Annotated in this window: 97 protein-coding genes and 3 tRNA genes; 27 read left to right on the top strand and 73 right to left on the bottom strand. The window is 68.1% G+C overall.

Features of this window, described 5'->3' with window-relative positions; all coding sequences use genetic code 11:
- Window positions 1–79: 79 nt before the first annotated feature.
- The 34 genes from IHD13_RS10015 to IHD13_RS09850 form a co-directional block, all read right to left on the bottom strand.
- Window positions 80–271, bottom strand: a complete 192-nt coding sequence (locus tag IHD13_RS10015; protein ID WP_195860902.1) for a 2-hydroxymuconate tautomerase — start codon at window positions 269–271, stop codon at window positions 80–82.
- A gap of 11 nt (window positions 272–282) precedes the next feature.
- Window positions 283–1,239, bottom strand: a complete 957-nt coding sequence (locus IHD13_RS10010; protein ID WP_195860901.1) for a PDR/VanB family oxidoreductase — start codon at window positions 1,237–1,239, stop codon at window positions 283–285.
- A gap of 24 nt (window positions 1,240–1,263) precedes the next feature.
- Complete coding sequence (locus IHD13_RS10005) at window positions 1,264–2,007, bottom strand: SDR family NAD(P)-dependent oxidoreductase (RefSeq protein ID WP_195860900.1); 744 nt, start codon at window positions 2,005–2,007, stop codon at window positions 1,264–1,266.
- 21 nt (window positions 2,008–2,028) lie between these two features.
- Entirely contained in the window at window positions 2,029–2,505 is a 477-nt protein-coding gene (locus IHD13_RS10000; RefSeq protein ID WP_195860899.1) for an aromatic-ring-hydroxylating dioxygenase subunit beta, read from the bottom strand.
- A gap of 6 nt (window positions 2,506–2,511) precedes the next feature.
- Entirely contained in the window at window positions 2,512–3,801 is a 1,290-nt protein-coding gene (locus IHD13_RS09995; protein ID WP_195860898.1) for an aromatic ring-hydroxylating oxygenase subunit alpha, read from the bottom strand.
- 47 nt (window positions 3,802–3,848) lie between these two features.
- Window positions 3,849–4,193 (bottom strand): IacB protein, encoded by a 345-nt coding sequence (locus IHD13_RS09990; protein WP_195860897.1) that lies wholly within the window; start codon window positions 4,191–4,193, stop codon window positions 3,849–3,851.
- Window positions 4,194–4,231: 38 nt separating this feature from the next.
- The gene (locus IHD13_RS09985; RefSeq protein ID WP_195860896.1) at window positions 4,232–5,377 is read right to left on the bottom strand and encodes an acyl-CoA dehydrogenase family protein; all 1,146 of its coding nucleotides are present in this window, start codon (window positions 5,375–5,377) and stop codon (window positions 4,232–4,234) included.
- A gap of 17 nt (window positions 5,378–5,394) precedes the next feature.
- The gene (locus tag IHD13_RS09980; protein WP_195860895.1) at window positions 5,395–6,519 is read right to left on the bottom strand and encodes an amidase; all 1,125 of its coding nucleotides are present in this window, start codon (window positions 6,517–6,519) and stop codon (window positions 5,395–5,397) included.
- Between the two features lie 77 nt (window positions 6,520–6,596).
- Window positions 6,597–7,886, bottom strand: a complete 1,290-nt coding sequence (locus tag IHD13_RS09975; protein WP_195860894.1) for a TRAP transporter large permease — start codon at window positions 7,884–7,886, stop codon at window positions 6,597–6,599.
- On the bottom strand, window positions 7,883–8,377 hold the full coding sequence (locus IHD13_RS09970; RefSeq protein WP_195860893.1) for a TRAP transporter small permease: 495 nt from the start codon (window positions 8,375–8,377) through the stop codon (window positions 7,883–7,885). Before IHD13_RS09970 ends, IHD13_RS09975 begins: the two co-directional genes overlap by 4 nt.
- A gap of 70 nt (window positions 8,378–8,447) precedes the next feature.
- Window positions 8,448–9,503 carry a TRAP transporter substrate-binding protein gene (locus IHD13_RS09965; RefSeq protein ID WP_195860892.1) on the bottom strand — a complete coding sequence of 352 codons (1,056 nt, stop codon included), beginning with the start codon at window positions 9,501–9,503 and terminating at the stop codon, window positions 8,448–8,450.
- A 272-nt stretch (window positions 9,504–9,775) separates the two neighbouring features.
- Window positions 9,776–10,750 (bottom strand): catechol 1,2-dioxygenase, encoded by a 975-nt coding sequence (gene catA, locus IHD13_RS09960; protein WP_195860891.1) that lies wholly within the window; start codon window positions 10,748–10,750, stop codon window positions 9,776–9,778.
- A 398-nt stretch (window positions 10,751–11,148) separates the two neighbouring features.
- Window positions 11,149–12,345, bottom strand: coding sequence for a benzoate/H(+) symporter BenE family transporter (locus IHD13_RS09955; protein ID WP_195860890.1), 1,197 nt, complete (start codon window positions 12,343–12,345; stop codon window positions 11,149–11,151).
- A gap of 369 nt (window positions 12,346–12,714) precedes the next feature.
- On the bottom strand, window positions 12,715–13,512 hold the full coding sequence (locus IHD13_RS09950) for an alpha/beta fold hydrolase (RefSeq protein WP_195860889.1): 798 nt from the start codon (window positions 13,510–13,512) through the stop codon (window positions 12,715–12,717).
- A gap of 28 nt (window positions 13,513–13,540) precedes the next feature.
- A complete protein-coding gene (gene pcaF / locus IHD13_RS09945; protein WP_195860888.1) occupies window positions 13,541–14,743 on the bottom strand; it encodes a 3-oxoadipyl-CoA thiolase in 1,203 nt (400 codons plus the stop codon).
- Between the two features lie 18 nt (window positions 14,744–14,761).
- On the bottom strand, window positions 14,762–15,535 hold the full coding sequence (locus IHD13_RS09940) for a CoA-transferase subunit beta (RefSeq protein ID WP_195860887.1): 774 nt from the start codon (window positions 15,533–15,535) through the stop codon (window positions 14,762–14,764).
- The gene (locus IHD13_RS09935) at window positions 15,532–16,365 is read right to left on the bottom strand and encodes a CoA transferase subunit A (RefSeq protein WP_195860886.1); all 834 of its coding nucleotides are present in this window, start codon (window positions 16,363–16,365) and stop codon (window positions 15,532–15,534) included. The genes IHD13_RS09940 and IHD13_RS09935 overlap by 4 nt, the downstream gene beginning before the upstream one ends.
- A gap of 245 nt (window positions 16,366–16,610) precedes the next feature.
- On the bottom strand, window positions 16,611–17,054 hold the full coding sequence (aroQ, locus tag IHD13_RS09930; protein ID WP_195860885.1) for a type II 3-dehydroquinate dehydratase: 444 nt from the start codon (window positions 17,052–17,054) through the stop codon (window positions 16,611–16,613).
- A 46-nt stretch (window positions 17,055–17,100) separates the two neighbouring features.
- The gene (locus IHD13_RS09925) at window positions 17,101–17,763 is read right to left on the bottom strand and encodes a NapC/NirT family cytochrome c (RefSeq protein ID WP_195860884.1); all 663 of its coding nucleotides are present in this window, start codon (window positions 17,761–17,763) and stop codon (window positions 17,101–17,103) included.
- A complete protein-coding gene (locus IHD13_RS09920; protein WP_195860883.1) occupies window positions 17,760–18,239 on the bottom strand; it encodes a nitrate reductase cytochrome c-type subunit in 480 nt (159 codons plus the stop codon). Before IHD13_RS09920 ends, IHD13_RS09925 begins: the two co-directional genes overlap by 4 nt.
- A gap of 21 nt (window positions 18,240–18,260) precedes the next feature.
- Window positions 18,261–20,765, bottom strand: coding sequence for a nitrate reductase catalytic subunit NapA (gene napA, locus IHD13_RS09915; RefSeq protein WP_195860882.1), 2,505 nt, complete (start codon window positions 20,763–20,765; stop codon window positions 18,261–18,263).
- 70 nt (window positions 20,766–20,835) lie between these two features.
- Window positions 20,836–21,135 (bottom strand): chaperone NapD, encoded by a 300-nt coding sequence (locus tag IHD13_RS09910; RefSeq protein ID WP_195860881.1) that lies wholly within the window; start codon window positions 21,133–21,135, stop codon window positions 20,836–20,838.
- The gene (gene napF, locus IHD13_RS09905; RefSeq protein ID WP_326838338.1) at window positions 21,128–21,637 is read right to left on the bottom strand and encodes a ferredoxin-type protein NapF; all 510 of its coding nucleotides are present in this window, start codon (window positions 21,635–21,637) and stop codon (window positions 21,128–21,130) included. The genes IHD13_RS09910 and napF overlap by 8 nt, the downstream gene beginning before the upstream one ends.
- On the bottom strand, window positions 21,634–21,813 hold the full coding sequence (napE, locus tag IHD13_RS09900; RefSeq protein WP_442786568.1) for a periplasmic nitrate reductase, NapE protein: 180 nt from the start codon (window positions 21,811–21,813) through the stop codon (window positions 21,634–21,636). Before napE ends, napF begins: the two co-directional genes overlap by 4 nt.
- Before the next feature lie 168 nt (window positions 21,814–21,981).
- Window positions 21,982–24,957 (bottom strand): bifunctional [glutamate--ammonia ligase]-adenylyl-L-tyrosine phosphorylase/[glutamate--ammonia-ligase] adenylyltransferase, encoded by a 2,976-nt coding sequence (gene glnE, locus IHD13_RS09895; RefSeq protein ID WP_195860880.1) that lies wholly within the window; start codon window positions 24,955–24,957, stop codon window positions 21,982–21,984.
- A gap of 46 nt (window positions 24,958–25,003) precedes the next feature.
- The gene (locus IHD13_RS09890) at window positions 25,004–25,375 is read right to left on the bottom strand and encodes a diacylglycerol kinase (RefSeq protein ID WP_195860879.1); all 372 of its coding nucleotides are present in this window, start codon (window positions 25,373–25,375) and stop codon (window positions 25,004–25,006) included.
- Between the two features lie 120 nt (window positions 25,376–25,495).
- Window positions 25,496–26,389: a SphA family protein gene (locus tag IHD13_RS09885; RefSeq protein ID WP_195860878.1), complete on the bottom strand. Its 894-nt coding sequence runs from the start codon at window positions 26,387–26,389 to the stop codon at window positions 25,496–25,498.
- A gap of 76 nt (window positions 26,390–26,465) precedes the next feature.
- Entirely contained in the window at window positions 26,466–27,407 is a 942-nt protein-coding gene (gene catA / locus IHD13_RS09880; protein ID WP_195860877.1) for a catechol 1,2-dioxygenase, read from the bottom strand.
- 49 nt (window positions 27,408–27,456) lie between these two features.
- A complete protein-coding gene (locus tag IHD13_RS09875) occupies window positions 27,457–28,524 on the bottom strand; it encodes an NADH:ubiquinone reductase (Na(+)-transporting) subunit F (RefSeq protein ID WP_195860876.1) in 1,068 nt (355 codons plus the stop codon).
- Between the two features lie 16 nt (window positions 28,525–28,540).
- Window positions 28,541–28,903 (bottom strand): phenol hydroxylase subunit P4, encoded by a 363-nt coding sequence (locus IHD13_RS09870; RefSeq protein ID WP_195860875.1) that lies wholly within the window; start codon window positions 28,901–28,903, stop codon window positions 28,541–28,543.
- A 12-nt stretch (window positions 28,904–28,915) separates the two neighbouring features.
- Window positions 28,916–30,427, bottom strand: coding sequence for an aromatic/alkene/methane monooxygenase hydroxylase/oxygenase subunit alpha (locus IHD13_RS09865; protein WP_195860874.1), 1,512 nt, complete (start codon window positions 30,425–30,427; stop codon window positions 28,916–28,918).
- Between the two features lie 56 nt (window positions 30,428–30,483).
- On the bottom strand, window positions 30,484–30,753 hold the full coding sequence (locus IHD13_RS09860) for an MmoB/DmpM family protein (RefSeq protein ID WP_195860873.1): 270 nt from the start codon (window positions 30,751–30,753) through the stop codon (window positions 30,484–30,486).
- 30 nt (window positions 30,754–30,783) lie between these two features.
- Window positions 30,784–31,770, bottom strand: a complete 987-nt coding sequence (locus tag IHD13_RS09855; RefSeq protein ID WP_195860872.1) for an aromatic/alkene monooxygenase hydroxylase subunit beta — start codon at window positions 31,768–31,770, stop codon at window positions 30,784–30,786.
- A 50-nt stretch (window positions 31,771–31,820) separates the two neighbouring features.
- Window positions 31,821–32,060, bottom strand: a complete 240-nt coding sequence (locus IHD13_RS09850) for a phenol hydroxylase subunit (protein ID WP_195860871.1) — start codon at window positions 32,058–32,060, stop codon at window positions 31,821–31,823.
- Window positions 32,061–32,398: 338 nt separating this feature from the next.
- Here IHD13_RS09850 and IHD13_RS09845 point away from each other — a divergent pair, with 338 nt between their 5' ends.
- Window positions 32,399–34,123, top strand: a complete 1,725-nt coding sequence (locus IHD13_RS09845; RefSeq protein WP_195860870.1) for a sigma-54-dependent Fis family transcriptional regulator — start codon at window positions 32,399–32,401, stop codon at window positions 34,121–34,123.
- 88 nt (window positions 34,124–34,211) lie between these two features.
- Here the strand turns inward: IHD13_RS09845 and catC are convergent, their stop codons facing one another.
- Entirely contained in the window at window positions 34,212–34,502 is a 291-nt protein-coding gene (gene catC, locus IHD13_RS09840; protein ID WP_195860869.1) for a muconolactone Delta-isomerase, read from the bottom strand.
- A 78-nt stretch (window positions 34,503–34,580) separates the two neighbouring features.
- Window positions 34,581–35,699 carry a muconate/chloromuconate family cycloisomerase gene (locus IHD13_RS09835; RefSeq protein ID WP_195860868.1) on the bottom strand — a complete coding sequence of 373 codons (1,119 nt, stop codon included), beginning with the start codon at window positions 35,697–35,699 and terminating at the stop codon, window positions 34,581–34,583.
- Window positions 35,700–35,802: 103 nt separating this feature from the next.
- Between IHD13_RS09835 and IHD13_RS09830 the strand changes: the two genes are divergently transcribed.
- A complete protein-coding gene (locus IHD13_RS09830) occupies window positions 35,803–36,678 on the top strand; it encodes a LysR family transcriptional regulator (RefSeq protein WP_195860867.1) in 876 nt (291 codons plus the stop codon).
- On the opposite strand, the gene dacB is transcribed toward IHD13_RS09830, so the two are convergent.
- From dacB to trmB, 3 genes are all read right to left on the bottom strand, one after another.
- Complete coding sequence (gene dacB / locus IHD13_RS09825) at window positions 36,666–38,102, bottom strand: D-alanyl-D-alanine carboxypeptidase/D-alanyl-D-alanine endopeptidase (protein WP_195860866.1); 1,437 nt, start codon at window positions 38,100–38,102, stop codon at window positions 36,666–36,668. The genes IHD13_RS09830 and dacB overlap by 13 nt on opposite strands.
- A gap of 32 nt (window positions 38,103–38,134) precedes the next feature.
- Window positions 38,135–38,455: a DMT family transporter gene (locus tag IHD13_RS09820; RefSeq protein WP_195860865.1), complete on the bottom strand. Its 321-nt coding sequence runs from the start codon at window positions 38,453–38,455 to the stop codon at window positions 38,135–38,137.
- A 64-nt stretch (window positions 38,456–38,519) separates the two neighbouring features.
- On the bottom strand, window positions 38,520–39,209 hold the full coding sequence (trmB, locus tag IHD13_RS09815; protein ID WP_195860864.1) for a tRNA (guanine(46)-N(7))-methyltransferase TrmB: 690 nt from the start codon (window positions 39,207–39,209) through the stop codon (window positions 38,520–38,522).
- A gap of 303 nt (window positions 39,210–39,512) precedes the next feature.
- Here trmB and IHD13_RS09810 point away from each other — a divergent pair, with 303 nt between their 5' ends.
- The 3 genes from IHD13_RS09810 to IHD13_RS09800 all read left to right on the top strand — a co-directional run bounded on the left by IHD13_RS09810 (window position 39,513) and on the right by IHD13_RS09800 (window position 42,244).
- Window positions 39,513–41,390, top strand: coding sequence for a beta-ketoacyl synthase (locus tag IHD13_RS09810; RefSeq protein ID WP_195860905.1), 1,878 nt, complete (start codon window positions 39,513–39,515; stop codon window positions 41,388–41,390).
- A gap of 91 nt (window positions 41,391–41,481) precedes the next feature.
- Window positions 41,482–41,961: a pantetheine-phosphate adenylyltransferase gene (gene coaD, locus IHD13_RS09805; protein ID WP_195860863.1), complete on the top strand. Its 480-nt coding sequence runs from the start codon at window positions 41,482–41,484 to the stop codon at window positions 41,959–41,961.
- A gap of 34 nt (window positions 41,962–41,995) precedes the next feature.
- On the top strand, window positions 41,996–42,244 hold the full coding sequence (locus tag IHD13_RS09800) for a YfhL family 4Fe-4S dicluster ferredoxin (RefSeq protein ID WP_195860862.1): 249 nt from the start codon (window positions 41,996–41,998) through the stop codon (window positions 42,242–42,244).
- Window positions 42,245–42,315: 71 nt separating this feature from the next.
- Here the strand turns inward: IHD13_RS09800 and IHD13_RS09795 are convergent, their stop codons facing one another.
- Window positions 42,316–42,624, bottom strand: a complete 309-nt coding sequence (locus IHD13_RS09795) for a hypothetical protein (protein WP_195860861.1) — start codon at window positions 42,622–42,624, stop codon at window positions 42,316–42,318.
- 124 nt (window positions 42,625–42,748) lie between these two features.
- On the opposite strand from IHD13_RS09795, the gene IHD13_RS09790 reads away from it, so the two are divergent.
- The 3 genes from IHD13_RS09790 to IHD13_RS09780 all read left to right on the top strand — a co-directional run bounded on the left by IHD13_RS09790 (window position 42,749) and on the right by IHD13_RS09780 (window position 46,123).
- Window positions 42,749–44,089, top strand: coding sequence for an MATE family efflux transporter (locus IHD13_RS09790; RefSeq protein ID WP_195860860.1), 1,341 nt, complete (start codon window positions 42,749–42,751; stop codon window positions 44,087–44,089).
- 74 nt (window positions 44,090–44,163) lie between these two features.
- Entirely contained in the window at window positions 44,164–45,474 is a 1,311-nt protein-coding gene (locus IHD13_RS09785) for a short-chain fatty acid transporter (protein ID WP_195860859.1), read from the top strand.
- 136 nt (window positions 45,475–45,610) lie between these two features.
- Complete coding sequence (locus IHD13_RS09780; protein ID WP_195860904.1) at window positions 45,611–46,123, top strand: acyl-CoA thioesterase; 513 nt, start codon at window positions 45,611–45,613, stop codon at window positions 46,121–46,123.
- Between the two features lie 50 nt (window positions 46,124–46,173).
- On the opposite strand, the gene IHD13_RS09775 is transcribed toward IHD13_RS09780, so the two are convergent.
- The 5 genes from IHD13_RS09775 to IHD13_RS09755 form a co-directional block, all read right to left on the bottom strand.
- Window positions 46,174–46,440 (bottom strand): I78 family peptidase inhibitor, encoded by a 267-nt coding sequence (locus tag IHD13_RS09775; RefSeq protein ID WP_195860858.1) that lies wholly within the window; start codon window positions 46,438–46,440, stop codon window positions 46,174–46,176.
- 390 nt (window positions 46,441–46,830) lie between these two features.
- Entirely contained in the window at window positions 46,831–46,962 is a 132-nt protein-coding gene (locus tag IHD13_RS09770) for an entericidin A/B family lipoprotein (RefSeq protein WP_195860857.1), read from the bottom strand.
- 86 nt (window positions 46,963–47,048) lie between these two features.
- Window positions 47,049–47,795, bottom strand: a complete 747-nt coding sequence (locus tag IHD13_RS09765) for a sulfite exporter TauE/SafE family protein (RefSeq protein WP_195860856.1) — start codon at window positions 47,793–47,795, stop codon at window positions 47,049–47,051.
- Window positions 47,792–49,924 (bottom strand): TRAP transporter permease, encoded by a 2,133-nt coding sequence (locus IHD13_RS09760; RefSeq protein WP_195860855.1) that lies wholly within the window; start codon window positions 49,922–49,924, stop codon window positions 47,792–47,794. The genes IHD13_RS09765 and IHD13_RS09760 overlap by 4 nt, the downstream gene beginning before the upstream one ends.
- Window positions 49,925–50,056: 132 nt before the next feature.
- Complete coding sequence (locus IHD13_RS09755; RefSeq protein WP_195860854.1) at window positions 50,057–51,076, bottom strand: TAXI family TRAP transporter solute-binding subunit; 1,020 nt, start codon at window positions 51,074–51,076, stop codon at window positions 50,057–50,059.
- Between the two features lie 202 nt (window positions 51,077–51,278).
- On the opposite strand from IHD13_RS09755, the gene IHD13_RS09750 reads away from it, so the two are divergent.
- Entirely contained in the window at window positions 51,279–51,704 is a 426-nt protein-coding gene (locus IHD13_RS09750; RefSeq protein ID WP_195860853.1) for an HIT domain-containing protein, read from the top strand.
- 12 nt (window positions 51,705–51,716) lie between these two features.
- Here the strand turns inward: IHD13_RS09750 and IHD13_RS09745 are convergent, their stop codons facing one another.
- From IHD13_RS09745 to IHD13_RS09720, 6 genes are read right to left on the bottom strand one after another with little or no spacing between them, the layout of a single operon-like run.
- Window positions 51,717–52,772 (bottom strand): nickel/cobalt transporter, encoded by a 1,056-nt coding sequence (locus IHD13_RS09745; RefSeq protein ID WP_195860852.1) that lies wholly within the window; start codon window positions 52,770–52,772, stop codon window positions 51,717–51,719.
- A 34-nt stretch (window positions 52,773–52,806) separates the two neighbouring features.
- Window positions 52,807–53,478, bottom strand: a complete 672-nt coding sequence (locus IHD13_RS09740; RefSeq protein ID WP_195860851.1) for a DUF1007 family protein — start codon at window positions 53,476–53,478, stop codon at window positions 52,807–52,809.
- A 35-nt stretch (window positions 53,479–53,513) separates the two neighbouring features.
- Window positions 53,514–54,881 (bottom strand): sigma-54-dependent transcriptional regulator, encoded by a 1,368-nt coding sequence (locus tag IHD13_RS09735; RefSeq protein ID WP_195860850.1) that lies wholly within the window; start codon window positions 54,879–54,881, stop codon window positions 53,514–53,516.
- Window positions 54,874–56,649: a sensor histidine kinase gene (locus IHD13_RS09730; protein WP_195860849.1), complete on the bottom strand. Its 1,776-nt coding sequence runs from the start codon at window positions 56,647–56,649 to the stop codon at window positions 54,874–54,876. Before IHD13_RS09730 ends, IHD13_RS09735 begins: the two co-directional genes overlap by 8 nt.
- On the bottom strand, window positions 56,646–57,035 hold the full coding sequence (locus IHD13_RS09725) for a hypothetical protein (protein ID WP_326838336.1): 390 nt from the start codon (window positions 57,033–57,035) through the stop codon (window positions 56,646–56,648). Before IHD13_RS09725 ends, IHD13_RS09730 begins: the two co-directional genes overlap by 4 nt.
- Window positions 57,036–57,046: 11 nt before the next feature.
- Window positions 57,047–57,565, bottom strand: a complete 519-nt coding sequence (locus IHD13_RS09720) for a hypothetical protein (protein ID WP_195860847.1) — start codon at window positions 57,563–57,565, stop codon at window positions 57,047–57,049.
- Between the two features lie 90 nt (window positions 57,566–57,655).
- Between IHD13_RS09720 and IHD13_RS09715 the strand changes: the two genes are divergently transcribed.
- Window positions 57,656–58,798, top strand: coding sequence for a glycerate kinase (locus IHD13_RS09715; protein WP_195860846.1), 1,143 nt, complete (start codon window positions 57,656–57,658; stop codon window positions 58,796–58,798).
- 171 nt (window positions 58,799–58,969) lie between these two features.
- Window positions 58,970–59,443, top strand: coding sequence for a Dps family protein (locus tag IHD13_RS09710; protein ID WP_146802989.1), 474 nt, complete (start codon window positions 58,970–58,972; stop codon window positions 59,441–59,443).
- 93 nt (window positions 59,444–59,536) lie between these two features.
- On the opposite strand, the gene IHD13_RS09705 is transcribed toward IHD13_RS09710, so the two are convergent.
- Together IHD13_RS09705 and IHD13_RS09700 are read right to left on the bottom strand one after the other, a co-directional pair.
- Window positions 59,537–60,997 (bottom strand): aminoacyl-histidine dipeptidase, encoded by a 1,461-nt coding sequence (locus tag IHD13_RS09705; protein ID WP_195860845.1) that lies wholly within the window; start codon window positions 60,995–60,997, stop codon window positions 59,537–59,539.
- A gap of 353 nt (window positions 60,998–61,350) precedes the next feature.
- Entirely contained in the window at window positions 61,351–63,516 is a 2,166-nt protein-coding gene (locus IHD13_RS09700; protein ID WP_230086237.1) for a tRNA(Met) cytidine acetyltransferase TmcA, read from the bottom strand.
- 233 nt (window positions 63,517–63,749) lie between these two features.
- On the opposite strand from IHD13_RS09700, the gene IHD13_RS09695 reads away from it, so the two are divergent.
- Window positions 63,750–65,405 (top strand): ABC transporter permease, encoded by a 1,656-nt coding sequence (locus IHD13_RS09695; protein WP_442786569.1) that lies wholly within the window; start codon window positions 63,750–63,752, stop codon window positions 65,403–65,405.
- Here IHD13_RS09695 and IHD13_RS09690 read toward each other — a convergent pair.
- Window positions 65,364–66,482, bottom strand: coding sequence for an ABC transporter ATP-binding protein (locus tag IHD13_RS09690; protein WP_195860842.1), 1,119 nt, complete (start codon window positions 66,480–66,482; stop codon window positions 65,364–65,366). The two genes, IHD13_RS09695 and IHD13_RS09690, sit on opposite strands and share 42 nt — an antisense overlap.
- Window positions 66,483–66,691: 209 nt before the next feature.
- Between IHD13_RS09690 and IHD13_RS09685 the strand changes: the two genes are divergently transcribed.
- Window positions 66,692–67,720 carry a Fe(3+) ABC transporter substrate-binding protein gene (locus tag IHD13_RS09685; protein WP_195860841.1) on the top strand — a complete coding sequence of 343 codons (1,029 nt, stop codon included), beginning with the start codon at window positions 66,692–66,694 and terminating at the stop codon, window positions 67,718–67,720.
- 88 nt (window positions 67,721–67,808) lie between these two features.
- Here IHD13_RS09685 and IHD13_RS09680 read toward each other — a convergent pair whose 3' ends face one another.
- A complete protein-coding gene (locus IHD13_RS09680; RefSeq protein ID WP_195860840.1) occupies window positions 67,809–68,717 on the bottom strand; it encodes a LysR family transcriptional regulator in 909 nt (302 codons plus the stop codon).
- Window positions 68,718–68,856: 139 nt separating this feature from the next.
- Between IHD13_RS09680 and IHD13_RS09675 the strand changes: the two genes are divergently transcribed.
- From IHD13_RS09675 to IHD13_RS09665, 3 genes are read left to right on the top strand one after another with little or no spacing between them, the layout of a single operon-like run.
- Window positions 68,857–70,227: a uracil-xanthine permease family protein gene (locus IHD13_RS09675; RefSeq protein ID WP_195860839.1), complete on the top strand. Its 1,371-nt coding sequence runs from the start codon at window positions 68,857–68,859 to the stop codon at window positions 70,225–70,227.
- A 3-nt stretch (window positions 70,228–70,230) separates the two neighbouring features.
- Window positions 70,231–71,706 carry an amidohydrolase family protein gene (locus IHD13_RS09670; RefSeq protein ID WP_195860838.1) on the top strand — a complete coding sequence of 492 codons (1,476 nt, stop codon included), beginning with the start codon at window positions 70,231–70,233 and terminating at the stop codon, window positions 71,704–71,706.
- Window positions 71,699–72,412 carry a sulfite exporter TauE/SafE family protein gene (locus IHD13_RS09665; RefSeq protein ID WP_195860837.1) on the top strand — a complete coding sequence of 238 codons (714 nt, stop codon included), beginning with the start codon at window positions 71,699–71,701 and terminating at the stop codon, window positions 72,410–72,412. Before IHD13_RS09670 ends, IHD13_RS09665 begins: the two co-directional genes overlap by 8 nt.
- An 84-nt stretch (window positions 72,413–72,496) precedes the next feature.
- On the opposite strand, the gene IHD13_RS09660 is transcribed toward IHD13_RS09665, so the two are convergent.
- A complete protein-coding gene (locus IHD13_RS09660; RefSeq protein ID WP_195860836.1) occupies window positions 72,497–73,201 on the bottom strand; it encodes a TIGR04283 family arsenosugar biosynthesis glycosyltransferase in 705 nt (234 codons plus the stop codon).
- A 1-nt stretch (window position 73,202) separates the two neighbouring features.
- The gene (gene polA / locus IHD13_RS09655) at window positions 73,203–75,965 is read right to left on the bottom strand and encodes a DNA polymerase I (RefSeq protein ID WP_195860835.1); all 2,763 of its coding nucleotides are present in this window, start codon (window positions 75,963–75,965) and stop codon (window positions 73,203–73,205) included.
- Window positions 75,966–76,118: 153 nt separating this feature from the next.
- On the opposite strand from polA, the gene IHD13_RS09650 reads away from it, so the two are divergent.
- The 3 genes from IHD13_RS09650 (at window position 76,119) to speA (ending at window position 79,600) form a co-directional block, all read left to right on the top strand.
- Window positions 76,119–76,397 (top strand): DUF2782 domain-containing protein, encoded by a 279-nt coding sequence (locus IHD13_RS09650; RefSeq protein ID WP_195860834.1) that lies wholly within the window; start codon window positions 76,119–76,121, stop codon window positions 76,395–76,397.
- 342 nt (window positions 76,398–76,739) lie between these two features.
- Complete coding sequence (locus IHD13_RS09645; RefSeq protein ID WP_195860833.1) at window positions 76,740–77,702, top strand: homoserine kinase; 963 nt, start codon at window positions 76,740–76,742, stop codon at window positions 77,700–77,702.
- Window positions 77,699–79,600, top strand: a complete 1,902-nt coding sequence (gene speA, locus IHD13_RS09640; protein WP_195860832.1) for a biosynthetic arginine decarboxylase — start codon at window positions 77,699–77,701, stop codon at window positions 79,598–79,600. Before IHD13_RS09645 ends, speA begins: the two co-directional genes overlap by 4 nt.
- Before the next feature lie 77 nt (window positions 79,601–79,677).
- Here the strand turns inward: speA and IHD13_RS09635 are convergent, their stop codons facing one another.
- The 9 genes from IHD13_RS09635 to IHD13_RS09595 form a co-directional block, all read right to left on the bottom strand.
- The gene (locus tag IHD13_RS09635; RefSeq protein ID WP_195860831.1) at window positions 79,678–80,343 is read right to left on the bottom strand and encodes a fumarylacetoacetate hydrolase family protein; all 666 of its coding nucleotides are present in this window, start codon (window positions 80,341–80,343) and stop codon (window positions 79,678–79,680) included.
- Between the two features lie 161 nt (window positions 80,344–80,504).
- Window positions 80,505–81,440 (bottom strand): ectoine hydroxylase, encoded by a 936-nt coding sequence (thpD, locus tag IHD13_RS09630; RefSeq protein ID WP_195860830.1) that lies wholly within the window; start codon window positions 81,438–81,440, stop codon window positions 80,505–80,507.
- Window positions 81,441–81,685: 245 nt separating this feature from the next.
- A tRNA-Thr gene (locus IHD13_RS09625) sits at window positions 81,686–81,761 on the bottom strand.
- A gap of 62 nt (window positions 81,762–81,823) precedes the next feature.
- A tRNA-Gln gene (locus IHD13_RS09620) sits at window positions 81,824–81,898 on the bottom strand.
- Window positions 81,899–81,904: 6 nt separating this feature from the next.
- Window positions 81,905–81,980: transfer RNA gene (locus IHD13_RS09615), tRNA-Phe, on the bottom strand.
- 73 nt (window positions 81,981–82,053) lie between these two features.
- Window positions 82,054–82,326, bottom strand: a complete 273-nt coding sequence (locus IHD13_RS09610) for an oxidative damage protection protein (RefSeq protein ID WP_195860829.1) — start codon at window positions 82,324–82,326, stop codon at window positions 82,054–82,056.
- Between the two features lie 20 nt (window positions 82,327–82,346).
- Window positions 82,347–83,432, bottom strand: coding sequence for an A/G-specific adenine glycosylase (gene mutY / locus IHD13_RS09605; protein ID WP_195860828.1), 1,086 nt, complete (start codon window positions 83,430–83,432; stop codon window positions 82,347–82,349).
- Between the two features lie 61 nt (window positions 83,433–83,493).
- Window positions 83,494–85,824, bottom strand: a complete 2,331-nt coding sequence (locus IHD13_RS09600; RefSeq protein WP_195860827.1) for an AsmA family protein — start codon at window positions 85,822–85,824, stop codon at window positions 83,494–83,496.
- Window positions 85,821–86,273 (bottom strand): acetyl-CoA sensor PanZ family protein, encoded by a 453-nt coding sequence (locus IHD13_RS09595; protein ID WP_195860826.1) that lies wholly within the window; start codon window positions 86,271–86,273, stop codon window positions 85,821–85,823. Before IHD13_RS09595 ends, IHD13_RS09600 begins: the two co-directional genes overlap by 4 nt.
- Window positions 86,274–86,444: 171 nt before the next feature.
- On the opposite strand from IHD13_RS09595, the gene hisB reads away from it, so the two are divergent.
- The 5 genes from hisB to IHD13_RS09570 all read left to right on the top strand — a co-directional run bounded on the left by hisB (window position 86,445) and on the right by IHD13_RS09570 (window position 89,840).
- Window positions 86,445–87,038: an imidazoleglycerol-phosphate dehydratase HisB gene (gene hisB, locus IHD13_RS09590; protein WP_195860825.1), complete on the top strand. Its 594-nt coding sequence runs from the start codon at window positions 86,445–86,447 to the stop codon at window positions 87,036–87,038.
- A gap of 31 nt (window positions 87,039–87,069) precedes the next feature.
- The gene (hisH, locus tag IHD13_RS09585) at window positions 87,070–87,711 is read left to right on the top strand and encodes an imidazole glycerol phosphate synthase subunit HisH (protein ID WP_195860824.1); all 642 of its coding nucleotides are present in this window, start codon (window positions 87,070–87,072) and stop codon (window positions 87,709–87,711) included.
- A gap of 66 nt (window positions 87,712–87,777) precedes the next feature.
- Window positions 87,778–88,536, top strand: coding sequence for a 1-(5-phosphoribosyl)-5-[(5-phosphoribosylamino)methylideneamino]imidazole-4-carboxamide isomerase (hisA, locus tag IHD13_RS09580; protein ID WP_195860823.1), 759 nt, complete (start codon window positions 87,778–87,780; stop codon window positions 88,534–88,536).
- A 3-nt stretch (window positions 88,537–88,539) separates the two neighbouring features.
- Window positions 88,540–89,313 (top strand): imidazole glycerol phosphate synthase subunit HisF, encoded by a 774-nt coding sequence (gene hisF, locus IHD13_RS09575; protein WP_195860822.1) that lies wholly within the window; start codon window positions 88,540–88,542, stop codon window positions 89,311–89,313.
- A 17-nt stretch (window positions 89,314–89,330) separates the two neighbouring features.
- Window positions 89,331–89,840 (top strand): hypothetical protein, encoded by a 510-nt coding sequence (locus IHD13_RS09570; RefSeq protein ID WP_195860821.1) that lies wholly within the window; start codon window positions 89,331–89,333, stop codon window positions 89,838–89,840.
- Window positions 89,841–89,853: 13 nt separating this feature from the next.
- Here IHD13_RS09570 and IHD13_RS09565 read toward each other — a convergent pair whose 3' ends face one another.
- Entirely contained in the window at window positions 89,854–90,450 is a 597-nt protein-coding gene (locus IHD13_RS09565) for a YjaG family protein (RefSeq protein WP_195860820.1), read from the bottom strand.
- A gap of 28 nt (window positions 90,451–90,478) precedes the next feature.
- Window positions 90,479–90,787 (bottom strand): MGMT family protein, encoded by a 309-nt coding sequence (locus tag IHD13_RS09560; protein ID WP_195860903.1) that lies wholly within the window; start codon window positions 90,785–90,787, stop codon window positions 90,479–90,481.
- Between the two features lie 20 nt (window positions 90,788–90,807).
- On the opposite strand from IHD13_RS09560, the gene IHD13_RS09555 reads away from it, so the two are divergent.
- On the top strand, window positions 90,808–91,482 hold the full coding sequence (locus IHD13_RS09555) for a type 1 glutamine amidotransferase (RefSeq protein WP_195860819.1): 675 nt from the start codon (window positions 90,808–90,810) through the stop codon (window positions 91,480–91,482).
- On the opposite strand, the gene mnmH is transcribed toward IHD13_RS09555, so the two are convergent.
- The 4 genes from mnmH to IHD13_RS09535 form a co-directional block, all read right to left on the bottom strand.
- Window positions 91,472–92,566 (bottom strand): tRNA 2-selenouridine(34) synthase MnmH, encoded by a 1,095-nt coding sequence (mnmH, locus tag IHD13_RS09550; protein ID WP_195860818.1) that lies wholly within the window; start codon window positions 92,564–92,566, stop codon window positions 91,472–91,474. The genes IHD13_RS09555 and mnmH overlap by 11 nt on opposite strands.
- Window positions 92,563–93,600 carry a selenide, water dikinase SelD gene (gene selD / locus IHD13_RS09545; RefSeq protein ID WP_195860817.1) on the bottom strand — a complete coding sequence of 346 codons (1,038 nt, stop codon included), beginning with the start codon at window positions 93,598–93,600 and terminating at the stop codon, window positions 92,563–92,565. Before selD ends, mnmH begins: the two co-directional genes overlap by 4 nt.
- A 242-nt stretch (window positions 93,601–93,842) precedes the next feature.
- Entirely contained in the window at window positions 93,843–95,219 is a 1,377-nt protein-coding gene (radA, locus tag IHD13_RS09540; RefSeq protein ID WP_195860816.1) for a DNA repair protein RadA, read from the bottom strand.
- 317 nt (window positions 95,220–95,536) lie between these two features.
- Window positions 95,537–95,986, bottom strand: coding sequence for a copper resistance protein NlpE N-terminal domain-containing protein (locus tag IHD13_RS09535; protein ID WP_195860815.1), 450 nt, complete (start codon window positions 95,984–95,986; stop codon window positions 95,537–95,539).
- Between the two features lie 184 nt (window positions 95,987–96,170).
- Here IHD13_RS09535 and IHD13_RS09530 point away from each other — a divergent pair, with 184 nt between their 5' ends.
- A complete protein-coding gene (locus IHD13_RS09530; protein ID WP_195860814.1) occupies window positions 96,171–96,674 on the top strand; it encodes a MarR family winged helix-turn-helix transcriptional regulator in 504 nt (167 codons plus the stop codon).
- Here the strand turns inward: IHD13_RS09530 and IHD13_RS09525 are convergent.
- Complete coding sequence (locus IHD13_RS09525; protein WP_195860813.1) at window positions 96,671–97,561, bottom strand: AEC family transporter; 891 nt, start codon at window positions 97,559–97,561, stop codon at window positions 96,671–96,673. The genes IHD13_RS09530 and IHD13_RS09525 overlap by 4 nt on opposite strands.
- A gap of 108 nt (window positions 97,562–97,669) precedes the next feature.
- On the opposite strand from IHD13_RS09525, the gene hisC reads away from it, so the two are divergent.
- Window positions 97,670–98,722 carry a histidinol-phosphate transaminase gene (gene hisC, locus IHD13_RS09520; protein ID WP_195860812.1) on the top strand — a complete coding sequence of 351 codons (1,053 nt, stop codon included), beginning with the start codon at window positions 97,670–97,672 and terminating at the stop codon, window positions 98,720–98,722.
- Window positions 98,723–99,050 lie beyond the last annotated feature (328 nt).

Below are 99,050 nucleotides of genomic sequence, written 5' to 3'. Positions count from 1 at the left end.
CGAATTTGCCCAGGGCGCGGCGGAAATCTCTCGTATCAAGGCTCATCGGCCATCCTCCAGTGCTGTTGTCGGGCCGGCGTCAGCGTCCCAGCTTCTCGCCGGTGGTGCCGGCGATGCCGTAGTCGCCCTTGGGGATCTCGCTGATGATCACCCGCACGTTCTCCTCGGGGGCATCGACGGAGGTCATGACGGCATCCGTCACCCGGCGAATCAGGGTTTCCTTCTGGGTCTGGGTACGACCCGACATCATGTAGACGTGAACGGTGGGCATGGCGGTTCCTCCTAGAGATCGATGACCAGGCGCTCGCTCTTGGCCCGCGAGCAGCACACCGCCATCTGGTCGTTGTCGGCCTTCTCCTCGTCGTTGAGGAAGTGGTCGCGGTGGTCGGGAATGCCCTCCAGCACATCGCAGATGCAGGTGCCGCAGACGCCCTCCTCGCAGGAGACGTCCACCTTGACCCCGGCGGCCTTGAGGGCCTGGGCGATGGACATGCCCTCCTCCACCCGCACGGTGACGCCGCTGGCCGCGGCCTCCACCTCGAAGGCGCCGCCGCTGGTGTCGACCTCGGCGTTGAAGTACTCGAAGTGCACCCGCCCGCTCGGCCAGCCCGCCTCGCCGGCGGCGCCGATCACCCAGTCCATGAAGCCCGAGGGGCCACAGACGTAGAGGTGGGCGTCGTCGCCCTGGGCGGCAAGCAGGGACTCGATATCCAGGCGCTGCGTCGGCCCCTGGTCGTCGCAGTGCAGCACCAGGGCCTCGCCGAAGGTGGCCTCGAGCTCGTCCAGGAAGGCGGCCTTGTCCCGGGAGCGGCAGCAGTAGTGCAGCTCGAAGGAGCGGCCGGCGGCCTGGAGCGCATGGGCCATGGCGATCATCGGGGTGATGCCGATGCCGCCGCCCACCAGCAGGCTGTGCCCCGCCGAGGCATCCAGGGGGAAGTGGTTGCGCGGCGCGCTGGCCGTGACCTCGACGCCCTCATGGAGGCGCTCGTGCACCGCCCGGGAGCCGCCCCGGGAATCGGGGTCATTGAGCACCCCCAGGCGATAGCGATCGCCCTGGGCGGGGGCATTGCTCAGGGAGTACTGGCGCACCAGCCCCTCGCCCAGGTGCAGGTCGATATGGGCCCCCGCCTCGAAGGGCGGCAGGGCGGAGCCGTCGGCGGCGACCAGCTCGAGCACCGCGATCTCGTCGGTGTGGTCGCGACGCCGGGCGACGCTCAGGGTCAGGGTCTCTTGTGTCATGGTTCGCTCCTCGCCGCCGGGTGGCTAGCGCATGTAGATGCCGCCGTTGATGTCCCAGGTCGCCCCGGTGACGAAGTCGGCCTCATCGCCCAGCAGCCGCGCCACGGTCTTGGCCACGAAGGCCGGGTTGCCCAGGCGCTTGACCGGGATCACCCGCTCGACGATACCCGCCAGCTTGTCGGCGGGCACCGCGGCACGCACCGAAGGCAGGTCCAGGGGACCCGGCGCTACCGCATTGACGGTGACATTGGCCGCCGCCAGCTGGCCGGCGAAGACCTTGGTCAGGGTCAGGATGGCGCCCTTGCTGGCGGCGTAATGGGCACCGGAGGCGGTGCCGCCGTTCTGCCCCGCCAGGGAGGCGATATTGACGATGCGCCCATGGCCGCGGCCGGCGAAGTAGTCGCCGAACACCTGGCAGCCGAAGAAGGTACCGCGCTGGTTGATGGCCACCACGGCGTCGAACTCCTCCGGGGTGATCTCCATCACCGGCGTGGTGGGCGTCATGGCGGCGTTGTTGACCAGGGCGGTGGGCACACCGAGGCGCGCCTCCACCGCCGCCAGGGCCGCGCTGAAGTCTTCCTTGCGGGTCACGTCCAGCGCGAGGGCCAGGGCCCGCTCGCCCGTGGGGTCGAGTTCCCGGGCCAGGCGCTCGGCGCCCTCCCGGTCACGGTCGGTGATGGCCACGCAAAAGCCATCCGCCAGCAGCTGCTCGGCGATGACGCGGCCCAGTCCCTGGGCGGCGCCGGTGATCACGGCGATCGGTTGCATATGCCTCTCCTCAGCAGGGCCTCAGAAGATAAAGGCGACGGTGTTGAGGTGATGGCCGGCATTGATCAGGCGCACCACCTTGGTGTGCAGGCGCAGTCCCTCGGGGGTCTTGGTCAGCCGGTACTCCACGTTGGCGGGGTAGAGCAGCGGCTTGGCCAGGCGCACCTCGCTGAGGAACATGGCGCAGCGCAGCCGGATCTCCTGGTCGCTCTCCTCCAGCAGGCGAAAGCGCGACAGGCTGCGCACCGTGCCCTCCTGGGCCTCGCTGGAGACCGATTCGCCGTTCTGCAGCCGCGCTACCCGCATCTCGCGCATGGCGTGATCGTCGTAGGCGAAGTTGAGGGTATTGGCGAAGTCGGTCTCGTGGATATCCACCGGCACCACATACTTGCCGTCGCGCTCCCAGAGTCCCAGCCAGTCGGCGTAGGCCTTGTGGTCGAGCAGATCGGCCTCGCGGTTGATGAAGTCGATCGCCTGCTGAAACATGCTGTCTGCCATGGTGAGTTACTCCCCTGCCTCGTCGGTCATCAGTCGCTTCCACATCTGGTAGGCGGCGCGCATGCCGGTCTCGGAGCAGACCGCTCCGGCCGGGTTGCCGTCGGCGGAGGGCGCCATGCGCTTGAGGCCACGATTGACCAGGATCCAGCCATCGGGGCCGGCCAGTGAACCCTTCTGCACCCGCTCCCAGCCCTCGGCATCGTCCGGGGTGCCGAAGCCCATGGGGCCCTGGAAGTGCTCGTGAAGGCGCATGCGCATCTGATTGAAAGGTGCCGGGGCCCCGGCGCCGCCGATGGCCACGTGGTGAATCTCGGTCTCCTCGACGCTGATCGGGGTCAGCACCCGGAAGAAGGCCATGGAGCAGGCCACGTTGGGAAAGAGGTTGAGGTTGAAGCCGGTGCCGCCCACGGCGCGCACCAGGCGACGCACCTCGGCCTCCTCATGGCCCTCGCCGCGCAGCGCCTCGGCCAGCTCCGCGAAGCGTTCGGGGATGGGGTCGTCCAGGTTGGCCTCCAGGTCGACCAGCTCGGGAATCATCACCATGACGCTGTGTCCATTGCCCAGATCCTCCACGAAGCCCTCGCCGTCGAGGAAGTCGAAGACCTCGGAGGTCTGGTCATCCAGCGAGGAGATAAAGGACTTGTGGACGATGGGGAAGTGGTAGGCGTCGGTGGTGTTCTCCAGCTGGATCTTCCAGTTGCCGGGGAAGCGGAAGCGGTGATCGCCGAGCACCTGCAGCGGATAGCCGCCGGACTGTTTCATGAAGAGGTCGATCCACTTCCTGGCGCCGCCCAGGAAGGTCTCCAGCGGCTCGGCCTCCTCGTTGAAGGTGGCGAAGATCATGCCCCGGTAGGACTCGTGGCGCAGGCGCTCCAGCGGCAACTCCTGCTTGTCGATGACGCCCTCGTACTCCTCGGCCTTGGGAATGGCGCGCAGCTCGCCATCCAGGGAGTAGCCCCAGCCGTGATAGGGGCAGGTGAAGGCGCGGGTCTTGCCCTTCTTGCCCTCACAGACGGTGGCGCCCCGGTGGCGGCAGCGGTTGAGCAGCACATGGATATTCTTCTTGCGGTCGCGGCTGACGATCACCGGCTGACGACCGATGAAGGCGGTCTTGTAGCTGCCGGCCTCGGCCACTTCGCTCTCGTGGGCCACCCACACCCAGGTCGAGTTGAAGATCCGCTCCAGCTCCTGCTCGAAGATGGCGGGATCGGAGTAGAGGCGCTTGTGGATACGCCCCTCCTCCACCAGGTGGCCGGGGTCGGCGGTGATGTTCTCGATATCGATCAGCTTGTTCATTGTCGTCTCCTTGTCGAATGGTCCGGGTCGGCAGGCGCGGTCACTCCCTAGTCGGGAACGACCAGTTCGCGGCCGATACGGGCCTCGACGCGGGCGTATTTCCACAGCTTGTAGGTGCCGTCCCCCACCGGGGTGGTGCGGAAGAAGTTGCAGGCGGCGACGACGCTCTCGTAGTCCGGGACGTCGGCCATGATGTAGGCGGTCCAGGGGGCGGTGGCGGACGGGCCGACCATGATGCGGTCGTCGTCCATGATTCCCAGGATGGTGACGCCGGGCAGCTCATCGATGCCCTGCATCATCCGGCTGAAAGCCTGCCAGACCTGCTTGCCCTCCTCGGCGGGGGCGTCCATGAAATTCTGGTTGATGCCGATGCAGAAAAGTACGCGATGCATAGGGGTGATCTCCGTTGAGTCGGTGTGGATAACGTCGCTTAGAGGTAGCCCGGCAGGGGCTCATGGCCGAAGAAGATGGCGCCGGCATTCTTCCAGGTGATCTCGCCCATGAAGGCGTGCTGGGTGCAGAGCTGGGAGTCGCGCAGGATCCGCGACAGGGGGTGGCCGTTGTCGGCCCCGGTCATGCCGCTGATCTGGTAGACGTCACGAACCGCCCCGGCGCACTCCTGGGTCAGGTGGGTGGTGGAGAGACGCAGCAGGTTGACCTGGTCGCGGCTCGGCTCGCCCCCGGCCTCGATGGCCGCCCAGGCGGCCTCGGTGCTGTCGTAGAAGAAGGCGCGGGCGGCGCGCACCCTGGCCTCGGCCTTGCCGAGGGCGATCTGCGCATACTCCCGCTCGCCCAGGTTGGGAGCGCCGGTCACCGACTTGCGCCCGCCGGCCATGGCGCGAACGATGTCCAGCGCCTCCCGGGCCAGGCCCAGGGTGGTCACCGCCAGCACCTGGGCGGCGAAGGAGAGCGAGGGGTAACGGAAGAAGGGCGCCTCGATGGTGGGCTTGCCGCCGCGCACGAAGGTCCAGGCCTCCGGCACATAGGCATCCTCGACCACCAGGTCGTGGCTGCCGGTGGCCACCATGCCCAGCATGTCCCAGGTCGGGTCGATCGCCACCCGGTCGCGGGGCAGCACCGCCATGCGTGGCAGGGCCCCCTCCTCGTCGGGCAGGATGCCCACCCCGCACAGCGAAGCCCCCATGCAGCCACTGGCGAACTTCCAGCGCCCCTTGATACGGAAGCCGCGATCGACCCGCTCGGCGGGCTGAGGCGGGAAGATGCCACCGGCGAAGACCACGTCGGGGGAGTCTTTCCACACCTCGGCGATGGTCTCCGGCGGCAGGGCCGCCAGGTAGGCGGGGTTCATGCCGAAGCTCGCCACCCAGCCGGCGGAGCCGTCCGCCGCCGAGATCGCCTCGACCATCTTCAGGAACTCGGCGGGGGACTTCTCGTCACCGCCGTAGCTAGCGGGCACCATGGCGCGATAGACGCCGATGGCCTGGAACTCCTCGATGATGTCCTGGGAGATATGGCGCTGGGCCTCGAACTCCCCGCGGCGCCGGCGAATGGCCGCGAGCAGCGCATCGAAGCGGGCTTCCCCGCCCCACTGGGACTTGTCGACGGTGCTATGCATAAGCAACTCCTGTTGTTTTATTCGGTGGCGTTCGCCCGTGGGGCTCCGGCCAGGAGACGCGCGACCCGACAGAGGCCGGCATCATCGCCGCGCCGCCCCACCAGCTGCAGCGCCAGCGGATACCCCGCCCGGGGTGCCAGCGGCAGGGTCAGGGCGGGGTGTCCGGAGAGGTTGAAGGGCCGCAACAGCGCGGAAATCGTCAGGTCCTGCTCGCCGGCCTCCGCCGCCGCCCGGGTCAGGGGCGCATGGGGCAGGGTCGGCAAGACCAGGGCATCGTGGGTCTCGAGCAGTCGATCCACCTCGGCGGTAAAGGCGCGACGCAGCGCCTCGGCCTCGCGCAGCTCGGCGTCGCTGGTCTGCCCCGCCGCCCGTAACCGCTTGGCCACATCGGCGCCCAGGCGAGCGTCATCGACCCAGGCCGCGCAGGCGTCGAAGGTCTCGCGGTTGATCACCGCCATGGCCGCCCCATAGGCCTCGTCGAGCAGCGCCAGGCTGGCCGGGGCAATGGGGAGCCCCGAGGCGTCGAGGCGTGCGTCCAGTCCGGTCTGGATGGCGTCGTCGGCGGTCACCCGCAGTCGAGCCACCCGGGGAAGGTCCTGGGTCGCCGGGATGACGAAGCGCGGATCCACCGCCGCCATAAAAGCGATCAGTTCCTCGAGATCGGCGGTGATGGGCCCGACGCAGTCGAGGCTGCTGAGCGCCGGCATCACCCCACGACGATCGAGGCGCCCGAAGCTCGGCTTGAGGCCATAGAGGCCGCAGCAGGCCGCCGGCAGGCGGATCGAGCCGCCGGTATCGGTACCGATGCCCACCTCGGCCAGCCCCGCCGCCACCGCCGTCGCCGAACCGCTGGAGGAGCCACCGGGAATCCGCTCGGGAAAGCGCGGGTTCTCGGGGGTACCGGTCCAGGCGTTGAGGCCGGTCATGCCGAAGGCCAGCTCGTGGAGGTTGGCCTTGCCGACGAGGCGATAGCCCGCCGCCAGGCTGCGCTCGACGATCTCCGCATGGCGCTCGGCCGGTGGCGCCTCGGCGAGGGCCGCCGAGCCGGCCCGGGTCGGGTAGCCGGCGATATCGATGCTGTCCTTGACCACCACCCGCTTGGGGCCCTGGCCCAGGGCGAGGGCTTCGATCACCGAGGTCATGGCTCACCCCTTCCTTCTTTTTCACATGAAATTTCAAGTATTTTCTGACGCGATGGATGCATACGACTTCCCCTCCCCTACAAGACGAACAGCACCAGTTCCGGGATGGCCAGCAGCAGCAGGATGCAGGCCAGGTAGGGCAGCATGAAGTAGCCGACGCCGCGGAAGATATCGCCGAAGCCGAGTTCCGGATCGAGGCTCTTGACGATAAAGGCGTTGACCCCCACCGGCGGCGTGATCGCGCCCATGCTGGTGACGATGCACACCATGATGCCGAACCAGATGGGGTCGTAACCCAGCGCCAGGGCCACCGGGAAGAAGATCGGAATCGAGATGATCAGAAAGCCCATGGCATCCATCAGGGCCCCCCCGATCACGTAGATCAGCAGCACGCAGGCCATGATCAACACCGCCGGCAGCGGCAGGGCCGCGGCCCACTCGCCGACCAGGAAGGGCAGCCGGGTCACGGTGAGGAAGCGTCCGAAGATCACCGCCCCGGCCACCAGCATCAGGATCATGGCGGAGGACTTGAGGGCATTGGCCAGGGCCGCCTGGAGCACTTCCAGGGTCAGGCGTCGCTGCAGGGCCACGATGGCCAGGGCGCCCACACAGCCCACGGCGGCGGCCTCGGTGGAGGTGAACCAGCCGGCGAAGAGACCGCCCAGCACCAAGGCGAAGAGCGCCGCCACCTCCAGCACCCCCTTGAGGGAGGCCAGGCGCACCCGCCAGGAGGAGCGCTCGCCCACGGGGGCCATCTCGGGGCGACGGTGGCACAGGTAGCTGATGGTCATCACGAACAGGGCCACCAGGATCAGGCCCGGCACGATGCTGGCGATGAACAAGTCGCGAATGGCCAGCTCCGCCTGCAGGGCGATCACGATCAAGACCGCGCTGGGGGGAATGATCACCCCCAGGGTACCGCCGGTGGCCACGCTGCCGGCGCTGAGTGCCCGGTGGTAGCCGAACTTCTTCATCTCCGGCAGGGCGATGGTGCCGACGGTGGCCGCCGTGGCGGTATTGGAGCCGCTGACCGCGGCGAAGCCGGCGCTGCTGAGGATGGTCGTGGTGGCCATGGAGCCCTTGCGATGACCGATCCAGGCATAGGCGGAGGCGAAGATCTTCTCGGTGATTCCCGAGCGGAACAGCAGCTCCCCCATGAAGATAAACAGCGGAATCACGCTCAGCGAGTAGGCCGAGAGCTGCTCCCAGATGCCCGAGCTGATGATGTTGTAGGCGGCCATCGGGCTGGTGATATGCAGCATGCCGAAGAAGCCGACGATAAACATCGCGAAGCTGATCGGCATCCTGAGCAGGATCAGCAGGAAGAGCGCCACGATGCCGACCAGTGCCATCGAAACCATGCTCATGTCATCACCACTCGTTGCGTCACCACCAGGCGCTTCAGCGCGCCGAGGCAATCCGCCAGCAGCACCAGGCAGAAGGCGGAGAAACCCAGGGCCACCAGATAGATCATCGGATGGAGCACCAGGCGCAGGGTCTGGGAGACCATGCCCCGCTGCATGGCGCTGTAGCCGTACTCCCAGAGTTTGATGGCCACCATGGTGAAGAACAGCAGGCTGGCCAGGGCCACCAGGGCCTGCAGCAGCGCCTGCAGCCGCCCAGGAAAGCGTGCCACCAGGATATCCAGCTCCACATGGGCCTTGTGCAGCTGCGCATAGGCCAGGGAGAGGGAGACCACCACGGCCGTCAGCCAACCGACGATCTCGGTGGTGCCGCCGAAGGAAGAGGCCACCTGGCGCATCACGATATTGGCCGTGACCAGGCACACCATGGCCAGCAGGGCCACCCCGGCCACGAACAGCAGGCCGCGGCTGATCAGGAGATTGAGTCTATGCATGGGTCGAGTGCCTCGCTGCGTCGATCACGCCCGGCGACATGGCGTCGCCGGGTCCTGCCCCCGTTACGCCTCAGGGCTGGCGATGGTTCTCGATCAACTCCAGCATGCGCTCATGCAGTTCATGGGCGGGCAGCCCCATCTCGGCCACCTGGGCCAGGCGCGCCTCGTTGATGGGCGCCAGTTGCTCGGCCCAGCGCACCGCCTCCTCGTCGCTCAGCGACAGGGTCTCGACGCCGTGATTCTCGGCGGCCCAGGCCAGGGAGGTCTCGATATGGCTGTCCAGGTAATCGCCGGCGAAGTGGGCCATCTCGGCGCCCAGTTCGTCGATCACCTGCTGCACGTCCTCGGGCAGCGACTCCCAGCGCTGGCGATTCATGGCGGCGACGAAGACCACATTGGTCAGCGGGTAGTCGGTGACGTACTGGACGCTGCGGGCGTATTGCAGGTCCATCAGCGTCTCCCGGGAGCCCACATAGCCGTCGACCACGCCGGCCTGCAGGGCCTCGCCGGTCTCGGCCTGCGACAGCCCCACGGGCACGCCGCCGAGGGTGCGCAGCACCTCGGTGCTGTCACCGGGCACGCGAATTTCCTGGCCTTGTAACTCTTCGAGGGAGGTCACCGGGGTGCGGCTATGCAGGTAGCCGGGCTCGGAGGTGAAGGCGGTGATCACCTTGAAGTCCGCGAGGCCCAGCTGGTCGGCGGGAAACTCCTGGATCAGGTCGTAGACCACCTGGCTGGCCACCGTGGAGTCGACCTCGATGCCGGTGAGGTTGCCGGCCAGGTTGATCAGCGGGAAGCGCGCCGGCTCGTAGGAGGTGGCGGAGAGGCCGATATCGGCGACGCCGCTCTGCACGCCGTCATACATGTTGCCGGCGGTGAGCAGGGTGCCGCCCGGGAAGGTGTTGACCGTGACCCGGCCATCGGTGCGTCGATGCAGCTCCTCGGCCCAGCGTTCCATCTGCACCGCGGGGAAGGTCTGCGCCGGGGCGAAGAAGGCGTAGTTGAGGGTGATATCGCTCGCCTGGGCCTGGGTCATCGCCAGCGAACCGGCCAGGAAGGCGCCGAGGCAAGTGACACGGACGAGGCGCCGGGGAGTCAGGGTCTGGATCGTTGTCTGCTTCGTCATCATGGGTCCACCTGGTGATTGTGATTGTTATTGTGCCGGGTGCCTGGGGCACCACTTGCATTCAATATCACATGAAATTTCAAATAAATCCACAAGACAAGGGCTGAGCCTGCCTTGGGTCTAATCCCACCAGCACTATACAAACCGGGTACCACTTTTCGATAGAGCCTTATAAAACAGACAGTTGAATAAAGACTCGGCGAGAGCCCCCCAGGCTCCAGCCCCCCTTGTCGTGCCAGACGGGGACTCGGGGCACCCGGATAGTGCAGGAATCAGACCCTGGCGGTGCCGGCCAGCTGGCTCGCCTGATCCTGCGCGTCTTCCTTGGCGCGGGGGCGGGCGTGGCGCACCTGCAGCTCGGGTTTCTCGGTCCTGGCCAGCTCGATATCGAAGACCACCTCGGCGAAGGCCCCCTCCAGGCCGCGCCGATCCGCCTCGGCGGCGTCCTCGATACGCTTGCCTTCCACCACCAGCTCCTCGCGGGTGGCGAAGGCGAAGTCGTCGTAGGTATAGGGGTCGCCGGCCAGGTTGATCTGGGTGGTCAGGTGCTGGTGACCCGGCGCCGAAATGAAGTAGTGAATATGCGCCGGGCGCTGGCCGTGGCGCCCCAGGGCCTTGAGCACCTGGTCCGTCGGGGCACCTTCCGGCACCCCGTAGCCGGACGGGATGATGCTGCGCGCGGTGTAGCGGCCCTCGCTGTCCGCATAGATGGTGCGGCGCAGGTTGTACTCGCTCTGGGTCGGGTCGAAGAAGGAGTAGCCGCCCTTGGAATCGGCGTGCCAGATCTCCACCTTGGCCCCGGGAATCGGGTTGCCGTCAACATCGCGTACCTGGCCGGTCAGCCACATGGTCTCGCCGTCGTTATCCAGGCCGTCGTCCATCCGCGCGAAGCCCTCGGCCTCCGGGGCGCCGGCCACGTAGAGCGGGCCCTCGATGGTGCGCGGGGTACCGCCGCTGCGACGAGCCGCTTCATCTGCCGCATCTTGACGCATATCCAGGTAGTGGTCGAAGCCGAGCCCCGGCGAGAGCAGGCCGAACTGGGTCTGGCCGCCCAGGGCGTTGAGCAGGCTGACGCTGGACCAGAACTCTTCCGGAGTGACGTCGAAGTCATCGATCAGGCGATAGAGGTCGGAGAGCAGGCGGTGCATGATCCGCTTGGTGCGCTCGTTGCCACCGGCCTGATCGAGGCCGGCGACGGCCTTGAGGAAATCCTGGACGTCGGGCGTATCGAAGATCTTTACGGTCATGGTCTGGCCTCTCTCTTTGTCGTTGTTTTCCCCCTTGTCCGGGGGCACCGCGCTTACCGAGCCCGGCGAGGCGTCGGCAAAACTACACTTTTCAAGCATTCTGGGACGCTACCCCGCCCCCTGCCAATACCCTTTGGTCGCACGGCCATACCCCTACAGGCATGACCAAACCACCCGCCAACGACGAAATAATCACCAGGCAAACCGCAAGAAAACCAATGGATACCACCAGGTCAAGAATTAGAATTTAGACTTTTTATCTATCAACATTCCTTTTCACCTTGTCATGCCAAACGTAGTGACGCCCGCCTCACCGCCGATAGAAAGGGCCCTGCCGGGCTGACTCCCCCACAGGGCCCTCTCCTCGTCACGCTACTGGCTACGACGAAAGAAGCAGCTCAGGACTCCCTGATCCGCTGCCCCCGCGAGACCCCGAAGCGGCCATGCAGCAACTGGTAGGCCAGGGTTCCCACCACCACGCCCCAGAAGGCGGCACCCAGGCCCAGGAAGCTGACTCCCGAGGCGGTGGCGACAAAGGTGATCACCGAGGCCTCCAGGTGATCCTTCTGGGCGGCGAAGGCGCTGATATTGCTGGTGATGGCGCCGAGCAGCGCCAGGCCGGCAAGCACCGCCACGAACTCCCCCGGCAGCGAGGTGAAGAGCGCCACGATGGTACCGGCGAAGCAGGCCCCCACCAGGTAGAAGACGCCGTTGGCGACCCCGGCCACGTAGCGCTTGTCGGGATCCTCGTGGGCCTCCTTGCCGGTGCAGATCGCCGCGGTGATGGCCGCCACCACGGTGGTGATGCCGCCGAAGAAGGCGGTGGCGAAGGAGGTCAGGCTGGTCACCGTGACGATCGGCCTGGCCGGGGTGTCGTAGCCCGCAGTACGCAGGATCGCCATGCCGGGCAGGAACTGGCCGGTGAGACTGACCAGCACCAGCGGGAGGGCCAGGCTCAGGGTGGCGTTCCAGGTCCACTCGGGACGGATGAACTGCGGCTCGGCCAGTTGCAGCGAGACGCCGCTGAGGCTCGCCCCCTCCAGCGCCACCGCCAGCCCCACGCCGACGATCAGCAGCAGTACCAGGCTGTAGCGTGGGCTGAGGCGCTTGAAGACCAGATAGGCGACCAGCATGCCGATGGCCAGCGCCGGCACCGCCGCCAGGGACTCGAAGACCCCGACCCCGAACTGGAAGAGGATGCCGGCCATCATGGCGCTGGCGATGCCCGGCGGGATGGCGCGGACGATGCGGTCGAAGGAGCCGCTGATGCCGATCACGAAGAGCAGCACCGCCGCGGTGAGGTAGGCGCCCACCGCCTCGTTCAGCGAGAGCCCCGGAAAGAGGGTGACCAGCAGCGCCGTGCCCGGCGCCGACCAGGCGGTGACCACCGGCACCTTCAGCCACAGGCTGAGGCCGATGCCGGAGACGGCGGCCCCTAGGGAGATGGCCCAGACCCAGGAGGTCATCATGGCGCTGGAGATCTCGGCGCTCTGGGCCGCCTGGAAGAAGATCGCCAGGGGGCCCGAGTAGGAGATCAGCACCGCCACGAAGCCGGCGGTGAGGGCGGGAAGCGAGACATCCTTGAGGCGCGACATAGTCAAAGTCCCTCTCGGCTGGACGACAAAGGAAAAAAGCCCGAGCCGGCAAGGCTCGGGACAAGGGGGAACGACAAGACTATCAGGAAGCGGGCTTGCCGGACCGCTCACGCCGGGTCAGCAGGAACTCGAAGTCCTTGATCTCGAAGATCAGCGAGACCAGTACCCCCAGTACCAGGGCCCAGAAGGAGGCGCCGATGCCGAGGATCTGCAGAGGGGATGCCGGCCGCCAACGCCCTCCTCGAGGTGCTGGTGGAGACCCGCCGTAGCGGACGCTATCCGTGACGGCAAGGCACAGAAAAGCCCGGGCACCGCCTGTGGCGAGCCCGGGGAAGGGTGGCGCCAGCCGGCGCCACCAGGGGGAAGGCGTTAGTCGAGGCTGGCCAGCAGCATCTCGGCGAAGCGCTCCGGCACCTCCACGGAGGGCACATGGCCGACGCCGTCGAGGATCGCGAGCGGCGCGCCATTGAGCTCACTGGCCAATGCCTCCAGGGTGGCCGGTGGCGTGGCCAGGTCCTCGCTGCCGCCCAGCAGTTGCACCTTGACGCCCGGATGCTGAGATAGGGCGCCGCCGAGCCTGCCGGTAAAGGCGTGGCCACCGAGCATTTCGCAGAGCTTGGCGTAGGCCTCGTCGTCGCCGCGGCCCATCTGGGTCATCCAGCCGGGCTTGAGGGCCGGGTTGGCCTCGAAGCAGGCGGGGGCGAACCAGCGTGGCACGATCTCCCCGCTCATGGCCGCCAGGCCCTCCTCACGCACGCGAGCGGCGCGGGTGCTCCACAGCTCCGCGGTACCGATCACCGCCCCGGTATTGGTCAGGGTCGCGGAGGCGAGCCGCTCGGCATGCTCCGCGATCAACTGCTGGCCGACCACCCCGCCGATGGAGGTGCCGACGAAGTGGAAGCGCTCGGCGCCGGCATGATCGGCCAGGGCCAAGGCCTCGGCGGCCAGGTCGGTCGGCGTGATGGCCCCCTCGCCCCAGGCCTGGCTGGCACCATGGCCGGGCAGGTCCCAGGTCAGCACCCGGTAGCGGGGCAGCAGCATGGGCAGGAGGTCGTCCCACACCGCCTGGCTCATGCCCAGGGGGTGGGCCAGCACCACCAGGGGGTTGGCCGTGGCGCCGAGCAGGCGGTAGGCCACGCTACGGCCCTCGATGTTCAGAAATGCCATGATCTCTCTCCGTGGATGACTGCAGCCCTCAGGCTCGCTCGATCAGGGTGGCGATGCCCTGCCCTACCCCCACGCACATGGTGCAGAGGGCATAGCGCTTGCCGGTGCGCTGCAGCTCATGGGCGGCGGTCAGCAGCAGCCGCGCCCCGGACATGCCCAGCGGGTGGCCCAGGGCGATGGCGCCGCCGTTGGGGTTGACCCGGGGGTCATCGTCGTCGAGGCCCAGATCGCGCATGCAGGCGAGCGCCTGGGCGGCGAAGGCCTCGTTGAGCTCGATGACATCGATCTCGTCCATCGACACCCCGGTGCGCTCGAGCAGTTTCTTCACCGCGGGTACCGGCCCATAACCCATGATACGCGGCTCGACGCCGGCGGTGGCCATGCCGAGGATCTTCGCCATGGGGGTGAGGCCATGCTTCTCCACCGCCGCGGCGCTTGCCACCAGCATGGCGGCGGCGCCGTCGTTGACCCCGGAGGCGTTGCCGGCGGTGACGCTGCCGCCATCCCGGAAGGGGGTCGGCAGGCCGGCCAGCTTCTCCAGCGTGGTCTCCCGCGGGTGCTCGTCCTTATCGAAAATCAGCGGTTCCTGCTTGCGCCGGGGGATCTCGATGGGGGTGATCTCTAGGGCAAAGCGCCCGGCTTTCTGGGCCGCCGCGGCCTTCTGCTGGGAGCGCAGGGCGAAGGCGTCCTGGTCCTCCCGGGCGATCTTGAACTGCTCGGCCACGTTCTCGGCGGTCTCCGGCATGGAGTCGACGCCGTACATCTTTTTCATCCGCGGGTTGATGAAACGCCAGCCGATGGTGGTGTCCTCGATCTGCTGCCCCCGGGAGAAGGCGCCGTCGGCCTTGCCCATCACATAGGGGGCCCGGGACATGGACTCCACGCCGCCGGCCAGGGCCAACTCCATCTCGCCGGCCTTGATGGCGCGGAAGGCGGTGCCCACCGCGTCCATGCCGGAACCGCACAGGCGGTTCAGGGTGGTGCCGGGCACCGAGGTCGGCATGCCGGCCAGCAGCAGCGACATGCGCGCCACGCTGCGGTTGTCTTCGCCGGCCTGGTTGGCGCAGCCCATAAAGACCTCCTCGATGGCCGCCGGGTCGAGGCTCGGGGCATCATTGAGTACTGCCTTGAAGAGGCTGGCGGCCAGGTCATCGGGGCGCACGCCGGACAGGGTGCCGCCGAAGCGGCCGATGGCGCTGCGCCGCGGATGACAGAGATAAACGTCGGTCATATGACTCTCCTGCTCGGCTTACTGGCCGCTATGGGCACGGGCGGTGCGGTCCTTGAGATCCCGCAGGATCTCGAGCTCGCGGGCCGAAGGCTCCGGGGTGCGCTCCAGGGTCTCGGCGAAGCGAAGCTCCCAGCCGGTGGCCTCGATCACGTCCTCGCGGGTCACGCCCGGATGCAGCGACACCACCACCAGCTCCTTGGTCTCGGGGTCCGGTTTCATCACGCACAGGTCGGTGATCACCCGGGTCGGCCCCTTGCCGATATTGGGCACACCGTCCCGGCCCTTGCCGTCGCGGCCGAAGCCCAGGGTGGTGACGAAGTCGACCTTGTCGACGAAGGCCCGCTTGGAGTGCTTCAGGGTGATGAAGACCTCGCCGGCGTTGGTCGCGATCTCCGGTGCCCCGCCGCCCCCCGGCAGGCGCACCTTGGGCTCCCGGTAGTCGCCGATCAGGGTGGTGTTGAGGTTGCAGTAGCGGTCGATCTGGGCGGTACCCAGGAAGCCCACGTCGATCTTCCCGCCCTGCAGCCAGTAGCGGAACATCTCCGGTACCGCCACGGTGGTGAGCGCCGTTTCGGCCAGCTCGCCGTCACCGATGGAGAGGGGCAGTACGTCGGGCTGGGTCTGCAGGGTGCCAGATTCGTAGATCAGCACCACGTCCGGGGCATGGGTCAGGCGCGCCAGGTTGGCGGCTTCACTGGGCAGGCCGATGCCGACGAAGCAGGTCATGCCATTGTCCAGGGCGCGGGCGGCGGTGACGGTCATCATCTCCGCGGAGGTGTAATCGAGGCTCATCGGGCGTTCCCCCCTGCATTCATGACGTTCTCTTCGATCCAGGCCGTGAAGGCGTCGCGATCCCGGGCGATGGCGTCCCACTCCTTGTAGAAGGCGTTGTTGCGCGGGTAGTAGCCATGGGCATAGGAGGGCAGCGAGCCCTTCTCGGCCACGGCGATGGCGCTGATCGCCCAGCCGGGAATGATGCAGGCGTTGGGGTGGTAGCCCGGCTCGCTGCGCAGGTCCTCGACGATCTCCTCGACGGTGACGATGCTCTGCTTGGCCGCCAGCACCGCCTCCTTCTGCACCCCGACGATGCCCTCCACCAGCACGTTGCCGGCCCGGTCGGCCTTCTGGGCGTGGACGATGGAGACGTCCGGGCGCACCGCGGGCACCGCCGCCAGGCGCTCACCGGTGAAGGGGCACGCGATGAACTTGATCTGGTCGTTGACGCTGGGCAGCTCGCTGCCCACGTAGCCGCGCAGCACCGCCAGCGGCAGGCCCGCCGCGCCGGCCTCGAAGGCGCAGGCCATGGCGGCATGGCTATGCTCGAGGATCTCGACCTGGCGCGGCCAGCCCTTCTCTACCGCATCGCGCAGGCGGTGCAGGGAGCCCACGCCGGGGTTGCCGCCCCAGGAGAAGATCACCTTCTTGGCGCAGCCGGCGCCGATCAACTGGTCATAGACCAGGTCCGGGGTCATGCGAATCAGGGTCAGGTCGCGCTTGCCCTGGCGGATCACTTCGTGGCCCGCGGCGAAGGGAATCAGGTGGGTAAAGCCCTCCATGGCTACGGTGGCGCCGTCTTCGACGTAGCGCGCGACCGCATCATGCAGGCTCAGGAACTCGGCCATGGGATCTCCTCCTGGCGGTGGCTCTCGACAAGTTCGAATAGCGAACATCAATTCTTTATACGAACAAAATTACCCCCGAACGCCACCGCCGTCAAACCCCGAAAGGCGCGCACAAAAAAGGGAGGCTAGGCCTCCCTTGCTGGAATCGTTGGATAGAGTGTCGACTTTTCAGGCGATTAGTCATGCTCGGGTCGAACGCCCCCGGGCCAGCGCCAGGGACGAGATACGACCAAGGTATAGCGGTATCACTCGGCGTCCTGGATCACCGCTTCGAGGGCCAGGGCATAACCACGGCTACCGAGACCCGCGATCACCCCGTCGGCGCGCAGGGAGACATAGGAGTGGTGGCGGAACGCCTCGCGCTGGTGGACGTTGGAGAGGTGCACCTCGATCACCCGCCCCTCGAAGGCGTTGAGGGCGTCGAGGATGGCCACCGAGGTGTGGGTATAGGCGGCAGGGTTGATGATGATGGCGGCGGTGCCGTCCAGGCGCGCGGCGTGAATGGCGTCGATCAGCTCGCCCTCGTGATTGCTCTGCCGGCTGGCGATCTCCCAGCCCGCCATCAGCGCCTGCTGGCGCAGGGCGTTGTCGATATCCGCCAGGGTCTCATGGCCATAGATCTCCGGCTGGCGGGTGCCCAGCAGGTTGAGGTTGGGGCCGTGCAGTACCAGTACCTTGCGCTGACTCATCGGGAGCTCCGGAAAACGTGGAAACCCCTATCTTCCCAGATGCCCGTCAGGGCGTCGACGGCGGCCCGGCGGGCTCCCGCGCCAGGTGGGCGGCCCAGGACTCGAAGCTCGCCAGGCCGCTGCCCCCGCTGCCAAAGTGCGGCCCCATCTCCGGCAGCTCATGGGCGATGCCCTGGTGGCAGTCGATGCAGGTGGCCTCGCCGCTGGCCAGGGTAGTGGAGTGGGCGCGGGCGGCCCGGGGGCTCTGCTGGGTGAAGTCCATGTGCTCGAACTCGTGGCAGTTGCGGCACTCCAGGGAGTCGTTGGCGCGCAGCCGCGCCCACTCCCGCTCGGCCAGCTCGCGGCGCTTGTCCTCGAACTGCTCCTCGGTGCGAATCGAGCCGAACAGCCAACCCCACACCTCCTTGGAGGCCTCCATCTTGCGCGCCATCTTGTGGGTCCAGTCGTGGGGCACATGGCAATCGGCGCACTGGGCGCGCACCCCGGAGCGGTTGCTGTAGTGGATGGTGCCCTGCATCTCGCGCAGCGGGTTGCGCTCCATCTCGTGACAGGAGACGCAGAACTGCTGGGTATTGGTGGCCTCCACGGCGGTATTGAAGCCGCCCCAGAAGAGCACCCCGGCGATAAAGCCGCCCAGGGTCAGCAGCCCCAGGCTGAGGTGGGCACTGGGCTGGCGCAGCAGGCGCCAGTAGCGGGCCAGCCACTTCATGGCGCACCTCCCTCGCGCTCCAGCGCCTCGCCGAGCACCTGGTCCACGGTGCGGAAGGTGTTGTTCACCAGGGGCGCGGCGTCGGTCTGGGGCACATGGCACTGGGTGCAGAAGTAGCGATCCGGGGAGACCGCCGCCCGCACCTGCTTATCGCGATCCATGAAGTGGGTGATGCTGACCATGGGGGCGCCGGCGGTCACGGCGTTCTCGCGGCTATGGCAGGTCAGGCAGCGGTTGCTGCGCCGGTCCACCTGGTAGTCGCGGATGGTGTGGGGAATCACCGGCGGCTGCTCCGGATAGTTGAGCACCTCGCGACCGCCGGCCCGGGGCTCGCCGGCCATGGGCGGGGCCGGCAGGCTCTGGCTCAAGGTGCCGCCGGGGCGCAGGCCGTCCGGGGCCGGGGCGTCGAGGGCCTCGTTCGCCACCCCCGGCAGGGCCAGGAGCAGCAGCAGGCAACAGAGGGCTAGGCGTGTCATCGGTAGGCTCCTTGCCGGGGCTCAGGCCAGGCTGATCAGTTCCAGACGCACCGCGCACTTCTTGAAGTCCGTCTGCTTGGAGATGGGATCGGTGGCATCCAGGGTCAGGGCGTTGATCAGGCGGTTGGCGTCGAAGAAGGGCACATAGACCAGGCCCCGGGGCGGGCGCACCCGGCCGCGGGTCTCGGCGCGCAGGCGCAGCTCGCCGCGGCGGCTGACCACCTTGACCTCGCTGCCGCGGCGGATGCCCTGGGCCCGGGCATCCTCCGGGTGCAAGTAGAGCAGCGCCTCGGGCACCGCCCGGTGCAGCTCCGGCACCCGCCGGGTCATGGAACCGGTGTGCCAGTGCTCCAGCACCCGCCCGGTGCAGAGCCAGAAGGGGTAGTCGTCGTCGGGGGTCTCGGGGGCCGGCTCGTCGGGCACGGCGAAGATCAACGCCCGGTCGTCGGGCTTGGCGTAGAACTGCACCCCACGGCCCGCCTCCACGTAGGGGTCATGCCCCTCCCGGTAGCGCCAGCGGGTCTCCCGGCCATCGACCACCGGCCAGCGCAGGCCTCGGGTCTGGTGGTAGACATCGAAGTCGGCCAGGTCCTTGCCCTTGCCGCGACCGAAGCGGGCGTACTCCTCGAAGAGCCCCTTCTGGAGATAGAAGCCGAAGGCCTCCGCCTCCTGATTGGCATAGCCCGCCTCGACCTCCTCCAGCGGATAGCGATCCACCTGGCCATTGGCGTAGAGCAGCTCGAAGAGGGTCTGGTCGCGACGTTCCGGGGCCGCGTCGAGCAGCTCGTCGGGCCAGACGTCGGCAATGCGGATCCGCCGAGAGAGCTCCACCAGTTGCCAGAGATCGGAGCGGGCCTCGCCGGGGGCCTCCACCAGTTGGTGGAAGAACTGGGTGCGCCGCTCGGAGTTGCCGAAAGCGCCCTCCTTCTCCACCCAGGAGGCGGAGGGCAGGATCAGGTCGGCGGCCTGGGCCGAGGCGGTGGGGTAGATGTCCGAGACGATCACGAAGGCCTCGGGGTGGCGCCAGCCGGGCAGGGTCTCCTGCTGGGTGTTGGGGCCGGCCTGGATATTGTTGCAGACCTGGGTCCAGTAGACCTTGATGTCGCCGTCCTTGAGCCGGCGACTCTGCTCCACGGCGTGGAAGCCGACCCGCTCGGGAATGGTGCCCTCGGGCAGCTGCCAGATGCGTTCGGCGTCGCGGCGGTGCTCCGGGTTGGTGACCACCCGATCGGCGGGCAGGCGGTGGGCGAAGGTGCCCACCTCCCGGGCGGTGCCGCAGGCCGAGGGCTGGCCGGTCAGCGAGAAGGGGCTGTTGCCGGGCTCGGCGATCTTGCCGGTGAGCAGGTGCAGGTTGTAGATCAGGTTGTTCACCCAGACGCCCCGGGTGTGCTGGTTGACGCCCATGGTCCAGAAGGTCATCACCTTGGTGTCCGGGTCGGCGTAGAGCTCGGCGAGGGCCTCCAGGCGATGCTCGGGAAGCCCGGACTCCCGGGCCGCCCGGGCCAGGGTGAAGTCGGCGACGTGCTCGGCGAACTCGTCGAAGCTCATCTCGCTCCAGCGGTTGGGGTCCGCGGCGTTGCTGGCCGCCTGCTGGCGGGGGTCCTCGTCGCGCAGGCCATAGCCGATATCGTCCACGGCCCGGGCGAAGCCCACGTGGTCATCGACGAATGCCCGGTTCACGCGCCCCGTCTGGATAATATGGTTGGCGATGTAGTTGAGGATCACCACATCCGCATTGGGGGTCATCACCAGCGGCAGGTCGGCCAGGTCGAAGCTGCGGTGCTCGTAGGTGGAGAGCACCGCCACCCGGGTCTCGGGGTGGGAGAGGCGCCGGTCGGTGACCCGGGTCCAGAGCACCGGGTGCATCTCGGCCATGTTGGAGCCCCAGAGCACGAAGGCGTCGGCGTGCTCGATGTCGTCGTAGACCCCCATGGGCTCGTCGGAGCCGAAGGCGCGCATGAAGGCATAGACCGCCGAGGCCATGCAGTGGCGGGCATTGGGGTCGATGTTGTTGGTGCGCAGCCCCGCCTTGAACAGCTTGCTGGCCGCGTAGCCCTCCCAGATGGTCCACTGGCCGGAGCCGAACAGCGCCACGCTCTCGGGGCCATGGTCGCGGATGGCGCTGGTGAACTTCTCGGCCATCAGGTCCAGGGCCTCGTCCCAGGAGACCGGCGTGAACTCCCCCTGCTTGTCATAGACCCCGTCGCGCTTGCGCAGCAGCGGCTGGGTCAGGCGATCCTCGCCGTAGAGGATCTTCGACAGGAAGTAGCCCTTGACGCAGTTGAGGCCACGATTGACCTCCGACTGGTTATCGCCGTGGGTGGCCACGATGCGCCCGTCATAGGTACCCACCATGACGCTGCAGCCCACGCCACAGAAGCGGCAGGGGGCCTTGTCCCAGCGAATACGGGTCAGCTCGGCGTTGGTGATCAGGTTGCTGGCGCCGGCCGGCACCGCCATGCCGGCGCTGGCGGCGGCGACGGCCAGGGCATTGGCCTTGGCGAACTGGCGTCGGGTCAGAAGCATGGCGGGGTCTCCTGGGGTGTTGTCGTGCCGGCGGCAATGGCCTGGGCGAACTGGCGTCGGGCTGGTCGGATCAAAGGCATGGCTGGCTCTTCTGGGGCTGATCGGCGTCGGCGGCATCGAGCACCTGGTGATAGATCAGGGCCGCCCCCAGCACCTCCGGGCGCTGCTGGAGGGCATCGATCAATCCCAGGATCGCCGCCTCCGCCTCGCTCTCGACCACCACCACCAGCTTGCCGGCGGGATCCTCGGCACCCAGCTCGACGCCGGGCTGGCGACCCAGCCAGGCGGCCACCTCGGCGAGCCGCTGGGGGCGTGCCTGTACCAGCAGGCTGGCGATATGCAGGGCGTTATCGCTGCCGGGATCACGCATCGGGGACCTCCTCGCTCAGGGTGATGGCGCCGCTGGGGCAGACCGGCAGGCAGGCGCCACAGCCGGTGCAGGCGTCGCTCTCGAGATGGGGACGGGGCGGACCGCCGAGGGTGGGGGTGAAGCGGATGGCCCGCGCCTCGCAGGCCTCCTGGCAGCTCTGGCAGTGAACACCGGCCAGGGCCAGGCAATCGGGGCCAAGCTCGGCCCGCCAGGGGAAGGCGGGACGGGCACGATCGAAGACCGGCGCCTCGCAGGCCTCGACGCAGGCGCCACAGAGGGTGCAGCCCCTGGTATCGAGGCGCAGCTCCGGATAGTCGCCACCGCCACGGTGCAGCACGTCTTCCGGGCAGGCCGCCAGGCAGGCGCCGCAGCCGGTGCAGGCGTCGAGGAAGTCATCGCCGCTCCAGGGCGGGCGGCGCACCTCGCCGCCACCGGCGAGGGTGCGAAACCAGCGGCGTCGGGCCGGATCGTGGCCGCGCCGGGAGGCACCAGTGCGGCTCACGCCGGCGGCCCCGGCGGTCCGGCGAACATCTGGAAGATCCACACCGCGAAGCCGTAGCCGCCCACCACCGCCACCGCCAGCAGCGGAAACAGCAGCACGGTGAGGAACAGGAACAGCTTGATCTCCTGGCGCTTGCGCGACGCCGCCTCGTTCTCCATGTCGCCTCGCTCGTCCATATGACACCCCTGGGTCGACTCATCCCCCCGATCGATGCCGTGGCGGACCGGCCGCGGCAAAACGCCGCGGCCTGCCCCTCAGGGTAGATGAGAAAAACAGGATGTCATGCCGACCCGTTCTAGGCCTTGATATACATCAAGGCCTAGAACGGCGAGGAGAGGGAAACCTCAGGGCTCCAGCAGTCGCTGCCAGAGGCGGGTGACCAGGGCGCGGTGTTCCTGGAACGCCTCGGCGCCCACCGCCCTGGGCTGATTGGCCAGGGCGGCGCGATGCACGGCGTCCCGGTAGGCCAGGTAGGCCTCGCGCAGCCCCCGGCACTCCTCGGCGGGGAGCAGACCGCCGGCCTCCAGGGTCTCGAGCAGGCGCATGTTGTCGCTCCACTCCAGCAGCTGGGGGGCATAGTGGGCCATGGAGAGCACCGCGTACTGGCAGAGGAACTCGATATCCACCATGCCGCCCGGGTCCTGCTTGAGGTCGAACTGGTCGTCGCCGGGGCGGCTGGCCAGGTGATCGCGCATCTTGTGGCGCATCTTCACCACCTCGTCGCGCAGCGCCGCAAGGTCGCGCTTCGCGCCCAGCACCTCGCGGCGCACCATCTCGAAGCGCTCGGCCAGGGCCGGATCGCCGGCCACCACCCGGGCCCGCACCAGGGCCTGATGCTCCCAGGTCCAGGCCTCGCGGCGCTGGTAGTCGGCGAAGGCCTCCAGGGTGGTGACCAAAAGCCCCGAGTTGCCGGAGGGACGCAGCCGCATGTCCACCTCATAGAGGGCGCCGGCGGGGGTCACGGCGGTGAGCAGGTGGATGATGCGCTGGCCCAGGCGAGTGAAGAAGACCGGGTTGTCGATGGGCCTGGGGCCGTCGGTGCTGCCCTGGGAGGCGGCATCATGGATAAACACCAGGTCGAGGTCCGAACCGTAGCCCAGCTCGATGCCGCCCAGCTTGCCGTAGCCGACGATGATGAAGTCGCTCTCCCCTTCCACGCCGTCACGGCGCTGGGGACGGCCATGCTTGCGTACCAGGTGCTTCCAGGCCATGGCCAGCACCTGCTCCAGCACCACCTCGGCGATAAAGGTGAGGTAGTCGCTGACCTTCATCAGCGCCCGGGTGCCGGCGATATCCGAGGCCGCCACATGCAGCACCTGGGCATGCTTGAAGATGCGCAGCGCTTCCAGTTGGGCCTCCTCGTCCTCCTCGGGAATCCGCGCCAGGGTCTGGCGCAGCTCGTCGGCGAGGCGCTCCTTGTCCGCCGGGGTATAGAGGGTGCCGGGGGTGAGCAGCTCATCGAGCAAAATGGGGTGGCGGGCCAACTGGTCGGCCACCCAGGGGCTGGCCCCCACCAGGCGCATCAGGTGATCCAGGGCCTCGGGATTCTCGCGCAGCAACGCCAGGTAGGCGGTGCGCCGCAGCACCGATTCGATCAGCGGCAGGGTGCGCTCCAGGGCGCGATCCGGCAACTCGCTGCCGGCGGCGGCATCCAGCATCAGCGGCATCAGGGCATCCAGGCGCTCGAAGCCGATGCGCTGCATGCCCTTGACCGCCCGGGAGTGGCGCAGGCCCTCCAGGCGCCGGGCCGCGGTATCGGCCTCGACGAAGCCGGCCCGCCCCAGCAGCTCGGCGGCCTCCTCGGCCTCCAGCTCGCCGCGCCACAGGGCACGCCATTCGTCCAGCCCCACCTCGGCGCCCTCACGATGGGGGGCGCTGATCTCCTCGCGCTCCTCCTCCGGATCGGCGATCACCGCATCGAAGTGCTGGCGCACCCGGCCGCGTACCTCGTCGAGGCGCGCCATCACCGCCGGCCAGTCGGCCATGTTGAGGGCCAGGGCGATGCGTTCCCGGTCCGGGTCGTTGTCGGGCAGGGCCTGGGTCTGGCGATCCTCCAGCCCCTGGAGGGCGTGCTCCAGGTCGCGCAGGAAGACGTAGTCCGGGGTCAGCTCGTCGACCACCGCCTGGGGCAGCAGGCCGAGATCCGGCAGCCGCGCCAAGGCGCTCTTCAGGGAGGTCACCTGGAGCTCGGTGTCGCGACCGCCGCGAATCAGCTGGAAGGCCTGGACCACGAACTCCACCTCGCGGATGCCGCCGCTGCCCAGCTTGATGTTGTCGTCCATGCCGCGGCGCTTGACCTCACGATTGATCATCCCCTTCATCTCGCGCAGCGACTCGATGGCGCCGAAATCCAGGTACTTGCGATAGACGAAGGGGCGCAGGCCGGCCAGCAGCTCGTCGCCGGCCTCGCGGTCGCCGGCCACCGGACGCGCCTTGAGCATGGCGTAGCGCTCCCATTCGCGGCCCTGGTCCTGGTAGTAGCTGGCCAGCATGGCGAAGCTGCCCACCAGGGGGCCGCCATCGCCCAGGGGCCGCAGGCGCATGTCGACGCGGAAGGCGAAGCCATCGCCGGTCACCGCATCCAGGGCGCCGATCAGCTTCTGGCCCAGCTTGGTGAAGTACTCCTGGTGATCCAGCTCGCGGCGCCCGCCCCGGGTGCCCCCCTTCTCCGGGAAGGCGAAGATCAGGTCGATATCCGAGGAGAGGTTGAGCTCGCCGGCGCCCAGCTTGCCCATGCCCAGCACCACCAGGCGCTGGGGGGATTCCTCGCCGGGGCGCGGCGCGGGCAGCCCCCAGCGTGGCGCATAGTGGGCCTCCAGCCAGCCCAGGGCCCCCTCCAGGCAGACCTCCGCCAGCCGCGACACCGCCGCCGCCGTGGCCCACATGTCGGTGCCCGGGGGACGGATCAGGTCACGCCAGACGATGCCCAGCATGCGTGCCCGGCGGAAGCGCCGCAGTGCCGACTGCATGGTCGACTCGTCCTCGGCGGCCTCCAGGGCCTCGCCCAGCCAGGCCTCCAGCAGGGCCGGCTCCGGGGCACTCTCCAGCTCGCCGTTGGCCTCCAGGTGCAGCAGCCATTGGGGGTAGCGCACCAGGGTCTCCAGGGCGAAGTCGGAGATCGCCACCACCCGGGCCAGCTGCTCGCGGCACGCCTCGGGCAGTGCCAGCCAGTCCTCCAGGGGGGAGTCGCGGCCGGTCATCTCGGCCAGGCTATCGGCCTGGGCCAGGGCCTCGTCCAGGCGCTGCTCGGCCTGGCCCAGGGGGCCGCGCAGGGGCTCGGGAATCTCGGTCAGGGGCAGGAAACCAGTCGGCAGCGCCATGGGCCTCTCCTCGGGGTCGTTGGCTTCAGCATAGCGAAGGGAGCGCTCAGGCGAAGAAGCGCTGCCAGGCGATCAGCGCCCAGGTCAGGCCGGCCAGCAGCAGCGCCAGCATCACCGCCGCCGAGCCGATGTCCTTGGCGCGCCCGGAGAGCTCGTGGCGCTCGGGCCCGATACGATCCACCACGCTCTCGATGGCGCTGTTGAGTAGCTCGACGATCAGCACCAGCAGGCAGCTGCCCACCAGCAGGATCCACTCCACCGGGCCCCGGCCGAGCCAGATCGCCAGGGGCAGCAGCACCAGGCAGAGCCCCAGCTCCTGGCGGAAGGCCGCCTCGTTACGAAAGGCGGCCTTGAGGCCCTTGAGGGAGTAGTGGGTGGAGTGGATCAGGTGGCGCCAGCCGCGGTGTCCCGGTTTCATCTGCCGTCTTCCATCGATGAGCGATCGCTGTTTGAGGCCGATGGTAGCAGAGCCCAGGCACGGCCGCGCCCCGGGCGTGACGCAGAGTCAGCCCGGGGCGAGCCAGGGGGAGAGGTTTTTTTAAAAAGCCTGGGTGAGGGTCAGCCGCAGCAGGTCACCCTGGGGCGCCGCCCGGTTGTCATACTCGTGATAGAAGGCGCCATTGAGGCCCAGCCCCAGGGCCGGCCAGAAGACCCCCGCCTCCACGCCGATGGCATGCTGCTCGGCCTTGTCGCCGGAGGCGGCCGCTCCGCTGTCGCGTTCCAGCTGCCAGGCGTCGTAGCCCACCAGCCCCAGGGTCAGGCCGCTGTCGAGGCGATGGCCCAGACCCCACTCCACCACCAGGCTATCGCCGGGGGTAACGCCGCTGCCGCTCTGGCGACCATGAGTCTCGTAGCGACTCAGCGCCGAGACCGTCCAGCGCCGCGCCTCGTCGAGGTGCCAGGCACCGCCCAGGGTCAGCATGGTGCTGTCGAAGCCCTTGCCCGGGGAGGCGGGGCGGTCGGCGGCGAAGTCGCCGGTATCGAACCACTGGCCGGCGGCGAAGACCGCGTCCCAACGCTCGCCGTGCCAACCCAGCACCAATGGGCTGAGGAAGAGATCGCCCAGGCCACTGTCGCTGTCATTGAGGCCGACGCCACCGAAGCGCAGCGAGGCATCCACCAGAGGCAGGATCGCCTCGATGCCATAGTCGGCACCCAGGAACTGACGATCGGTGATCCACACCAGGCGATTGACCAGGGCGGTCACCTCGCCGCGGTTGCGTCCCGGGGCGGCGTCGCCGCCGCCATCACGCAGGCTGTCGATGCGGTAGTGGGCCAGATAGCCCCGATAGTAGAGCCCCGGGGGCGGCACCACGGGACCGTTCAACCCTTCGACGCCGGGGACGTAATGGCCATTGGCCGCCGAGGCTTGGGTAGCGAATGCCGCGCCCCCCAGGGCCAACGCCGCGGCCAGCCAGTTGCGGTATCTCATGGGAAAATCCTTGTTGTCGTTATTGGAGGGAGAGCCGGCGCCCCGAAGGGCGCCGGTCATGTAACGAAGGCGAGCCTTAACCGGCGGCCTCTTCCAGGGCCCGGGGGCGCTTGTGGCGGGTCTGCAGCTCCGGGGCCTCGGTCCTGGCCAGGGTGATATCGAAGACCACCTCGGTGAAGGGGCCTTCCAGGCCCCGCGCCTTGGCCTCGGCGGGGTCGCTAATCGCCTGCCCCTCCACCAGCAGTTCCTCACGGGTGGCGAAGGCGAAGTCGTCCCAGGTGTAGGGATCGCCGGCCAGGTTGATCTGGGTGGTCAGGTGCTTGTGGCCCGGCGCCGAGATGAAATAGTGGATATGCGCCGGACGCTGGCCATGACGGCCCAGGGCCTTGAGCACCTGATCGGTGGGGCTGCCCGCCGGCACCCCGTAGCCGGAGGGGATGATGCTGCGGGCCCGGTAGCGGCCTTCATCATCGGTGATGATGGTGCGGCGCAGGTTGTACTCGGACTGGGACGGATCGAAGTGGGAGTAGCCGCCCTTGGCGTTGGCGTGCCAGATCTCCACCCGGGCGCCGGGCACCGGCTTGCCCTCCAGGTCGCGTACCTGGCCGGTCAGCCACATCACCTCGCTGTCGGTGTCGCTGCCGTCATCCATGCGAGCGGTGCCTTCGACCTCCGGGGCGCCGGCCACATAGAGGGGCCCCTCGATGGTGCGCGGGGTGCCGCCGGTCAGGCCGCGGGCCTCGTCCTCGGCATCCATGCGCATGTCCAGGTAGTGATCGAAGCCCAGGCCCGGGGCCAGCAGGCCGAACTGGCTGCCCTGGCCCAGGGCGTTCATCAGGCTGACGGTCGACCAGAACTCCTCCGGAGTGATGTCGAAGTCATCGATCAGCTTGTAGAGGTCGGCAAGCAGGCGATGGACGATCTGCTTGGCGCGGTCGCTGCCGCCCTCCTGCTCGAAGCCGGCGACGGTCTTGAGGAAGTCCTGCACCTCGGGGGTATCGAAAATCTTCACGGTCATGGCGTCTTGCTCCTTGTGGTTCTTGTGGTGAAACGGCCAATGGGTGGCATTAGATCCGCTTGAAGAGGGCCGAGCGCTGTCCGCCCTCGGCGCCGTCGGCGGCGGTCAGGAAGCGCTCCATATGGATGTCGCGCTCGAACAGGCGCCCCTGCATCAGGGCGGTGATGGCCGCATCGATCATCGGCGGTGGCCCGCACAGGTAGGCCTTGTGCTCGCTGAAGCGGCCCTTGAAGTGGGCGATGGCGGCGTCGTGCACGAAGCCCACGAAGCCGTCCCAGGCGTCGTCGTCCAGGGGGGCATTGAGCGCCGGCACATAAGTGAAGCGCTCATGCGCGGCGGCGAGTTGCTCGAAGCGCTCCCGGTGGTAGAGCTCGGCCAGGTTGCGCGCCCCCTGGAAGAGGGTGATGCGCCGGCTATCCTCCGGGTCGGCCAGCAGGTCGAGGATCATCGACTCGGGGCTGGAGAGCCCGGAGCCCCCGGCGATGAAGATCACGTCCTTGGGGTCGGACTTGCGCACGAAGAACTGGCCATAGGGCCCGCTCAGTTCCAGGCGCTGCCCCACCTCGAGCTGCTCATGGAGCCAGGTGGTGGCCGCCCCGCCCTCGACCCGGCGCACATGCAGCACCAGCTCGCCGGACTCGGCCGGGGGCGAGGCGATGGAGAAGGCCCGGGTGCCCTCCACGCCGGGCACCTGGAGGTTGATGTACTGGCCGGCCTGGAAGGCCATGCCGTCGCCATCGAGGCGCAGGCGGATCTCGCGGATGGTCGGGGTCAGCTCGGTAATGGCGCTGACGGTGGCCTGCCAATCCGCCACCGGATGGCCGGCGAAGTCGGGGTCCTCGTCCACGTCCGCCTCGATCACCAGATCGCTCTCCGGGCGGCAGCAGCAGGCCAGCCGGTAGCCCTCGTCCCGTTCCATATCGAGCAGGGCGAAGGGGGAGGCGTCCCCCACCTCGGCCTCGCCCTCCAGCACCTGCACCTTGCAGGTGCCGCAGGTGCCGTGGCCGCAGGCGAAGGGCAGCCACACGCCCTGACGCAGGGCCGCATCCAGCAGGGTCTGGCCCTCCTCCACCTCGACGATCTCGCCGGTGGGCTCAATAGTCACTTGATAGCTCATGAGGCTGCCCTCCCCCTCAGATGGCGGCGTCGGCCAGATCCGACAGCCGCGGAGTGATCAGCCGCAGCTGGGACTTGTGCCCGATGCCGTTGTCGGCCAGCGAGGCCTCGCCCCGGGGCTCGAAGGCCTCGCCGTCGAGGCGCCACTGGGCCTCGGCGAAATCCAGCGCCTCGCTCTCCGGATGGGGGGCCAGCGCCGGCGTGAGTACCTCCGCGAGGAAGGCCTCGAAGGACATCGCCGGGTCGGCGAGGAAGGTAAGCGGGGCGCAGAACAGCAGGTGACGCTCCCACATCACATACACCAGCTGGTTGCCGTGGAAGTTCTCGACGCGGTCACGCACCGGGCCCTGGTAGTTGGCATAGTTGGCTCTAACGCTCATGGTCTCCCCTCCTCAGACGGCCTGTTTCCACGCCGCCCAGCGGCGCTGTTCGGCGGAACCCTCGAAGTCGAGGTTGTCTTCGCCCATTTCGATGCGGTAGTAGTCGCCGATCACCTTGGCCATGTCGGCGCCGCCGCAGTTGCCCTGCAGGATCTGGTGCACCGGCAGCCAGGCCTGGACGTACTTCTCCGGCTCGTGGTGGAAGATGTCGCGGCAGCCGTCGGAGCAGAAGTGGTAGCGCTCGCCGTCATGGACGGTGTCCCGGTGGCTGAGCAGGGTGTCGTCGTCCGGCTCGGTGATCGCCAGCGGGATCTGGCACACCTGGCAGAGCTGCGGCAGGGTGTTGTTGTAGAAGCGCTCACCCTTGGCCGCTTTCTCGGCCAGCAGTTCGAAGCGCGGCCGGTAGAGGCGATCGAAGGTGTCCGGGTACTTCTCGGAGAGCCAGTCCATCTCCTTGGCGGTGGGGATCCAGGTGTTGAAGGCGGTGGCGTGACCGTACTGGTAGAAGATGAACCAGGCCTGGTGGCTGACGTGATCCTTGCCGATCACCGTCTGGTCGGCGTACTTGGGCGGGCGAATGCCGTAGCGCTCGAGCTCCTTGAACAGGGCGCCGCCGGCCTCCTCGTAGTAGAGGGTCCAGGCCTCGGCCCAGGACATCACCTTGTTGGGCAGCATGTAGTCCATCATCATGCCGACGATGGAGAGCAGCCGGTAACCGCGCCACAGCCACTTGTCGAGCCACTGCTGGACGATGGGCACGTTGTCCTCGTGCTGCTCGAGGATGAACTTGATGATCTCGAGCCCCAGGGTCATGTGCCGCGCCTCGTCGGACTGGGCCGAGAAGCCGAAGGTCACGGTGTTCATGTCGCCGTTGTAGGCGGCCCCGGACATGAAGGGCAGGAACAGCAGGTTGGTCAGCACATACTCGAAGGAGAAGGAGATCGCGGTCAGGAACTCGAAGGGACCGGCGGTGGAGGCGTCCTCGAAGAAGGACTTGGGCACCGACAGGTACCAGACCCGATCGAACATGTGCGGGAAGTCATGCATGCCACCGAAGTACTTGTTGTAGTGGCTCATGGCATGGATCTGGGTCTGGGTGTGACGCAGCTCGTCGATGGACTGCATCTGGCAGGCGATGCGCGCCCCCACCCCGCCGAACTGGCGACCCACCCGGGCATAGCCCTTGTAGGCGTTGTACTCCAGCGGCGTCACCGCGGTGATGAACAGCTTGACCGCGTTCAGGTAGCGCGGGTCGGAGATCTTCATCTGGCCATTGTTCTGGGACACTGCATCGAAGATCGCATACAGCTTGCGCTCCTTCTCCGCCTGGAATTTCCAGTAGTTGTCCATGGTCAGGCGGAAGGGATCCTCCCACTGATCCCAGTCGACGATCTTGATGCCCTCGAAGCTCTCCTGGGGGAAGATATCCTCATAGCGCTGATAACTGGGCTCCCAGCCCAGGTCCCGGGTCATGATCCGGTAGCGCTCCTTCATATTGAGTCGCTTGCTGGTCTTGGCATTCATGGCTAACTCTCCTGCGCCATTATTGTTGGCTGGCGTGTGATGGCGTCGTCGGGGATTCAGGTGTTCCAGTAGAGGGTGAAGCTGTCGTCATCCTCGTCGACGTTGCCGCCGATACTGATCATGTCCACCTGGAGCTCCTGGGTATCCCAGTCGCGGCCCAGCTTCTCCTCCACCGTCTCGCGGCGAATGGTCAGGCGATCGTCGGCCTCGACCCGGATCATGGCCGGGCTGTGCTTGACCTCGGCACCGGGGTTGTCTTCGCTGATGGCCTCGACGATAAAGCGGGCGTTCTCGTTGTCCTGCAGGGCGATAAAGACGCGTGACATGGGGCAGACTCCGAATTCGGGGGAAGGGGCTCAGTGGGTCTCGAGCAGGCCGAGCTTGGCGAGGCGCTTGTCCAGCACCGCCAGGGCGGCGTCGAGCTCGATACCGGCCTCGATGGCCACCGGGGTCAGCGCCTCGACGGCACGGCTTCGCCAGTGGGCGACCCAGCGGGTCAGCTGCGTCCGGTTGGCCTCGCTCTCGCCGGCCAGGGTCTTGAACAGAGCATCGATGAAGCGGCTGCCATCCTTGAACCAGTCGCCCATAAAGTCGGTGAGGATGGCGATATCGCCGCCGCCGATGTCGAGCAGGCGCTCGTCCAGGGACTCCAGCAGGAAGGGGTAGAGCAGGCCGTCGAAGATCAGGTTCTGAGCCAGGGAGAGTTCCGCCCAGTCCTCCACCACCAGGCTGTCCTCCACGTAGCGGCGCACCCCCTGCCAGGCGGGGTCGTCCATCCACAGGCTCTTGGCCTCGGCCAGCAGCAGCCCGGGGGTGTCGTCGATCAGCAGGCCGATGCGGGAGAGGTACTGGGCCACGGCGAGACGATCCATGCCGTGGTACATATGGGCCTGGCTCAGGGTGGTGCCGTAGGCATTGGCGGCGATGCCCACGTTGTTCATGTTGGCGCCCAGCTCCGCATGGCGCAGGGGCAGCAGGCAGCGGGTCACCAGCCGGCGCGCCTCGTCACTCAGGCGGTTGCCCAGGTCGCGCTTCTCGAAGAAGGCGAAGTTGGTCTCGGTGCTCTCCTGGAGCTTGGCGCGGGCCGCTACCCAGGCGCCATAATAGAACTGGCGGGGGTCGCTGAAGGCGTACCAGTCTTCCATGGTCAGCAGGGTGTAGCCGGTGTCGTAGAGCTCGTGGTGCTCGTCGAACATCGGCCGATAGTGGAAGTTGGTGGTGGGCTGGATATCGAAGCTGGCTTCCTGATAACGGGTCGCCGGCTTGTCGCCGAAGCGTCGCTTGGTGTGGCCGTAGGTCTGGCGAACCGGGGTAATTTCCGCCGTCTTGATCTCGACACTCATAGGGGACTCCTCGTTTATTATTGTGCGATGGTGACCGACGTTTTTGTGGGCTATTGGCTGACGCTATAGCGCCACTTTTCCATCTGGATATCGACGGCCTTGGCCTGTTCATCGCTCATAAAGGTGACGTCATTTCGAGCACAGAACTCCTCGAAGGCCTGGGGCGGCATGATCAGTTCGACGAACAGCTCCGGGTTCTCGATGGCGAAGTCGAATTCGATGAAACGTTCGCTTCTCTCCCGCACTCGGACATAGCGCTTCAGGGTGCGGGGGATGGCCGACTGGGACATGGGTTCACCTCCGGGTGAGTTTCCCCCTTACCGTTACAAGGCCCATGCCAGCTTGGCGAATATCAAAAAAAACAATTTATAAACAAATAGTTATCTTGGCTTCCGACAGGGCATGAGGGATAGGCCTGGCGGCGAGAATCGAGGAAATCATCAATTGCTGCGTCGCAGCTTTTGCATATGATGAAACGCCGCCATCGAGGCAGAAGAATGCCGACAAAGGAGACTGGAAGAGAGTGGCTAAGGCGCCGTATGCTGTCGGTGTTGATAAGAGGATCTTTTTTGCCGAAACCTCGACAAAAGTACAATACACAAGATTAAAAAAACGACCCCGTGATGCCATGACAACGAGCACGCCTAGCGATGGGGTAACTCCCCGCTACCCGGATAGCCGCGACATTCTCGAGAAATTGCGCTTTCTCCCCGATGAGGGCCAGATCTGGCTGGGGGAGCAGCGCATGCTGCTGATGCAGCTACAGACCATGGCCGCCTTCCGCCATGAGATCATCCATACCCTGGGGCTGAAGCGCGCCAAGAGCTTCTTCTTGCGCCTGGGCTACCACTCGGGTCTCAAGGATGCCGAGCTGGCCCGGGCCGTGCGTGGCCAGGAGATGTCGGTGGAAGACGGTTTCCTGACCGGCCCCCAGCTCCACTCCCTGAGAGGGCTGGTCAAGGTGATTCCCCTGGCCCTGGAGATCGACCCCGGCCGGGGCCACTTCTATGGCGAGTTCGAGTGGCAGGACTCCTATGAGGTGGCGATCATCGAACAGCTGGAGTCCGCCCTGGACGAGCCGGTGTGCTGGATGCAACTGGGCTATGCCTGCGCCTACTCCAGCCAGTTCCTGGGCCAGGAGATCCAGTACCGGGAGGTGGAGTGTCGCGGGCGCGGCGATGCACGCTGCCGAATCATCGGCAAGCCGGCCCATGAGTGGGAGGATCATGCGACCTTCGCCGAGCATTTCCGCGAAGACCCGCTGATCGACGAGCTCTATGAGTTGCAGTCGCGCATCGCCTACCTGGAGGACGATATCGCCCGCCACAAGGGCGACGAGCACTATCGCCCCATCGGCCAGTCGCCGGCCTTCCTGGGAGCACTGGATCTGATCGATCGGGCCGCCCGCTCGGAGGTGCCGATCCTGCTGCTCGGTGAGACCGGCTCCGGCAAGGAGATCATGGCCCATCGAGCCCATCAGCAGAGCGACCGGGCCGAGGGGCCCTTCGTGGCGGTCAACTGCGCGGCCATTCCTCCGGACCTGATCGAGTCGGAGCTGTTCGGGGTCGAGAAGGGTGCCTACACCGGCGCGGTGCAGTCCCGAGCCGGGCGCTTCGAACGCGCCCATGGCGGCACCCTCTTCCTGGACGAGCTGGCCGAGCTGTCGCCCCGGGCCCAGGCCGCCCTGCTGCGCGCCCTCCAGGAGAAACAGATCGAGCGGGTCGGCGGCCAGCAGAGCTACGCCATCGATGTGCGTATCGTCGCCGCCACCCATGGCGACCTGATGGAGCGAGTGCAGGATGGCCGTTTCCGGGCCGACCTCTTCTACCGCCTGAACGCCTACCCGGTGATGATCCCGCCGCTGCGGGAGCGGCGCGATGACATTCGACTACTGGCCGAGCACTTCCTGGCGCGTTTCGAGTGTCACTACCACGTCAAGACCCTGGGCTTCAGTGACCAGGCCATGGCCATGCTGCGAGCCCACCCCTGGCCGGGCAATATCCGCGAGCTGCAGAACCTGATCGAGCGGGGCGTGATCCTGGCCGGCGACGGCAACTCCATCAACGAACAGGCCCTGTTTGGCCAGCAACCCCTGTCCACCCGGGGCCAGGTGCTCGGCCCCGGAGGCCAGCTCACCTCGGCACTCGATGAGACCGGCGGCGAGGCAACGACTCGCCTCGCCGCCCTGTGCCAATCGATCCTGGATGGCGGCATCTCGCTGGATGCCCTGGAAGAGGCCCTGCTGGAACAGGCCTACCGCGAGGCGGGCAGCAATGTCTCGGCGGCGGCCCGGCGCCTGGGCATGAGCCGGGCGGCGCTGGACTATCGCCTCAAGAAAGGGGGAATGCTGTAGCCGCGCCTGTCCGTGACTATCCACAGCAATAACGCGGCCCGCCGATTGGCGGGCCGCGTCATGTGGGGCATCGTCCGTCAGCCAGCGATCAGCTATCGTCGTCGCGGATCGAGGACGGATGGCGGCACAGCGGCTTGACCGCGATCTCCATATACGGGAACAGCGGCAGGTTGGAGATGATCTCCTGGAGCTCGGCGTTGTCCTCCACGTCGAAGATGCTGACATTGGCGTAGCTGCCGGCCACCCGCCAGAGGTGGCGCCACTTGCCGCGGCGCTGCAGCTCCTGGGCATAGGCCTTCTCGGTGGCCTTGATTTCGGCGGCCTGCTCGGCGGGCATCTCGGGGGGCAGCTTGACGGTCATTTCCACCTGAAACAGCATGCGGACTCTCCTTGAACGTTAGATCGATATCACGCTGATGGAGGCCGCCAGCCTGCCGGCGGCCTCCATCAGGGGGCGTTACTTGCGCGAATAGTGGGCCAGCTTGTCTTCGTCGAGGCTGATGCCCAGGCCCGGGCCGGTGGGCAGGTCGACACCGAACTCATGGTAGTTGAGCGGCTCGGCGACGATATCGTCCTTGAGCAGCAGCGGTCCGAACATCTCGGTGCCCCAGGCCATCTCGCCCAGGGTGGCCCAGGCGTGCAGGGAGGCCACGCTGCCGATGGTGCCCTCCAGCAGGGTGCCGCCGTAGAGGCCGATCCCGGCGGTCTGGGCCAGTCGGCCCAGCTCGATGGCCCCCAGGGGGCCGCCGGCCTTGGCGATCTTCAGGGCGAAGGCGCCGCTGAATCCGGCGCCGACCAAATCGAGGCCGTCCCGGGCGTCCTGCACCGCTTCGTCGGCCAGCATGGGCACCCGGAAACGCTTGGCCAGGCGAATCAGGCCGGCATGCTCCCGGGCCGGAATGGCCTGTTCGATCAGCTCAATCCCCGCCTCCTGGAGGGCATGGATGCCGCGCACGGCGCTGGACTCGTCCCAGGCCTGGTTGACGTCGACCCGCACGCTGGCGCGATCCCCCAGCGCCGCCTTGATGGCCGCCACATGGGCCACGTCCTCGGCAACGCTGCGGGCGCCGATCTTGAGCTTGAAGTCGCAGTGGCGACGCTGCGTCAGGCGCAGCTCGGCCTCGTCGATGTCCTTCTGGGTATCGCCGCTGGCCAGGGTCCAGAGCACCGGCAGGTGAGTCTGGCGGGCGCCGCCCAGCAGTTGTGCCACCGACAGCCCCAGGCGCTTGCCCTGGGCATCCAGCAGGGCGGTCTCCAGCGCCGACTTGGCGATCATGTTGCCCCGGGCATGACGCGCCAGACGGGCACGCAACGCATTGATATTGCCGGCCTCCTGACCGATCAGCAGGGGCGCCAGGTAGGCGTCGATGTTGCGCTTGATGCTCTCCGGACTCTCCGCACCATAGGCCAGGCCACCGATGGTGGTGCCCTCCCCCAGGCCCTCGATGCCATCGCTGTCGCGCAGGCGCACGATGACCAGGGTCTGGCAGGCCATGGTGGTCATGGAGAGCTGGTGGGGACGAATGGTCGGCAGGTCGACCAGCAGGGTATCGATGGACTGGATAACGGCAGACATGGCGGGGAGCACCTCGGGGATCACTGGAACGCCTTCAGTGTGATTGCCTTTATCGCCTCGGACCAATATCGTTTGGAAACCCTGCCATACCTCAGGAGGTATGATGGAACTGCGACACCTGCGCCTCTTCTGCCTGGTGGCCGAAGAGCTCAACCTCACCCGGGCGGCCCAGCGGCTGCACATGACCCAACCGCCACTCTCCCGGCAGATCAAGGCCCTGGAGGAGGAGCTGGGCAGCCGACTGTTTCAGCGCGGCCCCCAGGGATTGGCCCTGACCGCCACCGGCCAGGTCTTCTACGAGCATGCCCGGCAGATCCTCGACAAGGTGGAAACCAGTGTCGCCACCATTCGCCGCATGGAGCGCAGCCAGCGTCCGCTGTTCGCCATCGGCTTCGTGCCCTCGGTGTTCTATGGGCAGCTGCCCCTGCTGGCCCGGGAGCTACGACAAAAGGATAAGGCGGAGCTGAGCCTGGTGGAGCTGACCACGGTGCAGCAGATCCAGGCCCTCAAGGCGGGACGCATCGATATCGGCTTCGGCCGCCTGCGGGTGGACGACCCGGACGTGGAGCAGCGGGTGCTTTTCGACGAGCCGCTGCTGGCGGCGCTGCCCACGGGCCACCCCCTGGAGGGCACCCGGCCCAGCCTGGAGGAGCTGGCCCGCTACCCCTTGATTCTCTTTCCGGCGCGGCCCCGCCCCAGCCTGGCGGACATGGTGCAGGGGCTCTTCCATCGCCGCGGCCTCAAGATCCGGGTGGTACAGGAGACCAACGAGCTGCAGACGGCCCTGGGGCTGGTGGCCTCCAACCTGGGCATCACCCTGGTGCCGGAACAGGTCCGCAACGTGCAGCGCCAGGGCATCGGCTATGTGCCCCTGGCGGATGCCAGCCTCACCACCCCGGTGATCTGCAGCCGTCGCAAGGGCGAGGCGGACACCCCGCTGATGCGCGAGGTGGACGCCATCCTGGCTCAGCGCGACTGAATCATCGCTTCCAGGTCCCGGGAGAGGGGATCGAGCACCTCGGGCCAACTCAGGTAGGGGGTAGTGCCGCTACCGTTGACCAGCACCGTGAAGACCCCCCAGCGGCCGCTGGCGGTGCGGAAGTAGCCGCCCACGGCACGCACCGCGAAGGGCTGGTTGAGGGTGCCGGTCTTGAGCATCACATGGTGCTGGAAGGTGTCGCCGCCGCGGCGGATGAAACGCATCACCCCGGTGGCCGGCGACTGCAGGCCAGCGACGAAGCTGGGGAAGAGCGCCGGCTGGCGGTACATGTGCTCGAGCAGCACATTGACCCCGGCGGCGCTGGTGCGGTTGGTGGTGGTCAGGCCACTGCCGCTGTCCAGGGTCAAGGGGCCGTGGTTGGGCAGCCCCTCGGCGAAGGCGGCCAGGGTGGCACCGGCCGCCGGCAGGTCCTGGCTACCCTCGGCGAGCCCCAGGGTCAGCACGTCGGCCATGTAATTGTTGGAATAGTGCATCACCCCCAGCAGCAGCTCATGCAGGGAGCGCCCCGCCACCACGGCCAGTTCCCGGGCCTCGGCCGGCGGCGGGGCCTCGCTGACCCGCGGCGCGCCGTCGAAGGGGATCCCCGCCTGGACCAGCAGGGCCCCCAGGGTCTGAGCGGTCTGCCAGGCCGGGTCGGCGCTGGCCCGATGCACCTGGTGGGGTGCGGCATCGACGGCGATGCGGCCGCGCAGGATCAGCCGTTCGCTGCCCGCCTCCCCGGCCCGCTCGACGCTGAACTCGGTGCCGCCGCCGGCGGCCACGGTGTCGATGCGGTTATCCAGGGGCAGCAGGGGCTCGGCGGTATCGCAGCTCGCCGCCTGGGCCGCCTGCCCGACCCGCCCCGGGCGGATCGACAGGCACCAGCTGCCGTGGTTGACCCCCGCCGAGGAGAGCCCGGCGCTGTAGGCATTGGCGGAACGCTGGCGGGCCTGGCAGCGATCGGTGGTGACGCAGGCCACCGGACCGAAGCGCCACTGGCTGACCTCGAGCCCGCCGGCGATGGCGGTGACGCCACGCTGGCGCAGGCCCTGCACCAGCTTCCACAGGTCCTCGGCCACCAGGCCCGGGTCACCGCTGCCGTCGAGGATCAGGTCGCCCTGCAGGACGCCGGCCTCGTCCAGGCTGCCGGTGCCCACCAGTCGGGTGCTGAAGCGATGCTGGGGCCCCCACTCGCTCAGCGCCGCCGCGGAGAGGTAGGCCTTGGAGACCGAGGCCGGCGACAGCTGGCGACGCGGTTCGATCTCGCCGAGCAGTTCGCCGGGGGCGGCACCATCCCCCAACAGCCGAGCCTCGGCCCCCACGGCGAAACCGCGCTCCATCAGGCCGGCCAGGTGGTCGAAGCCTTCCGCCAGGGCCGGCAGAGGCAGAAGAAGCGTAAGGAACAAGGCAGTTGAACGCAGCATAAGCAAAATTCCGCGAAGATCGGGCGTGAAGGCTACATCTTGGAGAAGGCCTGGATCACCACCACCCCGGTGACGATCAGCAGGATGCCCAGGATGGCGGGGAAATCGGGTTTCTGGCCGTAGATCAGCATGGCCACCAGGGTGACCAGGACGATCCCCAGGCCGGCCCAGAAGGCGTAGGCGATGCCCACCGGGATGGTGCGCAGCACCAGGGTCAACAGGTAGAAGGCCGCGGCATAGCCGCCCACCACGATCAGGCTGGGGCCCAGGCGGGTAAATTGCTGGGAGGCCTTGAGGGCGCTGGTGGCGGCCACTTCGGCGATGATTGCCAGGGCCAGATAGAGGTAGGCCATGGGGACTCCTTGTCACGGCGGTGCCCGGGTCGGCGGTTCATTCTAGCCGGCCCGGACGGCGGCGTCAGGGGCGAGGCATCAGCTCGGGGTGGTACGGCAGCTCGGCCACCAGCCGCCACAGGGCCTGGCCGCTGAGGTGGTACTTGCGCTCGAAGGGGGTCAGGTAGGCCTCGCCGTCGGGCCGATAAGCCTCCGCCTCGGCCATGATGCCGGTGGCCTGGCTCAGGGCCAGGGCGAACTCCTCCACATAGAGCCGCCAGTTGGAGCGCAGCTCCAGGCGCCCGCCCAGCCCCAGCAGGGCCGGCAGCACCGGATGCCCCTGCCAGCGCAACTTGAGGTGCGCCGCCTTGGGATAGGGGTTGGGGTAGAGCAGGTAGTGGCGCTCGGGCCGCCAGCCCGCCTCCAGGGCCAGGCGCCAGAAATCCACCAGGTCGGCGCGCACCAGCCGGGCATTGGCGGGCAACTCGCCATGCTCCCGGGTCAACCGGCTCTCGCTGCGGTCGACGCCGATCAGCGCATGGTCGGGGAAGCGCCGCGCCAGTTCGCGGGTGGAGAGCCCCACCCCACAGCCCGAATCGAGGATCAGCGGCTTGCGCTGCTCGCGGAGCCAGGCCTGGGCCTCGGCGAAGGCGGCCCGGGTATGCTCGGCCACCGGCTTGCGCAAGGGGTGCGTCAAGGCCCGCGCCACCCGGCGCGCCAGGTCGTCGTGGGGACCCGTCTGGTTGGAAACGATCACGCGGGAATTGGCGTCCATGGCAACAGGCCAGAGCAAGAGTGAGCGCCTATTCTAGCAATGCGGGCCGATAAAAAAACGGCGCATCCACAGCAGGGGACGCGCCAACACCAACTCGTATGACTCAAACAGCCGTTTCATGATAGCTCGGCGGACGCCGGTTTTCAAACATGTGTTTTAACCTTTTTCCGGTGCCCGCCCACGAGCCCCGCATGACGGGGGCGAAGCCGGGGTGCTATCATCCGGCTCCTACTCGACTATGACTCCACGATCAAACAGCACAACGAGGAATCCGGCTTGTCACACTTACCGGTGATCGTCGGCATGGGGGGCATCAATGCCGCCGGCAGAACCTCGGGGCATCAGGCCTATCGCCGCTCCATCCTCGAGGCCCTGCCCGACTCCGCCCAGGCAGAGACGCTGCTCGGTCTGGCCGCCCTGATGCGCCTGGCCGAGGCCTCCGATGGCCAGTGGCGCGACGCGGGCGGCCAGCCCCTCGCCGCCGCCGAGGTCGTCGAGCGCTACCGCCAGCGCATTCTCGACCACACCCTGATCCGGCGCATCGAAGACCCGCGCTTCGGCGCCGACGGCATTCCCGCCAATCGCCAGGCGCGGCTCGATATCGAGGCGCCCCTGGTGTTTCGGCTGCGCCGCCGCCAGCTTCCCGAGGTGCTGCCGGAGACCTGGCAGGTCCGCGAGATCGACCGTCGCCAGGTGGAGGTCACCGTCCCCGCCGGCCACCTCGATGTGCTGCTGCCGGAGCGCCGCGCCGCCCAGGTGCGAGCCGCCGGCCAACTGCCCAGCGGTTTCGAACCGGAGAGCCTCTACCGTAGCGTGCACCACCCCCGGGGCCTCTCCATGGCGGTATTCGGCGCCTCCGACTGCCTGGGCGACAGCGGCCTGGCCTGGGAAGCGTTGCGCGACCGCCTCGACCCGGATGCCATCGCCGTCTATGCCGGCAACTCCATCGGCCAACTCGACGACGCCGGCTGGGGCGGCCTGCTGAAGAGCTTCGTCTCCGGCAATCGCGCCACCTCCAAGCAGATGCCCCTGGGCTACGGGCAGATGCCCGCCGACTTCCTCAATGCCTATGTGCTGGGCAGCGTGGGGCCCACCGGGGCCATCCAGGGCGCCTGCGCCAGCTTCCTCTACAACCTGCGCCTGGGGGTGGAGGACATCCGCAGCGGCCGCCGTCGGGTGGTGATGGTGGGCACCTCGGATGCCCCCATTACCCCGGAGATCATCGAGGGCTTCCGCGCCATGGGCGCCCTGGCCGACGACGACAGCCTCAAGGCCCTGGATGCCCTGGAGCTGCTCACCGACGAGGATTACCAGCGCGCCTGCCGGCCCTTCGCCCGCAACTGCGGCTTCACCATCGCCGAGGCCAGCCAGTTCGTGCTGCTGATGGATGACGCCCTGGCCCTGGAGGTGGGCGCCCGTATCCTCGGCTCCGTGCCCGGCGTCTTCGCCAATGCCGACGGTTGGAAGCGCTCCATCTCGGCGCCCGGCATCGGCAACTACATCACCCTGGGCAAGGCCGCCGCCCTGGCCCGGGAAATCCTCGGCGAGGAGGGCCTGCGCCGGCGCACCTTCCTGCACGCCCATGGCACCAGCACGCCGAAGAACCGGGTCACCGAATCCCATGTCTTCGACCGCATCGCCGACGCCTACGGCATCGAGGCCTGGCCGGTGGTGGCGGTCAAGGCCTTCGTGGGTCACTCCCAGGGCAGCGCCGCCGGCGACCAGCTCGCCAGCGCCCTGGGCAGCTTCGCCCATGGCCTGCTGCCGGGCATTCCCACCCTGGATGCGGTGGCCGACGACGTTCACGCCGAACGATTGGCCTTCTCCCGCACGCCCCTGGCCTTCGCCGCCGATGCCAGCCTGATCAACGCCAAGGGCTTCGGTGGCAACAACGCCACCGGCCTGGTGCTCTCGCCACGGGCCACCGAGCGGCTGCTGGAGCAGCGCCACGGTGCCGCCGCCATGGCCGCCTGGCGCGGCAAGCGCGACGCCACCCAGGCCACCGCCGAGGCCTACTGGGCACAGGCCGACCAGGGCCGGTTCCAGGTGCAGTATCGCTTCGGCGAAGGGGTGCTGGAAGGGCCGGAGCTCGAGATCGATGATCGCGAGCTGCGTATCCCCGGCTACGCCCAGCCGGTCTCCCTGGCGGTGGACAATCCCTTCGGCCGCCTCGACGACTGAGGGCCCACGCCCGCGGCGATACCATTGTCGCCGCGGGGCGCCTCCGCTACCCTGAGGCCCGCCCCCGAATGATCGGCACAGGACACCGCCCATGAACACCGTGGTCTATCCCGGCACCTTCGACCCCATCACCAATGGCCATACCGACCTGATCGAGCGCGCCGCGCGCATGTTCGACCGGGTGATCGTGGCCATCGCCGCCAGCCCAGGCAAGCGCCCGGCCCTCGGCCTGGATGCCCGGATCGCCCTGGCCAGGGAGGTGGTGAGCCACCTCGACAACGTGGAGGTGATGGGCTTCTCGGGACTGCTCACCGAGTTCCTCGAAGCCCAGCAGGCGCGCATCATCCTGCGCGGGCTGCGTGCCGTCTCCGACTTCGAGTACGAGCTGCAACTGGCCAACATGAATCGCGCCCAGGCCCCGGACGTGGAGAGCCTCTTCCTGACCCCCGAGGTGCAGAACTCCTATATCTCCTCGACCATCGTGCGGGAGATCGCCCACCTGGGCGGCGACGTCTCCAAGCTGGTACACCCCAGGGTCGTCGAGGCCCTCAAAGCGCATTACAATACCTGAGTCCTTTACTCAGGCAATTCTCTGAGGTAGCCCCATGGCCCTGATGATCACCGACGAGTGCATCAACTGCGACGTCTGCGAACCCGAATGCCCCAACGGCGCCATCTCGCCGGGGGAAGAGATCTACGTCATCGATCCGGCGCTGTGCACCGAGTGCGTCGGCCACTTCGACGAGCCCCAGTGCCAGCAGGTCTGCCCGGTGGACTGCATCCCCCTGGACCCGGAACGGGAAGAGACCCGGGAGCAGCTGATGGCGAAGTACCAGCGCATCACCGCGGCCTGAGTCCCCTTATCACAACGACGCCGGAGCCCTCTGTCGAGAGAGGACTCCGGCGTTATCTTTTGCGATGAAGGCTATAGCTCGTCGGCCCGCTTGCTGACGGTGCAGCCCAGGCAGCGCCGGAAGGTCGCCTCCGCCGGCGTGCGGATCAGGGTCTCCGCCGCCGCATCCACGTTGCCCCCCAGGGCACTGAAAGGCAACGAGACCAGGAACACCGCCGTGCCGCCCAGGGTCGCCACCGCCAGCAGCGGCCGGGCCACCAGAGCATCCACCACCATGGCACCGCCGCTGGGCCGCGCCTCCAGGCGCTGCCCCATCTGACGATCCTGAGCTCCCACGGTACCGCTAGCGAGTACCAGCGCCAGGGCCACCCCGACTATCATTAGCGTTCGCTTGCATCCACCCATGCGTCCGTCCCCCTCATCATGACCGTCGCGGCGGGATGATTTGTGTTGCCCCTGCGCCAGAGCTATCCTGCCCGCCCCCTCACCACTTCAGGAAAGTCTAGTGCCCCTCGCCGATAATCGCCGCATCTGGCTGCTGGCCTGGCCCATTATCCTGTCGAATATCACCGTGCCCCTGCTAGGCCTGGTGGATACCGCCGTGGTGGGGCACCTGCCCGACTCCCGTTACCTGGCCGGGGTGACCCTGGGGGCCACCCTGTTCGGTTTTCTCTACTGGGGCTTCGGCTTCCTGCGCATGGGCACCACCGGCCTCACCGCCCAGGCCCTAGGGCGCGGCGACGATGGCGAGGTGCGCACCCTGCTGGGCCAGTCCCTGGTGCTGGCGGTGGCCATCGGCGTGGCACTGATCCTCTTCTCGCGCCCGCTGATCGAGCTGGGCCTGTGGCTGCTGGATGGCAGCGAGGCGGCCACCGAGCTGGCCCGGGAGTACGCGCGGATCCGCATCGTCTCGGCGCCGGCGGTGCTGGCCAACTACGCCATCCTCGGCTGGTTCCTGGGCCAGCAGAACTCCCGGGTCACGCTGATGATCCTGGTGCTGACCAATGCCATCAATATCCTCCTCGACCTGTGGTTCGTGATCGGCCTGGGCATGACCAGCAATGGCGTGGCCCTGGCCTCGGCCATCGCCGACTACAGCGCCCTGGTCTTCGGCCTGTGGCTGGTCGGCCGCCAGCTGCGAGGCCTGGGCGGGCGGCTCGATCGCCGGAGGCTGCGCCGGCTATCCGCCTATGGCGAACTGATCCGGGTCAATGGCCACCTCTTCGTGCGCACCCTGGGGCTGCTCTTCGCCATGGCCTTCTTTACCGCCCAGGGCGCCAGCCAGGGCGATACCGTGCTGGCCGCCAACGCGGTACTGTTGCAGTTCATCATGCTGACCAGCTACGCCCTGGACGGCTTCGCCCATGCCGCCGAGGCCCTCACCGGCCGTGCCGTGGGGCGCGGGCGCTGGGACGAATTCCGCACCGCCGTGGCCAGCGCCACCCGCTTCTCGCTATTGACGGCCGCCCTGGCCAGCCTGGCCTTCTGGCTGGGCGGCCCGGCGCTGATCGCCCTGCTCACCGACCTGCCGGAGGTGCGCGCCACCGCCGCTCAGTACCTGCCCTGGATGATCCTGATGCCGCTGCTGGCGGTGTGGAGCTACCTGCTGGATGGGGTCTTCATCGGCGCCACCGCCAGCCGCGAGATGCGCAACAGCATCTTCGTGGCCCTGGCCGCCTACCTGCCCTGCTGGTGGCTGACCCAGGGGCTCGGCAACCACGGCCTGTGGCTCGCCTTCACCCTCTTCACCCTGGTGCGCTCGGCGACCCTCGGTGCCTATTACCTCCATTACCGGCGCCACCACTGGCGAGAGGCGCCGACTTGTCCCCAGGGCAGCCCACGGTAGCCTTAGGTCGATAGCGCGCAACGGGATTTTTCGGCTATGTTGCGATAGTCCATATCACAATAAGCGAATATGCCATGCTCAAGTTCCTGTCGCGGCCGGCGGTGAAGCTGGTCGAGCGCTACCTCCCCGACCCCTATGTCTTCGTCCTGCTGCTGACCCTGGTGGCCGCCGCCGCAGCCATCGCCGTGGAGCGCCAGACCCCGCTGGCGGTGATGCGCATGTGGGGCGACGGTTTCTGGAACCTGCTGACCTTCTCCATGCAGATGCTGCTGGTGCTGGTGACCGGGTTCATGCTGGCCAATACCCCGCCGGTGAAGCGGCTGTTGCAGCGCCTGGCGGGCAAGGCCGGCAATGCCGGTGGCGCCATCGTCCTGGTCACCCTGGTCTCGCTGGCCGCCAGCTGGATCAACTGGGGCTTCGGCCTGGTGGTGGGGGCGCTCTTCGCCAAGGAGCTGGCCCGTCAGATCCGCGTCGACTACCGGCTGTTGATCGCCAGCGCCTACTCCGGTTTCGTGGTCTGGCACGGCGGCCTGGCAGGCTCCATTCCCCTGACCATCGCCACCGAGGGGCACTTCACCGTCGACCGCATCGGCGTGGTGGGCACCTCCGAGACCATCTTCGCCTGGTTCAACCTGGCCATCGTGGTAGCGCTCTTTATCGCCGTGCCCCTGGTCAACCGGCTAATGCTTCCCGATGACAAGGAGAGCGTCTATGTGGATCCGGCCCGGCTAGAGGAGCCCAGCCAGGAGGGAATGACTTTCCACCGCCCGGCGGATCGCCTGGAGAACAGCCGCAGCCTGGCCTGGCTGGTGGGCATCCCCGGCCTGCTCTTCCTACTCGACCACTTCCTGCTGCGCGGCGGCGGCCTCAACCTCAATATCGTCAACTTCCTGTTCCTGTTCCTGGCCATCGTGCTCCACCGCACCCCGCGCAACCTGCTGATCAGCCTACAGGAAGCGGTCAAGGGCGGCGCCGGCATCGTCATCCAGTTCCCCTTCTATGCCGGTATCATGGCGATCATGGTGCAGTCGGGACTGGCCCAGAGCCTCTCCGAGGGCTTCATCGCCTTCGCCAGCGCCCAGACCCTGCCCTTCTGGTCCTTTATCAGTGCCGGGGTGGTCAACCTCTTCGTGCCTTCCGGGGGCGGCCAGTGGGCGGTTCAGGCGCCGGTCATGCTGCCCGCCGCCGAGGCCCTGGGGGCGGATCTCTCTCGGGTGGCCATGGCGGTGGCCTGGGGTGACGCCTGGACCAACCTGCTGCAACCCTTCTGGGCGCTGCCGGTGCTGGCCATCGCCGGCCTCAAGGCCAAGGACATCATGGGCTTCTGCCTGGTCCAGCTGCTGGTCACCGGAGTGATCATCAGCCTGCTGCTGACCTACCTCTAGGCAGGATGGGGCGGGCTGCTATTCTCCACGAGGCGTCGGCATGTCCGTCGACGCCTCCGCTTATGCAGTGACGACGGGAAGCGGGTATCCTCAGGGACAGTCCCATTCTTCCCGGAGCCCTCCTGTGACCGATGATATGCCCCGCCAGCACGAACTGACCATGACCGTGCTGATGACTCCCGACATGGCCAACTTCAGCGGCAAGGTGCATGGCGGCGCCATCCTCAAGAAGCTCGACGAGGTGGCCTATGCCTGCGCCAGTCGCTACTCCGGCAGCTACGTGGTGACGCTCTCGGTGGACCAGGTACTGTTCAAGCAGCCCATCCATGTGGGCGAGCTGGTCACCTTCCTGGCCTCGGTCAACCACGTGGGCCGTTCCTCCATGGAGGTGGGCATCAAGGTGGTGGCGGAGAATATCCGCGACAAGGTGATCCGCCATACCAACAGCTGCTACCTGACCATGGTGGCGGTGGACGAGGCGGGTGCCCCGGTGGAGGTGCCGCCCCTCAACCTGGAGACGCCGATGCAGAAGCTGCGCTTCGAGAAGGCGGCGCTGCGCAAGAAGCTGCGCAAGCAGGCCGAGGAGGAGGCGCGGCGCACCCACGAGAACCACTACGCGGAGCAGCACTACGGCGCCGAGACCCACTAAAAGAGAGCAATATCGCAATCGCAGCGGCGCTCCAAGGGGCGCCGCTGTTGTCAGCCGCAGAAGAGGTCGGTGATCCGCTCCCGCTCGTCCAGGCGGATATTCAACCGGTCGTGAAGGTAGTCCATGGTGTAGGCGTGGCCGGGGCGCATCACCCGCACCTGGCGGGCCCCGCTTTCGCTGTGGATCGCATTGCTCAGCGACTCGTCGTAGTGGCGGCCCACCCGATCCTGAACATGTCTGGCACCACAGGCATCTTCCCCTTCGGTGACCCGGGGAGGCGGCGGAGCCGGTTCACGCGACGCATTCGACTGTGCCATGGCCGTACACCCAACCAACAGCAACGCTCCACCAATTGTCGAAAGGAACTTCAAGGGCATGATCATCATGGGCCTCCTTGGCAGATGATACTGGAAGTATACACATGCGAACGGGCATACCCGTGGGCATGCCCGTTCGGCGCTGAGCTAACGCCAGGACCGATCAGTCAGTGGCATCCTGTGCGCCTTCACCGCCGCGCTCGACATCCTGACCAGCGCCTTCGGTGGTGTCGCACCCCATCAGCACACTGGCTGTCAGCAGCGGGGCGAAGTCACGGCAATAGCTTTTCTCATAGCATGAGCCGCTCGACAAGGAGGAGTCATCCGTTCCTTGTCCGTGACGAAATGGCCACTTCAGCCAAGCCATCACCCTACATCATGCCAGCGGGGTCATTCGGCCTGCCGCTGGATCGCCTCGCCTCCTTTTTGGATATCCTCTCCCGCCCCGCGCATGGTGTTGCAGCCGGAAAGTAGCGATAGCATAAACAGTGACAACATGAGGGCGGCGAGCATGCGTTTCATATCGGACTCCTTGCTCCATGAGGGGCCTGCCTTACGGCCCCATACGCTTTTACTCTAGCACCGTCTGGTGGGAAAGAAAGGCAACCTCAGCCGAACACCAGGCGCAGGATGATGGCGGCAATCACCGCCAGCGTCAGCCACTTCACCCAGAGGGCGCCCCGGGGACTCATATTGACCTTCACCGCCAGCCAGGCGCCCAGCATGCTCCCCAGGGCCAGCAGCAGGCCGAAGCCCCAGCGCACCTGACCGAAGGCGATAAAGAGCCCCAGGGCCGGCAGGGTGTAGACCAGGATGATCAGTACCTTGAAGACATTGACCTGGGCCAGGTCGATGCGCAGCAGGCGGTAGAGCACGACGATAAAGAGGATGCCCACTCCCACCTGGATAAAGCCGCCGTAGAGACCGATGGCGAACATCGCCAGGTAGACCGCCGGGGTCAATCGCTCCACCGTCAGCGGCCGGGTGTCGAGGCGCGGCTGGGGCAGCAGCATCAGCACCGCCGAGCCGGCCATCACCGTGATCAACACCGCCTCGAAGAGGGCGTCGCTGACCTGCAGGGCCAACCAGGCCCCCAGCAGGGAACCTACCACCGCCGGTACCGAGAGGCGCAAGCTGAGGCCGATATGGGAAGCGCCGGCACGCAGGAAGCTGGTCACCGCCGAGAGGCTCTGCAGCACGATGGAGACCCGGTTGGTGCCATTGGCCACCTGGGGCGGCAGGCCCAGGAACATCAACAGCGGGAGGGTCAGCATCGACCCGCCCGCCGAGAGCACATTGATGAAACCGGCCACGGCCCCGATGCCAACCAGGGCCAGGCCTTCGAGTAGCGTCATGCCAATGCCTGTTGCGGCGCGCGTCCTGCGCGGGAACTCCACACCAGAATACCCAGGAAGAGCACCAGGCCCAAGAGGTCCAGCGCCAGCTCACCATGGGGCCAGAGCATCAGGGCACCGATGGGGAACATGACCAGGCGCAGCCACCAGGGCAGCTCGCTCTCCAGGTAGCCCTCCAGGCCGGCGATGATGGCGTAGATGCCGAACAGGGCGAAGGCGAAGACGGTGAGCATCTCCAGGGGCGTGCCGGTGATCAGCGGCGACCAGACGAACAGCAAGGGCACGATATAGAGCCCCTTGGCGATCTTCCAGGCGGTGAAGCCGGTGCGCATCGGCGGCGTCTTGGCGATGGCCGCGGCGGCAAAGGCGGTGAGGCAGACCGGCGGGGTGACGTTGGAGTCCTGGGAGAGCCAGAAGATCACCATGTGTGCGGCCACCAGCAGCAGGGTCAGGGTGTGCGGTGACAGGGCCTGCTCATAGAGCTGGCTACGGAAGTCATCGGGCACCAGGGACAGCAGCTCCCGGGCCGCGGCGGCGTCCATGGGGGCATTGAGGGCATCCAGCTGCTCCGGGGCGGCGAGCATAAAGATCGCCTTGGCCTGCTCCGGCAGGTTGCCGGCCATCAGCAGGTCGACCAGTTGGCCATGGGCCATCAGGCCGTAGAGGGCCGGCGCCGAGAGGGTACCGAGGACGATATAGGCGGCGGTCACCGGCAGGCCCATGCCGAGCACCAGGGAGGCGATGGCGATCAGCACGATGGTGATCAGGAGGCTGCCCCCGGCCCAGTCGGTGATCATCAGCGAGAAGGTGTTGCCGATGCCGGTGGTGGAGACCACGTTGACGATCAGCCCCACGGTGAGCAACAGGATCGCCGTGGTGACCATATTGCGGCTGCCCAGCACCAGGGCCTCGAGGATCGCCCGGGGCGTCATGGGGGTCTTCGACAACCAGGAGGCGACCACCACCGAGAGAATGGCGATGCCGGCGGCATAGGTGGGAGTGAAGCCGTAGATCAAGGAGGCCACCAGCACCACCAGTGGCAGCAGGAAGTGCCAGCCGCCCTTGAGCACCTCGAGCAGGCGTGGCGCCTCCTCCACTGTCACCTGCTCGGTATGGCTACGCTTGGCCTCGATACGCACAAACATCGCCACCGAGAGGAAGTAGAGCAGCGCCGGCAGGGCCGCCACGCCGATGATGGTCAGGTAGGAGACCTGGGTATAGGAGGCCATGATAAAGGCCCCGGCCCCCATGACCGGGGGCATCAGCTGGCCGCCGGTGGAAGCCGCCGCCTCGACTCCGGCGGCGAAGCGTGGCGGGAAACCGGCCTTGCGCATCAGCGGGATGGTGATTACCCCGGTGGAGACGGTGTTGGCCACGCTGGAGCCGGAGACCGAGCCCATCAGCCCGGAGGAGAAGACCGCGACGAAACCGGGGCCGCCGACGAAGCGCCCGGCGGCACAGCGGGCCAGCTCGATGATGAAGTCGCCGGCGCCGGAGCGCACCAGGAAGGCGCCGAAGAGGATGAACATGAAGACATAGGACCAGGAGATGCGGGCGATGGAGCCCAGCATGCCATCGCCGCCCAGGTAGCTGCGGTAGAGCACCGTCTCCCAGTTGAGGCCCGGGAAGCCGAAGACGCCGCTCACATGGCGGCCCCACCAGGCCACATAGGTGAGCGCCACCAGGCAGAGCACCGGGATGAACCAGCCGGTGGTGCGGCGGGCGAACTCCAGGATCAGCGCCAGGGCGGCGATGGAGACCACCCAGTCGGCGGTGGAGAAGCGCACCCCGCGGGCATAGAGGGCATCCTCGAAGCCGATCAGGTAGAAGGCGCAGCCCAGGGCGGCGAGGCCGAGCAGCACATCCACCGCCAGCACCAGCCGCTGGCCGGAGGCGGAACGCGCCTTGAGCATGGGCACCGAGAGGGCACAGAGCAGGCCGAACATGCCGAAGTGCAGGGCGCTGACCCACACCTCGGAAAGGGTACCCAGGGTATTGAAGTAGAGATGCGACAGGGCCACGACGATGGCCAGGACAATCAGCACCCGGCCGAGCCAGGGATGCTCGAGGCGTTCGGAAGCCTCGCTGGCCTCTTCGTCGCGCACCTCGGGGGCAGGCGTAGTATTCATGGGCATTCTCGTGGAGCAGGTGTAGGTCGGATAAACGGGCCTCTGGCGAGAGCATCCGACATGGGCGTCGGATGCGCCTTCACGCTTATCCGACCTACAGGGTCATCGAGTACAGAAGAAATTCAGGCTTCCTCAGCCCTCCAGCAGATGCTCGGGAATCGCCAGCCCCTGCTCCTGGAAGTAGCGGGCCGCACCCGGGTGCAGCGGCATGGGCAGGCCATCCAAGGCCTTCTCCAGGGCCATGTCGCGGGTCGCCGGGTGGATGTTGTTGAGGAAGGGCAGGTTCTCGAACATCGCCTTGGTGATCTGGTAGACGTGCTCCTCCGGCACATCGGCGTTGACCACCAGGATATTGGGCTGGGCGATGGTCTGGACCGCCTCGTCCTGGCTCGGGTAGGTGCCGGCGGCGATCTCGTAGGGCGTCCATACCGGGTAGGCGCTATTGATGCGCGCCAGCTGCTCCTCGGTGACTTCGAGGATGGAGATATCGTCGCCCATGTTGGCGAAGGCGCTGGTCACCGCAGAGGCGGGCACCCCGGCGGGGATATTCATGCCGTCGATATTGCCGTTCTGCATGGCATCGGCACTCGGGCCGTAGCCCAGGTAGGCCAGGTTCATCTGCTCCGGGTCGATGTCGAGACCGGCAAGAATTTGCCGACCGGAGCCCTCGGTACCGGAGTTGCGGGCACCGATGGAGAAGCCGCGGCCGTAGAGCTGGGTCAGGTCATCGATGGTACCGCTCTCGGTACGATGGCTGCGCATCACGAAGTGCTCCACGTTCTGCCACAGCATGGAGACGGAGCGGACGTTGTCGTAGGCCTGGGGCACCGGTCCCTCGCCGGTCCAGGCCCAGGCGCCATAGAGCGCCTGGAGGATGCCGAACTGGGCTTGATTGTCCTCCATCAGGCGCAGGTTCTCGGCGGAACCGGCGGAGCTGATGGCGGAGACCGAGATGTTGTGGGTCGGCTCCAGCTTGACCCGCACCAGGGTCGAGAGGGCCACCCCCACCGGGTAGAAGGTGCCGCCGGTGGTGGCGGTACCCATGATGTACTGCCCGCCTTCATCATTGGCGCTGACGCCGGCGGCACCCAGGCCGAGGGCGGCGGCGGTGGCGAGAGTGAGGGCGGACTTGAGGAACTGGCGCTTGTGCATGCTATCTCTCCTGTCGATGATGGCTTGTTATGGTTATGCCATTCGACTAGAGCGATATTCCTGCCAGCTTATCCAACAGCATTTAAAATCAATGCATTAGTGGTATCGATGGGCCGACGACTGGCCAAGATGCCCCCTTCATCGGCAAACTATTGCCGATGGCCACCCTAGCCCCGGCAAATCATTGCCACCCGGAGCCCCCATGAGCGAACTCACCCTCGATCCCCGCCTGGAAGCCGATACCCTGCCCGTCACCGAGCTCGGCCTCTGTCAGGTACGGCTGATGAACGACGCCCGCTACCCCTGGCTGGTACTGGTGCCGCGGCGCATCGGCGTGAAGGAGGTGTACCAGCTGTCGGCGCAGGAACAGGCGCGACTCTGGCAAGAGGCCACGGCCCTGGGCGAGGGGCTGATGCGGACCCTGAACGGCGACAAGCTCAACCTGGCCACCCTGGGCAATATGGTGCCCCAGCTGCACCTGCATGTGATCGTGCGCTTCGAGGAGGATGCCGCCTGGCCCGCGCCGGTGTGGGGGCAGGGCCAGGCCGAGCCCTATGACGCGGATGGCCAGGCCAAGCGCCGCGACGAGATCCTGGCGATCATCGAGGGACTGGATCTCGGCGAGTAAGTGATCGGCGGCCTACTGGCCCCCGAAGGGAGTGCGCGGCGCGCCCGATCCACTCTCCTGGGCGGCCGGCGGAGTGCCCAGCAGCGGCACCGTGGCGGGGTTCTTGAGCCCGGTGGCGAAGAGGGTGAGCCCCAGCAGGGCGATCGCCAGGCCGCCGCCCAGGGCGGCCCAGCCCAGCAGACGCCCGGCGATGCCGGGACGTGACTGACGCGCCAGGCGGCGTTGTGCCCAGTCCCGCGCCAGGACGCTGGCCAGGGCCAGGGCCGAGACCGTCAAGGCCGTGCCCAGGGCCATCACCAGCACCGCCGCCACCCCGGCCCAGAAGAAGCCCAGCAGGGAGGCGGCCCCCAACAGCAGGACCCCACCGCTGCAGGGGCGCAGGCCGATGGCCACCACCGTGGCCAGGGCGGTACGCCAGTCGCCGGCCTGCTCCGGGCTGAGATGGTGAGTCCCGCCACAGCCGCAATCATGATCATGGTGATGCGGGTCATGGGCATGGTGATGCGGGTCATGGTGATGGTGCGCCTCGGGCGGCGCCGAGACGCGGGGCCGCCGCAGCTGACGAATCGCTCGTCCACAGAGCCAGAGCCCCAGCAGGGTGACCATCAGGAAACTGGCCTGCTCGACCCAGGCCACCGAGCCCATGGCCTGGCGGGTCAGCCAGCCCAGGCCGTGAACCAGGGTGGTGACCAGGGCGATGGCCACCAGGGCCTGCAGCAGGGAAGCGGCACAGGAGAGCACCAGGGCACGCTTCAGGGCGCCACCCTGGGTCAACAGGTAGGTGGTCAGCACCGCCTTGCCATGCCCGGGCCCGGCGGCGTGGAAGACCCCATAGCCGAAGCTGATCCCCAGCAATCCCGCCCAGGCCGTCGCCGTGGGCGTCCCCGATAGCTCGGTGATGGCCAGGGTCAGGGCCCGGTGCAGGTCACGCTGCCAGGCCACCAGTTGCAGGCTTAGCCCCTGAGCCCCGCCCTGGGCCAGCCATAGCAAGCCGGCCAGCAGCAGCAGCCCCAGGGCCGCGACCCCCACCCCCCGGGGGGTGCGCAGGAAACCGATCACCGCCTGCATGGGCGACCTCCGTGGGCATCAGGGATCGTCCCCGCTAGATACGACATTGCACCTCTCCGGTTTCGGCAAAATAACGCCCCAGCCCTTCCGGGGCCTCGTCGGTAATATCCAGTCGCGCCGCCTGAGCCACCTTGGCCGGGTCAGGATCCGCGGGAAGGATGCGGGTCTCGCAGTCGTGGGCGCTAGCGACCACCAGGGCGTCCTCCCGGGGCGCCCGATCATCCGCCTCGTGAACCACCTCGATATAGTAGGTGGGATCGAACACCTGATAACGCAGCGTCGCCTCGCCCAGGAGGCGGGGTTCCGCCAGGGGCAGCAGGAAGATGAACTCCACCCGACCGCCCCGCTCCATCACGGTATATTCGCTGACCTCACCCAGGGCCAGCGGCTCGCCGTCCCGGCTCAGCTCGGTAAAGTACCCCTGAGTCGCCAGGGTATCGCGAATCTCCAGGCCCAGCTGGTCCAGGCGCGCCTCCATGGGCTCGTCGCCTTCGGCGCGGCCCAGCTCCTCCAGCAGCACCAGGCTATAGAAGGGGTCCATGCGCCAGCGCTGGTGCAGTGCCTCGACCCGGCCCTGATCATCGAGAATCAGCCTGACGCTGAGGTCGATCCAGCCATGGGGGTGGGCCTGGGCACCCAGCGGCAGCCCCAGTGACAACAGCCCAACGACCAGGCAGCGTCTGATCACGCGATAGCAGCTCGACATGCGATACGCCTCGAAAACGTTACAAGATAACAAAACTATCGTCCATCCCCGGTCAGGAAGGCCTCGCGGCGCAGCCCATGGCGCTGCATCTTCTGGTTAAGGGTGCGCCGGGGCAGCTCCAGGGCCTCCATCACCGCCTGAATATTGCCGGCATGACGGCTAAGGGCTTCCCGCAACAGGGTCGCCTCGAAGGCCTCCATCTGGGCCGCCAGGGACCCGGCCTCGCTCTGCTCATCCTGCCGTCGCGCCTCCCAGGGCAATGCCAGGCCGAGAATATGGCGGGTGGCCATATTGCGCAGCTCGCGCAGGTTGCCCGGCCATTGATGACGACAGAGGGCGGCGAGAAGTTCCCCGTCCGCTTCCTTCAGGGGGCGCTGATGCACCTCCGCCGCCTGACGACAGAAGTGGTGAAAGAGCCGGGGGATATCCTCGCGACGCTCGCGCAGGGGCGGCAGCACCAGCTCGGCGATGGCCAGGCGATAATAGAGGTCTTCGCGGAAACCGCCCTGCCCCGCCAATACCAGCAGGTCCTCCTTGGTAGCCGCCACCACCCGCAGGTCCACGCGGATCAGCGCGTTGCTGCCCAGGCGGGTGACCTCCCCCTCCTGGAGGGCACGCAGCAGCTTGACCTGGGCGGCCAGCGGCAGCGACTCCACCTCGTCCAGGAAGAGGGTGCCGCCACTGGCATGTTCCAGGGTGCCGATGCGTCGCTCGACGGCCCCGGTGAAGGCCCCCTTCTCGTGGCCGAAGAGCTCCGACTCGATCAACTCGGCGGCGATGGCCCCACAGTTGAGGGCCACGAAGTGGCCCTCGGCACCACTCTCCTCGTGCAGGGCCCGCGCCACCACCTCCTTGCCGCTGCCGGTCTCCCCCTGCACCAGCACATTGGCCCGGGTGGGAGCCAGGTTGGCCAGTTGCCGGCGCAACGTCACCATGCTCGGCGCCTCGCCCAGCAGCCGTGACGCCAGGCCGCCCTCGCGCAGCGCCTGGCGCAGGCGGCGATTCTCCCGACTCAGCCAGCGACGCTCCAGGGCCCGGCGCACGCAGGCCTCCAGGTGCTCCGGGGCGAAGGGCTTCTCGACGAAATCCCAGGCCCCGGCGCGCATCGCCTCCACCGCCATGGGCACGTCGCCATGGCCAGTGATCAGCACCACCGGCGGCGGCTCCTCCAGGGCCTGCACCGCCTCGAGCAGGGCCAGGCCATCGAGCCCGGGCATCTTGACGTCGCTGACCAGGACGCCACAGGGGTCGCCCGCCGTCAGGGCATCGAGGGCCGCCTGCCCCCGCTCGAAGGTACGCACCTCGAGCTCGGAAAGCTCCAGCCACTGGCTCAGGGAGGCCCGCACGTCCGGGTCATCATCCACCAGCCAGATGGGCAACGATGCTTGATCTGTCTCACTCATGCCGTGTCTCGTCTGTCGCCTGAGCGGTGACCCGGGGCAGCTCGGCCCGGAACCAGGCGCCTCCTGTCCGGTTATTGCCGGCCTGGAGGCGACCGCCCAGGTCCTGAACGATACCGAAGCTGATAAAGAGTCCCAGGCCCAGGCCATCGCCCACCGCCTTGGTGGTAAAGAAAGGGTCGAAGAGCTTGTCGAGCAGCGCCTCGGGGATGCCCGGCCCATTATCGAGGATGCTCACCACCCAGTGCGAGGGTGTCTCCTCGATGGCCACCTCCAGGCGCGGCGCCTCCACGCCACGCAGCGCATCCAGGGCATTGCGCAGTAGATTGGTCAGCAGCTGTTCGATGCGCACCTCGTCCCCCAGCACCCAGGGCGTCCCGGCCTCGGGGAATCGCATCGTCAAGTCGATATCCTGCTTGTCGAGGCGCTCGGCCAGCAGCTCCAGCACGAAATCGAGGCGCCCGCGCAGGTCCACCGGCTCCCGGGCGCCGCCCTTGCGGGCGAACAGCTTGAGCTGGCGAACCTGAGTGGCCAGGCGCTCGCAGAGCACCTGAATCCGCTGAAAGTTCTCCTCGGCGGCCGCGCCACGCCCCCGCTGCATCAAGCGCTCCCCGTTGGCGGCATAGGTGCGGATCCCCGAGAGGGGCTGATTGAGCTCATGGGCGATCCCCGCCGCCATGGTGCCCAGGGCCGCCAGCTTGCCGGCCTGGACCAGCTCCGCCTGGGTCTCGCGCAGGGCCCGGGTGCGCTCGAGCACTCGCTCCTCGAGCCGTTCGTTGGCCTCGCGGAAGATCCGCGCCTCCCGATCCCGCAGGCGCTGGCGCTTCTGGCGCTCGCGCAGCCAGAGCCCCAGCAGCAGCAGGGCCACCCATACCGCCACGCCTCCCAGCAGGGAGTTGCGGGCGCTGACATAGAGAGGACGCATCGGGGTCAGGTAGCGCATCTGCCAGCCCAGGGTCTCCAGCGGCAAGGCACTGGCCATGTAGCGCTCCCCCAGCCCCTGGTCACCCAGACGCAGGGAACCGTCCCCCAGCCGCTGCCCCAAGGGCTCCAGGGGGTGCCCCATGAATTGGCGCTGAGCGCGAATCTCCGCCTGGGCCGCCGGGGAGAGCTCGCCCAAGCGGCGGTAGCGCCACTCGGGGCGACTGGAGAGGATCACCACCCCATTGGCATCCACCAGCAGCACCTTCTCGCCGGCCCGGCGCCAATCGGTCTGCAGCGCCTCCAGGGAGACCTTGGCCACCAGCACCCCGGTGGGTGCCTCCCGCTCCCGGCCCACCGCTGCGGAGACGAAGTAGCCCGGGCGTCCGGTGGTGCTGCCCACGGCGAAGAACTCTCCCTCACCCTCGGCCAGGGCATCCTGGACATAGGGGCGGAAGCGATAATCGTGGCCCACGAAGCTGTCGGGCCGGTCATGGTTGCTGCTGGCCAGGGTCACGCCCTGGGCGTCCACCAGGAAGATCGCCTCGGCACCGGAGCGCTCGGCGACCTGGGCCAGGTAGGCATTGACCTGGGGCAGGAAGACCCCGGCGGGGTCGAGCAGGGCCGCCTGCACCAGGGGTTGGCGCGCCAGCAGGCCCGGCAGGTAGGTGAAGCGCTCCAGGGCACCCTGCAGGCTGCTGCCGTAGAGGGCCAACCGGGCCTCCGCATGGCGCCGGGCTTCCGCCTGGGCCTGGGCATACTGCCAATGCCAGAGCCACCAGAGGCTGGCCAGGGCCAGGGTCGCCAGGGCGGTCAACAGCAGGCGACGAGGCCAGGGGCCGCCCCTCATGGGAGCAGGCCCAGCTCGGCCTGGATGGCCACCAGCAGCGGATCCAGCGCCAGCGGTGCCAGGGGGCGACCGCCGCGCCAGCCCAGCAGGGTGATCCGGCTCGCCGCCTCCCTCTCGATATCGGTTCCGGCCTCAGTTCCGGCCTCAGTCACCGTCAGCCGCAGCCGATAACCGGGCCAATCGCCCCGCTCCGCCTCCAGGCGGCGCAGCTCGGCGTCACCGTGGCGGATCACATAGCCCTGCGCCACCAGCACCGCCAGGCCGGCATGCAGGACCCGGTCGGCCTCCGCCGCCAGGGTCAGTTCCCGCGACTCGGGGCCGGGCGGGGTCGTCACGCAGCCGCTCAGCCAGAGCAGCAGGCACAGCCCCCCGAGTCGCCGGATCACGCCTCGTCTCCTCATGGTGCCTCCTCGCCGGCGCGGCGCAGGGCATCGCAGAAGCTCGCCTCGTCACCCAGGACCAGGCGCCGGCTGGGGCCGCCGGCCTCCTGCTGCCAGCGCTCCCGGGTCACCCGAACCCAGCCGTCGGGAGAGGCCACCAGGGCGACCCGTTCGCCGCGCAGCGCCTCACGCAGCACCGGCTGGCGATAGCCGATCACGGTGCCACGGCCGATGCCCACGCCGATCCCGAAGCCGATACCGCTGAAACCGCCGACAGGGCGATCATAGGGGTCGGCATAGTACCCGATACGCTCGCTGCGCTCGGCGCTGATCAGCCCCAGGGCCATATCGGTATCCCTCAGGGTGAAGCCCTGGGCCTCCAGGGCCTCGGCCACCCGCGCCAGGCGCTCGCCACGCTCGGCGTCGGGCCACTGCCACTGGCAGGCCGCCGCCGGCGGCGTGGCCGGCGGCAGACTGCCGGGGGCGGTGGCACAGCCGGCCAGCAGGGCCAAGCCAAAAAGCCAGATAATGCGCATTTGTCCTCCTAGCGGGCGTCGACGTTGCCGCGGCGCCCGAGGGCGCGTAAGTTCAGGATACCCCGCTTTCTCGCAGCCTCGGAGCTCTCCATGAAGATTCTGATCGCCCCCGACAGCTACAAGGACGCCTTGGCGGCCAGCGACGCCGCGACGGCCATCGCCCAGGGTATCCGCCGAGCCTTGCCCGAGGCCAGCAGCGTACTCTGCCCCATGGGCGATGGCGGCGAGGGGACCCTGGACGCCCTGCTCGCCGCCACCGGGGCCGAGCGCCGCCTGGCCCGGGTATCCGACGCCCTGGGGCGCCCCATCGAGGCGGCCTGGGGCTGGCTGGCGGAGTCGGGGACCGCCTTCGTCGAACTGGCCCAGGCCAGTGGCCTGGAGGCGCTGAGCCGCGATGAGCGCGATGCCCTGAGCGCTTCCACCTTCGGCACCGGCGAGCTGATTCGCGAGGCCCTGGAGGCCGGTGCCCAACACCTGCTGCTGACCCTGGGCGGCAGCGCCACCAATGATGCCGGTGCCGGGATGCTTCAGGCTCTGGGCGCCCGCCTGCTGGACGCCCAGGGGCGCGAGCTGCCCCCCGGCGGGGCGGCCCTGGCCGAGCTGGATCGTCTCGACCTCGACGGCCTGGACCCACGCCTGGCCGGCCTCAGGGTCCAGGCCGCCGTGGACGTGGATAACCCCTTGCTGGGCGAACGCGGCGCCAGCGCCATCTTCGGCCCCCAGAAGGGCGCCGACGAGGCCCAGGTGGCTCGCCTGGACGCCGCCCTGGCCCACTTCGCCGAGCGGGTCGCCGCGACCCTCGGCGAGGACCATCGCGACCTGGCCGGGGCCGGCGCCGCCGGCGGCATGGGCTTCGCCGCCCGGGCCTTCCTGGGCGCCGAGCTGCGCCCCGGCATCGAGCTGGTGATGGACCAGGTCGGTTTTGATGCCCTGCTGACAGGCAGCGACCTGGTGATCACCGGCGAGGGACAGCTCGATGGCCAGAGCCTGGCCGGCAAGACCCCGGTGGGCATCGCCCGTCGCGCCCGTGCCGCCGGGATTCCCTGCGTGGTGCTGGCCGGGCGCCTGGGGCCCCAGTGGCAAGCCGCCCATGACGAAGGCATCACCACCGCCTTCGCCCTGGCCGATGGCCCCATGGACCTGGACAGTGCCCTGACCCGCTGCGCCGAGCTGCTGGCGGATCGCGCCGAGAGCCTGGTGCGCCTGATGCACGCCTGGCGCCCCGATACCTGAGGCGAACCGCCAACGGATCGTGCCGAGCGCCTGGTGCGGTGGCCCTGCGCCTTGCGCCGGATCATGATTAAGGCCGACTATGGGGGCTATGATAAGAATCGTCTTATCATGTCCCGCCTCGGGGCCTAGACTGGACTCAGCATTCACCCAAGGATCAAGGAGGCATCCCAGATGTCCGATATCAACGCCATCGGTCTGCACGAATCCAGCGCCAGCCAGCTCGCCGAGAAGCTCAACGAGCTGCTGGCCAACTACCAGATCTTCTACATGAACGTGCGCGGCTACCACTGGAACGTCAAGGGCCCGCAGTTCTTCGAGCTCCACACCAAGTTCGAGGAGTTCTATACCGATCTGCTGACCAAGGTGGACGAGGTCGCCGAGCGCATCCTGACCCTGGGCCATCAGCCGGTGCACGCCTACAGCGACTACACCCAGCTGTCGCGCATCGCCGAGGAGAAGAACGTGCATGACGGCGAGGCCTGCGTGCGCGGCGTCCTCAAGGGCTACCAGACCCTGATCGAGCTGCAGCGGGAGATCCTCTCCCTGGCCTCGGACGCCGATGACGAGGGTACCGCCGCCCAGGCCGGCGACTATATCCGTGAACAGGAGAAGACCGTCTGGATGCTTAACGCCTACCTGGGCTAAGCCGGACGCCACTCCACGAGACCCGCCCACCAGAACGCCGCCCATTTCGGGCGGCGTTCTGCGTTAGGGGCACTCCAGCGGTGGGCGGGTGACTCAGCCTTCGGCCAGCTCCTCGACCAGCGCTCGCAGCAGGCCCCAGAACTCCTCGACGGAGTCCAGCTCGACGCGCTCATCCGGCGAATGCGCGCCACGAATCAGCGGCCCGAAGGAGATCATCTCCAGCGCCGGGTACTTGCCTCCCAGGATGCCGCACTCCAACCCCGCATGGATCACCTTGACCTCCGGGTCACGGCCCAGGCGCCGTTGATGCAGGTCGCGAAAACGCGCCAGCAGCCGGCTGTCGGGGTCGGGGGTCCAGCCGGGATAGGCGTTCTCCACCCGGGTGCGGGCGCCGATCAACCCGAAGAGGGCCCGGAAGCGGTCCGCCAGGTCCCGAGTGGCGCTATCGCGCAGGGAGCGGACCAGGGCGCAAAGATGGAAGCGTCCCGCGGCCAGGGTCACCACGCCCAGGTTATTGGACGTCTCCACCACCCCGGGCAGCTCGGCACTCATCCGCTCGACCCCACAGGGAGCGGCGTGGAGGGCGTCCACCAGCAGATGGCTGGCGGTGGGGGTCAGGGCCTCCCCGGCCTCCCCCTTCCAGGGGCTCAGGGCCAGACACACCCCCTCATCGACGCCCTTGAGCTCGGCGCGAAGCTCCGTCTCCAGGGCCTCGAGCCTGGCCTGGGCCGACACCACTTCGTCCTCCGGCAGGGCCAGGGTGGCGAAGGCCTCCCGGGGCAGGGCATTGCGCAAGGTACCGCCCTGGTAGTCGATGAGCCGCACCTCGCAGGGCGCCAGGGTACGCAGCACCCGCATCAGCAAGCGGTTGGCGTTACCGCGCCCCTTGTGGATATCGATGCCGGAGTGACCGCCCACCAGGCCGGTCAGGGCCAGCCGGTAGGGACGCTCCTCCTCGGCCAGGGGGCTGGTGGGCAGCTGCGCCTCCACCACCACGTCGGCACCGCCGGCGCACCCCACATAGACCTGGCCACGATCCTCGGAGTCCAGGTTGAGCAGCAGGCGACCCTCCAGCCACTCCTCGGCCAGGTTGAGGGCGCCGCCCATGGAGGACTCCTCCTCCAGGGTGAAGAGCGCCTCCAGGGGACCATGCACCAGGGTCTCGTCTTCGAGAATCGCCAGGGCCGCGGCCACCCCCAGGCCATTGTCGGCGCCCAGGGTGGTGTGGCGGGCATGCAGCCAGCCCTCGTCCACATAGGTGTCGATGGGGTCGCGGGTGAAGTCGTGGGGGTGATCGGCGTTGGCCTGGGCGACCATGTCCAGGTGGCCCTGGAGGATCACCCCGGGAGCCGCCTCGTGGCCGGGAGTGGCCGGTTTGCGGATCCGCAGGTTGCCGTAGGCATCGCGGTCATGGGCCAGGCCCCGGGCCTCGGCCCAGGCCTCGAGGGTCGCCACCAGGGCCGCCTCGTGGCCGGAGGGGCGCGGGGTATTGCACAGGGTGCGGAAATGGCGCCATAGCAGGCGCGGCTCGAGCTGTTCGAGATGTGCGTTCATAGCGGCTCTGTTCGGTCGATAACCGGGCTACCTTACCGGCAGGCCGCGACCAGGAAAAGTCGTTTGCCGCTCCGGCAAGGACGGCGACGGCAGCGGATAGCGGTAGCCAAGGGTGGCGGGGCCGAGGCGAGCGAGTATTACCGGGAACGCTGGCAGCCAGCGCCGCCGCGCGCGTCGCTCGCCAGGGATGGCGAGCGAGGGGGACTCGTGAGGGATTATGTTGTCCCCCGACGCGCAGGCGGCAAGCGCAGCGCCAGGGTTTCGTTCCCGGGATCGCGAGCCTGGCTCCGCCACCCGACACCAGGCACCCGCCCGATGCATGGCGTCCCGATTCCCGACGCCCTGGAGGCGGTTTAGTCCGGATCGTCCAGAAAGGGCCCCAGCGCCGCCAAGGCCTGGCGCAGCCGCGACTCCAGCTCGCGCCGGCCGCTGAGCGCCAGGGTCCGGGCCAGCCAGGCGCCGTCGCGGCCCTGGAAGAGCGCGGCCACCAGCAGCCAGGCATGATCGTCCTGGGGGGCGCCGCGATGCAGCGCGCGACGCAGGGCGGCCTGGAGGGCGGGGCGGGCCAGGGCCGGGGCGCGCTTGGCGAAGGCCACGTCGTCGAAATCACGGCGCTGGGCCGGGGTCAGGGGCGGCGCCGCGCCCTCCGCCAGCAGGGCCAGGGCCAGTTCGGGCTCCAGGGCCCTGAGTTCGAAGGCCAGCAGGCTGGGCAGCAGGGCCTGGAAGGCCCGGCCCAGGTCCGCGGCCAGGGACTCACCGGCCAGGCTGGCAGGACGCACCACCATCACCGCATGCTCGCCACTGGACGCCTCCCGGGTCAGCCCCAGGCGCACCGTACGGAAACCCGCGGCACGCCAGAACGCCAGCAGGCCCGGCTCGGCGCCGAAGCTGGCCCCCAGCAGGTCGATGCCATCGTGTCGGGCCTGCTCCAGCTCGGCGGTCAGGAGTGCCTCGCCCAGCCCCCGACGGCGGCACTCCCCATGCACGGCGATACGCATCACCCGACGCAGCCGGGCGCGCAGTGCCGCCCGGGAACCGGCATGAGCGGCCAGGGACTGGGCCAGCAGGTGTCCCCGTGGCCGGCGCTCGCCCCGCGCCACCTGCTCCGCCAGCTCGGCGCCAAAGCCCCCCTCCTCCACGCAGAGCGTCACCCCCAGGGGGGTGTCGCCGGCCTCCAGGCTGGTGACATGCACGCCGGGGCCATCGAGCAGTTGACGCAGGTCGCTGGGCTGAGTGCGGTAATGGGCCTGCACCAGCAGGCCGAAGAGGGCCCGCAGCCGGGGTTCATCATTGGCCAGCTCGGCACGCCGCAAGCGTCGCCGGCTCAGGGCCGGGGCCGGCGGCAGCTCTGCCGGCGGCCCCGGGGGCTCGGCATCCAGCAGCAGCAGGCGATCGGTCAACGCCTCCAGGGGGTCGCCCGGGGCCCAGCGCACCGGGGTCCTCAGGCTCACTCCCTGCCATTGCGGGGCCTGGCGTTCGAGGCGCTCGCGAAAGCGCAGCGCGAAGCCGCGTCCCGAGCCCTCGTAGCCGTGCACCGTGGTGGCGAAGACGATACGTGGAAAGTGTGCCAGCCAGCGCCCCAGCAGGGGCGCGGGGATGGCCGCCGCCTCGTCGACCAGCAGCAGAGCCCCATCGCCTCCGATCTCGCCCGCCTCCAGGGCCGCCATCAGCGCATCCGGGGCCAGGAAGGTCACCGCCTGAGCGGTGTCGCCGAGCAGGAAGTCGTTGCCCTGACGCCGCCCCTCGGGACAGAGTGCCGCCAGCCGCTCGAAGAGGGCTTCCAGGGCCCCGGGGCGGGGGGCGGTCAGCCAGATTCTCGGCTCGCCGGTGGCCAGCCAACGGGCACAGGCGATGCCCAGGGCGGCACTCTTGCCGCGCCCCCGGTCGGCGGTCAGCACCAGGGGGCGCCGGCGCCGCAGCCTGACCAATCGTGCCACCGCCTCGGCCTGATCCTCGGTCAGGCAATCGGGATCGGCACTGGGGGGCGAGGCGGCGGCCTCGCCCAGTGACGGCGCCTCGGGCGGGCGCCCCGGACGCCAGCTCAGGACCTCCGGGGCATCCGCCAACCGCCTCGCCAGGCGCGCCAGGTAGCGGGCACTGAGCTGCCGGGGACGGTAGGGGTGCTCCGCCAGGCGCCGATAGTCGGCATCCGGCTGCCGGCCCCAGTCGGCGGGAGTCAGCAGCACCAGCAGGCCACCGGCACGCAGGGTCCCGGCCAGGGCGCCGAAGGCCTCCGGGTCGAAGCCTTCCCCCTCGCCCTGGGCGTCGATCACCACCAGGTCGTGTTCGCCGCCCAGGCGGGTACGTGCCTTGCCGGGGGGCAGGCCGTGCTCGGCAAGCTCGGCGGGGGCCCGATTGGCGACCCACAGCGGCCGGGCCCAGGCGGCGTCCCACAGCGCCAGGGCCCGGGCCCGGCACGCCTCGGCATCACCGGCCAGCCACACCAGGCCACGCCAGCGGCGGGTCGCCAGCTCGGTGCGCCAGGCCAGCAACGGGGCGACTTCTTCGGCAATGGACAAGGGACAACCTCCTGGACTCATCAGTACGGGTAGTGGAGAGGGGCAGGCGAGGCGGCTGGCCATCCCGGCAAGGCCAGCGTGATGGCCGGGTCATCGCCATGGCTGCTAACGCGGACCCTAACTGCTATGATTCGCCGCTGTCATTCACTCCCATTTCACCCCGTGTCGTGCTCCGGCAGGAGGCCCTCTTGAACCACTCCACCCGCCAGCCCGCGGCGCCGAGCCGCCGATTCCTGCCCCATGTCAGCGCCTGGACCCTGCTCACCCTGCTGATCGCCGCGGTGGTGGCCCTGCCGGTGCTCACGATACTGGCCCATGTCTTCATGCCCACCGGGGGCGTCTGGCAGCACCTGGCCAGTACCGTGCTGCCCCGCTACCTGACCAATACCCTGATCCTGGTGCTCTGCGTGGGCCTGGGCACGGCGATCATCGGCACCGGCACCGCCTGGCTGGTGGTGATGTGCCGCTTCCCGGGGCGACGGATCTTCGAATGGGCCCTGCTGCTTCCCCTGGCGGTGCCCACCTATGTGATCGCCTACGCCTATACCGACTTCCTGCAGTATGCGGGCCCCCTGCAGAGCTGGCTACGCGAGTTCTTCGACTGGGGGCGCGGCGACTACTACTTCCCCAATATCCGCTCCCTGGGGGGCGCCGCCACCCTGATCACCCTGGTCCTCTACCCCTATGTCTATATGCTGGCCCGGGCCGCCTTCCTGGAGCAGTCGGTCTGCGTGCTGGACGTGGGACGCACCCTGGGCCGGGGGCCCTGGCGGCTCTTCTCGGGCATCGCCGTGCCCCTGGCGCGCCCGGCGATCGTCGGCGGCGTCTCCCTGGCGCTGATGGAGACCCTCAACGAGTTCGGCGCGGTGCAGTTCTTCGGCGTGGATACCTTTACCACCGGGATCTACCGCACCTGGTTCGGCCTGGGCGAACCGGTGGCCGCGGCCCAGCTGGCCGCCTGCCTGCTGCTGTTCGTGATGACCTTCGTGTTGCTGGAGCGCTGGTCCCGCGGCAAGCGCCAGTATTTCCATACCTCGAGCCGCTACCAACAGTTGCCGGAGTATCGGCTGGGCGGCCTGCGTAGCCTGGGGGCCTTCCTGGCCTGCGCCCTGCCGGTGCTGGTCGGCTTCCTGATTCCCAGCCTGCTGCTGCTGGAGATGGCCGTCAGCCAGGGCGATGCCCTGTTAGGCCGGCGCTTTATCGGCTTCGCCCGCAACAGCCTGATCCTGGCGACCCTGGCGGCCTTGATGGCGGTGATCCTGGCGGTGGTGCTCAGCTATGGGGCGCGCCTCAGCAGGACGCCGCTGACCCGCACCGCCACCCGGATCGCCTCCCTGGGCTATGCCATCCCCGGGTCGGTGGTGGCGGTGGGCATCCTGATCCCCTTCGCCTGGCTGGATAACCGCCTCAACGAGTTCCTCTACGCCCACTACGGCACCATCGCCGGCCTGATCTTCAGCGGCTCGGCCTTTATCCTGGTCTACGCCTATGTGGTGCGCTTCCTGGCGGTCTCTTTCAACACCATCGAGGCGAGCCTCGGCAAGGTGACCCCCTCCATGGATGCCGCCTCCCGCACCCTGGGACAGACCGCCGGGGGCACCCTGCGTCGGGTCCATACCCCGCTGATGCGCGGCAGCCTGCTGGCGGCGGGCATCCTGGTCTTCGTCGACGTGATGAAGGAATTGCCGGCGACCATCATCCTGCGCCCCTTCAACTTCGACACCCTGGCGGTGCGCGCCTACAACCTGGCCTCGGACGAGCGCCTCGCCGAGGCCTCGACCGCCTCCCTGGCCATCGTGGTGGTGGGCATCATTCCGGTGATCCTGCTGAGCCTGGCGATGCGCCGCTCACGCCCCGGCAGCGTCGTCGCCAAAGACGAAGACCTGTGAGGGATCCAGGGTCAGGCTGACCGGCTGGCCCTCCTCGGGCAGGAAGACCCCCGGCACCCGGGCATGCAGGTGATGCTCGCCGTCCGGCCAGTGGGCGCAGATATGCAGCAGGCTGGAGCGCCCCAGTAGCCGCGCCATCACCACATGGCTGGCGCCGTGATCGGCGGGCGCCTCCAGGGCCGTGACGCTGAGCGCCTCGGGGCGCATCAGCACCAGGGCGGCACTGCCTTCGGGCAGTCCCTTGGCCCGCACCGGCCCCACCGGGGTCTGCACCACGCCGTTGCGCACCTCCCCCCGCCACTCGTTCACCTCGCCGAAGAAGGTCACCACGAAGGGGTCCTGGGGGGCGCAGTAGAGCTCCTGGGGCGTGCCCATCTGCACGATGCGACCGTCGCGCATCAGGGCGATGCGATCGGCCATGAACATCGCCTCTTCCGGGTCGTGGGTCACCAGCAGGGTGGCGGCACCGACCTTCTTGAGCACGTGCAGGGTATCGTCGCGAATGCGATCGCGCAGCCGGGCATCCAGGCTGGAGAAGGGCTCGTCCAGCAGCATCAGCTGGGGCGCCGGCGCCAGGGCTCGGGCCAGGGCGACCCGCTGCTGCTGGCCCCCGGAGAGCATGTGCGGATAGCTCTTGGCGTAGCCGGCCATGCCCAACTGCTCGAGCAGGGTCAGGGCGCGCTGCTGGCGCAGCTTGGCGGGCTGTCCCTCGAGGCCGAAGGTGACGTTGTCGAGTACCGTCAGGTGCGGGAAGAGCGCCGAGTCCTGGAAGGCCAGGCCCACGTTGCGCTTCTCCGGCGGCAGGTGGCGCAGCCCCGGCCCGGCGATCCGCTCGCCCCCCAGGAACACCTCGCCCTGCTGCAGGGGTTCCAGGCCGGCGGCCACCCGCAGCAGGGTGGTCTTGCCGCAGCCGGAGGGGCCCAGCAGGCAGACCACCTCCCCCGGCGCCATTTCCAGGCTGACCTCATGGACGGCCGTGTGGTTTCCGTAAGCGTGACGCACACGCTGCATAGAGAGCGCGCCGGCGGGGTGCGGCGCGGCCTGGGCAATATCGGCGAGGGGCTCGGTGCTGGTCATAGGCTCGAACGATCAGGTTCAACGACGAATGAGTGTCTGCCCATCTTACGCGAGAAAGTGACAAGTGCGGTTACCTTTTACTCGCATTCTCATCCCGGTGTCGCGGTGGAGTATTGACGAAGCGAAGGCGAAGCTGTTCAATGATAGTGAAACTAATACAAACCATTATCATTCTAGAAGAAATTCCACCCAATTGACTGAGGTGCTCGATGCTCAACCGTCACCGTCTCGCCACCACCATCGCCATGCTGATGGCCGGCTCGGCCTTCGCTTCCCAGGTCGCCGCCGACGAGGTCAACATCTACTCGGCGCGTCACTACGACTCGGATGCGATTCTCTATCAGGCCTTCACCGAGGCGACCGGCATCGAGGTCAATGTGCTGGAGGGCGACTCCGATCAGCTGCTGCAGCGCATGGCCCGTGAGGGCGTGGCCAGCCCGGCGGACGTGATGATCACCGTCGATGCCGGCCGTCTGTGGCGCGCCGAGCAGGACGGCATCTTCCAGGCCATCGAGTCCGACGTCCTCAACGAGCGTCTGCCGGAGACCATGCGTCATCCGGAAGGCCTGTGGTTCGGCTTCAGCCAGCGCGCCCGCGCCATCTACTACAACCGCGAGGCCTTCGACCCCAGCGAGATCAGCAGCTACGAAGACCTGGCCGATCCGCGCTTCGAGGGGCAGATCTGCATCCGCTCCTCCAACAACATCTACAACCAGTCCCTGCTGGCCTCGATGATCGAGCACCATGGTGCCGAAGAGGCCGAAGCCTGGGCCCGGGGCGTGGTCAACAACATGGCGCGCCAGCCCGAGGGCGGCGATACCGACCAGATCCGCGGCGCGGCCAGCGGCGAGTGCGACCTGGCGGTCGCCAACCACTACTACTACGTGCGCCTGCTGCACTCCGACGACGAGGCGGATCGCGAAGCGGCACGCAAGGTGGGCATCCTCTTCCCCAACCAGGACGATCGCGGCACCCACATCAACGTGGGCGGTGCCGGCGTGGTCAGCGGCGCACCGAACCGCGACAACGCCATCCGTTTCCTGGAGTTCCTCGCCTCCGACGAGGCCCAGGAAGTGCTGGCGGCTCGCAACTACGAGTTCCCGGTGGTGGACGGCATCAACAAGGATCCGGTGCTGGAGTCCTGGGGCGACTTCAAGAAGGATGACCTGAATATCAGCGTCCTGGGCGAGAACAACCCGGAAGCGGTACGCATCTTCGACCGCGTCGGCTGGCGTTAAGCGTTACGCCTTAACCGGTACTCCCGAGACCCGCGGCCTGGCCGCGGGTCTTTGCGTTTGGGGTCTGACGACGCATTCGAGGCCGGCACTACCCCGGCTCGATGGCCCGCATCGCCTCCCCCAGCCGCTCCACCAGCACCCCGGTGGCCAGCGGCAGATCACGATCGCTATGCGCGCAGAGGCTGAGCCGGGCCTTGGCGATAGCGTGCTCTCGCAGCGGCCGAAACAGCAGCTCGCCATGGACCAGTTCCCGGGCGATATCGAGACGATTCAGGAAGGCCACGCCCAGTCCCGCCCGGGCCATCGACTTGATGCCCAGGATACGATTGCAGGCCACATAGGGGGCCGCCTCGAGATCGGCCCGCGCCAGCACCTGCTGCAGGGTCGAGCCATGGAACATCTCGCTGTCGGGCAGGATCGCCGGATAGGCCAGGCACGCCTCGAGGCTCACCGTGGCCTGCGTCGCCAGGGGATGCTCCGGCGCCATGACGGCGCCGAACTCCAGCTCGACCTGCTCGATCACGCGAATCTTGGGCAGCGTCGGCGGGTTGATGCACAGGCCGATATCGGCCTCGCCGGTGGCCACCCGCTCGAGGATGGCATCGGTCATGCCGGTGGTGATCACGAAGCGCACCCGCGGAAAGGCGTGACGAAACTCCGTCAGTACCTCCGGCAGCAATTGGTCGGTCAGCGACTCGACGCTGGCGATCCGCACCTCGGCACAGCCACTGCCGCGAATCTCCCCCAACTCTTCCTGTAGCCCTCGCTCGTCGCGCTGCCACTGGCGTACCTGTTCGAGCAACAGCTCCCCGGCAGGGGAGAGCCTCAACCCCCGAGGCAGCCGCTCAAAGAGCGGCACCCCCAGCTCGTCTTCCAGCTTGAGGATCTGGCGATTCACCGCCGAGGCGGCCACGTGCAACCGCTCCGCGGCCCGGCGCAGCGAGCCCTGGCGGGCGACCTCCTCGAAGTAGCGCAATCCCGGCAACAGCAGGTGCATCTTCCCCTCCGCCAACTGTTGCCATTTCGGCAACGATCAATGCGAAACAATATTATGGAACAGAACATAGGGGCTCGCTAGGGTTGAGGTACCGGCCCTCTCCCCGCGGCCGGTGATCACAACAACAAGAGGACTCGTGATGACTACCACCCCCAAGCCAACCGAGGCGGTCGAGCCGGTGGATGAGTGCCTGCCCCTGGGCACCATGCTCCTCTACGGTTTCCAGCATGTGCTGGTGATGGCGGCCGCCCCCATTACCGCCGCCTTCCTGATCGGCCATACCCTGGAGCTGCCGGACCATGTCACCGTCGGCCTGATGAGTGCCATCTTCCTGGCCTGCGGCCTGGCCGGGATCCTGCAGTCAGTGGGGGCCGGCGGCTTCGGCGCCCGCCTGCCCTTCGTGCAGGTGCCCGGCGGCGCGCCCCTGGTGATCTTCCTGGCCATCGCCCAGGCCACCGACCTGCAGACCGCCACCGGCGCGGTGATCCTCACCGGGCTCTTCTACTTCCTGGCCCTGCCCTTCTTCACCCGGCTACTGAGATTCTTCCCGCCCATCGTCATCGGCACCATGCTGCTGCTGGTGGCGGTCAACCTGATCCGCATCTTCGGCGGCCTGATCACCGGGCGCCCCGACTCGGCGGGATTCGCCAGCATGGGCAGCATCGCCCTGGCCCTGGTCACCATCGCCTGTACCGTGCTCTTCGCCCGCTGCTTCAGCGGTGTCTGGCAGCGCATCGCCGTGATGCTGGGCCTGCTGGCCGGCGCCGCGGTCGCCGTGTTGAGCGGGGCCATGAGCTTCGATGGCGTGCTCACCGGCCCGATGATCGCCGTCCCCCAGCCCTTCCCCTTCGGCATGCCGAAGTTCGATCTCTTCGCCTCCCTGCCACTGATCATCTTCTGCGTGGTGTCGATGACCGAAGCCACCGGCCAGACCCTGGCCACCGCCGAGATCGTCGAGCGCAAGGGTGACCACAAGGCCATCGTGCCGCGCAATATCCGCGCCGATGCCCTGGGCTCGCTGTTCGGCGGCTGCTTCGGCACCTCGCTGATCATCACCAGTGGCGAGAACATCGGCATCATCCGCGCCACCGGGGTGCGCTCCCGCTATGTCACCATCGCCGCCGGCGCCATGCTGGTGCTGCTGGCCCTGCTCGCTCCCCTGGGTCGTCTGGCCTACGCCATCCCCACCGCCGTGGTGGCCGGCACCGCGGTGATCGTCTTCGCCATCATCGGCGTCATGGGCATCAATATCCTGCGCAAGGTGGACTTCAACCAGAACGGCAACATGTACACCCTGGCCGCGGCCCTGGCCATGGGCATCCTACCCATCGTGGTGCCGGGCTTCTACAGCGCCTTCCCCTCCCACCTGCAGATCGTGCTGGGCAATGGCCTGGCCATGGGCACCCTGACCGCGGTGCTGGTGAATATCCTCTTCCATCACCTGGGCGCCTCGCGCCGGCCAAGCAATGGCGGCGAAGCGGCTCCCCTCGAAGCCTCCAAGGGAGACTAAGGCATGACGCACCCGATCCATTCTGCACCGGGACTGACCCCCGACCGCCTCGGCGGCGAGACCCTGCTGCTGCTGCCCGAGGAGGTGCTGCTGCCCGAGGGCTGCCAGGCGAACCAGGCGGTGCTGATCGCCGGGGGACGCTTCCAGGAAATCGGTGACGCCACGGCGGTCTGCCGCCGCCACCCGGAGCTGACGCCCATCGAACTGCCGGGACACTTGCTAATGCCGGGGCTGATCGATACCCATCACCACCTGACCCAGTCCCTGGGCAAGTCGCTGGTGTTCGGCGAGCCCTCGGAGATCTTCAAGCGCATCTGGATTCCCCTGGAGGCCAGCCTCGACGAGGAGCTGCTGCACCTGTCGGCCAAGCTGGCGGCCCTGGAGGCCCTGCGCGGTGGCTTCACCACCGCCGTGGATGCCGGCACCCGTTCCGCCGCCGACATGACGGCCATCGCCCGGGCCGCCGAGGAGACCGGCCTGCGCTGCGTGCTGGGCATGATCTGCAATGACCTGGGGGGAGGCGCCAGCGCCTCCGACCCCGAGGCCAGGACGACGATCCTGAAGCGGGCCGAGGGCCACCTCGCCCGGTGGCGGTCCCACCCCCTGGTGAGCCCGTCGCTGGCGGTCTCGATCCCCGAGGTGGCCAGCGACGCCATGCTGCATGCCGCCTCCGCGCTCTGCGCGGAGGCGGGGGGGATCTTCCAGACCCATGTCAACGAGCACCTGCAGGCGGTGGAGCGCTCCCTGGTGGCGCGCCGCCAGCGCCCCCTGGAGCACCTGCATGCGGTCGGTGCCCTGGGGCCCCAGGCCCTGGTGGCTCACGCCACCCTGGTCACCCCGGACGAGCTCAACCTGCTGCGCGACACCGATACCGCGGTGGCCTTCAACCCGGTGGCCAGCAGCTGGAAGGGCAATGCGGTGGCCCCGGCCCTGCAGATGGCGGCGCTGGGCATTCGCGTCGGCCTCGGCACCGACGGCACCCGCAGCGACGGCTTTCGGCTGATGGATGCCGCCGAGACCAGCCAGCGGCTGGCCTTCGGGCTGGCCAGCGGCGACTCCTCCTGTGGCGGCGGCTGGCGCTGGCTGGAGCAGGCCACCCGGGGCGGCGCCGATGCCGCCGGACTCAAGGGCCTGACCGGCGAGATCGCCTCGGGGCTGGCCGCCGACTTCCTGCTGGTGGATCTGGAGGTGCCGGAGATGACCCCCTCCTGGGATCGCCCCTGGGAGCTGGTGCGCTATGCCAGCCGCGACCAGATCACCGCCGTCTTCACCAACGGGCGCCTGCGCCTCTGGCAGGGCTGGCCCCTAGCGTGGGATGCCCGGGCCCTGCTGCGCCAGGTACGCGAGGCCGCCGCCGCGGTACGCGGGGCCCCGATCTATCGCGTCCACCCCGAGGCCAGCGAGCACCGTGCCCGCAGCCGCGGCAAGGCGATGATCGCCGAGGCGCTCGACAGCGCGAGGCGCCAGCGCCATGGGTGATGTCTCGATCTTCCTGATCCTGGCCCTGACCACCGCCGTGGCGGCCTTTATCCAGGGCGCCGTGGGCATCGGCTTCGCCCTGGTGGTGGCGCCGGTGATGGGGCTGCTGCGGCCGGATCTGCTGCCGGTCGCCCTGCTGATCCTGATGCTGCCCCTCAACGCCTATGTGGGGCTGCGGGAGCGGGATGCCATCGACTGGAAGGGGGTGGGTTGGGTCAGCCTGGGACGCCTGCCGGGTACCCTGGTGGGGCTGGGCATCCTGATGGTGGTCTCCACCAACGGGCTCAATCAGGTGATCGGGGCCTCCACCATCCTCGCCGTGCTGGCGGGGTTCTTCGCTCCGGTGTTTCGGCCCAATCGCAGCGCCTGTGCCGCGGTGGGGCTGGTCACCGGGGTCACCGAGACCGCCACCGGGGTCGGTGGGCCGCCGCTGGCGCTGCTCTATCAGCACCGCCCGGGGCCGGTGCTGCGCGCCACCATCGCCCTCTGCTTCCTGGTCGGCGAACTGATCTCCCTGGCCATCCTCGCCCTGGCCGGTCACTTCCAGCCCCACCAGTGGCTCTGGGCCCTGGCCCTGCTGCCGGCCCTGGCCGTGGGCAGCATCGCCAGCCGCCTGGTGCATCACCGCCTGGATGCCCGGCGCATGCGCCTGGGGGTGCTGACCTTCGCGCTGATCTCCGGCATCGTACTGCTGATTCCCCGCTGACCTGGCGCCGATGCAACCGACTCGGCGCCTCGGGACAGACGTTCAGGGCTATCGCAGTTACGGGGCGATCCTGGGTCGGTGCCCTCAACGATAGCGCCGCGCCAGGGCCTCGGGGCTGGCGCCCAGCCAGTAGGCCAGGCGCAGCCGCCACATCAGCAGGATGGTGCGCCAGACCCCGCGCCGCTCCCAGCGCCGCCCGGAGGTGGTGACCGTCAGGCGCAGGCAGCGCGGTCGGCCGCGACGCCTGAGGCGCCGGGAGAGCTCGATATCCTCCATCAGCGGCTGATCCGGGAAGCCCCCCACGGCGTCGAAAGCCGCCCGGGTGACGAAGATCGCCTGGTCGCCGGTGGCGATGCCGGTCAGCCGGGAGCGCCGGTTCATCAGCCAGGCCACCCAGCGCAGCAACGGATGCCGACCCTCGATCCGCACATCGAAGCGCCCCCACTCCCGCTTATCCAGGGCCGCCAGCAGGGCGGCGCGGCCACCCTCGGGGAGGCGGGTATCGGCATGCAGGAAGAGCAACCGGGGCGCCGTGGCCGCCGCGGCGCCGGCGTTCATCTGAACGGCACGGCCCCGGGGCGACACGATCAGGGTCGCCCCGCCGGCCCGTGCCAGGGCCGGACTCGCGTCCCGGCTACCGCCATCCACCACCAGGACCTCGTCGCCGGCGTGGCGATACTCGACCAGGGCGGCCAGCAGCCCCGGCAGGGCCTCGGCCTCGTCGAGCACCGGGATCACGATCGCCAGGGCGGAGCTCCCTTCCGTCGGCCTCCCCCCGGTCAGGCTCATCCTAGTGGGCCTCGTCCCAGTTGGCGCCGCTCTCGGCCTCGACGATCAGCGGCACGCGCAGCTCGGCGGCCTCGGTCATGCGCGCCTTCACCGCCGCGATGAAGTCCTCCACCTGGGCCTCGGCCACCTCGAAGACCAGTTCGTCGTGGACCTGCATCACCATCCAGGCGTCGACGTCCTCGGCCTGCCGCAGCCAGGCGTCCACGTCGATCATGGCGCGCTTGATGATATCCGCGGCGGTACCCTGCATGGGGGCATTGATGGCGGTGCGCTCGGCGCCCTGGCGACGGGCCCGGTTCTGGGCATGGATCTCCGGCAGGTAGAGGCGCCGGCCGAAGACGGTCTCGACGTAGCCCTCCTCGGCGGCCTGGGCACGGATGCGCTCCATATAGCGGGCCACCCCGGGGTAGCGGTCGAAGTAGCGCTCGATATAGGTCTGCGCCTGGTTGCGCTCCAGGTGCAGCTGGCGCGACAGGCCCCAGGCGCTCATGCCGTAGATCAGCCCGAAGTTGATCGCCTTGGCGCTGCGCCGCTGGTCCGGGGTGACCTTGTCCAGGGGCACCCCGAACACCTCGGCGGCGGTGGCGGCGTGGATGTCCTGCCCCTCGGCGAAGGCCTTCAACAACCCCGCATCCTCGGAGAGGTGCGCCATGATGCGCAGCTCGATCTGCGAATAGTCGGCGGCGACGATGCGGTAGCCGGGGCGCGCCACGAAGGCCTGGCGGATCTTGCGCCCCTCTTCCGTGCGGATGGGGATGTTCTGCAGGTTGGGGTCACTGGAGGAAAGCCGCCCGGTGGCGGTGACCGCCTGGTGGTAGCTGGTATGCAGCCGCCCGGTGGCCGGGTTGACCAGCCGCGGCAGCTTATCGGTGTAGGTGGAGCGCAGCTTGGCCAGGCCGCGGTGCTGCATGATCACCTTGGGCAGCGGGTAGTCCAGCGCCAGCTCCTCGAGCACCGCCTCGGCGGTGGAGGGGGCCCCCTTGGGGGTCTTCTTGAGCACCGGGATCTTCTGCTCCTCGAAGAGGATCTGCCCCAGCTGCTTGGGGGAGCTCAGGTTGAACTCGCGGCCGGCGAGCTCGTAAGCCTCGGCTTCCAGGGCCTGGATGCGCGTGGCCAGTTCCCGGCTCTGCTCGTGCAGGCGCTGGGCGTCCAGGGCCACGCCATGGCGCTCCATGCGCGACAGCACCGGGATCAGGGGGCGCTCCAGCGTATCGAGCACCTCGGCCAGGCGCCCCTCCGCCTCCAGACGCGGGCGCAGGGTCTGGTGCAGGCGCAGGGTGATGTCCACGTCCTCGCAGGCGTAGGGCGCCGCCTGCTCCAGGGCGATCTGGTTGAAGGTGAGCTGCTTGGCGCCCTTGCCGGCGATCTCCTCGAAGGAGGTGGTCTTCTCGCCCAGGTACTTCAGGGCCAGGGAGTCCATGTCGTGGCGGGTGGCGGTGGAGTCCAGCACATAGGACTCCAGCATGGTGTCGGTCAGGGGACCCACCACGCGGATCGCGTAGTTGGCCAGCACCGAGATGTCGTACTTGAGGTTCTGGCCGATCTTGCCCTTGGCGGGGTCCTCCCAGAGCGGCTTGAGGGCGGCCAGCACCGCCTGGCGGTCGAGCTGGGCCGGGGCGTCCAGGTAGTCGTGGGCCAGCGGGATATAGGCCGCCTCTCCGGCTTCCAGCGCCAGCCCCACCCCGACGATCTCCGCCTGCATATAGTCGAGGCTGGTGGTCTCCAGATCGAAGCAGAAGGCCTCGGCGGCCTCGAGGCGTGCCAGCCAGGCGTCGAAATCGGCCTGCTCGAGAATCACGCTGTCCCGGCGCTCGGGGCTCGTCGGAGCGGCCTCGCCCGCTTCCGGGGCCGAGCTGCCCGTGGCCACGTCATCGACGCCCGCGTCCCTGCCCTCGAGCAGCTCCGCCAGCCAGGTCTTGAACTCCAGCTCCCGGTAGAGCGCCACCAGGCGCTCCCGATCCGGGTGGGCGATATCCAGGTCGTCGAGGCCCACCGGCAGCTCGCAGTCGGTCTTGATGGTGGCCAGCTGGTAGGAGAGGAAGGCCTGATCGCGATTCGCCTCGAGCTTCTTGGGCAGGGTCTTGGCGCCGCGGAAGCCCAGGGTGGCGACCCGCTCGAGATCGGCGTAGATCGCCTCCAGGCCGCCGCCCATGCCCTGCAGCAGGCCGAGGGCGGTCTTCTCGCCGACTCCGGGCACCCCGGGAATGTTATCCACCTTGTCGCCCATCAGGGCCAGGAAGTCGATGATCAGCGAGGGAGGCAGGCCGAACTTCGCCTCCACCCCGGCCTCGTCGAGGGTCTCCCCCTTCATGGTATTGACCAGGGTGATATGCGCATTGACCAGCTGGGCCATGTCCTTGTCGCCGGTGGAGATCACCGCGTCGCGGCCGGCCTCGGTGGCGTGACGGGCCAGGGTACCGATGACGTCGTCCGCCTCGACCCCCTCGATGCACAGCAGCGGCAACCCCAGGGCGCGAATGCAGTCGTGGAGCGGCGCCACCTGGGCACGCAGGTCGTCGGGCATGGGCGGGCGCTGGGCCTTGTACTCGGCGTAGAGGTCGTCGCGAAAGGTCTTGCCCTTGGCATCGAAGACCACCGCCATGGGGCTGTCCGGGTACTCCTTGATCAGGCTCTTGAGCATGTTGAGCACGCCCTTGACCGCGCCACTGGGCTGGCCCCTGGAGGTGGTCAGGGGCGGCAGGGCATGGAAGGCGCGGTAGAGGTAGGAGGAACCGTCGACGAGAACGATGGGGGGCTTGGCCATGAGCGGAGTATCCAGTTGCGGCGGCAATATCGTGGCCCCATGATACGCAGCGGCGACGGTTCCGTCAGGCCGGGACGCCGTCGCGTGGGGAATTCCCCTGGCCAGGCCGGGGTCCTATACTACGAACGGCGTTTCTTAACCTCGGAGGTCGCCATGCCATCGCCTCGCCCGCTCCTCGCCCTGGGACTTGCCGCCCTGCTCGCCACGTTTCTCGCCTCGGGTAGCGTCACGGCCCAGACACCGCAGATCACCGAGCGCCAGGAGGCCCAGCGCACGGTGCGCGAATACCGCCTCAACGGCCGGCTCTATGCCATCGAGGTACGCCCCGCCCAGGGCGAGCACTACTTCCTGGTGGATCGCAACGGCGACGGCAATTTCCAGCGCCAGGCCGGCAACGGCTCGCAGATTCCCGCCTGGGTGCAGGAGCGTTAAGGGCGGTACCCGAGCGACCGCCGTTGGAATAGCTAAGGGGCGCTGGGGGCAGGATGGAGCGGGGGTTTTTTGCCAGGGGTGAGGAGCATGCTCCGAACGGGTTGGCCAGGGATGGCCAGCCCCGGTCCTGCAAGCGGAGCAGGATGCGAGAGCGCCGCAGGGCAAAAGTAGCGCCCAGGGAGGGGTTTACAGCGCCCCGCGACGGCCTGCCCTCAGGGTAGCCCCGGGCCTCAGAGCAGGAAAGTGTACTGGCTGAGATAGCCTCGAGAGCCCTATCAGCAGGGATGCATCACCCGGGCAAGCGAGTACAATAGGCGGCCTGATAATCCGGGCGAGAGACTCATGGCCGTATTCACCCCGCTGAGCGAGACTCAGGTCGCAGACTTTCTGGAACGCTTCGATGCCGGCACCCTGACCCGACTCGAGGGCGTGGCCGGCGGCACCGAGAACACCACCTACTTCGTCACCACGGATCGCCGTGAGCTGGTGCTGACCCTCTTCGAGCAGGGCGAGCACGAGGAGTTGCCCTTCTTCGTCGAGCTCCTCGACTACCTGGACGAGCACCGCCTGCCGGTCCCGGGGCCCTTGCACGATCGCGACGGCACCGCCCTGCAGAGCCTGGCCGGCAAGCCGGCGCTGCTCTTCCCGCGCCTGCCCGGCAAGCACCCCAAGGCCCCCAACCTGGCCCAGTGCCGGGCCCTGGGCGATGCCCTGGGTCATATGCATGCGGTCTCCCGCCACTTCCCGGGGCATCGACCCAATCCCCGTGACCTGAACTGGCTGGTCGCCATGCACCATCGGGTGCTGGTCTACCTGTCGCCGGAGGACCAGGCGCTGATGAAGGACGAGGTGGAGACCTACCAGGGGGTCTTCGGCGACGCCTCGAACCTGCCCCAGGGGGCCCTGCACGGCGACCTCTTCCGCGACAACACCCTCTTCGAGGGGGACCGGCTGGGTGGGCTGATCGATTTCTACAACGGCTGCACCGGCGACCTGCTCTTCGACCTGGCCATCGTCATCAACGACTGGGCCTGCGACGCCCAGGGTCGCCTGGACGCGGACCGCTACGCGGCGCTGCTCGGCGCCTACCAGGCCCGCCGCCCGCTCAGCGACGAGGAGCACAAGGTGTGGCCGATGATGCTGCGCCTCACCGCCCTGCGCTACTGGCTGTCGCGGCTGCTGGTGGTCTATGTGGACCCGCCGGCCCACGACCTGACGCCCCACGACCCGCAGCAGTTTCGTACCATCCTGCTGGAGCGCATCCAGCATGGCGCCCTGCCACTCCCCGAACGGAGCCAGCCATGACCTCACCCGCCGCCAAGGCGCGCCGCACCTACAATATCGACCAGTGGGGCAGCGGCTATTTCGATGTGGACGATGCCGGCCAGGCCCTGGTCCGCCCCCTGGGCAGCGAGATCGAGGGCCCGGCCCTGCCGCTGCGCGGCCTGGTGAGCCAGCTGCGCGAGGCGGGCCTGCGCCTGCCGGTGCTGGTGCGCTTCACCGACATCCTGCATGACCGGGTCGAGCAGCTCTGCGCCGCCTTCGACCACGCCATGCGCGAGGAGCAGTACGATGGCGGCTATACCGCCGTCTATCCGATCAAGGTCAACCAGCAGCGCCGGGTGGTGGAAGAGATCCTCGCCACCCAGGAGCGCGGCCACGGCCGGGTCGGCCTGGAGGCGGGCAGCAAGCCGGAGCTGCTGGCGGTACTGGCGCTCTCCGGGGACGGCTCCTCGCTGATCGTCTGCAACGGTTACAAGGACCGCGAGTACGTGCGCCTGGCACTGATGGGCGAGAAACTCGGCCATCGGGTCTATCTGGTGGTGGAGAAGTTCTCCGAGCTGGACATCATCCTCGAGGAGGCCGAGCGCCTGAAGGTCAAGCCGCGCATCGGCCTGCGCGCCCGCCTCGCCTCGGTGGGGCGTGGCAAGTGGCAGGACACCGGTGGCGAGAAGTCCAAGTTCGGCCTCACCGCCAGCCAGGTGCTCGGCGTGGTGGAGCGCCTGGAACGGAGCAACGCCCTGGACAGCCTGCAGCTGGTGCACTTCCACCTGGGCTCGCAGATCGCCAATATCCGCGATATCCAGCGCGGCCTGCGCGAATGCGCGCGCTTCTACCAGAGCCTGCGGGAACTGGGCGCCCCGGTGGATACCGTGGACGTGGGCGGCGGCCTGGGCATCGACTACGAGGGTACCCGCTCGCGCAGCGAGTTCTCCATCAACTACTCCATGCGCGAGTACGCCAGCAACGTGGTCTGGGCCTTCCGCCAGGCCTGCGAGGACCAGGGCCTGCCCCATCCCCACCTGATCAGCGAATCGGGACGCGCCCTGACCGCCCACCACGCGGTGCTGATCGCCGACGTGATCGGCGAAGAGCGTACCCCCACCCGGGCGCCGGCACCGCGGGTCGAGGGCGACCCCCAGGTGGACGAGCTGCGCCGGGTGCATGATCGCCTGGAGGCGATGCGCGAGCCCCGCGGCCTGGTGGAGGCCTACCACGACCTGGTGCAGGCCATCGCCGAGCTGCAGGACCGCTTCGTGATGGGCCTGGCCGGCATCGAGGCCCGGGCCGAGGGCGAGGCGGTCTATTTCGCCGCCTGCGAGCGCCTGCGCGAGCGCCTCAACACCCGCAACCGGGCCCATCGGGAGATCCTCGATGAGCTGGCCGAGAAGCTCGCCGACAAGCTGTTCGTCAACTTCTCGCTGTTCCAGTCGGTGCCCGATGTCTGGGGCATCCGCCAGATCTTCCCGGTGCTGCCGCTGAGCGGCCTGGACCGGGAGCCGACCCGCCGCGCCGTGGTCCAGGACATCACCTGCGACAGCGATGGCCGCATCGACAACTACGTGGACGGCGAGGGGGTGGAGACCACCCTGCCGCTGCCGGAGTGGGCCGACGACGAGGAGAAGCTGATGGGCTTCTTCCTGGTGGGGGCCTACCAGGAAATCCTCGGCGACCTGCACAACCTCTTCGGCGATACCGACTCGGTGGATGCCGCCCTGGACGCCGATGGCGACTGGGTGCTCTCCGAGGCGATCCACGGCGATACGGTGGCCCAGGTGCTGCGCCACGTGAACTTCGATACCGAGGTGCTGCGCCGCCACCTGGCCGGCCAGCTGGCGGCCAGCGGCCTGGAGACCAGCGAGCGCGAGGCCTTCCTGGAGGATCTCTCGGCGGGCCTCGAGGGCTATACCTACCTGGAGTAGGCCCTTCGCCCGACCGCTAACGACAGAGGCCCCGCAGCAGCGCTGCGGGGCCTCTGTCTATTGCGGCGACGGCCGGCCTAGTCGACGACCCGGGTCACCACTTCCAGACCACCGGTCAGGGTAAAGTGCAGCTCACTGCCCTTGGGCAGTTCGCCGACCCCGGCGGGGGTGCCGGTGATCACCACGTCCCCCGGCTCCAGGGTGAAGTGGCGGCTGATCTCCGCCAGCAGGGTGGCCACCGGGAAGATCATGTCGGCGCCCTCGCCGCTCTGGCGACGCTCGCCGTCGATATCCAGGCTGAAGGCCAGGGCGCTCCAGTTGGGCACCCGCTCCAGGCGCAGGAAATTCGACAGCGGGCAGGCGCCGTCGAAGGCCTTGGCGATCTCCCAGGGGTGGCCCTGCTCCTTGAGGCGCGTCTGGACGTCACGCAGGGTGAGGTCCAGGGCCAGGCCGATTCCCGCCACGCCACGCTCCGCCTCGGAGGCGGTGGCATCGGTGAGGGTCTCGCCGATCAGCAGCGCCAGCTCGGTCTCGAAATGGACCTCGCCCCGGGAGAAGGGGGCGTCGATGGGCTCGTCCAGCGCCACGGCGCTGGTGGACGGCTTGATGAACAGCAGCGGTTCGCTGGGTACCGGGTTGTCCAGCTCCTTGGCGTGGTCCACATAGTTGCGGCCGACGCAGACGATCTTGCCGAGCGCGTTGGGAAAATCCTGGCCATCGGTAAAGCGTGGAACGAAGCGCATGGGCGATGAGTCTCCTGGCAAAGAAACGGCGGCGTCTGCAGCGCCGCTTTATCGATAAGCCTAACAGTCTACCCCAGAAAGGCCTCGAATCCAGCGCCCCCGGCGCCCAGGAGCCAGGCAGGGACGCCCGGGAATCGTGCATGCCGGACGCCCCCTGGCCCTCAGGGGCGCCAGCGGCCGTCCGGGCGGTGGGCCAGGAACTCGGGGCGGCGACGCTTTGCCGCATAGGGCGCCACGCAGGCGTTATCGCACCGGTTATAGACGAAGAAGACGTTGCTGCGCGGGTCCGGTGACATATTGGCATTGGAGCCGTGCAGCACATTGCAGTCGAAGAGCAGCAGGCCGCCGGCGGCCCCGGTGGGAGCCTCGATGCCACCCCGCTCGATCAATCGGCTCAGGGCCTCGCGTCCCGGCACGCCGAAGCGCTGCTGCTTGAGGGACTGCTTGTGATGCGCCTCCGGCGTCTCCCCCAGGCAGGGCACGAAGACCCGATGGGAGCCGGGGATCAGCATCAGCGGGCCATTGAAGGCGTGGTTCTCGGTGAGCACGATGGAGGCGCTGACCGCCTGCATGGCCGGCATGCCATCCTCGGCGTGCCAGGTCTCGAAGTCGGAGTGCCAGGCGAAGCCCTGGCCCTCGAAGCCCGGCTTGTAGTTGATCCGCGACTGGTGCACATAGGCCTCGCCGCCGAGGATCTGCGCCACCCGCCGGGTGAGGCGCGGGTCCTCCGCCAGGCGCCGGAGCCGCTCGGAGAGACAGTGCACCGCGAACAGCGAGCGGACCTCCTGGCTATGGGGTTCGGTCACGGCGAACTCCTTGCCACGGAAGTCGTCCCGGGCCAGCAGGGCGCTCAGCTCTGCGCGCAGCGCCTCGACCTCCTCGGCGTCGAGGAAGTCCGGTTCGAAGAGAAAGCCCTTCTCCTCGAACTCGTCGAGCTCGGCCGCGCCGAGGGGGCCCGCCAGGTGGCGCCCCTTGACCACCGGCTCCTGGCGCTTCAGCCAGGGCATGTCGAGGGGCCGCGCCAGGCGGGTGGGATAGGGGTCCTGATGCTGGTTCAGGGGGGCATGAACGGTACGGGATGCGGTCTGTACTGACATCCAAATCACCTCCAGAGGCTTGTGATCGGGGTCTCAGGTTCAGTCCGGCAGTACGGTGAAGTGCCGAGAGTGTGCCGGCCTTCCGGGGCACGACGTTATCGAGGTAGGGGCACCGGAAGCGGCTTTCAAGTCCGCCCGAGCGGACGGTGGACGCCTTGTGGAAAGGCGGTGGACAAGCACAAAAAAGCCGCCTCGTGGGCGACTCTCCTGATGTGCATAAGGTCTTGATGGGATTGCAATTTCGTTGGTGCCGGCACCAGGAGTCGAACCCGGGACCTACTGATTACAAGTCAGTTGCTCTACCAACTGAGCTATGCCGGCGTGGGCACTGCCTTGCAATCCTGCACCTTACACACGGTGCTACGAGAAACTGGGTTGGCGAATGGCTGGGGTACCAGGATTCGAACCTGGGAATGCCGATACCAAAAACCGGTGCCTTACCACTTGGCGATACCCCAGCAGCGTGGTGGCCAGAGAGGGAATCGAACCCCCGACACGGGGATTTTCAATCCCCTGCTCTACCGACTGAGCTATCTGGCCCCTGCCAACGGAGACGTATTTAACTAGAAAGCTTTCTCCGGGTCAAGCCTTTTTCTTTCAGAACCTTGGCGACCTAGTTCGAGGGGGGCACATAGCCCTCCGCCTGGTCGGTGTCGCGGTTATCGAGGAAGCGCTCCATCTGTTCCATCAGGTAGGCCCGCGCCCCCGGGTCGAGCATATTGAGGTGCTTCTCGTTGATCAGACGGGTCTGCAGGGCCTGCCACTCCTCCCAGGCCCGCTTGGAGACACTGGCCTGGATCTCCTGGCCCTTCTTGCCGGGTAGCGGTGGAAAGGGCAGGGCTTCCAGCTCCTGCTGGTACTTGCGGCACATCACGGTCTGGGTCATGGGGTCTCTCCTGCTTGGGGTCAGGCCAGCAAGTCATCGCCGAGGGTGTCCAGCAGCGCCTTGACCGGCGCCGCCAGGCCCACGCTGGCCGGTTGTCGGGGGTTGTACCAGAGGCTGCCCGGTTCTGTCACCGCCGCCAGCCGCCGGGTACGCGCCGGACGCGGCGTGATCTCGAGACGAAAGTGGCTGAAGACATGGGTGAAGGAGGACCAGGGGAGCTCCAGCTCGGCCCCGGGCGCATGGCTGTCGAGCCAGGCCAGCAGGGCCGCCTCTTCCTCGAACTGGGGAAAGCACCAGAGCCCGCCCCACAACCCCGTGGGGGGACGCTGCCGGAGCAGTACCCGCCCCTCGGCGTCGCGCAGCAGCAGCATCTGGGTGGCACGCACCGGCGTCGCCTTCTTCGGCTTGGCCTCGGGGAAGCGTTGCTCCTCGCCCCGGGCATGGGCCAGGCAGACGTCATCGAAGGGGCAGCGCCCGCAGTCGGGCTGGCCGCGCCGGCACAGGGTGGCGCCCAGGTCCATCATCGCCTGGGTGTAATCGGGGAGCCGCGTCTCGGGGGTGTAATGCTCCGCCAGGGCCCAGAGGCGGCGTTCCACGGCGCTGCGCCCCGGCCAGCCGGGCAGAGCATGCAGCCGGGTCAGGGAGCGCTTGACGTTGCCGTCGAGGATCACCGCCCGGCGTCCGGTGCTGATGGCGATGATGGCTCCGGCGGTGGAAGGCCCGATGCCCGGCAGGTCGGCCATGGCCTCCAGGCTATGTACCGGAAAGTCGCCACCGTGCTCGCTGGCCACCACTCGGGCGGCCTGATGCAGGTTGCGTGCCCGGGCGTAGTAGCCGAGCCCGGTCCACAGGTGGAGCACCTCGTCCTGGGGGGCCTCGGCCAGGGCTTCCACCGTCGGGAAGCGTGCCATGAAGCGCTCGTAGTAGGGGATCACCGTGGCCACCTGGGTCTGCTGCAGCATGATCTCCGAGACCCAGACCCGGTAGGGGGTCTTGTCCTGCTGCCAGGGCAATTGCTTGCGGCCATGGGCATCGAACCAGGCCAGCAGGCGACGCTGGAATTCGTCGGAAGAGAGAATGGGGGACACGGTCTGCTCGTCGGTCATGGGCTGTCACGCATAAAAAAGCGCCGACACGGGGTCGGCGCAGGGACTGGCTTTCTGATGCTCAGTTGAATAGACCCCGCAGGGTGTCGCGAAGTTCCTCGCCGGCACCTTCACCGAGGCGCTCCTCGAGGCGGCGAGTGGCGTCATCCAGCCGACGCTCCACCTCTCGGGAGGCCCGCTCGGTGGCTTCGTCGCGCACCAGCTCGCCCACCACCTGGCGGAACGCCGAGCGGTCGAAACCACACCAGTCGCCGGGGGCCTCGTCCAGGCTACCGACGCAGCGCACCGGCAGCGGCACCCGCTCGAGGCGCGGATTGACCGGGCAGGCGGCGTCGGCGCCATCCACGAAACGCGCCCGGGCGGCATAATCGAAGCGCCGGGTCACCAGGTTGAGCTCCCCCTCGCCACCCAGGGCGATGCCCGGCACGGCGATATCCAGGTCGTCGTTGTGCACCACGCCATCGCGGATGGTCAGGCTCGCCTGGATGCGTTCGAAGCGGGTGTCGTCGCTCCACTGACGCTCGCTCTGGCGTCCTTCCAGGGCCGCCACCAGCTCGCACATCTCCCGGGAGACATTGACGTCGAGCATGGCGCCATCCTGGATGCGCAGCGCCAGCTGCCCATTGAGGTGATTGGGCCAGCGCTCGATACGCTCGCCTCGGGTGGTGAGTTCTCCCTCCAGGCTGAGACGACCACGCAGTGGCGACGCCTCGTCCAGCAGGGCGCGATAGACCGGTGCAACCTGAACCCGCGCCAGCTGCGGGGTCAGGGACCAGCGCACCGGCGATTCGCTCTGATCGAGGGCGCCGCTGGCCTCCAGGGTGCCATCGTAGAGGCGCGCCTCCAGGCGCTCCAGGCGATGCCGCTGACCTTCCCCGGCCAGCGCCAGGCGCACCTCGTCGAGTTCCAGGGCGAAGGCCTTGAGCTGCCCCAGAGCCAGTTGCCCGTCGAGGCTCAGGCCTTGCAGCCACTCCAGCGACAGGCCCCCGGCCTCCTCGCCTTCGGCATGGGCCGCCGACACCCCGGGCAATGCGGCCTGGGCCTCGCCGACGGTATCGGGAGGCAGGTAGCGGTCGAGATCGAAGCGGTCACCCTGCAGCTCGAAACCGAGTGCCGAACCATCCAACTGGGCCCCCAGGCGGCCGGTGAAGGTGGCCCCATCCAGCACCAGGGTCAGGTTGGTCAGCTCGAGTCGCGAGGGATCGCCACGCAGCGGACTGGTCAGGGCCACATCGGCGAAGACATTGTCATCCCGGGTCTCGGGCAGGAGGTCGAAGCGGTTCAGCCAGGGGCGCAATGACAGCGGCGCGAGGCGCACCTGGCCGGTGTAGCGGGGCGACTCCAGCACCTGGCTGGCGGTCAGGTTGCCATTGAGGCGCAGGCCGTCGGGGCCCTCCAGTTGCAGGTCGCGGAGCATGATTTCCTGGGTTCCCAGGTCGGCATCGGCGACGAAGCCCAGGCTCAAGGAGAGCGGCGAGGCGCCCAGTTCGGGGTGGGAGAGTCCCAGTTCCAGCTGCCCACCCTCGGCGCTGTAGCGTCCCTGGGCCGGCTCGGCGACCAGCTCCGCCAGCCTCAGGTCGAGGCGCTGGCGGTGACCGGCGAGCTCGGCCAGTTCGGTGCGGGTGGTCAGGCTGGCATCCTCCAGACGATAGCGGCCATCGGCGAGGCCCAGGCGCACTCGACCATCGAAGCCCACTTCGCTGGTATAGAGGGGCGGCGTCTCGTCGTCGTGGTCCTGGGGATAGGTACGCAGGGTAAAGCCGCTACGCAGCGGGAAGGCGCGACTCGGATTGACCTGGGTACCGGTGATCTGCAATGCCTCGGCATAGAGGTGCAGCCCCTGCTGATGGTCCTCGAAGCGGACCCGGCCATCACGCAGCTGGACACTGGCGATATTGAGGGCCACCGCCATGCCGGCCTCCCCCGGGGCGACGCCGGCGGCGGCCGGGGCCAGCACCCGCTCGGCGGCCTCCTCTCCGTCGAGGCGTTCCAGCAGGGTCTCCCAGTTGCCACGCCCCTCGGCATCACGTTCCAGGTTGAGGCGCATGCCATCCAGGGTCAGTCCCTCGATAGCGATCATGCCACGCAGCAGGGGCGTGAAGGCGAGGCTCACCTCGGCCTGGGCAAAGGCCACGAAGGGCTCTTCCTCCAGCGCCTGCTCCGGCAGCCAGGCCTCGGCCTCGGAGACGCTGACCCCCAGGCGAGGGTAGAAGGACCAGCTCAGGGGCCCCTCCAGGGCCAGCTCCAGGCCGCTCTGGTCGCGCACCACCTGAATCAGCCGCGGCTTGAGGTCATTGGGGTCGAAGAAGGTGGTGACGTAGATCACCGCCGCCACCATCACCAGCCCCAGCACGCCGACCACCGCCAGCAGGGCTCGCAGCAAGGCTCTCATGGGGTACCTCCCGTGGCCGGCGGCTCGAACTGGAAGTAACGACCATCCGTCGCGGGGCGATAGCCCAGTCGCGACAGCAACAGTTGATCGTCCAGGGTCAGGGTCTCGCTGGCGATGCGCAGCACCCGTCCCTCGCGGTTGGCGGCCTCCCCCACCAGGGCCAGCAGGCGGGAGCCCACGCCGCGACGGCGGGTCGTCTTGCGCACGCAGATATTGGCCAGCCACCAGGCCTCGGGGTCTTCCATGACCGCCACGGCGCCCAGCAGGCGGTCGTTGAAACGGGCACAGCAGAAGGTCCCGCGGGACTCCAGGTGTTGGCGAATGTAGTCATCGGCGGGCAGCGGCAGGCGCTGCGCCGGCGCGTCGGCATAGATACGCGAGAGGTCGAGGGCCACCTGGGCATCCGCCGCCCAGGTGGCGTGATCGACCCTGTGAAGGGTAACCGGCATGTGCTGTCTCCATGGGCCGGAGCGGCGGCTCCGGCCGCCCATCGATGCCTGGCATTGTAGCGGATGGGGGGGGCGATTCTCTATAATGGAGGGCTCGACAGGGGACCCGCTCTCGCGGGGGCCCTGCCCTATCGTTTCCATGCATGCGCCCAGCGCAGGAGTTCAGTCGTCATGTCCGAGCGTATCGCCACGGTGTCCCGTGATACCCAGGAGACCCAGATCACGGTGAGCGTGAACCTCGATGGCCAGGGTCGGCTCGAGTGCGAGACCGGTGTGCCCTTCCTCGACCATATGCTCGACCAGGTGGCGCGCCACGGCCTGATCGACCTGCAGATCAAGGCGGTGGGCGACCTGCATATCGACGACCACCACACCGTGGAGGACCTGGGCATCACCCTGGGCCAGGCCTTCGCCAAGGCGATCGGCGACAAGCGCGGCATCTACCGCTATGGCCACGCCTATGTGCCCCTGGACGAGGCCCTCTCGCGGGTGGTGGTGGACTTCTCCGGGCGCCCGGGGCTGTTCATGGACGTGGAATTCACCCGCGCCAGCATCGGCCGCCTGGATACCCAGCTGTTCTGGGAGTTCTTCCAGGGCTTCGTCAATCATGCCCAGGTGACCCTGCATATCGACAATCTCAAGGGCTTCAATGCCCACCACCAGGCGGAGACCATCTTCAAGGCCTTCGGCCGCGCCCTGCGCATGGCGGTGGCCGAGGATCCCCGCATGGCCGGCCAGATGCCCTCCACCAAGGGCTGCCTGTGAGTCCCATCGCCCACTTGCCGAGGAGTGTTTCATGACCATCGCCGTTATCGACTACGGAATGGGCAATCTGCATTCGGTCGCCAAGGCGCTGGAGCATGTCACCCAGGAGAACGTCATCATCACCCGGGATGCGCGCTGCATTCGCGGCGCCACTCGTTTGGTGCTGCCGGGCCAGGGCGCCATCCGCGACTGCATGGGCGAGCTGGAGCGCAGCCAGGTCAAGGGGCTGGTGCAGGAGCTGCTGGCGGAGGCGGACAAGCCGCTGCTGGGGATCTGCGTCGGCCAGCAGATGCTCCTCGACGAGAGCGAGGAGAACGGCGGCGTGGCCTGCCTGGGCCACCTCCCCGGCCGGGTCAGGCGTTTCCCGGCCGATATGCACGACGCCCAGGGCGAGCGCCTCAAGGTGCCGCACATGGGCTGGAACCGGGTCGACCAGCACCACGAACACCCCCTGTGGGCCGGTATCGAGAGCGGCGAGCGCTTCTACTTCGTGCACAGCTACTATGTGGACGCCGCCGAGGACGACACGGTGTTCGGCACCACCGACTACGGCAGCGTCAAGGCCCATGTGGCCATCGGTCGTGGGCCGGTCTTCGCGGTGCAGTTCCATCCCGAGAAGAGCGCCAGTGCCGGCCTGCGCCTGCTGGAAAATTTCGTGACCTGGGAGCCCTGAGGCACCCGGGCATCGCGCCATGATCAACGCTAACACTCGCGCCCCAGGGCGCCACGAGGACACGACATGCTGGTAATTCCCGCCATCGATCTCAAGGACGGCCAGTGCGTGCGGCTCAAGCAGGGCCGCATGGACGACTCCACCACCTATGGCGATGACCCGGTGGCCATGGCCGCTCGCTGGGTCGAGGCCGGCGCCCGCCGCCTGCACCTGGTCGACCTCAACGGCGCCTTCGAGGGCACCCCGGTCAACGGCGAGGCGGTGACCGCCATCGCCCGTGCCTACCCGGAGCTGCCGATCCAGATCGGTGGCGGCATCCGCAGCGCCGCCACCATCGAGCACTACCTGGACGCCGGGGTCTCCTACGTGATCATCGGCACCAAGGCGGTCAAGGAGCCGGCCTTCGTTACCGAGATGTGTCGCGCCTTCCCCGGCCACGTGATCGTCGGCCTCGACGCCCGGGACGGCTTCGTCGCCACCGACGGCTGGGCCGAGGTCTCCGAAGTCAAGGCCAGCGACCTGGCCAAGCGCTTCGCCGATGATGGCGTCTCCAGCATCGTCTACACCGACATCGCCCGGGACGGCATGATGAACGGCGTCAACGTCGAGGCCACCGCCGCCCTGGCGCGGGAGAGCGGCCTGCCGGTCATCGCCTCCGGCGGCGTCACCAACCTGGACGATATCCGCGCCCTCGGCGCGGTGGCCGGCGACGGCATCCTGGGGGCCATCACCGGACGCGCCATCTACGAGGGCAGCCTGGATCTCGCCGAGGCCCAGCGTCTGTGTGACGAGCTGGGCGATCAACTCACCCAGGCCAGGAGCTGAACCATGGCACTCGCCAAGCGCATTATCCCCTGCCTCGACGTGGACGCCGGCCGGGTGGTCAAGGGCGTCAACTTCGTCGGCATCCGTGATGCCGGCGATCCGGTGGAGATCGCCAAGCGCTACAACCAGCAGGGCGCCGACGAGATCACCTTCCTCGACATCACCGCCAGCCACGAGGGCCGCGACACCACCGTGGAGATGGTCGAGCGCATCGCCGGCGAGGTGTTCATCCCGCTCACCGTGGGCGGCGGCATCCGCAGCTGCGACGATATCCGCACCATGCTCAATGCCGGGGCCGACAAGGTCTCCATCAATACCGCGGCGGTGACCGACCCGGAGTTCGTCCGCGAGGCCACCGAGCGCTTCGGCAGCCAGTGCATCGTGGTGGCCATCGATGCCAAGCGGGTCTCCGCGGAGGACGAGGCGCCGCGCTGGGAGATCTTCACCCATGGCGGGCGCCGCCCCACCGGCCTGGATGCGGTGGAATGGGCCAGGAAAATGGTGGAGTACGGCGCCGGCGAGCTGCTGCTGACCAGCATGGATCGTGACGGCACCAAGGCCGGCTTCGACCTGGGGGTGACCCGGGCCATCTCGGACGCGGTGAGCGTGCCGGTGATCGCCTCCGGCGGGGTAGGCAACCTGGCCCACCTGGTGGAGGGGGTGACCCGGGGCGGCGCCGACGCCGTGCTGGCCGCCAGCATCTTCCACTTCGGCGAGTACAGCATCCCCGAAGCCAAGCACTTCATGGCCGAACACGGCATCGAGATGCGTCTCTGACCTTCCCTGGAGTCACCATGCAACGTTCATGGAGTGAACGACCGAGAATCGCGGCGGGCATGCTGCTCGCCACCCTGCTGCTGACGGGTGGCCAGGCTCTGGCCATGCCGAGCCTGGAGTACGAGCGCACCCGCCTGCAAACCAGCCTCTATACCACCCATTTCAGCCCCCGGGACGATCACAACAACCAGCAGGACCTGATCGGCGTGGAGGTCCACGACAGCGCCCGCTGGTTCGCCGGCACCGCCTGGTTCAAGAACTCCTTCGACCAGCCTACCTGGTACTTCTACGCCGGCCGAGAGTTTCCCTTCTGGCAGCCCAGCGACACCCTGGAGGTGCGCGGCAAGCTGACCGGCGGGCTGATCCGCGGCTACAAGGGGGAGTTTCGCGACAAGATCCCCTTCAATCGCTACGGCATCGCCCCGGCCCTGCTGCCCAGCGTCGGCGTGCGCTGGGAACGCCTGGACGCCGACCTGATCGTCTTCGGCACCGCCGGGGCCATGGTGACCCTGGGCGTCAGCTTCTAGGCTCAGCTCCTTCTCAGCCCTGATCCAGTGACAACCCCAGATTACTGACCCCTTCGTTACGGCCCAGCCGGCGCAACGCCTTGAGGGCCTCCCGATCCAGGGGGGCCTCCACCGCCTCCAGCACCGCCGCCTGGAAGTCGTGCTCGTCATCCATCAAGGGGTGCTGACGAATCAGCGCCGCCAGGCGCTGGGCATCCTCCTCTCCCTCGGTCAGCTCGATCAAGGCCTGAACGCCACTTCGGGAGAGCTCGCTCACCTCGAGTACCGCCTCCGGTGCCTCGCCCCTGAGGCTGTCGAGACAGGCCGCCAGGGCCATCACCGCCTCCAGGGCACGCCGCGCCCCGAAGCTCTCGTCCTCGGCGGGGGGCTCCAGCTCGGCGAGCTTCTCGGCCTGGCGCTCGAAGTCGATGCGCGCCTCCCTGACCAGCAGCGCCTCCCAGATCAGGTCCCGTACCACCCGCAGGGCCACCGGGTCACCCTGGCCCGTGGCCTCGGCATAGAGACCATAATTGGGGGCCAGGCGCTCCGCCAGGGCCGCCATGAAGGCCAGCCCCTGGCGACGATCCAGGGCACGCAGGCGCGGCCGAAAGCCGCCGTTGGCATCACTCATACACCATCCTTATTCGGTCAATCGCCCCTCAGGGCCAGAAGAAGCGCTCGGGGACTCGGCCCCGATCGTCGAAGTCGATGCCCTCGCCCTCCAGCAGGGCCCGCTGGCAAGCCGCCCCGGGGTGCGCGGCGAGGCGTCGGTCGCTGCGGATCACCCGCTGCCAGGGCAGGCCGTGACCGGCGGGCAGCTCGCCCAGGGCCCGCGCCACCAGGCGCGGGGTCAACCCCTCCGCCAGGGTGGCGATGCGCCCATAGCTGGTCACCCGCCCGGGCGGAATCGCCGCCACTATGGTATAGATCGCCTCCCGGCGACTCGCCCCCTGGTGCGGCGGCCGCATTTTCGTCACCCTGGACTCCTATGCATATCTACTTCCTGCAACACCATGCCAGCCTGGGGCCGGCGCGCCTCAAGGACTGGCTGAACGGCATGGGCCATAGCCACAACGTCTGCCACCTGGACGAGGCCCTGCCACGGCTGGCGGACTGTGACGCCCTGGTCCTGCTCGACGGCCCCCAGTCGGAGGATGCCCCGGAACTGGCCCGGGAGCGCAAGCTGGTCGAGCGCGCCCTGAAGGGCGGCAAGCCGCTGCTGGGCATCGGCCTGGGCGCGCGGCTGATCGCCCGGGCCCTGGGTGCCACCGTCTCCCGGGGCACCTACCCGGAGGTGGGCTGGCACCCCCTGACGCTGGCCCCGGAAAGCCCCTTCGACCTGCCGGAGCGCTTCGAGGCCTTCCTCTGGCAGAGCCGTATCTTCGGGCTGCCGGAGGAGGCCCTGCCCCTGGGCGCCACCCCGGCCGGACCGCTTCAGGGCTTCGCCTGGGATGGCGGTCGGGTGGTCGGCCTGCAGTGCCACCTGGAGAGCACCGCCCAGAGCGCCGCCGCCATGCTGGCCCTGAGCCCGACGGCCTTCGCCGCCTCTTCGAGCCCGACGACCCACCTCCAGACAGCGGAGGCGATTCTCGCCGAGCCCAGGCGCTTCGACCGCCAGGCGGCGCTGCTGGATCGGCTGCTGGCGCAGTGGCTTAGCCGCTAACGTTCTCTCGGCCCCACTCCCGGGCCGCCGCCAGGCAGCTCTCCCAGTCGCCCACATGCAGGAAGGTCTTGTCCTGCTTGTCGAGCTGGTGGCGATAGAGGGGGTCGTAGTATTCGGTGAGCAGCGGCGCCAGCCAGGCCTCGTGGGCCCGGGCATCGCCGCGCTCGTGTTCGCGGAAGGCCAAGGCCTGGAGGCGCTGCAGGCGCGCCAGCCGGGCATGGCCCAGGCGCTTCCTGAGCCGCCCCAGGGCGGTGGCCAATTGCTTCCGCATCAGCGCCCAGCCCAGCCAGTCGCCGTACTGGGCGCGATAGAGCGTCCAGAGGTCGTCGATATAGTCCTTGCGGATCTGCTCGAGGCGCCAGTCCAGGGGCATTTCCACTCGCAGCCGCGGCGCCCGCTCCATGGCGCGCCAGAAGCTCAGGGGAATATTGGCGGCGCCGATATGCCGTGACTCGTCCTCCACCACGCTGCCGCCGTCGATCTCCAGCAGGCGCAGCCCCATGGCGTGCTCGAAGTCGATCTGGGAGGGCGCCGGCAGCGGATGGCGACCGAAGGCCGAGCCCTTGTGACGGGCACAGGCCTCGAGGTCCAGGCCATTGTCCAGGGCCTGGATCAGGGTGGTCTTGGCACAGCCGGTGAGCCCGCCCACCACCAGCAGGGGGCGCTCGGCGGCGGCCTCGATGCGCGCGCAGAGGGCCTGGCGCATCGCCTTCCAGCCGCCGCGAATGCGCGGCCGCTCGAGGCCCGCCTCCAGCAGCCACTGCTGGGCGATCTGCGAGCGCAGCCCGCCCCGGAAGCAGTAGACGATGGCATCCGGGTGCGCCGCCAGCAGGGCCGTCCAGGCCTCGACCCGCGCCGCCTTGATGCCGCCGGAGACCAGCCGCTGGCCGAGGACGATGGCCGCCTCCTGGCCGCGCTGCTTGTATTCGATGCCGACCCGATGACGCTCCTCGTCATCCATCAGCGGCAGGTTGACAGCGCCGGGCAGGGCGCCCTGGGCGAACTCCACCGGGGCACGCACATCGATCAATACCCGCCCCTGGCGCAGCAGCTCGAGGCTCGGCTCGATCAGCGGCAGACTCACCCTCGTACCTCGATGCGTGCCTCGCCCCGGGCCGCGATCACCTCGCCGAAGGGGGTCAGGCTCAGCTCGTGGGCGCGACCGATCCGCTCCACGTCGTCGGCCCAGGAGGGGTGGACGGAGAGCAGCAGGCCACCGGAGGTCTGGGGATCACAGAGCCACTGCCAGTGGGCCTCGTCCATCTCCGGCAGGCTGGCCCCCAGGGCCTGGCGATTGCGCCCGGTACCGCCGGGCACGGCGCCCTGGCGACGGTATCCCTCGGCCTCGGCCAGCCGCGGCAGCTTCTTGAAATCGAGGCGCGCGGCGACGCCACTGGCCTGGCACACCTCCACCAGGTGGCCGGCCAGGCCAAAGCCGGTGACATCGGTCATGGCATGCACCCCCTTGACCCGGGCCAGCTCGGCGCCGATGGCATTGGCCTGGAGCATGGTCTGGCGGGCCAGCCCCTGGTGACCCGCCGCCAGCAACCCTTTCTTCTCGGCGGTGGTCAGCATGCCCACCCCCAACGGCTTGGTCAGATAGAGCAGGTCACCCACCTGGGCGCCCTTGTTGAGCTTGAGGTGCGCAAGATCGACCAGGCCGTTGACCGCCAGGCCGAAGATCGGCTCCGGGGCATCGATGGAGTGGCCGCCGGCCAGCGCCAGGCCCAGTTCGCGACATACCGCCTGGGCCCCGGCCACCACATCGCCGGCGATCTCCGGCCCCAGCTTGTCCAGGGGCCAGCCGAGGATGCCGAGGGCCATCACCGGAGTGCCGCCCATGGCATAGACGTCGCTGATGGCGTTGGTGGCGGCGATGCGTCCGAAATCGAAGGGATCATCGACGATGGGCATGAAGAAGTCGGTGGTGGCGATCATCCCGCGGCCATCCCCCAGGTCGTAGACGGCGGCGTCCTCGCGCCCCTCGTTGCCGACGATCAGCCGGGCATGGCTGGCCCCGGGGCCGGCCTTGGCGAGAATGCCATCGAGGACGTTGGGGGCGATCTTGCAGCCGCAGCCGGCGCCGTGGCTGTACTGGGTCAGGCGGATGGCACTCATCTCGTTCTCCTAGCAGGCTTTGGGTCAATTCTAGCGGCTCGCCGGGGGCAGTTATAGCGGCGCCGGGGCACTATCAGGGCTATCGCAACTAGCATGCTTTCTCCTCGGAGGCCCGGGGCTACCCTGGGGACAGGCCATCGCGGGGCGCTGTGAACCCCTCCCTGGGCGCTACTTTTGCCATCCTTGGTCAAAAAACCCCGCTCCACCCTGCCCCCAGCTCCCCCTAGCATTCCTGAAAGAAGCTATAACGCCTCCAGGGCCTCGCTCAGCTTATCCACGGCGACCACTTCCATCCCCGGCGGGGCCTGCTTGGGGGCATTGCCGCGGGGCACGATGGCCCGGGTAAAGCCGTGCTTGGCCGCCTCGACGATGCGCTCCTGGCCGCTGGGCACCGGGCGGATCTCGCCGGAGAGGCCCACCTCACCAAAGACCACCAGTTCCTTGGCCAGGGCCCGCCCCTGGAGGCTGGAGACCACCGCCAGCAGCACCGCCAGGTCGGCGCTGGTCTCCAGTACCTTGACGCCGCCCACCACGTTGAGGAAGACGTCCTGGTCGCCGGTGAAGAGGCCGCCATGGCGATGCAGCACCGCCAGCAGCATGGCCAGGCGGTTGGCATCCAGGCCCACGGCGACGCGTCGCGGATTGCCCAGGGGCGAGTCGTCGAGCAGCGCCTGGACCTCGACGAGGATCGGCCGGGTGCCCTCCCAGACCACCATCACCAGGCTGCCGGGGCTCTGCTCCTCGCCCCGGGAGAGGAAGATGGCGCTGGGGTTCTTCACCTCCTTGAGGCCGTGCTCGAGCATGGCGAAGACGCCGAGCTCATTGACCGCGCCGAAGCGGTTCTTCTGCCCGCGCAGGGTGCGAAAGCGTGAGTCGGCGCCGCCTTCCAGCAGCAGGGAGGCATCGATCATGTGCTCCAGCACCTTGGGGCCGGCCAGGGAACCATCCTTGGTGACATGGCCCACCAGCAGCAGCACGGTATTGGAGCCCTTGGCGAAGCGGGTCAGGGCCGCGGCGGACTCGCGCACCTGGGCCACGCCCCCCGGGGCCGAGGAGATATCCTCCAGATGCATGGTCTGGATGGAGTCGATCACCAGGATCTCGGGGCGCTCCCGCTCGGCCACCGCGAGGATGGTCTCGACGCTGGTCTCGGCCAGCATCTTGAGCCCCTGGGTGGGCAGCTGCAGGCGATGGGCGCGCATTGCTACCTGGGAGAGCGACTCCTCGCCGGTGACATAGAGCACCCGACGCCCCTGGGCCAGCTTGCAGGCGGTCTGCAGCAGCAGGGTCGACTTGCCGGCGCCGGGGTGCCCGCCCAGCAGCACCGCGGAGCCCGGCACCAGGCCGCCCCCCAGGACCCGGTCGAACTCATCGAAGGTGGAAGAGAGGCGCGGCACCTCGGAGAGGTCCACCGCCGAGAGATCCACCACCTCCCGGGAGGTCACCCCCGCATAGCCGCTGCGTCCGGTGGTCGCCGCCGCCGGGGCACCGGGGCGCGCCGGCGCCAGGCGCACCTCACTCAGGGTATTCCACTCGCGGCAGCTGCCGCACTGACCCTGCCACTTGCTGTACTCGGCACCGCACTCGGTGCACACGAAGGCACTCTTCGCCTTGGCCATCTTGCCTCCCCACTATTCGCGGCACTGCCCCCGCCACTGGCTATATTCATCACTACACTCGATACACACGAAGGCACCCTTCACTCGATGCACACGAAGGCACCCTTTACCTTGACGCCTTGGCCATCTTGCCTCCCCACTATTCGCGGCACTGCCCCCGCCACTGGCTGTATTCGTCACTACACTCGATGCACACGAAGGCACCCTTTACCTTGCCGCCTTGGACATTTCGCCTTTCTCTCTTCTCGACTCCCCGGGAATGCAACGACGCGGGGCGGCCCTCAGGCCGCCCCGCACTCTTCAGACACCGGCCCCTCTTAGAGACGGCGCAGGCGCAGCATGTCGCTGTTCTGGAAACGGCGACGCTGGGGATCGATCAGCTCCAGGGTCTGCTCGTCGAGCTTGAGGAAATAGTAGATCTGCCCCTCACCATCCGGCGTCAGCTCATAGACGGTGGCATCTGGATCGGTAGCGGTACCACTGAGCACTTCCCAGTTACCGGCATAGTTTTCATCCGGCGGATTCTGGGGGTGCTCACGGTAACTGGCCTGGAGCGTGAAGGTGCGTGCTTCCATGCTGGAACGCTCCTCCCCCTGGAGTCGCACATCCAGGTCGATGCCGGCGCAGTTGCGGCATGGCAATGAGCCCTGGTAGGCGGTTTCGCCCTCGGCGAGGCCAACGCCGTTCTGCGGTTCCATCGGTCCGGCGGCACAGCCAGCCAGGGTGAGGGCAAGCGCCGCACCGGCCAGCATCATCGGGGTTCGCATGAGCATCCTCCTCACGGGTAAAAAATCGTGGTGAAACAAGGGTGATTCCCCAAGCATAACGGTATCGGCGCGACATCGACAGCCCGGGACGGCCACTCGCCAGTGGCCATATAGAGTCTGACGCGACGCTGGGGTAGGATAATCACGCATTCTTCCCCCACCAGGGCGGCGACCGAGAGACTCCATGACCACCGATCACGACCCGCACCCCTCTGTGCATGATCCGGCCCCCGCCAAGACCGAGCTCGATCTCAACCAGTTCCTGCCCTACCGCCTCAATAGCCTGGCCGACCGCATCAGCCAGGCCCTGGCACGCATTTATGAAGAGCGATTCGGCATCAAGGTGGCCGAGTGGCGGATCCTGGCCTGGCTCAGCCACTGCGACACCCTGACGGCCAAGAAGGTGGGCCAGTACACCGGCATGGACAAGGCACGGATCTCCCGGGCCATCCAGGCGCTGGAGAACCGCGGCCTGATCCACCGCACCCCTTCGGCCGAAGACCAGCGAGTGCACTTCCTGCACCTGACCGCCGAGGGCCAGGCACTGCTGGACGAGCTGATCCCCCTGGCCCATGACTGGGAGGCGGAACTGGTCAGTACCCTCTCCACCGGCGAATACCGCGACCTGCTGCACCTGATGGGCAAGCTCGACCGCCAGCTGACGCGCCTGGAGGAGCGCGGCGACTAGCCGGGCACGACATAGGCAAAGACCGCCGCCAGCACCAGGGGCATGACCACCAGGCTGCCCAGGTTGCCCACCAGCACCAGGGAGGCCACCCGCTGCGGCTCCTGGCGATACTGCTCCGCCACCAGGTAGTTGAGCACCGCCGGCGGCAGGGCAGCGAAGACCCAGAGCACCGCGGCCTGGAGCCCCGTCAGGCCCAACCACCAGACCATCGGTGCCGCCAGTACCAGGCCGCTCAACGGACAGAGCAGGGCCCCCAGCAGGCCGGTACGCCAGTCACGCAGATCGATATCCAGCATCCGCACGCCCAGGGCGAAGAGCATCAGCGGGATGCACACGCCCCCCAGCAGGTGCATGGCCTCCAGGAGCCACTCCGGTAGCATCATGCCACTCAGGTTGACCGCCAGTCCGGCGAGGCTGGCCCCGACGATGGGCAGGCGCAGCAATCGCCATAGCGGCGTGCCGGGATTGAGCAGATAGAGCCCTACCGAGAAGTGCAGCAGCATCTCGATGATAAAGACCACTACCGCCGCCGGCAGCGCCGCCTCGCCGAAGGCCAGTACCATCAGCGGCACCCCCATGTTGCCGGCGTTATTGAACATCATCGGCGGCAGAAAGGTCTTGGTGTCCATCTTCAACCAGCGCGCCACCGGCCACAGCAGCAGCCCCGAGCCGAGCACCACCACCACCGCCGCCAGGGCGAGCCCCGCATACTCCTCCAGGGGCGCCTGGCCATCCGCCAGCACGGCGAACACCAGCAAGGGCACGAAGAGCTCCATGTTGAGGGTATTGAGGCCACGGATGTCCGGGGTGCGAAAACGGCCATAGAGGGCCCCGCAGCCGGCGATCAGGAAGACCGGCAGCAGGGTGGCGAGAATCTTGGCGATCATTCCAGGCTCCTGTATCAGCCGCGCCAGATTAACACGTCGGTGGCTTGCGCCGGGGAAGCGCCGGGGTCAACATGACGGGACTCTATTATCCAGTCGATGCGAGAGACCATGAGCAAGCTATGGAGCCCCGCGGTGCGGGAGCTGACGCCCTATGTTCCCGGCGAGCAGCCCCGTGAACAGCTGATCAAGCTGAACACCAACGAGAACCCCTACCCCCCGGCACCGGGCGTCGGCGAGGTGCTGCGCGACTTCCCCACCAACCATCTGCGCCTCTACCCCGATCCCGACTCTAGCGCACTGCGCGAGGCCCTGGCCCGGGAGCACGGCGTCGAGGCCGCTCAGGTCTTCGTCGGCAATGGCTCCGACGAGGTGCTGGCCCTGGCCTTCCAGGCCTTCTTCTGCCAGCCACGCCCCCTGGGCCTGCCGGCCATCACCTACAGCTTCTATCCGGTCTACTGCCGTCTCTACGGCATCGACTATCGCACCCTGGCCCTGGATGACGCCTGGCGAGTCCCCCTGGAGGCCCTGCCCGCCGATAGCGGCGGCATCGCCTTCGCCAACCCCAATGCCCCCACCGGCCACGGCCACTCCCGCGAGGCCATCGCCGGGCTGCTCGAGCGCGTCACCGACTGCGTGGTGCTGGTGGACGAGGCCTATGTGGATTTCGGCGGCGAGAGCGCCGTGCCCCTGGTGGATGACTACCCCAACCTGCTGGTCACCGGCACCTTCTCCAAGTCCCGTAGCCTGGCCGGCCTGCGCCTGGGCTACGCCATCGGCTCCCGGGAACTGATCGAGGGACTGGAGCGGGTCAAGAACTCCTTCAACTCCTACCCCATCGATATGCTGGCCAGCGCCGCGGGCATCGCCGCCCTGGAGGACAAGGCGCACTTCGAGGCCTGTCGCGAGAAGGTAATCACCACCCGGGAGCGCACCCGCCAGCGCCTGGAAAGGCTGGGCTTCGAGGTACTGCCCTCCCAGACCAACTTCCTGCTGACCCGGCACCCGGAACAGGATGCCGCCCAGCTATTCGTCGGGCTGCGCGAGCGGGGCATACTGGTGCGTCACTTCAATACCGAGGCGCTGCGTGACTTCCTGCGTATCTCCATCGGCACCGAAGACGAGATGAATCACCTGATCGAGGCCCTGGAGACACTCTGCTAGGACGATATGGGCCGGGCCCCCGGCCCATCATGACTAAAAAGCTCCGGTCTCTTGCGAGCCGGAGCTTTTTAGTTGATAAGATCCCAATATGAAAAACCCCGACCATCTGATGATGATCGGGGCTTTTCTGAATAAGTGCCTGACGATGATCCGGCCGGCGCTCCGGGCGCCGGGCTCCGGCGGGCGGCGTTCCGCTACGCTCCATGGGAGACCCCCAAACGACGAAACCCCAGCCTCTTTCGAAGCTGGGGTTTCTGAATAAGTGCCTGACGATGACCTACTCTCGCATGGGGAGACCCCACACTACCATCGGCGCTGAGCGGTTTCA

It is taken from the genome of Halomonas sp. 328 (assembly GCF_015645095.1).
In the GTDB taxonomy this organism is placed as follows: domain Bacteria; phylum Pseudomonadota; class Gammaproteobacteria; order Pseudomonadales; family Halomonadaceae; genus Bisbaumannia.
The sequence above is the reverse complement of the archived record's forward strand: the minus strand, read 5'-3'. Positions and strand labels throughout refer to the sequence as shown.

What these genes read in the sequence shown, in the direction of transcription:
- IHD13_RS09750 (WP_195860853.1), top strand. Translation starts at nt 51,279, where the DNA reads ATGAGCGAACTCACCCTCGATCCCCGCCTGGAAGCCGATACCCTGCCC.
- aroQ (WP_195860885.1), bottom strand. Translation starts at nt 17,054, where the DNA reads ATGAGTCAGCGCAAGGTACTGGTACTGCACGGCCCCAACCTCAACCTG.
- pcaF (WP_195860888.1), bottom strand. Translation starts at nt 14,743, where the DNA reads ATGACCGACGTTTATCTCTGTCATCCGCGGCGCAGCGCCATCGGCCGC.
- IHD13_RS09990 (WP_195860897.1), bottom strand. Translation starts at nt 4,193, where the DNA reads ATGCATCGCGTACTTTTCTGCATCGGCATCAACCAGAATTTCATGGAC.
- IHD13_RS09735 (WP_195860850.1), bottom strand. Translation starts at nt 54,881, where the DNA reads ATGAGTGAGACAGATCAAGCATCGTTGCCCATCTGGCTGGTGGATGAT.
- IHD13_RS09965 (WP_195860892.1), bottom strand. Translation starts at nt 9,503, where the DNA reads ATGACGAAGCAGACAACGATCCAGACCCTGACTCCCCGGCGCCTCGTC.
- IHD13_RS09560 (WP_195860903.1), bottom strand. Translation starts at nt 90,787, where the DNA reads ATGCGGCCGCCGCACCAGGGGGCGAGTCGCCGGGAGGCGATCTATACC.
- radA (WP_195860816.1), bottom strand. Translation starts at nt 95,219, where the DNA reads ATGGCCAAGGCGAAGAGTGCCTTCGTGTGCACCGAGTGCGGTGCCGAG.
- IHD13_RS09785 (WP_195860859.1), top strand. Translation starts at nt 44,164, where the DNA reads ATGCTCAAGTTCCTGTCGCGGCCGGCGGTGAAGCTGGTCGAGCGCTAC.
- IHD13_RS09710 (WP_146802989.1), top strand. Translation starts at nt 58,970, where the DNA reads ATGTCCGATATCAACGCCATCGGTCTGCACGAATCCAGCGCCAGCCAG.
- IHD13_RS09950 (WP_195860889.1), bottom strand. Translation starts at nt 13,512, where the DNA reads ATGGCATTTCTGAACATCGAGGGCCGTAGCGTGGCCTACCGCCTGCTC.
- IHD13_RS09665 (WP_195860837.1), top strand. Translation starts at nt 71,699, where the DNA reads ATGGGTGATGTCTCGATCTTCCTGATCCTGGCCCTGACCACCGCCGTG.
- hisF (WP_195860822.1), top strand. Translation starts at nt 88,540, where the DNA reads ATGGCACTCGCCAAGCGCATTATCCCCTGCCTCGACGTGGACGCCGGC.
- mutY (WP_195860828.1), bottom strand. Translation starts at nt 83,432, where the DNA reads ATGACCGACGAGCAGACCGTGTCCCCCATTCTCTCTTCCGACGAATTC.
- catA (WP_195860891.1), bottom strand. Translation starts at nt 10,750, where the DNA reads ATGACCGTAAAGATCTTCGATACGCCCGACGTCCAGGATTTCCTCAAG.
- IHD13_RS10000 (WP_195860899.1), bottom strand. Translation starts at nt 2,505, where the DNA reads ATGGCAGACAGCATGTTTCAGCAGGCGATCGACTTCATCAACCGCGAG.
- IHD13_RS09675 (WP_195860839.1), top strand. Translation starts at nt 68,857, where the DNA reads ATGACTACCACCCCCAAGCCAACCGAGGCGGTCGAGCCGGTGGATGAG.
- IHD13_RS09555 (WP_195860819.1), top strand. Translation starts at nt 90,808, where the DNA reads ATGCATATCTACTTCCTGCAACACCATGCCAGCCTGGGGCCGGCGCGC.
- IHD13_RS09680 (WP_195860840.1), bottom strand. Translation starts at nt 68,717, where the DNA reads ATGCACCTGCTGTTGCCGGGATTGCGCTACTTCGAGGAGGTCGCCCGC.
- IHD13_RS09650 (WP_195860834.1), top strand. Translation starts at nt 76,119, where the DNA reads ATGCCATCGCCTCGCCCGCTCCTCGCCCTGGGACTTGCCGCCCTGCTC.
- IHD13_RS09660 (WP_195860836.1), bottom strand. Translation starts at nt 73,201, where the DNA reads ATGAGCCTGACCGGGGGGAGGCCGACGGAAGGGAGCTCCGCCCTGGCG.
- dacB (WP_195860866.1), bottom strand. Translation starts at nt 38,102, where the DNA reads ATGCTGCGTTCAACTGCCTTGTTCCTTACGCTTCTTCTGCCTCTGCCG.
- IHD13_RS09645 (WP_195860833.1), top strand. Translation starts at nt 76,740, where the DNA reads ATGGCCGTATTCACCCCGCTGAGCGAGACTCAGGTCGCAGACTTTCTG.
- hisB (WP_195860825.1), top strand. Translation starts at nt 86,445, where the DNA reads ATGTCCGAGCGTATCGCCACGGTGTCCCGTGATACCCAGGAGACCCAG.
- IHD13_RS09860 (WP_195860873.1), bottom strand. Translation starts at nt 30,753, where the DNA reads ATGTCACGCGTCTTTATCGCCCTGCAGGACAACGAGAACGCCCGCTTT.
- IHD13_RS09995 (WP_195860898.1), bottom strand. Translation starts at nt 3,801, where the DNA reads ATGAACAAGCTGATCGATATCGAGAACATCACCGCCGACCCCGGCCAC.
- IHD13_RS09635 (WP_195860831.1), bottom strand. Translation starts at nt 80,343, where the DNA reads ATGCGCTTCGTTCCACGCTTTACCGATGGCCAGGATTTTCCCAACGCG.
- IHD13_RS10010 (WP_195860901.1), bottom strand. Translation starts at nt 1,239, where the DNA reads ATGACACAAGAGACCCTGACCCTGAGCGTCGCCCGGCGTCGCGACCAC.
- IHD13_RS09775 (WP_195860858.1), bottom strand. Translation starts at nt 46,440, where the DNA reads ATGGCACAGTCGAATGCGTCGCGTGAACCGGCTCCGCCGCCTCCCCGG.
- IHD13_RS09940 (WP_195860887.1), bottom strand. Translation starts at nt 15,535, where the DNA reads ATGAGCCTCGATTACACCTCCGCGGAGATGATGACCGTCACCGCCGCC.
- IHD13_RS09570 (WP_195860821.1), top strand. Translation starts at nt 89,331, where the DNA reads ATGCAACGTTCATGGAGTGAACGACCGAGAATCGCGGCGGGCATGCTG.
- IHD13_RS09830 (WP_195860867.1), top strand. Translation starts at nt 35,803, where the DNA reads ATGGAACTGCGACACCTGCGCCTCTTCTGCCTGGTGGCCGAAGAGCTC.
- IHD13_RS09715 (WP_195860846.1), top strand. Translation starts at nt 57,656, where the DNA reads ATGAAGATTCTGATCGCCCCCGACAGCTACAAGGACGCCTTGGCGGCC.
- polA (WP_195860835.1), bottom strand. Translation starts at nt 75,965, where the DNA reads ATGGCCAAGCCCCCCATCGTTCTCGTCGACGGTTCCTCCTACCTCTAC.
- IHD13_RS09780 (WP_195860904.1), top strand. Translation starts at nt 45,611, where the DNA reads ATGCCCCGCCAGCACGAACTGACCATGACCGTGCTGATGACTCCCGAC.
- IHD13_RS09910 (WP_195860881.1), bottom strand. Translation starts at nt 21,135, where the DNA reads ATGCGTGATCCCGGCAGCGATAACGCCCTGCATATCGCCAGCCTGCTG.
- IHD13_RS09755 (WP_195860854.1), bottom strand. Translation starts at nt 51,076, where the DNA reads ATGCACAAGCGCCAGTTCCTCAAGTCCGCCCTCACTCTCGCCACCGCC.
- IHD13_RS09855 (WP_195860872.1), bottom strand. Translation starts at nt 31,770, where the DNA reads ATGAGTGTCGAGATCAAGACGGCGGAAATTACCCCGGTTCGCCAGACC.
- IHD13_RS09875 (WP_195860876.1), bottom strand. Translation starts at nt 28,524, where the DNA reads ATGAGCTATCAAGTGACTATTGAGCCCACCGGCGAGATCGTCGAGGTG.
- IHD13_RS09835 (WP_195860868.1), bottom strand. Translation starts at nt 35,699, where the DNA reads ATGTCTGCCGTTATCCAGTCCATCGATACCCTGCTGGTCGACCTGCCG.
- IHD13_RS10015 (WP_195860902.1), bottom strand. Translation starts at nt 271, where the DNA reads ATGCCCACCGTTCACGTCTACATGATGTCGGGTCGTACCCAGACCCAG.
- IHD13_RS09740 (WP_195860851.1), bottom strand. Translation starts at nt 53,478, where the DNA reads ATGTCGAGCTGCTATCGCGTGATCAGACGCTGCCTGGTCGTTGGGCTG.
- IHD13_RS09765 (WP_195860856.1), bottom strand. Translation starts at nt 47,795, where the DNA reads ATGACGCTACTCGAAGGCCTGGCCCTGGTTGGCATCGGGGCCGTGGCC.
- hisA (WP_195860823.1), top strand. Translation starts at nt 87,778, where the DNA reads ATGCTGGTAATTCCCGCCATCGATCTCAAGGACGGCCAGTGCGTGCGG.
- IHD13_RS09925 (WP_195860884.1), bottom strand. Translation starts at nt 17,763, where the DNA reads ATGAAGTGGCTGGCCCGCTACTGGCGCCTGCTGCGCCAGCCCAGTGCC.
- IHD13_RS09670 (WP_195860838.1), top strand. Translation starts at nt 70,231, where the DNA reads ATGACGCACCCGATCCATTCTGCACCGGGACTGACCCCCGACCGCCTC.
- IHD13_RS09535 (WP_195860815.1), bottom strand. Translation starts at nt 95,986, where the DNA reads ATGCGAACCCCGATGATGCTGGCCGGTGCGGCGCTTGCCCTCACCCTG.
- IHD13_RS09980 (WP_195860895.1), bottom strand. Translation starts at nt 6,519, where the DNA reads ATGACCTCGGTGATCGAAGCCCTCGCCCTGGGCCAGGGCCCCAAGCGG.
- IHD13_RS09795 (WP_195860861.1), bottom strand. Translation starts at nt 42,624, where the DNA reads ATGATAGTCGGGGTGGCCCTGGCGCTGGTACTCGCTAGCGGTACCGTG.
- IHD13_RS09955 (WP_195860890.1), bottom strand. Translation starts at nt 12,345, where the DNA reads ATGTCGCGCCTCAAGGATGTCTCGCTTCCCGCCCTCACCGCCGGCTTC.
- IHD13_RS09730 (WP_195860849.1), bottom strand. Translation starts at nt 56,649, where the DNA reads ATGAGGGGCGGCCCCTGGCCTCGTCGCCTGCTGTTGACCGCCCTGGCG.
- IHD13_RS09705 (WP_195860845.1), bottom strand. Translation starts at nt 60,997, where the DNA reads ATGAACGCACATCTCGAACAGCTCGAGCCGCGCCTGCTATGGCGCCAT.
- hisC (WP_195860812.1), top strand. Translation starts at nt 97,670, where the DNA reads ATGAGCAAGCTATGGAGCCCCGCGGTGCGGGAGCTGACGCCCTATGTT.
- IHD13_RS09800 (WP_195860862.1), top strand. Translation starts at nt 41,996, where the DNA reads ATGGCCCTGATGATCACCGACGAGTGCATCAACTGCGACGTCTGCGAA.
- napA (WP_195860882.1), bottom strand. Translation starts at nt 20,765, where the DNA reads ATGCTTCTGACCCGACGCCAGTTCGCCAAGGCCAATGCCCTGGCCGTC.
- IHD13_RS09935 (WP_195860886.1), bottom strand. Translation starts at nt 16,365, where the DNA reads ATGGCCGAGTTCCTGAGCCTGCATGATGCGGTCGCGCGCTACGTCGAA.
- IHD13_RS09970 (WP_195860893.1), bottom strand. Translation starts at nt 8,377, where the DNA reads ATGCATAGACTCAATCTCCTGATCAGCCGCGGCCTGCTGTTCGTGGCC.
- IHD13_RS09890 (WP_195860879.1), bottom strand. Translation starts at nt 25,375, where the DNA reads ATGAAACCGGGACACCGCGGCTGGCGCCACCTGATCCACTCCACCCAC.
- IHD13_RS09920 (WP_195860883.1), bottom strand. Translation starts at nt 18,239, where the DNA reads ATGACACGCCTAGCCCTCTGTTGCCTGCTGCTGCTCCTGGCCCTGCCG.
- IHD13_RS09745 (WP_195860852.1), bottom strand. Translation starts at nt 52,772, where the DNA reads ATGCAGGCGGTGATCGGTTTCCTGCGCACCCCCCGGGGGGTGGGGGTC.
- IHD13_RS09820 (WP_195860865.1), bottom strand. Translation starts at nt 38,455, where the DNA reads ATGGCCTACCTCTATCTGGCCCTGGCAATCATCGCCGAAGTGGCCGCC.
- IHD13_RS09810 (WP_195860905.1), top strand. Translation starts at nt 39,513, where the DNA reads ATGGGGGGCATCAATGCCGCCGGCAGAACCTCGGGGCATCAGGCCTAT.
- IHD13_RS09690 (WP_195860842.1), bottom strand. Translation starts at nt 66,482, where the DNA reads ATGACCAGCACCGAGCCCCTCGCCGATATTGCCCAGGCCGCGCCGCAC.
- coaD (WP_195860863.1), top strand. Translation starts at nt 41,482, where the DNA reads ATGAACACCGTGGTCTATCCCGGCACCTTCGACCCCATCACCAATGGC.
- IHD13_RS09530 (WP_195860814.1), top strand. Translation starts at nt 96,171, where the DNA reads ATGACCACCGATCACGACCCGCACCCCTCTGTGCATGATCCGGCCCCC.
- IHD13_RS09525 (WP_195860813.1), bottom strand. Translation starts at nt 97,561, where the DNA reads ATGATCGCCAAGATTCTCGCCACCCTGCTGCCGGTCTTCCTGATCGCC.
- IHD13_RS09610 (WP_195860829.1), bottom strand. Translation starts at nt 82,326, where the DNA reads ATGACCCAGACCGTGATGTGCCGCAAGTACCAGCAGGAGCTGGAAGCC.
- IHD13_RS09595 (WP_195860826.1), bottom strand. Translation starts at nt 86,273, where the DNA reads ATGCCGGTTACCCTTCACAGGGTCGATCACGCCACCTGGGCGGCGGAT.
- IHD13_RS09770 (WP_195860857.1), bottom strand. Translation starts at nt 46,962, where the DNA reads ATGAAACGCATGCTCGCCGCCCTCATGTTGTCACTGTTTATGCTATCG.
- IHD13_RS09865 (WP_195860874.1), bottom strand. Translation starts at nt 30,427, where the DNA reads ATGAATGCCAAGACCAGCAAGCGACTCAATATGAAGGAGCGCTACCGG.
- hisH (WP_195860824.1), top strand. Translation starts at nt 87,070, where the DNA reads ATGACCATCGCCGTTATCGACTACGGAATGGGCAATCTGCATTCGGTC.
- IHD13_RS09720 (WP_195860847.1), bottom strand. Translation starts at nt 57,565, where the DNA reads ATGCGCATTATCTGGCTTTTTGGCTTGGCCCTGCTGGCCGGCTGTGCC.
- IHD13_RS09760 (WP_195860855.1), bottom strand. Translation starts at nt 49,924, where the DNA reads ATGAATACTACGCCTGCCCCCGAGGTGCGCGACGAAGAGGCCAGCGAG.
- trmB (WP_195860864.1), bottom strand. Translation starts at nt 39,209, where the DNA reads ATGGACGCCAATTCCCGCGTGATCGTTTCCAACCAGACGGGTCCCCAC.
- speA (WP_195860832.1), top strand. Translation starts at nt 77,699, where the DNA reads ATGACCTCACCCGCCGCCAAGGCGCGCCGCACCTACAATATCGACCAG.
- catC (WP_195860869.1), bottom strand. Translation starts at nt 34,502, where the DNA reads ATGCTGTTTCAGGTGGAAATGACCGTCAAGCTGCCCCCCGAGATGCCC.
- catA (WP_195860877.1), bottom strand. Translation starts at nt 27,407, where the DNA reads ATGACCGTGAAGATTTTCGATACCCCCGAGGTGCAGGACTTCCTCAAG.
- IHD13_RS10005 (WP_195860900.1), bottom strand. Translation starts at nt 2,007, where the DNA reads ATGCAACCGATCGCCGTGATCACCGGCGCCGCCCAGGGACTGGGCCGC.
- IHD13_RS09985 (WP_195860896.1), bottom strand. Translation starts at nt 5,377, where the DNA reads ATGCATAGCACCGTCGACAAGTCCCAGTGGGGCGGGGAAGCCCGCTTC.
- glnE (WP_195860880.1), bottom strand. Translation starts at nt 24,957, where the DNA reads ATGGCGCTGCCGACTGGTTTCCTGCCCCTGACCGAGATTCCCGAGCCC.
- napE (WP_442786568.1), bottom strand. Translation starts at nt 21,813, where the DNA reads ATGGACGAGCGAGGCGACATGGAGAACGAGGCGGCGTCGCGCAAGCGC.
- IHD13_RS09600 (WP_195860827.1), bottom strand. Translation starts at nt 85,824, where the DNA reads ATGAGAGCCTTGCTGCGAGCCCTGCTGGCGGTGGTCGGCGTGCTGGGG.
- thpD (WP_195860830.1), bottom strand. Translation starts at nt 81,440, where the DNA reads ATGTCAGTACAGACCGCATCCCGTACCGTTCATGCCCCCCTGAACCAG.
- IHD13_RS09850 (WP_195860871.1), bottom strand. Translation starts at nt 32,060, where the DNA reads ATGTCCCAGTCGGCCATCCCCCGCACCCTGAAGCGCTATGTCCGAGTG.
- IHD13_RS09565 (WP_195860820.1), bottom strand. Translation starts at nt 90,450, where the DNA reads ATGAGTGATGCCAACGGCGGCTTTCGGCCGCGCCTGCGTGCCCTGGAT.
- IHD13_RS09685 (WP_195860841.1), top strand. Translation starts at nt 66,692, where the DNA reads ATGCTCAACCGTCACCGTCTCGCCACCACCATCGCCATGCTGATGGCC.
- IHD13_RS09845 (WP_195860870.1), top strand. Translation starts at nt 32,399, where the DNA reads ATGACAACGAGCACGCCTAGCGATGGGGTAACTCCCCGCTACCCGGAT.
- IHD13_RS09870 (WP_195860875.1), bottom strand. Translation starts at nt 28,903, where the DNA reads ATGAGCGTTAGAGCCAACTATGCCAACTACCAGGGCCCGGTGCGTGAC.
- IHD13_RS09975 (WP_195860894.1), bottom strand. Translation starts at nt 7,886, where the DNA reads ATGAGCATGGTTTCGATGGCACTGGTCGGCATCGTGGCGCTCTTCCTG.
- selD (WP_195860817.1), bottom strand. Translation starts at nt 93,600, where the DNA reads ATGAGTGCCATCCGCCTGACCCAGTACAGCCACGGCGCCGGCTGCGGC.
- IHD13_RS09885 (WP_195860878.1), bottom strand. Translation starts at nt 26,389, where the DNA reads ATGAGATACCGCAACTGGCTGGCCGCGGCGTTGGCCCTGGGGGGCGCG.